The organism is Cupriavidus sp. FW305-27 (assembly GCF_058787995.1).
The window spans coordinates 1-94,254 of the sequence record NZ_JBYTAG010000020.1; the positions used below are offsets into that span (position 1 = coordinate 1).

The 94,254-nt window shown below is 66.2% G+C and carries 87 protein-coding genes and 1 pseudogene; 37 read left to right on the top strand and 51 right to left on the bottom strand.

The features are described 5' to 3' along the window. Window positions 1-200, bottom strand: a 200-nt coding sequence (locus tag AC3WRI_RS11995) for a hypothetical protein (RefSeq protein WP_492293361.1), incomplete at its 3' end; no start/stop codon positions are given. A 23-nt stretch (window positions 201-223) separates the two neighbouring features. After that, window positions 224-1,828, bottom strand: coding sequence for a PAS domain-containing sensor histidine kinase (locus AC3WRI_RS12000; protein WP_492293383.1), 1,605 nt, complete (start codon window positions 1,826-1,828; stop codon window positions 224-226). Between the two features lie 544 nt (window positions 1,829-2,372). On the opposite strand from AC3WRI_RS12000, the gene AC3WRI_RS12005 reads away from it, so the two are divergent. Continuing rightward, on the top strand, window positions 2,373-4,673 hold the full coding sequence (locus AC3WRI_RS12005; RefSeq protein ID WP_492293362.1) for a heavy metal translocating P-type ATPase: 2,301 nt from the start codon (window positions 2,373-2,375) through the stop codon (window positions 4,671-4,673). 45 nt (window positions 4,674-4,718) lie between these two features. On the opposite strand, the gene AC3WRI_RS12010 is transcribed toward AC3WRI_RS12005, so the two are convergent. Next, window positions 4,719-5,012, bottom strand: a complete 294-nt coding sequence (locus tag AC3WRI_RS12010; RefSeq protein WP_492293363.1) for a hypothetical protein — start codon at window positions 5,010-5,012, stop codon at window positions 4,719-4,721. A 311-nt stretch (window positions 5,013-5,323) separates the two neighbouring features. Here AC3WRI_RS12010 and AC3WRI_RS12015 point away from each other — a divergent pair, with 311 nt between their 5' ends. The 4 genes from AC3WRI_RS12015 (at window position 5,324) to AC3WRI_RS12030 (ending at window position 8,568) form a co-directional block, all read left to right on the top strand. Then, entirely contained in the window at window positions 5,324-5,806 is a 483-nt protein-coding gene (locus tag AC3WRI_RS12015) for a lecithin retinol acyltransferase family protein (protein ID WP_010809972.1), read from the top strand. Window positions 5,807-5,902: 96 nt separating this feature from the next. Then, window positions 5,903-7,432 (top strand): bifunctional aminoglycoside phosphotransferase/ATP-binding protein, encoded by a 1,530-nt coding sequence (locus AC3WRI_RS12020; RefSeq protein WP_492293364.1) that lies wholly within the window; start codon window positions 5,903-5,905, stop codon window positions 7,430-7,432. 182 nt (window positions 7,433-7,614) lie between these two features. Beyond that, the gene (locus AC3WRI_RS12025; protein WP_492293365.1) at window positions 7,615-8,280 is read left to right on the top strand and encodes a SagB/ThcOx family dehydrogenase; all 666 of its coding nucleotides are present in this window, start codon (window positions 7,615-7,617) and stop codon (window positions 8,278-8,280) included. 45 nt (window positions 8,281-8,325) lie between these two features. Next, entirely contained in the window at window positions 8,326-8,568 is a 243-nt protein-coding gene (locus AC3WRI_RS12030; protein WP_010809969.1) for a hypothetical protein, read from the top strand. 103 nt (window positions 8,569-8,671) lie between these two features. Here the strand turns inward: AC3WRI_RS12030 and AC3WRI_RS12035 are convergent, their stop codons facing one another. The 3 genes from AC3WRI_RS12035 to AC3WRI_RS12045 all read right to left on the bottom strand — a co-directional run bounded on the left by AC3WRI_RS12035 (window position 8,672) and on the right by AC3WRI_RS12045 (window position 10,584). Beyond that, the gene (locus AC3WRI_RS12035; RefSeq protein ID WP_454750947.1) at window positions 8,672-9,034 is read right to left on the bottom strand and encodes a TraR/DksA family transcriptional regulator; all 363 of its coding nucleotides are present in this window, start codon (window positions 9,032-9,034) and stop codon (window positions 8,672-8,674) included. 485 nt (window positions 9,035-9,519) lie between these two features. Next, on the bottom strand, window positions 9,520-9,852 hold the full coding sequence (locus AC3WRI_RS12040) for an ElaB/YgaM/YqjD family protein (RefSeq protein WP_010809966.1): 333 nt from the start codon (window positions 9,850-9,852) through the stop codon (window positions 9,520-9,522). Between the two features lie 63 nt (window positions 9,853-9,915). Next, complete coding sequence (locus AC3WRI_RS12045) at window positions 9,916-10,584, bottom strand: dienelactone hydrolase family protein (protein ID WP_010809965.1); 669 nt, start codon at window positions 10,582-10,584, stop codon at window positions 9,916-9,918. Window positions 10,585-11,102: 518 nt separating this feature from the next. Here AC3WRI_RS12045 and groL point away from each other — a divergent pair. Beyond that, window positions 11,103-12,740, top strand: coding sequence for a chaperonin GroEL (gene groL / locus AC3WRI_RS12050; protein ID WP_010809963.1), 1,638 nt, complete (start codon window positions 11,103-11,105; stop codon window positions 12,738-12,740). 19 nt (window positions 12,741-12,759) lie between these two features. Here the strand turns inward: groL and AC3WRI_RS12055 are convergent, their stop codons facing one another. From AC3WRI_RS12055 to AC3WRI_RS12065, 3 genes are read right to left on the bottom strand one after another with little or no spacing between them, the layout of a single operon-like run. Beyond that, entirely contained in the window at window positions 12,760-13,416 is a 657-nt protein-coding gene (locus AC3WRI_RS12055; RefSeq protein ID WP_010809962.1) for a BON domain-containing protein, read from the bottom strand. Window positions 13,417-13,441: 25 nt separating this feature from the next. Beyond that, window positions 13,442-14,068 carry a phosphoribosyltransferase gene (locus AC3WRI_RS12060; protein ID WP_010809961.1) on the bottom strand — a complete coding sequence of 209 codons (627 nt, stop codon included), beginning with the start codon at window positions 14,066-14,068 and terminating at the stop codon, window positions 13,442-13,444. Between the two features lie 32 nt (window positions 14,069-14,100). Beyond that, window positions 14,101-14,706: a nitroreductase family protein gene (locus AC3WRI_RS12065; protein ID WP_011615448.1), complete on the bottom strand. Its 606-nt coding sequence runs from the start codon at window positions 14,704-14,706 to the stop codon at window positions 14,101-14,103. Window positions 14,707-15,048: 342 nt separating this feature from the next. Between AC3WRI_RS12065 and AC3WRI_RS12070 the strand changes: the two genes are divergently transcribed. Genes AC3WRI_RS12070 through AC3WRI_RS12080 form a run of 3 tightly spaced genes read left to right on the top strand, consistent with a single transcriptional unit; the run spans window position 15,049 to window position 17,775 of the window. Beyond that, window positions 15,049-15,252, top strand: a complete 204-nt coding sequence (locus AC3WRI_RS12070) for a hypothetical protein (protein ID WP_492293366.1) — start codon at window positions 15,049-15,051, stop codon at window positions 15,250-15,252. Between the two features lie 4 nt (window positions 15,253-15,256). Continuing rightward, window positions 15,257-16,003, top strand: coding sequence for an acetoacetyl-CoA reductase (phbB, locus tag AC3WRI_RS12075; RefSeq protein WP_492293367.1), 747 nt, complete (start codon window positions 15,257-15,259; stop codon window positions 16,001-16,003). After that, window positions 15,934-17,775, top strand: coding sequence for a PHA/PHB synthase family protein (locus AC3WRI_RS12080; protein WP_492293368.1), 1,842 nt, complete (start codon window positions 15,934-15,936; stop codon window positions 17,773-17,775). The genes phbB and AC3WRI_RS12080 overlap by 70 nt, the downstream gene beginning before the upstream one ends. A gap of 238 nt (window positions 17,776-18,013) precedes the next feature. Here AC3WRI_RS12080 and AC3WRI_RS12085 read toward each other — a convergent pair whose 3' ends face one another. The 10 genes from AC3WRI_RS12085 to AC3WRI_RS12130 all read right to left on the bottom strand — a co-directional run bounded on the left by AC3WRI_RS12085 (window position 18,014) and on the right by AC3WRI_RS12130 (window position 27,077). Continuing rightward, window positions 18,014-18,853, bottom strand: coding sequence for a universal stress protein (locus AC3WRI_RS12085; RefSeq protein WP_439667946.1), 840 nt, complete (start codon window positions 18,851-18,853; stop codon window positions 18,014-18,016). A gap of 360 nt (window positions 18,854-19,213) precedes the next feature. Next, the gene (locus AC3WRI_RS12090; RefSeq protein ID WP_010809955.1) at window positions 19,214-19,492 is read right to left on the bottom strand and encodes a DUF1488 family protein; all 279 of its coding nucleotides are present in this window, start codon (window positions 19,490-19,492) and stop codon (window positions 19,214-19,216) included. A gap of 40 nt (window positions 19,493-19,532) precedes the next feature. Then, window positions 19,533-19,985: a universal stress protein gene (locus tag AC3WRI_RS12095; protein WP_058698013.1), complete on the bottom strand. Its 453-nt coding sequence runs from the start codon at window positions 19,983-19,985 to the stop codon at window positions 19,533-19,535. Between the two features lie 344 nt (window positions 19,986-20,329). Further along, entirely contained in the window at window positions 20,330-20,809 is a 480-nt protein-coding gene (locus AC3WRI_RS12100; RefSeq protein WP_010809953.1) for a carboxypeptidase-like regulatory domain-containing protein, read from the bottom strand. A 52-nt stretch (window positions 20,810-20,861) separates the two neighbouring features. Next, window positions 20,862-21,326: a universal stress protein gene (locus AC3WRI_RS12105; protein ID WP_011615450.1), complete on the bottom strand. Its 465-nt coding sequence runs from the start codon at window positions 21,324-21,326 to the stop codon at window positions 20,862-20,864. 167 nt (window positions 21,327-21,493) lie between these two features. Further along, complete coding sequence (ald, locus tag AC3WRI_RS12110) at window positions 21,494-22,609, bottom strand: alanine dehydrogenase (protein ID WP_010809951.1); 1,116 nt, start codon at window positions 22,607-22,609, stop codon at window positions 21,494-21,496. Window positions 22,610-22,861: 252 nt separating this feature from the next. Continuing rightward, complete coding sequence (locus AC3WRI_RS12115) at window positions 22,862-23,713, bottom strand: TPM domain-containing protein (protein ID WP_439671783.1); 852 nt, start codon at window positions 23,711-23,713, stop codon at window positions 22,862-22,864. Window positions 23,714-23,843: 130 nt separating this feature from the next. Further along, a complete protein-coding gene (locus AC3WRI_RS12120) occupies window positions 23,844-24,296 on the bottom strand; it encodes a pyridoxamine 5'-phosphate oxidase family protein (RefSeq protein WP_439670603.1) in 453 nt (150 codons plus the stop codon). 445 nt (window positions 24,297-24,741) lie between these two features. Continuing rightward, window positions 24,742-26,253 carry a thymidine phosphorylase family protein gene (locus AC3WRI_RS12125; RefSeq protein WP_010809948.1) on the bottom strand — a complete coding sequence of 504 codons (1,512 nt, stop codon included), beginning with the start codon at window positions 26,251-26,253 and terminating at the stop codon, window positions 24,742-24,744. A gap of 77 nt (window positions 26,254-26,330) precedes the next feature. Then, window positions 26,331-27,077: a helix-turn-helix domain-containing protein gene (locus AC3WRI_RS12130; RefSeq protein ID WP_371852259.1), complete on the bottom strand. Its 747-nt coding sequence runs from the start codon at window positions 27,075-27,077 to the stop codon at window positions 26,331-26,333. A gap of 414 nt (window positions 27,078-27,491) precedes the next feature. Here AC3WRI_RS12130 and AC3WRI_RS12135 point away from each other — a divergent pair, with 414 nt between their 5' ends. The 6 genes from AC3WRI_RS12135 to AC3WRI_RS12160 all read left to right on the top strand — a co-directional run bounded on the left by AC3WRI_RS12135 (window position 27,492) and on the right by AC3WRI_RS12160 (window position 33,305). Further along, window positions 27,492-27,914, top strand: coding sequence for an Hsp20/alpha crystallin family protein (locus tag AC3WRI_RS12135; RefSeq protein ID WP_010809946.1), 423 nt, complete (start codon window positions 27,492-27,494; stop codon window positions 27,912-27,914). A 28-nt stretch (window positions 27,915-27,942) separates the two neighbouring features. Beyond that, the gene (locus tag AC3WRI_RS12140) at window positions 27,943-28,407 is read left to right on the top strand and encodes a CBS domain-containing protein (protein ID WP_010809945.1); all 465 of its coding nucleotides are present in this window, start codon (window positions 27,943-27,945) and stop codon (window positions 28,405-28,407) included. Window positions 28,408-28,475: 68 nt separating this feature from the next. Further along, on the top strand, window positions 28,476-29,123 hold the full coding sequence (locus AC3WRI_RS12145) for a BON domain-containing protein (RefSeq protein ID WP_010809944.1): 648 nt from the start codon (window positions 28,476-28,478) through the stop codon (window positions 29,121-29,123). A 94-nt stretch (window positions 29,124-29,217) separates the two neighbouring features. Beyond that, window positions 29,218-29,871 (top strand): BON domain-containing protein, encoded by a 654-nt coding sequence (locus AC3WRI_RS12150; protein WP_011615455.1) that lies wholly within the window; start codon window positions 29,218-29,220, stop codon window positions 29,869-29,871. A gap of 55 nt (window positions 29,872-29,926) precedes the next feature. Then, window positions 29,927-32,623: a bifunctional acetate--CoA ligase family protein/GNAT family N-acetyltransferase gene (locus AC3WRI_RS12155; protein WP_492293369.1), complete on the top strand. Its 2,697-nt coding sequence runs from the start codon at window positions 29,927-29,929 to the stop codon at window positions 32,621-32,623. A 283-nt stretch (window positions 32,624-32,906) separates the two neighbouring features. After that, window positions 32,907-33,305 (top strand): response regulator, encoded by a 399-nt coding sequence (locus AC3WRI_RS12160; RefSeq protein WP_011615457.1) that lies wholly within the window; start codon window positions 32,907-32,909, stop codon window positions 33,303-33,305. A gap of 39 nt (window positions 33,306-33,344) precedes the next feature. Here the strand turns inward: AC3WRI_RS12160 and AC3WRI_RS12165 are convergent, their stop codons facing one another. From AC3WRI_RS12165 to AC3WRI_RS12175, 3 genes are all read right to left on the bottom strand, one after another. Further along, entirely contained in the window at window positions 33,345-33,992 is a 648-nt protein-coding gene (locus tag AC3WRI_RS12165; RefSeq protein ID WP_010809940.1) for a response regulator transcription factor, read from the bottom strand. Window positions 33,993-34,389: 397 nt separating this feature from the next. Then, window positions 34,390-35,220, bottom strand: coding sequence for a universal stress protein (locus tag AC3WRI_RS12170; protein WP_492293370.1), 831 nt, complete (start codon window positions 35,218-35,220; stop codon window positions 34,390-34,392). Between the two features lie 59 nt (window positions 35,221-35,279). Then, window positions 35,280-36,638 carry an MBL fold metallo-hydrolase RNA specificity domain-containing protein gene (locus AC3WRI_RS12175; protein WP_010809938.1) on the bottom strand — a complete coding sequence of 453 codons (1,359 nt, stop codon included), beginning with the start codon at window positions 36,636-36,638 and terminating at the stop codon, window positions 35,280-35,282. 223 nt (window positions 36,639-36,861) lie between these two features. On the opposite strand from AC3WRI_RS12175, the gene AC3WRI_RS12180 reads away from it, so the two are divergent. The 7 genes from AC3WRI_RS12180 (at window position 36,862) to AC3WRI_RS12210 (ending at window position 44,024) form a co-directional block, all read left to right on the top strand. Then, a complete protein-coding gene (locus AC3WRI_RS12180; RefSeq protein ID WP_492293371.1) occupies window positions 36,862-39,576 on the top strand; it encodes a cation-translocating P-type ATPase in 2,715 nt (904 codons plus the stop codon). 128 nt (window positions 39,577-39,704) lie between these two features. Then, the gene (locus tag AC3WRI_RS12185) at window positions 39,705-40,016 is read left to right on the top strand and encodes a hypothetical protein (protein WP_492293372.1); all 312 of its coding nucleotides are present in this window, start codon (window positions 39,705-39,707) and stop codon (window positions 40,014-40,016) included. Next, complete coding sequence (locus AC3WRI_RS12190; protein ID WP_492293373.1) at window positions 40,013-40,579, top strand: hypothetical protein; 567 nt, start codon at window positions 40,013-40,015, stop codon at window positions 40,577-40,579. The genes AC3WRI_RS12185 and AC3WRI_RS12190 overlap by 4 nt, the downstream gene beginning before the upstream one ends. A 183-nt stretch (window positions 40,580-40,762) precedes the next feature. Beyond that, a complete protein-coding gene (locus AC3WRI_RS12195) occupies window positions 40,763-41,215 on the top strand; it encodes a hypothetical protein (protein ID WP_492293374.1) in 453 nt (150 codons plus the stop codon). Between the two features lie 82 nt (window positions 41,216-41,297). After that, window positions 41,298-41,714 (top strand): DoxX family protein, encoded by a 417-nt coding sequence (locus AC3WRI_RS12200; protein ID WP_231881343.1) that lies wholly within the window; start codon window positions 41,298-41,300, stop codon window positions 41,712-41,714. 54 nt (window positions 41,715-41,768) lie between these two features. Further along, window positions 41,769-41,903, top strand: coding sequence for a hypothetical protein (locus AC3WRI_RS12205; RefSeq protein ID WP_255266298.1), 135 nt, complete (start codon window positions 41,769-41,771; stop codon window positions 41,901-41,903). 417 nt (window positions 41,904-42,320) lie between these two features. Next, window positions 42,321-44,024: a SulP family inorganic anion transporter gene (locus AC3WRI_RS12210; protein ID WP_011615463.1), complete on the top strand. Its 1,704-nt coding sequence runs from the start codon at window positions 42,321-42,323 to the stop codon at window positions 44,022-44,024. 355 nt (window positions 44,025-44,379) lie between these two features. Here the strand turns inward: AC3WRI_RS12210 and guaA are convergent, their stop codons facing one another. The 3 genes from guaA to guaB all read right to left on the bottom strand — a co-directional run bounded on the left by guaA (window position 44,380) and on the right by guaB (window position 48,256). After that, entirely contained in the window at window positions 44,380-45,999 is a 1,620-nt protein-coding gene (guaA, locus tag AC3WRI_RS12215) for a glutamine-hydrolyzing GMP synthase (RefSeq protein WP_010809574.1), read from the bottom strand. After that, complete coding sequence (locus tag AC3WRI_RS12220) at window positions 45,974-46,597, bottom strand: membrane protein (RefSeq protein ID WP_010809575.1); 624 nt, start codon at window positions 46,595-46,597, stop codon at window positions 45,974-45,976. Before AC3WRI_RS12220 ends, guaA begins: the two co-directional genes overlap by 26 nt. Window positions 46,598-46,792: 195 nt before the next feature. Then, window positions 46,793-48,256: an IMP dehydrogenase gene (gene guaB, locus AC3WRI_RS12225; protein ID WP_010809576.1), complete on the bottom strand. Its 1,464-nt coding sequence runs from the start codon at window positions 48,254-48,256 to the stop codon at window positions 46,793-46,795. Window positions 48,257-48,380: 124 nt separating this feature from the next. Here guaB and AC3WRI_RS12230 point away from each other — a divergent pair, with 124 nt between their 5' ends. Together AC3WRI_RS12230 and AC3WRI_RS12235 are read left to right on the top strand one after the other, a co-directional pair. Beyond that, on the top strand, window positions 48,381-49,340 hold the full coding sequence (locus AC3WRI_RS12230; protein ID WP_041687398.1) for a DMT family transporter: 960 nt from the start codon (window positions 48,381-48,383) through the stop codon (window positions 49,338-49,340). A 203-nt stretch (window positions 49,341-49,543) separates the two neighbouring features. Further along, on the top strand, window positions 49,544-50,065 hold the full coding sequence (locus AC3WRI_RS12235; RefSeq protein WP_492293375.1) for a DUF4124 domain-containing protein: 522 nt from the start codon (window positions 49,544-49,546) through the stop codon (window positions 50,063-50,065). Between the two features lie 55 nt (window positions 50,066-50,120). Here AC3WRI_RS12235 and AC3WRI_RS12240 read toward each other — a convergent pair whose 3' ends face one another. After that, complete coding sequence (locus tag AC3WRI_RS12240; RefSeq protein ID WP_010809579.1) at window positions 50,121-50,468, bottom strand: RnfH family protein; 348 nt, start codon at window positions 50,466-50,468, stop codon at window positions 50,121-50,123. Then, a complete protein-coding gene (locus AC3WRI_RS12245; RefSeq protein WP_010809580.1) occupies window positions 50,455-50,892 on the bottom strand; it encodes a type II toxin-antitoxin system RatA family toxin in 438 nt (145 codons plus the stop codon). The genes AC3WRI_RS12240 and AC3WRI_RS12245 overlap by 14 nt, the downstream gene beginning before the upstream one ends. 178 nt (window positions 50,893-51,070) lie before the next feature. On the opposite strand from AC3WRI_RS12245, the gene smpB reads away from it, so the two are divergent. Then, window positions 51,071-51,523, top strand: coding sequence for an SsrA-binding protein SmpB (gene smpB / locus AC3WRI_RS12250; RefSeq protein WP_010809581.1), 453 nt, complete (start codon window positions 51,071-51,073; stop codon window positions 51,521-51,523). 40 nt (window positions 51,524-51,563) lie between these two features. Here the strand turns inward: smpB and AC3WRI_RS12255 are convergent, their stop codons facing one another. From AC3WRI_RS12255 to ppsA, 3 genes are all read right to left on the bottom strand, one after another. Next, window positions 51,564-52,496, bottom strand: coding sequence for an SPFH domain-containing protein (locus AC3WRI_RS12255; protein ID WP_010809582.1), 933 nt, complete (start codon window positions 52,494-52,496; stop codon window positions 51,564-51,566). Window positions 52,497-52,596: 100 nt separating this feature from the next. Beyond that, the gene (locus tag AC3WRI_RS12260; protein ID WP_010809583.1) at window positions 52,597-53,019 is read right to left on the bottom strand and encodes an NfeD family protein; all 423 of its coding nucleotides are present in this window, start codon (window positions 53,017-53,019) and stop codon (window positions 52,597-52,599) included. Between the two features lie 152 nt (window positions 53,020-53,171). Further along, window positions 53,172-55,556, bottom strand: a complete 2,385-nt coding sequence (ppsA, locus tag AC3WRI_RS12265; protein ID WP_010809584.1) for a phosphoenolpyruvate synthase — start codon at window positions 55,554-55,556, stop codon at window positions 53,172-53,174. Window positions 55,557-55,953: 397 nt separating this feature from the next. On the opposite strand from ppsA, the gene ppsR reads away from it, so the two are divergent. Further along, complete coding sequence (gene ppsR / locus AC3WRI_RS12270; protein WP_010809585.1) at window positions 55,954-56,757, top strand: posphoenolpyruvate synthetase regulatory kinase/phosphorylase PpsR; 804 nt, start codon at window positions 55,954-55,956, stop codon at window positions 56,755-56,757. A gap of 51 nt (window positions 56,758-56,808) precedes the next feature. Here ppsR and AC3WRI_RS12275 read toward each other — a convergent pair whose 3' ends face one another. The 16 genes from AC3WRI_RS12275 to rpsB all read right to left on the bottom strand — a co-directional run bounded on the left by AC3WRI_RS12275 (window position 56,809) and on the right by rpsB (window position 73,032). Beyond that, complete coding sequence (locus AC3WRI_RS12275) at window positions 56,809-57,591, bottom strand: TrmH family RNA methyltransferase (protein ID WP_492293376.1); 783 nt, start codon at window positions 57,589-57,591, stop codon at window positions 56,809-56,811. A 25-nt stretch (window positions 57,592-57,616) separates the two neighbouring features. Further along, on the bottom strand, window positions 57,617-58,333 hold the full coding sequence (gene rnhB / locus AC3WRI_RS12280; protein ID WP_492293377.1) for a ribonuclease HII: 717 nt from the start codon (window positions 58,331-58,333) through the stop codon (window positions 57,617-57,619). Next, the gene (gene lpxB, locus AC3WRI_RS12285; protein WP_371258342.1) at window positions 58,333-59,466 is read right to left on the bottom strand and encodes a lipid-A-disaccharide synthase; all 1,134 of its coding nucleotides are present in this window, start codon (window positions 59,464-59,466) and stop codon (window positions 58,333-58,335) included. The genes rnhB and lpxB overlap by 1 nt, the downstream gene beginning before the upstream one ends. A gap of 87 nt (window positions 59,467-59,553) precedes the next feature. Further along, window positions 59,554-60,357 (bottom strand): acyl-ACP--UDP-N-acetylglucosamine O-acyltransferase, encoded by an 804-nt coding sequence (lpxA, locus tag AC3WRI_RS12290; RefSeq protein WP_010809589.1) that lies wholly within the window; start codon window positions 60,355-60,357, stop codon window positions 59,554-59,556. 134 nt (window positions 60,358-60,491) lie between these two features. Then, window positions 60,492-60,941 (bottom strand): 3-hydroxyacyl-ACP dehydratase FabZ, encoded by a 450-nt coding sequence (gene fabZ / locus AC3WRI_RS12295; protein ID WP_010809590.1) that lies wholly within the window; start codon window positions 60,939-60,941, stop codon window positions 60,492-60,494. A gap of 12 nt (window positions 60,942-60,953) precedes the next feature. Further along, a complete protein-coding gene (gene lpxD, locus AC3WRI_RS12300; protein ID WP_010809591.1) occupies window positions 60,954-62,045 on the bottom strand; it encodes a UDP-3-O-(3-hydroxymyristoyl)glucosamine N-acyltransferase in 1,092 nt (363 codons plus the stop codon). Between the two features lie 53 nt (window positions 62,046-62,098). Beyond that, window positions 62,099-62,626, bottom strand: coding sequence for an OmpH/Skp family outer membrane protein (locus AC3WRI_RS12305; protein WP_010809592.1), 528 nt, complete (start codon window positions 62,624-62,626; stop codon window positions 62,099-62,101). A 23-nt stretch (window positions 62,627-62,649) separates the two neighbouring features. Beyond that, on the bottom strand, window positions 62,650-64,983 hold the full coding sequence (gene bamA, locus AC3WRI_RS12310) for an outer membrane protein assembly factor BamA (RefSeq protein ID WP_231881344.1): 2,334 nt from the start codon (window positions 64,981-64,983) through the stop codon (window positions 62,650-62,652). A gap of 98 nt (window positions 64,984-65,081) precedes the next feature. Next, complete coding sequence (rseP, locus tag AC3WRI_RS12315) at window positions 65,082-66,485, bottom strand: RIP metalloprotease RseP (RefSeq protein ID WP_010809594.1); 1,404 nt, start codon at window positions 66,483-66,485, stop codon at window positions 65,082-65,084. A 106-nt stretch (window positions 66,486-66,591) separates the two neighbouring features. Continuing rightward, entirely contained in the window at window positions 66,592-67,773 is a 1,182-nt protein-coding gene (gene ispC, locus AC3WRI_RS12320) for a 1-deoxy-D-xylulose-5-phosphate reductoisomerase (protein ID WP_010809595.1), read from the bottom strand. 11 nt (window positions 67,774-67,784) lie between these two features. Further along, window positions 67,785-68,606, bottom strand: a complete 822-nt coding sequence (locus AC3WRI_RS12325; RefSeq protein ID WP_010809596.1) for a phosphatidate cytidylyltransferase — start codon at window positions 68,604-68,606, stop codon at window positions 67,785-67,787. A gap of 36 nt (window positions 68,607-68,642) precedes the next feature. After that, window positions 68,643-69,413 (bottom strand): polyprenyl diphosphate synthase, encoded by a 771-nt coding sequence (uppS, locus tag AC3WRI_RS12330; RefSeq protein WP_011615471.1) that lies wholly within the window; start codon window positions 69,411-69,413, stop codon window positions 68,643-68,645. A 44-nt stretch (window positions 69,414-69,457) separates the two neighbouring features. Continuing rightward, entirely contained in the window at window positions 69,458-70,018 is a 561-nt protein-coding gene (gene frr, locus AC3WRI_RS12335) for a ribosome recycling factor (protein ID WP_010809598.1), read from the bottom strand. A 110-nt stretch (window positions 70,019-70,128) separates the two neighbouring features. Next, window positions 70,129-70,839, bottom strand: a complete 711-nt coding sequence (gene pyrH / locus AC3WRI_RS12340; protein ID WP_010809599.1) for a UMP kinase — start codon at window positions 70,837-70,839, stop codon at window positions 70,129-70,131. 271 nt (window positions 70,840-71,110) lie between these two features. Further along, window positions 71,111-71,989 carry a translation elongation factor Ts gene (tsf, locus tag AC3WRI_RS12345; protein ID WP_010809600.1) on the bottom strand — a complete coding sequence of 293 codons (879 nt, stop codon included), beginning with the start codon at window positions 71,987-71,989 and terminating at the stop codon, window positions 71,111-71,113. A gap of 296 nt (window positions 71,990-72,285) precedes the next feature. After that, entirely contained in the window at window positions 72,286-73,032 is a 747-nt protein-coding gene (gene rpsB, locus AC3WRI_RS12350) for a 30S ribosomal protein S2 (protein ID WP_010809601.1), read from the bottom strand. Window positions 73,033-73,368: 336 nt separating this feature from the next. On the opposite strand from rpsB, the gene map reads away from it, so the two are divergent. The 3 genes and pseudogenes from map to AC3WRI_RS12365 all read left to right on the top strand — a co-directional run bounded on the left by map (window position 73,369) and on the right by AC3WRI_RS12365 (window position 78,636). Beyond that, entirely contained in the window at window positions 73,369-74,187 is an 819-nt protein-coding gene (gene map / locus AC3WRI_RS12355) for a type I methionyl aminopeptidase (protein ID WP_010809602.1), read from the top strand. Between the two features lie 87 nt (window positions 74,188-74,274). Further along, window positions 74,275-76,862 (top strand): annotated as a pseudogene (locus AC3WRI_RS12360) ([protein-PII] uridylyltransferase). A gap of 22 nt (window positions 76,863-76,884) precedes the next feature. Further along, window positions 76,885-78,636 carry a pseudouridine synthase gene (locus AC3WRI_RS12365; RefSeq protein ID WP_492293378.1) on the top strand — a complete coding sequence of 584 codons (1,752 nt, stop codon included), beginning with the start codon at window positions 76,885-76,887 and terminating at the stop codon, window positions 78,634-78,636. 88 nt (window positions 78,637-78,724) lie between these two features. Here the strand turns inward: AC3WRI_RS12365 and def are convergent, their stop codons facing one another. The 4 genes from def to smc are packed head-to-tail and all read right to left on the bottom strand — an operon-like array spanning window position 78,725 to window position 86,252. Then, window positions 78,725-79,258, bottom strand: a complete 534-nt coding sequence (gene def / locus AC3WRI_RS12370; RefSeq protein WP_010814172.1) for a peptide deformylase — start codon at window positions 79,256-79,258, stop codon at window positions 78,725-78,727. 14 nt (window positions 79,259-79,272) lie between these two features. Continuing rightward, window positions 79,273-81,402, bottom strand: coding sequence for an NAD-dependent DNA ligase LigA (gene ligA, locus AC3WRI_RS12375; protein ID WP_492293379.1), 2,130 nt, complete (start codon window positions 81,400-81,402; stop codon window positions 79,273-79,275). A gap of 12 nt (window positions 81,403-81,414) precedes the next feature. Next, window positions 81,415-82,740: a cell division protein ZipA C-terminal FtsZ-binding domain-containing protein gene (locus tag AC3WRI_RS12380; protein WP_037024882.1), complete on the bottom strand. Its 1,326-nt coding sequence runs from the start codon at window positions 82,738-82,740 to the stop codon at window positions 81,415-81,417. Next, on the bottom strand, window positions 82,737-86,252 hold the full coding sequence (smc, locus tag AC3WRI_RS12385) for a chromosome segregation protein SMC (RefSeq protein WP_010814175.1): 3,516 nt from the start codon (window positions 86,250-86,252) through the stop codon (window positions 82,737-82,739). Before smc ends, AC3WRI_RS12380 begins: the two co-directional genes overlap by 4 nt. Window positions 86,253-86,682: 430 nt before the next feature. On the opposite strand from smc, the gene AC3WRI_RS12390 reads away from it, so the two are divergent. After that, window positions 86,683-87,510 carry a ferritin-like domain-containing protein gene (locus tag AC3WRI_RS12390; RefSeq protein WP_011615475.1) on the top strand — a complete coding sequence of 276 codons (828 nt, stop codon included), beginning with the start codon at window positions 86,683-86,685 and terminating at the stop codon, window positions 87,508-87,510. A 17-nt stretch (window positions 87,511-87,527) separates the two neighbouring features. Here the strand turns inward: AC3WRI_RS12390 and AC3WRI_RS12395 are convergent, their stop codons facing one another. Continuing rightward, window positions 87,528-88,496 carry a DMT family transporter gene (locus tag AC3WRI_RS12395; protein WP_010814177.1) on the bottom strand — a complete coding sequence of 323 codons (969 nt, stop codon included), beginning with the start codon at window positions 88,494-88,496 and terminating at the stop codon, window positions 87,528-87,530. A gap of 194 nt (window positions 88,497-88,690) precedes the next feature. Between AC3WRI_RS12395 and dapC the strand changes: the two genes are divergently transcribed. The 7 genes from dapC (at window position 88,691) to AC3WRI_RS12430 (ending at window position 94,219) form a co-directional block, all read left to right on the top strand. Then, the gene (gene dapC / locus AC3WRI_RS12400; RefSeq protein WP_010814178.1) at window positions 88,691-89,890 is read left to right on the top strand and encodes a succinyldiaminopimelate transaminase; all 1,200 of its coding nucleotides are present in this window, start codon (window positions 88,691-88,693) and stop codon (window positions 89,888-89,890) included. Window positions 89,891-90,076: 186 nt separating this feature from the next. Beyond that, window positions 90,077-90,904 (top strand): 2,3,4,5-tetrahydropyridine-2,6-dicarboxylate N-succinyltransferase, encoded by an 828-nt coding sequence (gene dapD / locus AC3WRI_RS12405; protein WP_010814179.1) that lies wholly within the window; start codon window positions 90,077-90,079, stop codon window positions 90,902-90,904. 97 nt (window positions 90,905-91,001) lie between these two features. Beyond that, window positions 91,002-91,385 (top strand): hypothetical protein, encoded by a 384-nt coding sequence (locus AC3WRI_RS12410; RefSeq protein ID WP_011615476.1) that lies wholly within the window; start codon window positions 91,002-91,004, stop codon window positions 91,383-91,385. 22 nt (window positions 91,386-91,407) lie between these two features. After that, window positions 91,408-91,755: an ArsC family reductase gene (locus AC3WRI_RS12415; protein WP_492293380.1), complete on the top strand. Its 348-nt coding sequence runs from the start codon at window positions 91,408-91,410 to the stop codon at window positions 91,753-91,755. A gap of 19 nt (window positions 91,756-91,774) precedes the next feature. Beyond that, window positions 91,775-92,926 (top strand): succinyl-diaminopimelate desuccinylase, encoded by a 1,152-nt coding sequence (dapE, locus tag AC3WRI_RS12420; protein WP_492293381.1) that lies wholly within the window; start codon window positions 91,775-91,777, stop codon window positions 92,924-92,926. A 25-nt stretch (window positions 92,927-92,951) separates the two neighbouring features. After that, window positions 92,952-93,845: a 50S ribosomal protein L3 N(5)-glutamine methyltransferase gene (prmB, locus tag AC3WRI_RS12425; RefSeq protein WP_492293382.1), complete on the top strand. Its 894-nt coding sequence runs from the start codon at window positions 92,952-92,954 to the stop codon at window positions 93,843-93,845. Between the two features lie 62 nt (window positions 93,846-93,907). Further along, window positions 93,908-94,219, top strand: coding sequence for a hypothetical protein (locus tag AC3WRI_RS12430; RefSeq protein ID WP_010814184.1), 312 nt, complete (start codon window positions 93,908-93,910; stop codon window positions 94,217-94,219). Window positions 94,220-94,254 lie beyond the last annotated feature (35 nt).

A 94,254-nucleotide genomic window follows, 5' to 3' on the forward strand; every position in this document is an offset into this window, starting at 1 on the left:
TTGCGACGGCAGTTCCGCTGCAGCAGCAGAATGGAGTGAGTGTCTGCAAAGCATTCGGCGTAGCGTCGCCGGTGCCGAAACGGTCCGTGGCTTTTTTCCGCCTTGCCGTCCTGAATGAAGCCGGTCGCGGCGTTCGCAATTACAATCGCCAGAATTACCCCGGCACATGGGGGCTTGATTCCGGACAACTGCGATGCCATCCCCAATCATGAGGCATGTCGCATCAGGCCACCCTTTCGTGGGGAATTTGCACGATTAGGCAAAAGCCCTTGCCGGGAGTGCTGTCGATGGTGAAGCTGCCACCCAGAAGGCGTGCCCGCTCCCGGATGCCAAGGAGTCCCAGCGATTTGCGTGGCCCGCTTGCGGAGGAGACCTTGTCCCAGCCCACCCCATTGTCTTGCACCCGCAACACAAGTTGGCCCTCTGACTGGGTGAGCTGAATATGCACGGTGGTCGCGTCGGCATGCCGGACGACATTGCTCAATGCCTCCTGGACAATGCGGAACATGGCGATTGCCGTCTGCGCGGGGACGTCAGCCTCGGCACCGTCCACGCTCACCGCCAATCCGTACCGGTTGGCAAAATCATCGGCCAACCACTCAATGGCAGGAATCATTCCCAACTCGTCCAGCAAGGCCGGCCGTAGGTCACTGGCAATGCGTCGGACCGAGGCAACAGTATTGTCGATGACGCCGTTTATGGCACCAATCTCGTCTAGCAGTCCTGCTGTGTCACGGCCCTCATCGACGTCCGCGCCGAGCATAGCCATGTCCATCTTAAGCGCGCTCAGGCGCTGGCCCAGGTCATCGTGCAGCTCGCGTGCAATGCGGCGCCTCTCCTCCTCGCGGGCAGCGAGTATCCCATCTGAAAGCTGTTGCAGTTCTTCCCGTGAGCGGCGCAGGGCCGCCTCCGCGCGTGCCCGCTCCGTGATATCACGCAGCATCACGGTATATAGCTTCGTGCCTTCGTGGGCCGTTTGCGAGATGGATGCTTCGATAGGGAATTCAGTGCCGTCACGACGCAGAGCGTAGAGTGCCCGTTGACGTCCCATCTGACGATCCGATACGCCCGTGATCCCAAACCGACGCACGTGCTCCTCATGAGCGGCCCGGTAGCGTTCGGGAATGAAGTCGCCGAGGGGGCGGCCAGTCGCGAGTTCGGCGGGCCAGGCGAACAACGTCTCCGCCATTGGATTGAACAGCACTACGCGTTGTTCATTGTCCACGGTGATGATCGCTTCCATGGAGGAGCGGATAATTCCCGCCAATCGCGCCTCGCTTTCCTTCACAAGCTGAAGGCTTCGGTGCAGGGCTTCCTCAGCACGCACGCGTTCGGTGATATCGCGCAGCATCACAGTGTATAACTTGGCCTCGCCGACAGAGATCTGTGAAATGGATGCTTCGATAGGGAACTCGCTTCCGTCCCGACGCATGGCGCACAGCGCCCGTTGGAGTCCCATCTCGCGGTCCGAAACGCCCGTGATCCCAAACCGGCGCACATGCTCTGCATGGGCGGCCCGAAAGCGGTGGGGAATGAAGTCGCTCAGGGAGCGCCCGATTGCAAGTTCGGCCGGCCAGGCGAATAGCGTTTCTGCCATGGGATTGAACAGTACGACGCGCTGGTCACTGTCCACGGTGATGATCGCTTCCATCGAAGATCGGATGATCCCCGCCAACTGGGCTTCGCTATCCGCCACGCGTTGGATATCACTACTCCCTGTAAGCTTCCTCAGCCGGTTCCAGTAAAGTCCCACGGCGAGTCCGATGCCCGCGCCCGTCAAGAGCACCAACGGCGCCAGGAACTGCCGATACCATTCGACGGTAGCCATCAAGAAGCATCCCCCCGCGAGGAGGAGAACGGCCGTCACACTGCCAATCGCCATGGCAAGGGAGTGAGAACGTTCGGACGAAGGCTGCACCTTGCCCGCGGGTGCCAAAGGGTTGCTCATGGAATGGACGATGATTGTCTGAGAGTGCTTCTCGCCCCCCAAATATATAGGGCGGCACCGGCCAAAGCGCAATTTGAACCGAAAATGCGCCGTAATCGCCGCGTGCATCAAGGAGTGAGCGAATACGGCAGTACCGCCGACAGCCACTGCGGGTCCGCGCCGTGCCGAATCATCTCCGTGGCGCCGCGAACCGCGGCCCCTGCAGCCATCGACTATCTCCAGGGCTGGCTGGCGCGCCCTGCCTGCGGCCGAGGCTATTATCGGCCCGGTGCCTGTTGGACTAACATCACCATTACACAGTGCCTGATTCGGCGTGCAGCCGGGATTGCGCAGCCGCCAGCGCGGCAGGATCTGCGATCGCCTGAAGGCATCAGCGGGAGTATCCCAGCAACCGGCGCCAGTTACGCAGGGGATCGGGTTCGCCATGCACATCGGGTTTCGCAAGTTTGACCTCGGCTTGCTGCCAGTCGCGGCCGGCACGCTGGGCGCTGGCTTGCTGCTTTTTGCCTTCGGCGAAGCGCTCGCCGCGAGGCTCGCTTGGGCGGTTGGCGCGCTGGTCGTCGCCGGCGCGCTGATCGTCGCCATCGTGCGGTCGCTGCGCCGGAAGGAAGCGGGCGTCGATGTCCTGGCGCTGCTGGCGATCGGGCTGGCGCTGGCGCTTGGCGAATTCCTCGCGGCTGCCGTACTGGCCCTGATGATCGAGAGCGGCAGGGCCATTGAGAACTATGCGCAGGCCCGTTCCGAGCGGGAGATGTCCGCCCTGCTCAGCCGCGCCCCGCAGTCCGCCAACCGCTTCGAGGACGGAGAATGGCGCGCGGTTTCCCTCGATGTGGTCAGTCCGGGGGATCGCCTGTTGGTCCGGCATGGCGAAGTCGTACCCGTGGACGGCGCATTGCTGGGCCAGGCGACGCTGGACGAATCTGCCCTGACTGGCGAGTCGCTGCCACGGCAGCGACTCCCTGGCGAGACCGTGCGCAGCAGTGTGCTGAACGCCGGCACCCCGTTCGAGATGGTGGCAGCGACCACCGCGGCAGACAGCACCTTCGCCGGCATCGCCAGGCTGGTGCGCACCGCCCGCGCGGAGCGCCCGCCCGCGGCGCGGTTGGCCGACCGTTACGCACTGTGGCTGGTGCCTGTCACCCTGCTCGTCGCCGGGCTTGCCTGGCTTGCCAGTGGTGAACTCGCGCGGGCGCTGGCGGTGCTGGTGGTCGCCACCCCTTGTCCGTTGATCCTGGCCGTTCCGGTGGCGATTGTGTCCGGGGTGTCGCGTTGCGCCGGGCGCGGCGTGCTGGTCAAGGGCGGCGGCGCGCTTGAAAGGTTGTCGCAGGCGGGCATCCTCTTCTTCGACAAGACCGGGACGCTGACGGGCGGAAGGGCCCGCCTGGCGGCCATCGAGAGCGCGCCCGGATGGCCGGCGCCCGACGTGCTGCGCGTCGCCGCTTCGCTGTCCCAGGCCTCCGGGCATGTTGTCGCCGAAGCCATCACGACCGCGGCGCGCGAGCGAGGCCTGGCCCTGGACCTGCCGTCAGGCGTGACCGAGACCGCCGGTGCTGGCATTGCCGGGCGGGTTGGCGAGCACGTGGTGGCGGTGGGATCGCCCGCCTTTGCCGGCGGCGGCGATGCCGGGCCACCGTGGTGCCAGGCCATGTTGCAGCGCGCGGCCTTCGAAGGCGCCTCGGTCTCGCTGGTCACGGTCGACGGCGTGCTGGTCGGGGCACTGCAGTTCGTGGACCTGATTCGCATGGACACCCCGCGCGCGTTGCGCTTGCTGCGCAAGGCGGGCATACGGCGCCTGGCCATGCTCACGGGAGACCGGCTCGACGTCGCCGAGACCGTCGGCGCAATGCTGGGCGTGACCGAGGTCCATGCCAACCTCACCCCCTCGCAGAAGCTTGCCGCGATCGAGGCGGCGCGCCACGACGGCACTGTGCTGATGGTGGGCGACGGCGTGAACGATGCACCGGCGCTGGCCGCCGCGGACGTCGGCGTGGCCATGGGCGCACGAGGTGCCGCGGCATCGTCGGAAGCCGCGGATGTCGTGCTGCTGGTGGACCGGCTTGACCGGCTGGTGGACGCGGTGCGCATCGCCCGCCGGTCGCGCCGGCTGGCCGTGCAAAGCGCCATGGCCGGCATGGGCCTGTCGTTCGTCGCGATGGCGGTCGCCGCGTTCGGCTACCTGCCGCCACTGGCCGGCGCCATGCTGCAGGAGGTCATCGATGTGCTGGTCATTGCCAATGCGCTGCGCGCCCTGCGCGCCGACCCGTCGGTGCCGGCGGAACGCCTGTCCACGGCCGACGCCGAGCGCCTGAACCAGGAGCACGCCGCGCTGGCGCCGCTGATGGAACAGATCCGCAGCCTCGCGGACAGGTTGCCAGCCATGCCTGGCCACGCCGCGGGCACGGAACTGCGCCGCTTGTGCGCATCCCTCAGCGGAACACTTTTGCCCCACGAACAGCACGATGACGCGCAGCTCTATCCGCAACTCGCGCTGCTGGTCGGAGGCGAGGATCCGCTGGCGGCGATGAGCGCGATGCACCGCGAGATCTTCCGGGTGATCCGGCTACTGCAGCGGATGGCGGACGACTCACCGCCGGATGGGCCAGACGCCGGCAGGGTCAGGGAGTACCAGCGGCTGCTCTACGGGCTCGAGGCCGTATTGCGGCTGCACTGCGCGCAGGAGGACGAGCTGTTCCATGCGCTGCGCGAAGATGCGCCCACGGAGTGACGTTCTGCGCCGACGGTGGTAATTGATGGCGAAGCTGAGATGGCGTCACCAGACGGCGGTAACCGCGACGTTGCCGCGCGGCGAGCTGCAAAGCAGCCAGTCGTCCTCCAGCGTCCTCACGGGCAGGCGAAACGTCATGTCGAGTGCCGGGCCGTCGACGGCGATATCGCGGGTCCGGACCCAGCCCTGATAACCAATTGCCAGCCAATAGACGCCCGTGGGAAGCCGGAGATAGAACATCGGCCCGGTTGCGCTCGCATGCAATATCGAGCGCCCGTCCTGACTGGACACGAGGATGGCAGCATCCGGCAGCGGGTCCCCGCGTGCGGCGTCCACCATGGTCAGAGGCCAACGCAGGGTGAATGCTCCTCCTCTCCACAATGGCTGGGAAATATCGGGTTATACCGCCGCGCCCTTGTCAGGTTCCGCTGACAGCCCGGTGCGAACGGCGGACAAGCGCCGTCGCGATGCGCGTACAAGCTGCATGGCAGCAAGCCGACACGTTTTTCGGAACCGGCTGATTTCGGCGTCGCCGGCCGGCAACGATACTGCAGGCATACACGGGGCACACGGTTGCCCTCATCGGCAGGAAAACCGGGACCACCGGGGCAGGAGCGACCAGCACAACAAAGGCAACAAGGGGAAAAGCGATGAGCGACGATCACCACATCGGACACGCACAGCGCCTTGCGGCAATCTCCGCGGACATTCCTCTTGGCGCGCATCTGAAGACGGACCGCCGTGGTTATGTCCACCACGGCATTTATGTCGGCAACGGCGAGGTGGTGCACTATGTCGGGTTCAAAGGTTTCCTGCGTTGCGGCCCCGTCGAAAAGACCACCCTCGCCGGCTTTGCCGGCGGCTACGGCTTTCGCGTCGAGCCGGCCACGCAAGCGAGGTACGTCGAGGCGGAGATCGTACGGCGCGCGACTGCGCGGCTTGGAGAGGACGATTACCGCCTTCTTACCAACAACTGCGAGCACTTCTGCATCTGGTGCCTGTCTGGCGAGAGCCGCAGCGAGCAAGTGGAGGCGCTGCTGAGCCACCCGTGGCGCGCACTGCTGGCTATCGTGGGCGTACTCTGTAGCGCGGCGGGCATCCTGGGGCAGGATCTGGCCGACGTGACGGCATAGGGCGCCGCGGGGCGAGTTGGCAGCCGGAGTCTGCGTGCCGAGGCTGCAGTTGAGGTGGCAGTTCACAACAGCGCAAGGGCGCAGGCGGCAAGGGACATGGAAAGTCAATGGGACGACGCGGCGTTGATGGCCGCCTTGCAGCAGCCGGACGCCTACCCCCACCCGGCGCCGGCAGTACAGGTCATCGAGACGCATATCTCCCGTGTCTTCCTGGCCGGGGACTTTGCTTACAAGGTGCGCAAGCCGGTGCGGTTCGACTTTGTCGACTTCTCCACCGCGCAGGCACGCCGCGACGACTGTGAGACCGAACTGCGCCTGAACCGCCGGTTCGCACCTGCCCTGTATCTGGATGTGGTGCCGATCCTGGCGGGCCCCACGCCCGGCTCGGTGCGCATCGGTGGCGGCGGCATACCGATCGAGCATGCGGTCCGGATGCGGCGCTTCGACCAGCAAGACCTGCTCAGCGCAAGAATCGTTGCGGACCGGCTGGAGCCGGGCCATATCGATGCGCTGGCGCGCAGCATTGCATCCTTTCACCAGGCGCAGCCCCCTGCCGCCCCTTCCGATAGCTTTGGCACGCCGGCCCGCATCGACGCGACGCTTGCGGAGTGCCTGGGCGGCATTGGCCGGCTGACGTCGGCCACGCACCTGGCCAGCCGCGTGGCCCTGCGGGCGCGCAGCGAGGCCACCCGGCTGACGGATGCGTTCCGGGCACGCCTGCGCAACGGCCATGTACGCGAGTGCCATGGCGACCTGCATTTGGGCAACATCGTGCTGCTGAACGGCGTGCCGACCCCATTCGACTGCCTGGAGTTCGACGCCGCCCTGCGCTGGACCGACACCATCAGCGACCTGGCCTTCCCGGTCATGGACCTGCTGCACCATGGCCGACCGGCGCTGGCCTACCGGCTGCTCAACGGCTACCTGGAGCAGTCGGGAGACTACGGCGCGCTGGCCGTGTTGCCCTTCTATCTCGCCATGCGGGCCCTGGTGCGCGCGCGCGTGCTGCTGGAGCGCGGCTGCCAGAAGCACGCCGCGGGCGCGTCCATGGCGCCGGCGCAGGCCGAGGCAGGCAGGCTGCTGGCGCTGGCATGGCGATGCCTCAGCCGCCGTCGCGGGCCGATGGTGCTGATGCATGGGCTGTCCGGCAGCGGCAAGTCCACGGTTGCGGCACAGATGAGCGAGGCCGGGTCGATGGTACGCGTACGCTCCGACGCGGTACGCAAGGGCCTGCACCGCGGCGTGATGCCCGCGGGTGGCTGGTATGCCGCGAGCGAAACGGCACGGACCTACCGACGCCTGCTCGCGGTCTGCCGGCTCGGCTGCCGGGCCGGGATCCCGATGCTTGCCGACGCGACTTTCCTGGTCCGCGCCGAGCGCGAACGCTTTGCTGCCCAGGCGCGCCGCCTTGGCGTGCCCTTCGCCATCGTCACCTGCGAAGCCAGCCCTGAGACACTGCGCGCCCGCATCGCCGCGCGTGCCCGGGCGGGCGGGGACCTGTCGGATGCCGACGACGGCGTGCTGGCGTGGCAGATGCGTGTCCAGGAGCCGCTGACCGAAGCCGAGCGTGCCTGCGTCGCCTCGCCGGGCAGCGTTACGGGCCCCGCCGCACCCGGCTGCGGCTGACGCCAGAGCTCGGCGCCGCCATCTAAAGCAGCGCCAGCACCCCTTGCTTTCACACCAGGGAAGGCCCCATCGACGCTGCTTGACGGAGCGCAATCCACGGCCGGGGGCAGCGCCTACATTCGTCCATACCGGTGCCATGCGCAGAGCGCTCGCGCCGCTCTTTGCAACAAATGCGAGCTCCCATGGACGAACTGAAGCGCATCCCCTACCAGCCCATCAAGGACCTGCTGCCACGCCCCGCCTCCGGCACGAGCGAGCGGGTCATCGCCCTGCCACAGCCGGACCGCACCAATGGCCTGCCGCTGATGGGGGCGCTGTGGCAGCGCATGAGCACCCGCGAGTTCGACGAGCAGCCGCTGCCATTGCAGCAGCTGAGCGAGCTGCTGTGGGCCGCGGCGGGCGTCAACCGCTCCCAGGGCGGCGGCCGCACAGCCCCTTCGCCGCACGGCGAGGCGGTGATCGACGTCTACGCGGCGCTGCCCGCCGGCCTCTACCGCTACGACCCGATCCACCATTGCCTGGTGCTGAAGCGCGCGGCAGACGTGCGCAGCATGACCGGCTACCAGGACTTCGTCGGCATGGCGCCGCTGGACCTGGTCTACGTCGCCAACCATGGCCGGATGCAGGACGTCCCGCCCAAGCTGCACGAGACCTTCGCTGCCGCCGCGGCCGGCGCCATGGTCCAGAACGCCTATCTCTACTGCGCCTCGGCCGGGCTGGGCGCGGTGGTGCGCGGCTGGCTTAACCGGCGCCAGCTGGCCGAGCATATGTCGCTGAACGAGGACGAGGAACCGATCCTGTACCAGACCATCGGGCGTCCGGCTCCGCATGACAGCGCGCCGGTCTAGGCATCCTGGCCGGATCGCCACCACCTGACAACAGGAGACACCGACATGATCAAGAACCTCGGCAGTGCGGAACAGATCCGCAATGAAATTCTGCGGCGTCTGCAGGAAAACGCCGACCTCGGCGACACCTGCCGCGACTGCGACATCCCGTTGCCGCAGCGTGTCGACGCAACTGCCAACGGCGGCTGCAACTGGACCATCGACGCCTTCCCCGCTGTCCCGCCGGCATGCCTGGCCACGGTCAAGGCAGTCACGACCGAAATGATGCGCGAGTACGACCTGCGCTAGCCGGTCAGCGCCAGCCTCCCGGCCGCTGCCGGGGGGGCGACCGTCGCTTTCGCGGTGGCAGCCCGCCAGGCGCTCAGTTGCCCTCGGCGGCATCCTCCGACTGTCACGCATAAAGCTGCTCGTGCCGGCGCTGGCATGCGGTACAGCGCTTCGCGGTCGGATATGCCTGCAGGCGCGAGAACGGGATCAGCTGCTGGCAATCGATGCAGGTGCCGTACTGGCCGTGCTGCATCCGCGCCCGCGCGGCGGCGATGTCGGCCAGTTGCATGCGGTAGTGTTCCAGCATCGCATCGTCCTGCCGCTGCAGGATTTCTTCGTCGGCAAGGTCGCCCTCGTCCCGCGCCTCACGCTGCGCCAATGGTGTCATCGGCGTGTCGGCGGAACCAACGGCGGCATGGATGCGCGCTTCGTCCGCGTCAAGCTGCGCCGCCAGCGAGACGGTTTCCTGCGCTGTGAGCTTGTTCATGACGGATCTCCTGAACCCGCTGGCGCCTGGAGTGCCAGCCGGATGCCGGCTGCCAGGCGCTCTGCTACGGGAATGCGGTTGGATGGGTGCGCAACGGTGTCGCACGTGACAATGTCGGCCGCGACCGCTTGCAGCCTGTCCGGAAGAGCTTGTCCTGGCGCATGTACGCGAGGTATGGCGCCGCCAGTCCGACCCGCACGGCGCCGCCTTCCCTGGCTGCGGCAGCGGGCCACAGCAGCGCGGCACCAGCCTGGCATCCGGACGGTCCAGCGTGCACACGACCATGGCTTCGCAACCGGCCACTGGCTGCAGCAGCCTGACGTAGGATTCGCCGTCGGGAAAGCGCCGGACCTCGGCCTCGCCCGGCCGGCCGGGCAGGCAGGCGGTGATGGCCGCGGCCTGCCGTTCATTGCCGGGCATGGCGAACACGATTGGGTCCATGCAGGCATCCTTGCAGGCTCGCATCCAGGCCTGCCGTGCCCGCGCTAACGGCGGGTGACGGCCAGCGCGACCAGGGCGCCAGCCACGGCCGCGACAGCGGCGACGGAGCCCATGCTCTCCCAGGGATGTGCGTGGACGTAGCGATCCGTGGTGTCGGCCCATTGCGAGACACGCATGCGCGCCGCCTGGCGTTGCTCGGCGAGGCGGCCCTGGAGCGCGTGCAGGCGTGCGCTCAGCTGCGCGCGTGCCTGCGCGGTCTCCACGCCGGCTTCGTCGGCAACATCCCGCAACAATGCCTGTACATCCGCCAACAGCGTGTTGGCATCACGGGCTAGTGCTTCCTTGTGCGGCAAAAGCGCGGCGCGAGTATCGTTCATTTCATTCTCCTTTTCACTGAGTCATCGCCGTGCATCGCACGGCACCATGGAAATCCTGTCGAACTACAAGTTCCCGCCAGCCGCTGCAAAATGCTGGCAGAACCATTTTCCGGCGAGCTCGCCGACCTGTTCCAGCGCACCCGGCTGCTCGAACAGGTGAGTGGCGCCGGGAATCACCTCCAGCCGCTTCTCGCATTGCATCCATGCGGTGGCGCGCGCGTTGAGCTTCAGCACCACCGGATCCGCTTCGCCTACGATCATCAGCGTCGGGGCCTGCAGTTGGCGCAGCGCCTCGTGGCCTGCCAGGTCCACGCGGCCTCCGCGCGCCACCACCGCGTCGATCCGCATGCGCGGCGGCGGCTCAGCGGCGGCACGGATGGCCGCGGCAGCCCCCATACTGGCGGCGAAGTAGCCGAGCCGCAGGTGGCGATCGCGCGTCAGGTGCGCGACCGTGACCGTGGCAGCTTTGAGGCGTTCCCCGAGCAGGGCGATGTCGAATCGCTTCGACCTCCCGGCGTCCTCGTCCGGCGCCAACAGGTCAAACAGTAGCGTGCCCAGGCCCACCCGATTCAGCGTCGCTGCGACCCCGCGGCTGCGCACGCTGTAGCGCGAACTGCCGCTGCCATGTGCGAACAGGACCAGGCCGGATGCCGCTTCCGGCAGGGTAAGGTCGCCTGGCAGCGCGATGTCGCCGATATGGATCCGCACCTGTTCGATGGTGATGTGCTCCATGAGACTTCCCTTCCCCCCTCTTCCTGTCCTTGCCAACGGCCGCGCCACCGTCGCGTCCTGTGCCAGTGCACGTTCAGTTCGGTCTCGGCGATGCCGAGGTCCATCGTCAGCGCTCCCCGCAGGCATGTTGGATGGGGTTGCCGATGTCCCGCGCCAGTTGCATTTCCTTAGTCGTGCTGACGACGGGGCGCGTTCACACTGTTAAAGCTATGCGCCTGCGCGGCCATCGACTTGGGCTGGATCAAACAATGACCAGACACCTGCAGGCGACACCGCCTACATGACCCGCCGTAGCAGGTCGCGCAATGCCCCTCTTCCACCTGGATGAGACCAAGGCGCTGGAGCCGCTGGAGCCCGGGCATCCCGTGCCCGTACTGGACAGCGACCGGCCGGAATGAAGCGCGCCTGTCACAGGCGCGGGGCGCCACCCCGGGCTTGCGTTGCATCAACGTGCGGACCTGCACGGCAACTACCGTAGTAGCAAGCCCGACCCACTGATTGTCAATGCGGAGTTTTTCATGCCTGCCAGAACACTTATCTTCCACCAAGGCGCGCGCCGCATGATGCTGAGCGGCGTGGAACAACTGGCCCACGCGGTCAAGGTCACGCTGGGCCCGGGAGGCCGCAACGTGATCGTGGAGCGGCCCGACATGGTGCCGCTGGTCGCCAATTCCGGCGTGGTCGTGGCGAAGTCGGTGACGCTGGCCAATCCGTTCGCCGACATGGGCGCCCGCCTGCTCTGCGAGGCCGCGGTGCGCACCAGCGAGATCGCTGGCGATGGCACCACCACTGCGACCACGCTGGCCCACGCGATCGTGGCTGAGGGCGTGAAATACGTCGAAGCCGGCCACGACCCCATGCAACTCAAGCGCGGCATCGAGGCCGCCGGCAAGCTGGTCGCCAGCGCCTTGCTGGAAAGCGCCCGGCCCTGCAGCAGTACCGGCGAGATGCGCCAGATAGCCACGATCTCGGCCAGCGGCGACCAGACCGTCGGCACGCTGGTAGCGCAGGCTGTCGAGCGGGTCGGCAAGGATGGCGCAATCAGCGTGGAGGATGGCTCCAAGCTGGACGACGCACTCGACATCGCCGACGGCGCGCTGATCGATCGCGGCTACCTCTCGCCCTTGTTCGCGACCAACGAGAGCCGTGCCGTCGTGCTGGATTCGCCGCTGGTGCTGCTGTGCGACGCGAACATTGCCGCCATCGCGCAACTGCTGCCGGTCCTTGAGGCCGTGAGCCACGCTGGCCGGCCCTTGCTGGTCATCGCCAACGATGTGGAGGGCGAGGCCCTGGCCACGCTCGTGGTGAACAACCTGCGCGGCGCGCTGAAGAGCTGCGCAGTCAAGTCACCGGGTTTCGGCGACTCGCGCACCGAGCAGCTGGGCGACCTGGCCGCGCTGACCGGCGCCACGGTGGTCTCACCGCAGGCCGGCATCTCGCTCGAGCACGTCACGCTGGAACAGCTTGGCGAAGCCCGCCGCGTGGAGGTCAACAAGGACACCACCACCCTGATCGGCTCCGGTGACGAACGCCCGCGCGTGGCCGAGCGCATTGCCGCCCTGCGCCTGCGCCTGGACGAGGTGCGCTCGGACTATGAGCGTGAGGCGCTGCAGCGGCGCCTGGCCCGGCTGGCCGGCGGCGTGGCTGTGATCAAGGTGGGTGCGGCCACGGAGAGCGCGCTGCACGAGCGCAAGAACCGCTTCCAGGATGCTTTGCACGCCACCCGCGCCGCGGTGGACGAAGGCATCGTCGCCGGCGGCGGCGTGGCGCTGCTGCGCGCCCGCGCTGCCCTCGAAGCCTGGCAGGCACCGAACGCCGAGCAGGCCGCCGGCGGCCACATCGTCCACGCGGCACTGGCCGCGCCGATGCGGCAGATCGCCGCCAACGCCGGTGCGGATGCCGACGCAGTGGTGCACCAGGTATGCGTCGGCTCGGGCACGCTCGGCTACGACGCCGGCACCGAGCGCTATGGCGACATGCTGGAACTCGGCGTGATCGACCCCGTCAAGGTGGTACGCACGGCCCTGCAAAATGCCGTGTCGATCGCCTCCCTGCTGCTGACGACGGACTGCATGATCGCGATTCAGCGCAGCCCCGCCGGCCAGGGCGATGCCGGCATGCGCACGGGGTCGTCGATGTTCGGCGAAGAATACTGAGCAACGGTGCAGGCCTGAGCTAGCCGGGCCTGACTTCGATCTGGTTGACGACCGCGCTGACGCCCGGTGCAGACCAGGCCGCTTCGAATGCCGCCTCGCGCTCGGCCAGCGTGCGCAGAGTGCCGGTCAGCGTCACCGCGCCATCCCTCACCGTCACGGTTACCTGGTCGGCGTCGCTGGCAGCCTGGCGTGCGATGGCCGCCTGGATCCGTGCCGCCACGTCCTGCTTGTCGGCACGAGGCCGGATGGCGAGCGCATTGGTGACCCCGACCACGCCGAACAGTCCGGCCACGGCGTGCTCGGCGGCGGTGCGCTGGTAGTACCAGTCGACATCGCCGCTCAGGGTCACCACGCCGTGTTCGACCAGGATCCGGATACGGTCGGCCGGCACCGTCGCATCCCAGGACAGCACGTTGGCAGCGGCCCGGGCGATGTCGGCATCGGTGCGGCGCGCATCGTCGGGCAGGTGAACGTCCAGTTCCACGGCCAGCGCCCGCACGCCGGGAATGCGCCTGACGGCCGCTTCCGCCGAGTACTTCTCGGCAAAGGTTCCAAGGTGCCCGGTCAGCGTGACGACGCCGTCCTGGACCTGGACCCCGATCTCGTTGCCATGGACCGCAGGATCCCAGATCAGCGCCTCGGTCACGTCCTGCTGCAGCTGCCTGTCGCCCTTCATGGGTGCCCCCCGCTTGTGCGCGTCTTTACCGCCCTTTCAGGCAAGCCACGACCTCCGCATCCTCGACCTGCGAGAAGTCGCGGTAGAACTCCCCCACTGCCCGGAAGCCGGCCGGCGTCTCCAGGCATACCACCTCGTCGACATAGGGCTGCAACAGCTCCAGCGTCCGCGGTGGCGCCACCGGCACCGCGCAGACGAGCCGCGCGGGCTTCTGCTCGCGGATGGCGTGCAGCGCGGCGATCATCGAGGCCCCGGTCGCCAGGCCGTCGTCCACGATGATGACCTGTCGACCGGTGGCGCGGACCGGTTCCCGGCCCGGCGTGTAGGCGGCGCGGCGCCGCCGCAGCACCTCAAGCTGGGCCGCGCGCTCGCGGTCGATGTATTCGCTGTCGGCGCCTGCCGCGGCGGCATAGGGCGTAAGATAGGTCCACCCGCTCTCGTCTACGGCGCCGATGGCGAACTCCGGGTTGCCCGGTGCGCCGAGTTTGCGCACGAGCACGACGTCAAGGTCCGCGCCGAGCGCATCGGCAATGATGGCGCCCATCGGCACCGCACCGCGGGGCACGGCCAGCACCAGCGGCCGTTTTCCTGCGTGGCCAGCAAGCGCACGCGCCAGTTGTGCGGCGGCATCGGCCCTGTCAATGAATGGCATTACCCCCCTCCTTTGGCTGCCTGGGTGGCGGCTTACGCCGGATAGCCCACGCTCTGGGCCAGGATCACGCGCTGGTCGGGCGCCAGCCGCATGGCAGTGGCCAGCGCGCGGCGGTCCAGCAGCCCGCGCGCCACCGTGGCCAGCCCGGACGCGGCGCAGAAGAGGTAAACGTTCTGGCTGATATGCCCCGTATCCAGCGCGGTATAGAACTGGCGCAGCGGCTTGTCGGTCTCATCGAGCCTGGAGAGCCGGCTGACATAGACGAGATTCAATGGCGCCTCGGCAACATAGTCCTGCAGGCCGGTCGCCGCGCGCAAGTCTGCGCCGACGACCAGCCGAAGGCGCCAGTCCGCCGGTTCAAGCACGTACAGTCCGTCGCGCAGCGCCGCGTACAGGTCGATTTCCTGCCAGTTGCGGGTCGAGGGCGCAGTGCGCAGGCCGGTGCCCGGGCGGTTGACGCCGAAAGCCGCCCACAGCAGGGACGACAGCAGTGTGTCATCCAGGTTCCGCGCAGCAAAGTGTCGGGTCGAGCGGCGCTGCAGCAGCGCCGTCAGCAGCGGCATGCCGCCTTCGGTCTGCGGTGGCGGCAGCTTCAGGTATTCCGCGCCGGCTTCGGATAAAACGATGGGATGTGTCACGTCGTGCTCCGGATCGATGGGGTCGGCAACGCCCCCCTGGGATTAACGTAGGCGGCAAGCCGGCCCTGCCATTTGGGATGGATCAAAGGAAAGCCCGTTTGCTCGCGGCATGTAGCAGGACAGCTCGGTCCCGGCTCCTGATCGGCCTTGCCTCTGCGGGTGTCCGGCCACAATGCGCAGGCCGCCGGCCATGCGACCCCTGCGCTCTGACGAACCCGGTGCGGCTTGGCGATGCCGCGCGCCGCCCGACGCATTGCGCACTCCTTGCGATACGTCAAGCCCCGCCAAGGTTGCCCTCCTAGACTTATCCAGACCTGTGACATTGGCGGTCTTTACATAGAAATGGCCTCGGCCTTCATGGAGCACCTGCGCGAGTCGACCGAAGCCTGGCAGGACTACCAGCGCAGGGTCATGGTGGAGGGAGGCGGCTACGCGCCCTTTGCGGAATCGGCGCGCGAAATGTTCGACAACGTCGGCCGCCTGATGGCCGTCCCTACCCCAGGCGCGAAGGCCCCGGCGCGCCCCGCCGGCGCGTCACGGAGCTGACGAGATGGCCGGACAACGCATTGCCCTGGTAACGGGAGGCATGGGTGGCCTCGGCGAAGCAATTGCCGTGCGGCTGCTGGCCGACGGCGCGCGCGTCGTCGTGACGCACTCCGTACACAATGACCACGTGGCCCAGTGGCTTGGCGCACAACGCTCCGCCGGCCGTGAATTCACGGCGTTCCCGGTCGACGTGACGGACTTCGCGTCCTGCCAGCGCTGCGTGTCGCAAGTGCGCAGCGAGCTCGGCGACGTCGATATTCTGATCAACAATGCCGGGGTCACGCGCGACCGGACCCTGCGCAAGATGGATAAGGCTGACTGGGACTTCGTGCTGCGCACGGACCTCGACTCGCTCTTTCATATGACGCGGCCGCTGGTTGAGCCGATGTTGGCGCGCGGTTGGGGCAGGATCGTCAATATTTCTTCGGTCAATGCCTCGCGGGGCGCCTTTGGCCAGACCAACTATGCCGCCGCCAAGGCGGGGGTACATGGCTTCACCAAGGCGCTGGCGCTGGAGCTCGCACGCAAAGGCATCACCGTCAACACCGTTTCGCCGGGCTACCTGGATACGCACATGGTGACGGACATGCCCGCCGAGATCCTCGAGCGGGACGTGTTGCCGACTATCCCGGTCGGCCGGCTAGGCAAGCCGGCCGAGGTCGCGGCGCTGATCTCTTACCTGTGCAGCGACGACGGGGCCTTCGTCACTGGCGCGAATTTTGCCATCAACGGCGGGCAACACCTGCAATGAGGATCGACGACAGGACGTCACCGCCCAGCCTGTCGGCCATGCCGGAATGCGCGCCGCAGGCCGCCATACCGGCGCAAGTCTGGATGGACAAGCAGATCCGCGCCGGCCTGGCCCGTGCCACCGGGGGCCTGTCGGTGATCTCGGCAAGTCTGGCCGGACTCGACTGGGCGCTGCAGCTCGGCATCTCCCCGGCAAAGATTGTGCAGGCATGGCAGGTGTGGCTGCAGCACAGCATCGAGGACTGGCCACGGCTGTTGCCGACCGCGGCCGAGCCGCCGTCCGTTGACCTCAGCGATCAGCGCTTTGCCGATGCCGGCTGGCAGGACTGGCCTTATCGCTGCTGGCGCGATGCGTTCATGCGCAACGAAGCCTTCTGGGAGTCGCTGACGCAGGATATTGACGGCCTGTCGCGTCATCACCAGCACATCGTCGCCTTCTGCGCCCGGCAATGGCTTGACCTGCTCGCGCCCGGCAATGTTTGGTGGATGAATCCGACCATTGCCAGGACCGCCTCGAGCACCTTCGGCGCCAACTTCCTGCAAGGCGCCCATCACTGGCTGCAGGACGCCAGTGAGCTGTTGTCAAAGGTGCCTGGACTGCCTGCGGGGCGCCCCGCGCTGGAATTTCTACCCGGGCGCGACGTGGCGCGCACGCCTGGCAAGGTGGTGTTCCGCAACGCACTAATTGAACTGATCGAATATGCGCCCGCCCTTGGCGCCAATACAGTCTGGCGCGAGCCGGTGCTGATCGTGCCGTCCTGGATCATGCGGTACTACATCCTCGACCTGAAGCCCGAGGATTCGCTGGTGCGCTACCTGGTCGAGAGCGGCCATACCGTGTTCATGATTTCATGGAAGAACCCGGACGCCTCGGCCCGCGACTTCGGGCTTGACACCTATCTGGAGGCCGGGCTTCTGACCGCGCTCAACACCGTGCACGCGCGCTGCGACGGCGCGCACGTCCACGCCGCCGGGTATTGCCTGGGCGGCACCCTGCTTGCCACGGGTGCCGCCATGCTGGCCCGCGACGCCGCCGGCGGGCCACTGGCCAGCATGACGCTCTTTGCGGCAGAGACCGATTTCCATGATCCGGGCGAACTGGGCCTGTTCATCGACAAGAGCTCGCTCGCCACGCTCGACGCCCTCATGTGGAGTCAGGGATATCTGGACGGGCCTCAGATGAAGTCTGCCTTTCAGATGCTGAACGCCCAGGACCTGATCTGGTCGCGCGTAATGAGCGAGTATTTGCTCGGCCAACGTTTGCGCGCCAACGATCTGGTCTCCTGGAACCGCGACACCACCCGCTTGCCTTACCGCCTGCATTCGGAATGCCTGCACAAGCTGTTCCTGGGCAATGAGCTGGCCACCGGCAAGCTGTGCGTGGGCGGACAGCCCGTCGCCCTGTCGGACCTCGACCTCCCGCTTTTCGTGGTTGGCACCGAACACGACCACGTCTCGCCCTGGCGCTCCGTGTACAAGCTGCACTTACTGACCAAGGCTGAACTGACCTTCTTGCTGACCTCGGGCGGCCACAACGCAGGCATCGTGTCCGAGCCGGGCCACCCGGGCCGGCGCTACCATGTGCATACGCGATTGCCCGCCGCGCCCTACCTGAGCCCGGAGCAATTCCTCAACGTGGCTGTGTACCGCGACGGTTCCTGGTGGCCGGCGTGGCATGACTGGCTAGTGGCCCACTCGACAGCGCGCTGCACGCGACAGGCGCCGGGCCAGGGGCTCGCGGACGCTCCTGGTACCTACGTGCTGGAACCCTAGCCTCTTGTTCACTGTGCTGCGCCTGGCAACCTTGCGAGCGGGCAAACTTTCGGGTAGCCGGATCGAATGGAAACATGCCGTCGGACACGGGAAATGCCGGCCGACGCCTAAGGAACTCATTCCAGAAACCCCGCGCAAGCTGGTGGAGCGTTCGGTTGTGTCCCACATCCCGCTCCCTGGCAGCAGCCGAACCGCACCGCACCTCACTTCATCGCATCGCCGAGGCGCTGCGGCAATATCAGTGCGACATCAGGACCGGCACTGTCATCGACTCAAGCAACGTGCGGGTGACACCGCCAAGGACCAGCTCGTGCACCCGGCTGTGCCCGTAGGCCCCCATGACGATCAGGTCAGCATTTCGGTCCGCGGCGTGTGAGAGTAACATCTGGCCGACGTCTTCGCCGTCTTCCGCTCCAAGCGTGCAAAGCTGCACCGCCACGCCATGCCGACCCAGCCAGTCCACGGCATGCTGAGGCGGCGAAACCCATGTCCCCTTCAGAACCCCAGACGGTGTCCACGAGACCACCTCCACAGTGCCCGCGCGCTGCAGGAGCGGAAGCGCATCGCGGATGGCCCGCGCCGACTCGCGGCTGCCGTTCCACGCCACCATGATGTTCTTGCCAACGCTCGGGAACCGGCCCGCATACGGAACCACCAGCACCGGCCGCCCGCATCCCAGCACAATGGATTCAACAAAGCCGGGCTCGGCGTAGGCGGCTTCATCAGTGGGATCGCGCTGTCCGAGGATGACAAGATCCGCCCGATGCGCCTCTGCCTGGACCGTTGCCGCCGTGGCCCAGTCCGGCGCCCGCCATTCCGTAATGACGGTTACCTCGTCCGTTGCGCCCATCAGGGCGTGACGGGCCCGCTCGCCGACCTGATGCCGCCATTCGGTGTAAGAGGCAAGATTGCGGTCACCGTCCACCAGGTAGCGCACGGCGGTGGGATCCGGCTTGCCGACGGCTAGCAGGCCAACCAGCGTGGAATGAAACTCCAGCGCCAGCCGGGTGGCGAGGTGCAGCCGGTCGTACACGCGGCGGCCGGCATCGAGATGAACCAGGATCGTTGCGTAGTCCATGGATTGACTCCATCAGGCAGCCCCGGACGGAGCTTTTCTTGAATCTATATCGCCACCCCGCCCCGGATTTGTCGTGCATCAAGCCGTCTTCGTGTCCGCGCTACAGGCAATACCGCTGGCACCAGGTACGAGTTGGCCCAGGCTGCCTGCCGCCAGCGCGGCGGTGCGTGGCTTCGGCGGCCGCAGCAGGTCCGGTACGGCGGTACACGCTGTGCATAGCGGCACCAACGCGCAGGCGGCAAGCCTGCGCCATCCTGGCCGTTTCTCCGGTGTGCATGACTGCAAGCGATTCTTCATGGGTAGCTCCTTGTAAGGACGCGCACCGCCCGGTGGCGGCTGCCGCCGGCCAGGACGTGCGCCTCACACCGCGAAGCGAAAATGGCCGCTGTGCAGCACGATGTGCCGCGCACCTGTCATCTCGAACAGCGCTCCCGCGACGCGTTCAATGTCCTGGCGGTTGCTCATGAATGCCGGCAGCAAATCTTCACTGCGGTACGAGCGTGCGCCGAAATGATCCTCAAGCGCCTCGGCAGTGATCTCATAGGTCGCCGGTGTGCCATCCACCTTCACGGCACACCGCAGGCTTGGCCCGGTCGGGCAGTAATCCGGCGTCTCGCCGGAAAAGTCGATCGTATGCATAGCTTTCTGGCGTAATGCCCTCCAAAATCTGTTCGCCTGCTTACGCTTCCTCGGCGCGGAGAAGCAGGACGGGCGCGACGGCCAGGTTGATCACGCTTCGCGCGACGCTGCCCATGACGAGTCGCCGCACTCCCCGGCGGCCGTGCGTACCCATCACAACCAGATCAGCGCCCCAGCCATTGGCTTCGGCAGCGATCGTGGCAGCAACGTCGCCCTCGACCATAGGCTTACCGAGCAGCCGCGTTACGTGGCGAATACCCGCTGCGGCAAGCCGGCCGGCGGCGGCAGCGAGAACGCTTTGCCCCGCCGTCGTGAGGTCCTCTATCAATCTCACCGGATCCAGATTGCTGGCATCCAGAAACGGGCTGCGGTCATCGACCACATGGACCACCTCCACTTCGGCGTTGGCGGCGCGCGCGATGATCATGGCCTGTTCCAGGGCAAGTTCCGATGCGGCGCCGCCGTCCATGGCGACAAGGATGCGCTGGTACATAGCGGTTTCTCCGGCGATGGGAGCCTGTGGCGACTCGGGTCTGGACTGGTTAAATGCAGCGTAGGGCAACCGGCGCAACTGCTGTTGATACGTGTCAAAGCCGCGGTACCGCGCTCCAACCGCCGCTGGTCGCGCGCGCATCGGCAGTCTTCGCGCAGGGGTTGCGGCTCGCGGATTCAGGCCTGCCCACGCCGAGCGGCTCGCCTGCTTGTCCCCGAACGAAGCCTGAGCGCTTCTTCTTCCCCTTCCAGTTCCGTCGCTTCTCTTTCGCGGGATCGTCCCTGAACCGCCGCGAACTTGCTTGCGCGGTGTCGTGCCCGCGGCGACACGTCCGAGCGGCGGGCTCAGCGACGCGGACAGGGTGTCGTGGCGCAGAGCAGCCAGTCGTCCTCGAGCGTATTGACCGGCAGCCGGAACGTCACCTCGAGCGGCTCGCCAGCGACGACGATGTCGCGCATCTGGTCCCGCCCCTGGTAGCCGACCGCGAGCCGATAGGCACCCGGCCTGAGTCGCATATAGAACAGCGGCCCGCTAGCCGTAGTGTGCAGCACCGGGCGGCCCTCCTGGCTGGCCACGACCACCGTGGCACCGCCCAGCGGCTTCCCGCGCCCGGCATCCACCATCGTCAGCCGTACATTGAAACGCGCGGCGATGGCCAGCATGCTTTGCATGCCCGCCTCATCGTCTCCACCCGATACGTAGGAAACGCCGTGCTGCTCCATGATCTGCACGCCAGCGGGCGCGGCGCGAGTGGCGCAACCCGCCGCCGCAACGGCAATCGCCAGCGACGACAGGCCGAGGCCTAGGCTTCTTGAAACCTGCATTTGCGTCACTCCGGAAGAATTATTGGGGTTTTCGCAGGCCGGAACCGAACGGTCAGGGCGTATCGCCGCGCGACTGCTGCCGAACGAGCAGCACGGGGCGAACCGTCTTGCTGACCACGTGCTCCGAGACCGAGCCCAGCACCATGCGCCGCACGCCGCGATGGCCGTGTGTGCCCATGACGATCAGGTCCGCGCTCCAGTGGTCCGCTTCCGCTATGATCGCCTCGGCAATCTTCGCAGGGGTGCCGGGCGTCTCGGCCAACCTGCTGCTCCAGCGCACGCCGGCGGCACTGAAGCGCTCGCCGGCACGAGCCAGCACCTGCTTGCCATAGGCAATGATGTCGGCCATCAGCCAGTGCCGGTCACCCGGGCTGACCTCGAAGAACAGGTCGCTGTCGTCGACGACGAACATGGCGCTGACCTCGGCGTCGGTGGTCAGCGCCATCGACACGGCCTGCTCCAGGGCATTCAAGGATGAACGGCTGCCATCGAGGGCTAGGAGAATGCGGCGGTACATGGCGACCTCGGCTTCGGCTGTGGTTCATCCCAAATTAGCGGTCGCAAGGACATGCGGGTTGATGCCAGTCAACCAAGCCAGCCACACCGCTGTGATTCGGCTCATGGCAGTGCTGCTGCACTAGGGGTGGCCGACAGCAACGTGTCGGCCGATACTGGCGGCCGCGCTCAGGTCAGCACCTGCTCGGCGGGTACATGGGCGTAGCCATGGGCGCTTGCGACGGCCGCATAAGTCACACTCCCGCGACAGATATTCAGCCCGGCCCGCAGGTAGGGGTCGTCTGAGAGCGCGCGGGACCATCCCTTGTCGGCAAGGGCCATCGCATGACCGATCGTGGCGTTGTTCAGGGCAAAGGTGGAGGTCCTCGCCACCGCTGCCGGCATGTTGGTCACGCAGTAGTGCAGCACGCCGTCCACCACATAGGTCGGATCCGTATGGCTGGTCGGGCGCGATGTCTCGGCGCAGCCTCCCTGGTCTATCGCCACATCCACCAGCACCGAACCCGCTTTCATGCGCGCGACCATCGCACGCGTGACCAGCCTGGGCGCCTCGGCGCCAGGCACCAGCACCGCGCCGATGACCGCATCGGCCGAGAGCAACGCGCGCTCGATACTGTCAGCGCTGGAGTAGACCGTCACGACTCGATTGCCGTACACGGAGCCGAGATGCCGCAGTCGTTCGATATTCTTGTCCAATACCGTCACGCGCGCCCCCATGCCAACCGCGATCTGGACAGCATTGGCGCCCACCACGCCGGCGCCGATCACCACGACATGTGCCGGCGCGACGCCCGGGACGCCGCCGAGCAGCAGTCCCATGCCGCCGTTCGGCTTCTCGAGGTAGGCTGCCGCCACCTGGACTGACATGCGGCCGGCGACCTCGCTCATGGGGGCCAGCAGCGGCAGACCACCGTCAGGCCCCGTAACCGTCTCATAGGCGATGCAGACCGCGCCGGATTGCAGCAGCGCGGCAGTCAGCTCACGGTCCGCGGCCAGGTGCAGGTATGCATAGAGGATCTGCCCGGGCCTGAGCAGCGCCAGTTCGCGTGGTTGTGGCTCCTTGACCTTGACAATCATCTGGGCCCGGTCGTACACGGCCTTCGCATCGGCAGCCAGCTTCGCGCCAGCCGCTTCGTATTGCGCGTCGGAAAGGCCAAGCGCGGCCCCGGCCCCGGCCTGGACCATGACCTGGTGACCGCGGCTGACAAGTTCGCGCACGCAGGCAGGCGCCAGGCCAACCCGGTACTCGTTGTCCTTGACTTCTTTAGGCACGCCGATCCACATGGCCTTTGCTCACGCGCGTGGTAATTCGGCAGATTCCGCACCAGGTGCTTGAATCTTCAGTCCACGGCCGGATGCACCGAGGCCTGTCCGTGGCCACACGTATGGCAACACCTGCATGGCAGCCTCGATGTCGGCAGATATCGAAATAATTATAGGGCCCAAGGGTTACATAGCTGCCCAGCCATTTCACATCCAAATATCGCCATTTTCGCCCCCTCGGCGGACGCCGCAAGATGTGATTGATGTTTGCCATCACCACTTGCCGGAAGCACCACCACCGCCAAAGCCGCCGCCACCGCCGCCGAATCCCCCGGGCCCCGACCGGCCGCCATATCTTCCCGAGCGGCCGCCGATAGCCAGCAAGCCCATGTGCGGGCCACCCATCAGCGTGAACAAGAGCGCGATTGCCCCTGCAACGATGCCGGCAAAGATGGCGCCAGAAAGCATCCACGCGACCACTCCAACGGCCCCACCCGTCGCGACTGCACCCGGGAAGCGCCCCAGCATGGAACGCAGTAACCCACCCAGAACCAGAGTGAGCACAAGCAGGATTGGCATCAGTTGCCGGACGGGGTCACCCGTATCCCCTGCTCTTTCCTCCGTAGGTGGCAGTGGCTCCCCTTCGATGACCCCAAGCATGCGGTCGATGCCCGCAGACACACCGCCATAGAAGTCGCCCCGCTTGAATCGGGGCACGATATCATCACTGATGATGCGCTTGCTCGCGGCGTCAGTCAGGACGCCTTCGAGCCCGTAACCCACCTCAATACGAAGCGTGCGGTCGTCCTTGGCGATGATGAGCAGCGCGCCGTCATCAACGCGGTTACGTCCCAGCTTCCATTGCTCGACCACGCGAAGCGAATACTGTTCGATGGTTTCCGGTCGGGTAGTGGGAACCATGAGAACTGCAACCTGAGCTCCCTTCCTGGCTTCGAAGGCCTGCAGCGTCTGGTCCAGGGACGCCTGCTGTGCGCGCGTTAGCGTACCAGTCAGGTCAGTCACTCGCGCCGTCAATGACGGAACGGCAACCTCGGCGATGGCTCCGGGAAACACGAAGGCAGTCAGCACCAGAAGCAGGCCTCGCGCGGCCGTGCGCAGGTTCAACTGGCACCACCGAGGGCGCTGGCCGCAGCGGCACAGATTAATGGCTGGCATGACGAGCACCGCCCACATCTTGCGCACGGCACACCTCCGGAACGAAAGGTCTCTTGACTTCCCTCAGCGGACCCAGGTGTCAGCAGCTGACAAGATCCGTATGTCCGAAGCCCTTGGAATAGTCGAGCACGGAAATAACTGTCGGGGTCACCCTGAATATTCGGACGTCCTCCGCGGTTGGCATCGGCACTGGCAAGGCAATCTGCTCCGGATACTTCAATGGGAACATCCGGAGGATTCTCTCCGCTACGGCCGCATCGACCACCGGTTGCGCGTGCGCCGCCATGGACAGGCCGGTAATCGCCATGAGATCTGGCGTGTCGTGATCAATTGTCAGCGAGACACGGTCATCCAATGCCAGATTGGCCGCCTTTTGGCTGCCCGGACCACAGAGGAAGTAGAGCGTGAGACCCTCATTCACATAACCCACAGTGGTAGCCTGAGGCCAGCCATCCGGCCTCAAGGTGGCAAGCGTCATGATCCTGTGTTGGTTCAACAAGGTCAGGATCTTCTGTCTGGTCTCTTCGTCCATATTTGGTCACCTGTTACGCCAGTACAAACAACACCAACGGGGCCGGCACGGCCGGGGGAGCGATCTCCAGCCGGCACGTTCCTGGACAAATGCCCCGCATCTTCTTCATTCCACGACAGCAATGGCTGGTTCAGGCCCATGTCTTGCCTCTCCCCCTAGCTACCTCGGCTTCGGCTATGGGCTATTTCCAAAGTAGCGGTCGCAAGCGCATGCGTGTTGATGGCTGTCAACGAAGCCCAGAGTCCCCTTGGCCGGCCGACCGCCCGCCCGCTGACCCGCATCAACCGGCCTACCCCCCGCCTAAGCCGGAAGCAATGTCTGCGCTCCCGCACCCGGGAACCGCTTCCGGCACCTGGTGATGGGCAGCGTGGCCGAGGGGGAGGTGTGCAGATCGACGGTGCCGGTGCTGCTGGTGCGGGGGGCCGCTGCCGGCCGCCCACTGGAGCTATTCGATGCGGAAGGGGTCATGCGCCAGGGCGTAGCTGAACGCATATTCCAGTTCGCCGGACGCCTGGGCATGCAGCGTACAGAGCGGTGCGCCGGCTACGACCTCGTCGCCGGCGCGCACATGCAGTTCCAGCCCGGCCACCTGCCGGCGCGGCGCCCCGGCCAGCTTCGCCGTGCGCGCGACGTGCCGGTTGTCGACGGACGTCACGATGCCGCTGCGGGCTGCGACCACGTCGCGCCGGAACACCGCCTGCCCCGGGGTGCGCAGCCCCCCTTGCGCTTCACAGATCGCCTGGAACCGGGCCCAGGCGGCACCACTGTCGAGCAGGCTGCCGGCCAGCAGCCGTCCCTGCCCGGGCGGTATCGCACCGCAGAACTCCAGCAGCTCGCCCGCCAGCAGCAGCGAGCGTTCGCGCAGGTCGGCGGGCGCCGTCGGCTGGCACTGCAGCACGGCCAGCACGTCGAGCGCCTCGAGCGCAGGGCCGACGCCCCGGCCCACCGGCTGCGAGCCGTCGGTGCGCAGAATCCGGAGCTTCAGCCCGAACGCGTCCGCGACCTTGGTCATGGCGAGATCCAGGCGCGCCAGATCGCTGTCTTCGCGGATCTTGGCCGTCGGCCCCACCGGCACGTCGATCAGCACGTGGGTGGAGCCGGCGGCAATCTTCTTCGACAGGATTGAGGCCACCAGCTGCGCATCGCTGTCGATATCCAGCGCGCGTTCCACGCGGATCAACACGTCGTCCGCGGGACTCAGGCTCAGCGCGCCGCCCCACACCAATGCAGCCCCGACCTGTTCTACCACGCGCCGCAGTTCCGTCGAATCCAGCGTCACGCGGGTCAGGGCTTCCATCGTATCGGCGGTGCCGGCGGGTGAGGTGATCGCGCGCGATGAGGTCTTGGGCAGCAGCAGCCCGGCCGCTGCCGCGATAGCCACGACGACCGGCGTGGTGCGATTGCCCGGCAGCCCACCGACGCAATGCTTGTCGGCAACCACCTCGCGGTCCCAGTTCAAGCGCTGGCCGGACCGGACCATGGCCCGGGTCAGGTCGACAGTCTCGCGCAGGCTCATGCGACCGTCCGCGCAGGCGGTGAGGAATGCCGCAATATGCACGTCGGCGTACCGCCCTGCACTGATGTCGCCGATGATGCCGTCGAGCTGGACGCTGTCCAGGTGGCAGCCATAGATCTTGGCACGCAGTGCGCGCACCGACTCCAGCGCGGGCGCATGGGTGACATGCACGACATCGCCGGCGCGTGCCGAAAGCGTCCGTGCCGCGCTCAACGACAGGCTCGCTTCGCCCGTGTTCAATAGCGGCGCGCCCAGCAGCGTCAGCGTGGCGATCAACGACCTGTCGCCGATCTGCACGCGCACGCGCGCCTGCGCGGAAAAGCCCTCGGCGCGGCAGACGGGGCAATCCGGATGCATATAGATGACATGCTCCTGCCACGTATCGATCTCGAGCGGCCGGAACACCAGCGCCCCCACTTCGCGGGGCGCGGCGGCGGCCACGACATCGCCGGGACGGCCGGGAATTCCGGGATCAGAACTGGCATCGTTCACGTCATGCCTTGCCGCGTATGACGCCGCTAGCGAGCGTCCAGGGCGTCCAGATTGAGCAGCTCGATGGACTTGCCCTGCACTGTCAGCAGCCCTTCCTGCTGGAACTTGGACAAGGTCCGGCTCACGGTTTCCAGGGTCATGCCAAGGAAGCTGCCGATGTCTTCACGAGTCATGCGCAGCACAAAGGACGTGGCCGAATAGCCGCGTTCGCGGTAGCGTGCCGAGACGTTCAACAGGAATGCCGCCACGCGCTGCTCGGCGGACATGTTGTTGCCTAACAGCATCATCTGGCGCGATTCCCTCACGATCTCGGCACTGAACATCTTGTGCAAGTGGCGTTGCAGCGGCTTGATCTCGCGGCATAGCGCCTCGAGCTGGTGAAACGGGATCACGCAGACCACGCTGTCTTCCAGGGCAATCGCATCGCAGTTATGGGTTTCCTGGCAAACGCCGTCCATGCCGATTGAGTCCCCGGCCATGTAGAAGCCGGAGATGGTCTCCTTGCCCCGCTCCGGCGCCACCACGGTCTTGAACGAGCCGACGCGGACCGCATAGAGGCTGCGGAACGGGTCGCCCGCCCGGTACAGCCGTTCGCCCTGCTTGACCGAACGCCAGCTCCGCACGACGGAGTCCAGGCGGGCCATTTCGCCGGCCTCCAGGCTGGCGGCCATGCAGATGTTCCGCATCATGCAAGTTGTGCACCGCGCCCGCGCGGGATCCGGCGCCGGCTCCGCAAACGTCTCATCCTCACGCCTGGAGAGCGCGACGGACATGTTGGGGGCGTCACAAACAGCATCAGCTTCAGTATGCAAGTCAAACATGGTTGTCTCCAGCCTGCCGGCCTTTCCCTAATCCCGACCCTCGCCTTCACCCGTGTCGTCTGGCGGACCGCATATTCGTGCGCGCCGCGATGTGTTTGACTGAAGTATTGGCCTGCCCGCGCTCCGCGCCTAGAAGGCTGCGCTGAGTTGCGTGTCAGAAATGCAGCGTCACTTGTCAGGGTTCCCTGACGCCGGTCATGCCGAACGCCCTGGCTGTCCAAGCTGGCGCATGTGACGTCATGCCCTTATCCCGTGCAAGCAGTCGGGGCAATGTGCCGGCGTTTGATGCAAAGCAAACCGCAACCGCCCCGGCTTGCCAAAGTAAGAAAACACGGCGCGCACGGCGCCGTCATCCAGGAGACCATGATGAGCAACATCAAGCGCTACGACCCGTTCTCGATCGAACCGCTCGGCGACATGCTGCAGAGCATGCTACGCAATTGGCGGATCGGGCCAGACACCGAGCTGCCATTCAAGGTCGATGTGGCCGAGTCCGACAGCAGCTTCACCATTACCGCCGACCTGCCAGGCGTGAAGAAGGAAGACATCAACGTCAGCGTAGACCGTGGGACTGTGATGATCTCCGCCAAGCTCGAGAAAGCTTCCGAGGTAAAAGAAGGCGACCGCGTGATCCGCCAGGAGCGCTACAGCGGCTCGATGCAGCGTGCCTTTACGCTAGACGGCAACATCGACACGGAAAAGATCGATGCCAGCTTCCAGGACGGCGTGCTGCGCCTGGTGCTGCCCAAGAAGGAAAGCTCAAGCCAGCAACGCATTACCGTCCGTTAGGCAACGTTGCGCAAAAAAGGAGACCGGGATGCTAGTCCAGGATATTTGCTCAGCGAAAGCCGTGCATGTCCCGCTGTCCTGCACCCTGCAGGAAGCTGCCGTCCAGATGCGGGACCGCCACGTCGGTGCGCTGATCGTGACAGAGAACTCACCGGCAGGGACGCGCGCGGTCGGCATGGTCACGGACCGGGACATCGTCATCGGTGCGACAGCCACCGGTGCGGATCCATGCCGGACCGACGTGGTCGAGGTGATGACGCGTGGCCTGGTGGCGATCCAACGGGATGCCGTTGTCGCAGAGGCAATGCAGTTGATGCTGACGCACGGCGTACGACGCCTGGCGGTGCTCGATGGCGAGGCAGTGACCGGAGTGGTTGCGCTCGATGATCTGTTCGCCGCTCTCGCAACCGACTGGGGCATGCTGTTTTCGCTGGTGCGCAAGGCGCAGGAACGAGAGCGTTCTGGCAGCGCACAGGCTCTATCGCAAACGTAGCGCCCAGAGACGCACCGGGGCCAACCCGTGGCGCCGCTTGCGGCGCCCTGCCTTTGAAGAGGCCAAGCATGAAAACAGATCATCAGATCCAGAAGGACGTCACCGAGGAACTCGACTGGGATCCGGCGATTGACGCGGCGTCCATCGGCGTCGAGGTCCATGAGGGCATTGTCACGCTGGACGGACACCTGTCCAGCTATGCGGAGAAGCTCGCCGCCGAGCGCGCCGCGGAACGCATTTCAGGCGTACGAGCGGTCGTCGTCAAGCTCGACGTGCATCCGCCCGGCGCCTTCCTCGACGAGGCCATTGCCGAGGCGGCTCGCGGTGCGTTGCAATGGCACGTGCATGTGCCCTCGGACGTCATCAAGGTCCGCGTCGAGCGCGGCTGGGTCACGCTGTCTGGCAACGTCGACTGGGGCTATCAGAAAAAGCTGGCCGAACGCACGGTCAGCCAGTTGCGCGGCGTGATCGGCGTCGTCAACAACATCCGGATGAATGAGAAGACCGCGCCCCCCGACGTGGAGAAGCGCATCGAAGAGGCGCTGCTCCGCCATGCCGTGCGCGAGGCCCACCATATCAGCGTCAAGGTCAAGAACGGCACCGCCACGCTGAGCGGCCACGTGGATTCGCTGGCCGACCGCCGCGCCGCCATCGGTGCCGTATGGTCGGCGCCGGGCATCTCGGCGGTCATTGATCAGCTGGAAACGCGGCCGTGACGCCGATGCCGCGTGCCCGCGCTGGCACGCACGGAGCAGGCGGCACGCGCCGCGATCGCGCCCGAGGGCGCCAGGCAAACAGGAGACAACCAACATGAAAGGCGATATCCAGCTCAAGCAGCATGTGGTCGAGGAACTGGCCTGGGACCCGGCCGTCGATGCCACCGAGGTCGGTGTCCAGGTCAAGGACGGCGTGGTGACGCTGACCGGCCATCTCAGCAGCCATGCCGGCAAGTACGCTGCCGAGAAGGCCGTCAGGCGCGTGCCCGGCGTGAAAGGCCTGGCCGTCGAAATCGACGTGCGCCTGCCCGATGACGCGCAGCGCACGGACGCGGACATCGCACGCGCAGCGAGCAACATCCTGGCGTGGACCTCGGTGCTGCCCGCGGATCGCATCCAGGTGATGGTCGAGGACGGCTGCGTCACGCTGACCGGCACGGTCGACTGGAACTACCAGCGCCTGGCCGCCGAGCACGCGGTGGGCGGCCTGTACGGCGTGGTCAGTGTAGCCAACGCCATCGTGGTCCAGCCTGCGATCGCGGCCCACGACGTGAAGGAACGGATCGCCAGGGCCATCGAGCGCCAGGCGGCGGACGACGCGACCCATGTCGCGGTCGACGTCAAGGACGGCGTGGTGACGCTGCGCGGTAGCCTGCGCAGCTGGGCCGAGCGCGAGGCCGCTTCCGAAGCCGCCTGGGCGGCGCCTGGGGTAAGCGAAGTATCGAACATCATCCAGGTAAATCTCTGACTTCCCGACCGGGCCCTGTCGGGAGGGTTGCCGCCGGTTGCCATGAGGGCCAGCCATGACTGTCCGTAATCTCGATGCCCTGTTCCGTCCGCGCTCGGTCGCGCTCATCGGCGCGACGCTGCGGCCGCATAGCGTGGGGGCAACGGTGCTGGCGAACCTGTCCGCGGGCGACTTCACCGGCCAGCTATACCTGGTCAACCCGAAGTATGCGACGCTGGCGGGCCAGCCCTGTTACGCGCGCGTCGGCGCGTTGCCGGCACCGCCGGACCTGGCGGTGCTATGCACGCCCGCGCCCACCATCCCGGGGCTCATCGCCGAGCTTGGCGCCGCCGGCACGCGCGCGGCTATCGTGCTGACCGCCGGCTTCGAGGGTCCCGAGGACAGTGCCGCAGGCGCCCTGCGGCAGGCCATGCTGGACGCGGCGCGGCCCCATCTGCTCAGGATTCTCGGGCCAAACTGCGTCGGGCTGATCGCTTCGGGAATCAGCCTCAATGCCAGCTTCGCGCCCGGCGCGGCCCGCCAAGGCAAGCTGGCATTCGCCACCCAATCCGGCGCGCTGGCCACCGCCGTGCTGGACTGGTCGCGCTCGCGGCAGATCGGCTTTTCCCATTTCATCTCGCTGGGCAACAGTGCCGATGTGGACGCAGCCGACGTGCTCGACTACCTCGCCGGCGACGCCGGGACGCATGCGATCCTGCTCTACGTGGAAGCGATCCGCCATGGCGCAAAGTTTATGTCTGCGGCACGCGCCGCCGCCCGCAACAAGCCGGTGCTGATCGTCAAGGGCGGACGCTCGGCGCAGGCTGCACGCGCCGCCGCGTCCCACACAGGCGCCATGGCGGGTGCCGACGACGTCTACGACGCCGCCATCCGGCGTGCCGGCATGCTGCGCGTGGACAGCACCGAGGGCCTGTTCGACGCCGTCGAGATGCTTGCCCGCATGCAAGGGCTGCGCGGCGAGCGCCTCGCCATCCTGACCAATGGCGGCGGCGCCGGCGTGATGGCGACGGATGCGCTGGCGGATGCCGGCGGGACCCTGGCCCGACTGTCAGACCAGACCCTGGCCCGGCTGGACTTGGTGCTGCCCGCCACTTGGCCGCGCGCGAATCCAATCGACATCATCGGCGACGCGCCCGTCGAGCGCTACCTGCAGGCCTACGCCATCCTGTGCGAGGCGCCCGAGGTTGACGCTGTGTTGATGATCCATGCGCCCACGGCCATCGTGCCAGCCGCCGAGATCGCAGCCGCGCTCGTCAGCGCGCCGTCGGGCGGCAAGCCGCTGCTGACCGCATGGCTCGGGGCGGATGCCGTGCTGCAGGCACGCCGCTTGTGCCGGCATGCCGGCGTGCCGACCTTCGATACCCCGGAGCGGGCAGTGCGCGGCTTCCTGCAGGCCTGCGAATACCACAGGAACCAGCAATTGCTGATGCGCACGCCGCCCGCAGACCACACGTACACGCAGGCCGACAAGGAACAGGTGCGCACGATCATCGGCAATGCCCTGCGCGCCGGCAGGGCGTTGCTGACCGAACCGGAGGCCAAGGCCGCGCTGGCCGCCTACGGCGTCCCCGTGGTCGCGACCCGGACCGCGGCAAGCGTCGATGAGGCTGTCGGCCAGGCCACACGGATCGGATATCCAGTAGCGCTCAAGATCCTGTCCCCGGACATCACGCACAAGTCTGCCGCGGGCGGCGTTGCACTGGACCTCGCCGATGCCGCCGCGGTGCGCAGCGCCGGCAGCGCCATGCTCGAGCGGATCTGGCAGCAAGCCCCGGAGGCACGGCTGGAGGGCTTCACCGTCCAGCCGATGGCCGGGCACGGCGATGGCTTCGAGCTGATCGTCGGCGCCGCCACCGATCCCGTGTTCGGCCCCGTCTTGCTGTTCGGCCATGGCGGCGTCAACACCGAACACATCGGCGACCATGCGGTTGCGCTGCCGCCGCTCGACGCGCTGCTCGCGCAAGACCTGGTGTCGCGCACCCGCATCGGGCGCCTGCTGGAAGGCTGGCACGGACACCCGGGCGTCGACGGGGACGGCTTGCTCCAGGTACTGGTACAGGTATCACGCCTGGTCTGCGACATTCCCGAGATCGCCGAACTCGATATCAATCCCCTGCTGGCGAGCGCGACAGGCGTCATCGCGCTCGATGCCCGCATCGCCATCAAGGCGCCGGCGCCGGGCACGCGGCTGGCCATCCAACCCTATCCGGAAGCGCTGGAGGAACGCGTCGAGCAGGACGGCCGCACCATTGTGCTGCGGCCCGTGCGCCCGACCGACGAGGCAGCCTACCAGGCGTACTTCCGCCAGCTGACGCCGGAAGATATCCATGCACGCTACTTCTGCACGTTCCGCGAGCCGGAACACAGCCAGTTGGCAAGGCTCACGCAGATCGACTACGCGCGCGAGATGGCGTTCATCGCGACGACTACCGATGCATGTGGCCAGGCTTCCATCCTGGGAGAGGTCCGGGCGGTTGCGGATCCGGACAATGTCCAGGCAGAGTTCGGTATCGCCGTGCGCTCGGACTGCAAGGGACAAGGGCTGGGAAAGCTGCTGCTCGACAAGCTGATCCGCTACGCGCGCGAAAAGGGCATCGGCGCGCTGGTGGGCTGCACCATGCAGCACAACCGGGCCATGCTGACGCTGGCGCGCACCTGCGGCTTCAGGACCAGCATCGCGGCCGGCGCCGACGGTGTCAGTCTGCACCTTGCGCTGCGCGAGGAGAATGCCAGCGTTCGCACGCAGGGTTGAGGCATCGCAATCGGCACGCGCGCGCAAGGCGTTGGCAATTTCGATCGCCTTCAGGCGCACTGCCGGCGGCGGCCGCTTTCCTGAGACAAGCCGGTAGCCGACAACCTCGGTTGCAGACGCCACCCAGCCGGCTTGCTTGTCGAAACTGTCGTACTCGCTACTGCCAAGCCGGCAAGGCGTGCGCGCGCATGTCAGGGATCACTGACAGTGCCTTCTGCCCCCCTGACGCGACTCTCAGCCGCCCCTGATTTGCCACCGCAAGGGGAGCCGCGATACTAGGACCATGCCAGACCGCAATCCTGCCCGCCTGCTTACCGTGTACTTGCTCGAGCATGCCAATGCGATCCGAACCAGGCAGCTCGGCCTGCTTGGGCGAATGCCTGGCATCCGAGTCGCGGGTGCGGGCGCCAGCGCAGCCACGGAACTTGCCCCGCTCCTGCGTCATCGCCCCGACGTCGTCCTGATCAGCCTGGGCACGGGCTATGCTCATGCGCTCCAGGAGGTCAGGACGCTGAGGTCGACGCTACCGGATTCGATCGTGATCGTGCTGGCCGACAACCTCGGCCCGCCGCTGCGCCGCGCCTGCCTGAAGGCAGGCGGGAGCTACTGCTTTGACAAGACGCTGGAACTCGATGCGCTGCGCCAGACCCTGGCCGGGCTGGCTGCGACTTCGGGGCGATAGGGCACAAAGCCAGCGGCCGACCGACGCTGCACTGTGGCACTACAGGTCCGCATCGTCGTCGAACAGATGATTGCGCATGGCATAGCGCAACAGCATGGCTTCATTGGGCATCTGCATTTTTTCCATCAGCCGCATCTTGTAGGTGCTCACGGTCTTGGCGCTGACGCACAGTGCCGTGGCGATCGCCGTGATGGGCTCGCCCAGCACCAGCCGCCGGTAGACTTCCAGTTCGCGGTCCGAGAGCCTCAGGTGCGGCAGGTCGTCGCTCTGGTCCTTCAGCCCGCTTGCCAGCTTCGTGGCCATCGACTGGCTCACATAGGTGCCGCCCCGGGCTACCTGGCCGATGGCGGACACCAGTTCCGTAGCCGCGCTTTCCTTGGTCAGATAGCCCGCCGCTCCAGCCTGGAACGCACGAACGATGTATTGCTCCTCGGCGTGCATGGTCAAGACCAGGATGCGCAGGGCCGGGTGCTCGCCGCGCAGCAAGCGGATCAGTTCCAGCCCGCTCCTGCCGGGCATGGAAAGGTCAAGCAGGAGCACCTGCGGGGTGCATTCCCGTACCATCCTGGGCACTTGTGTACCATCTGCCGCCTCGCCGACGACCTCGAACACACCGGCCCGTTCCAGGATATGCCGCAGGCCATCCCGTACCACAGCATGGTCATCCGCAATCATCACCCTTGTCATGCCCGTTCCCCTGCTCTCGCGGAAATCGCACGACCAGGCGAAAGCCATCGTCGGGCGAACTCTGGACAAGGCTGCTCGCCTGCGGAGCGGATGAAGACGCCGTCAGGGGCATGCTCTCGTCACTATTACCTTGCCAATGGACTATAGAGTTTGTGCGCGGAAAGGCAACGGCATGGGAAGCGAGATGCGGCTCAGAACCGGAAATTCGCAGGTACCGGCGACGTCGGAGCCACAACCCGTGTGCCGACACCGGCTGAGCCACGCACGTTGGAAACTAGCTCAGGATGCGGCTCGGGTATGTCGGCAAGCCAACATTCGGCCGGCACGCAATGTGCCGGCCGAACGAGCCTGCGGCCAGGCCGTGCGCTGCCACTGCCCCACCGGCAGCGGTCACCCGTCAGTGCGACATGAAGACTGGCAACGATGACTGACGCACCAGGGCGCGGGTGGTGCCACCCAGCACCAGCTCCTTCAGCCTGGAACGGCCATAGCCGCCGGCGACCAGCAGGTCGGCCTGTACCTTGCAGGCAAGTTGCGGCAGAACGTGGTCGGGGTCGCCCTCCCCGACAACCAGGTCGGCATTGATGCCATGGCTGGCCAGCCACGCTGTCAGCCGGTTCCCGCTGTCACGGCCGGTCTCTTCGTCAATGGCAGCCGCGCTGACCACCAGGGCGGTAACAGCACTGGCATGCGCGAGCCACGGCAATGCGTCCGCTACTGCCCGCGCGGCCTCTCGACCGCCGTTCCATGCGATCGCGACATGACCACCAAAGCGCGGGCCGGCCGCGCCCGGCACCAGCAGGATGGGCCGTCCGGCATTGAGCATCGCATACTCCGCAACCCCGGCCAGCAGCGCCGGCACATCGGCATCCGCCGACGGCGGTGCGGGAAGGATGAGATCGGCGAAACGCCCCTCGTCGGCAAGCGCCCAACCGGATTCAGCGTCGATAATGATGTGCCGGGTGGGGATGTCCGGCGACACTTGCCTGGTCAGCGTGTCGAGGGTCTCCTTGTGACCGGCAACCAGCTTGTACAACTGGCTGGCGGCAAGGGCCGCGTATTGTCCGGCTTCTTCGCCCGCCCCGCGAAACGGCTCCAGGTTTGTTCCAGTCGCAGTCAGCCCGACCACGCTGCCGCCGAATTTCGCGGCAACCCGTGCGGCCGTTTCAATGCGTGCCGACCGGGCAGAATCTTCGCTGAGGTCGACGAGGATGGTTCTGAAGTCCATGACGTGATTCCGGTTTGGCAGACGTAACGAAAGGCGCACATATCAGGCGCCGGCCTGGATCAGTCGAGCGGATAGGAGCGCCGATATTCCGGCATGGTGACCGCCCAGCGCAGGTCGCGCTCGATGTGCTGGCGCAGCGCATCGCTTGCCTGTGGCTCGCCGTGCACGACAAACGTACGCCGCGGCGCCTGGTGAAAGCCGCCGAGCCAGGTCATGAGTTCCGCGGCATCGGCATGTGCGGACAGGTTCTCCACCTGCTCCACCGACGCATGCACGGCGATGTCCTTGCCATGGACGCGGATGTCGCGCCGGCCTGCGGCCAGCGCTGCGCCGCGCGTACCCGCCGCCTGGAAGCCGGAAAGCAGAACGGTGTTGCGAGGGTCCGGGCCGTAGGCGGCAATATGGTGGACCACACGACCACCGGTAGCCATGCCGCTGCCAGCCAGGATGATCTTGGGACTTCGGTCGTGGTTCAGCCAGATCGACTGCTCCATGCTCTGCACCGGGGTGGCGAGATTGCAGGCTGCGGCGCACTCTTCGCGGCTGATGCGCAGCTCTTCCGGATGCAGCGAGAAAATCATGGTCGCGTCGATGGCCATCGGGCTGTTGAGGTACACCGGCACGTCGGGGATTCGCTTGAGTTCGCGCAGGCGGTGCAGGCAGTACAGCAGGCTCTGCGTGCGCCCTACCGCAAAAGCGGGGATGATCAAGCTGCCGCCGCGGCCAATCGTCCGGCTGACGATCTCGCCGAGCACATCGAGCGGGTCGTCGTCCGGATGCCGCCGGTCGCCGTAGGTTGACTCCACCAGCAGGTAATCCGCCTGACGCACCATCTCCGGCGCGCGCATGACGATGTCCTGCTGCCGCCCGAGGTCGCCTGAGAAGACGATGCGCTTGCCGTCGACGAACAACGTGACGATAGCCGCGCCGATGATATGTCCGGCCCGGGCAAACTCGGCCTCTACGCCGGGCACTACCTGGAAGCGCTTGCCGAACTGCATCGGCTGGAGCCGCCGCATTGCTCGTGCAGCGTCGGCTGCTGTGTAAAGAGGCAATGCGGGCCGATGACGCGAGAAGCCCTTGCGGTTCGCATAATCGGCGTCTTCTTCCGCCAGGTGGGCGCTGTCTGGCAACAGGATTCCGCACAGCTGCGCGGTGCCCATGGTGCAGTGCACGCTGCCGCGGAAGCCGTTGCGCACCAGCAGGGGCAAATACCCGCTGTGGTCGATGTGGGCATGGGTCAGCACCACGGCGTCGAGCTTGGCCGGATCGAGCGGCAGTGGGTCCCAGTTGCGCAGGCGCAGGGTCTTGTATCCCTGGAACAAGCCACAGTCGACCATGACCTGGTGACGGCCGGTATCGAGCAGGTACTTGGAGCCGGTGACCGTATCGGTCGCGCCGAGGAATTGCAGTTGCATGCTGGTGTCCTTTGACGCTTGCGCAAAGCCGTTGGCCCCGCCACGGGTGCCGCTGGCCGATACAGCCAGTCTAGGAGGGGGAACCGGGTGGTGGTTGATCCGGATCAATCATGCGGAAACGCGAGTACCTACGCTTGAACAGTGTCCGGACCCGCCCGCCGCACGTGGCGTACGCCCAGGTGTGCACGCGTGGCTCCGCGCCCGGCATACCTTGGGAAACCTCATGCAAAATCGCTCCAGCGCGTTGCAAACGGATCGCCCCCGATCTCACGAAGAACATTCCGGCACCCGGGATCGCGTCGATCCGGGACATGTCCCACCCGGCCTGACCACCGCGCAGGCTAATACGCGGCTGGCCGAGGTGGGCCGCAATGTGCTGCCTCAGGCGGCCCCTAGGTCGGTGGCCGCGGTGTTTCTGCGCCAGTTCCTCAGTCCGCTTATTTACATTCTCCTGGCCGCGGCAGCGGTGTCGCTCGCGTTGGGTGACCTGAAGGATGCACTGTTCATCGGGGCAGTACTGCTGATTAACGGCGTCATCGGCACCGCACAGGAGCATACGGCCGACAAGGCGGCCGTGGCGCTGCGCAGGATGGAGCAGCCCCGTGCCACGGTGATCCGGGACGGCATCCAGCAGGAGATCGATGCAAGTACGCTGGTACCGGGCGACCTGGTGGTGCTGGAAGCCGGCAACCGAGTGCCGGCCGACCTGGAACTGACCTCCGCCATTGACCTGCAGTGCGATGAATCCCTGCTGACTGGCGAATCGCTGCCGGTGCGCAAGCTCTCAGCATGTGATGCCAGCAATGCCCCAGCGAGCGCCCGCCAGTGCCTGACCTTCGCCGGCACGGTGGTGCTCCGCGGCAGGGGCCACGGCATCGTCGTGGCAACTGGCGCTGCCACGCAAATTGGCCGGATTGCGCGGGAACTGGGCCGCGAATCCATCTCGCAGCCACCTTTGATTCTCAGGCTCCAGCGTTTTTCCCGACTGATCGCGGTGGCGGTAGGCGTGGCTGTGGCGTTGCTGGTGTTGGTGGGTATGCTGCGCGGCATGGCATTGCGCGAACTGTTCATGATGTCGGTCGGACTGGCGGTGAGCGCGATCCCCGAAGGACTGCCCGTCGCCATTTCGGTGGCGCTGGCGATCAGCATGCGGCGGATGGCGAAGGCCCATGTGATCGTGCGCAAAATGCCCGCCGTGGAGTCGCTTGGATCCTGCACCAGGATCGCCACCGACAAGACCGGCACCCTGACCATGAACGAGCTTGTCGTCACCGATATCCGGCTTCCCGACGGCACGGCGTTTTGCTGCGACGTCGGACACGATCTGGACAACTGCACGATCCGCGCCGCCGGCACCACCGACCATGACGCGAGAACGCGGGTAGCGGCCCTGCTAAGGGCCGCGGCGCTGCCAAACGAGGCCCAACTATCCAGGGAGCGTGATGGCTGGACTGGCACCGGGGACAGCGTGGACGTGGCGCTGCTGGCCGCAGCGCACAAGGGGGGCACCGTAGCCAATGAGATCCGACAGCGGTACCCCTTGGTGGCCCGTATCCCGTATGAGCCAGACCTGCGGTACGCGGCCTCGTTCCACCGGCACGAAGAGACGATCCGCGTGTTCGTCAAGGGAGCGCCCGAGACTCTGATTGCCATGTGCGACCAGGCGGACGTTCGCGGCCATGCCGTGCCGATCCGGCGCGAAGGACTGCTTCGGGAAAAGGCAGCGCTGGCCGCGCAGGGACTACGCGTGCTGGCGTTCGCAGAAGGCACGATTGATGCAGAGCCGGACGGGTCCTACGGACACGGGCACCTGGTCAACCTGACCTTTCTGGGAATGGCAGGCATGAAGGATCCGGTTCGCCCGGAGGTCCCGGACGCTATCCGACGCTGCTACAGCGCCGGCATCGACGTGGCGATGGTGACTGGCGACGATCCGTTGACAGCCAGCGCAATTGGCGCGCAGGCGGGGCTGCGCTTTACCACGGACCAGGTCGTGACGGGCGAGCAGGTGCGCCAGGCCGAGAGCAAGGGGCCGCACGGACTCGACCAACTGACCCGCCGTGCGCGCATCTACGCCCGCGTCAGTCCGGATCAGAAGCTGTCCATTGTCCTGTCGCTGGCAAGAACCGGCCATTTCGTGGCGGTCACCGGCGACGGCGTCAACGACGCTCCTGCGCTCAAGCACGCACACGTCGGTGTGGCCATGGGCCGAAAGGGAACTGAAGTAGCGAAGGAAAGCGCAGACATAGTCCTCACCGATGACAACTTTGCGTCCATCGTCAACGGCATAAATGAAGGCAGGGTGGCGTACGCGAACATTCGCAAAGTCATCTTCATGGTGGTTTCCACGGGCGCGGCCGAAATGGTTCTGTTTCTGCTGGCGATTCCCCTGGGCCTGCCAATGCCATTGCTGCCGGTGCAGCTGCTGTGGCTCAACCTCGTGACCAATGGCATCCAGGATGTGGCTCTGGCTACCGAGCATGCGGAAGGCGACGAACTGTCATATCCGGCGCGCAAGCCCCGGGAGCCGATCTTTGACCGCGTAATGATCCGCCGCATCTGCTATTCGACTCTTGTCATGGGCGTAGGGGGATTTGCAACTTTCTACTGGCTGCTCGACCGCGGCTATCCCCTAAACGAGGCACGCAACCAATTGCTGCTGCTGTTTGTGCTGTTTGAGAACTTGCAGACGTTTAGTAGCCGTTCAGAGCGCCACTCCGTATTCCGACAGGGGGTCTTCGCCAATCCGATGCTGGTGGTCAGCGTACTGGCTGCCCAGTTACTCCATATCGCTGCCATGTACATACCCGGGCTAAGCGACACGCTCGGTCTCACACCTGTGTCGGCTACGACGTGGGCTGGACTGTTGTCGCTCGCGCTCACATTGACGATTGCAGTTGAGCTGGACAAATGGTGGAGCCGGCGGTGCAAGCTGTAGCGGGAGACCGGTGCTCGCCAACTCAGAATTCCATCACCCCGTTGGCCACGGAGCACAGGCGCCGCTCTTCCCACAGAAGCCAATAGGGCATGGAGGGGACACCGCTTCTATATACGCCAGTGCGCGACATGAAGCTGTCGGCGGTCATCGAGAACTGGGATACCGCATGCTCAGGCAATACGGCCTGGTGTGCGCACACGCACTCGTCCGTGCGCATTGCCCGTTCCGGTAATGCCGCCACGATCGCCGGTTACATGGGCTCAGGACAAACCTCTGACGGCGCGATCTGCGAGTTCGCCACCGAGTACAGCTCCCAGGGGAAGGCGGCTGAATGTATTTGGTATCTCGTTTGCGATGCATCAATGGGACAGTGCGCATGCGAGCTACGCTTCAAAATAGACGGGCGATATTTTGCGCGCCGCAAAGGAGGATTGTCATGACCGCGAAGCTGCAGCGTGGACACGAGGAAAACCTCCAGGCTCCCGTTAGCCACCATCGATCACTTGCAATGCGCGCCAGCAAGGTTGAGCGTGCAGCTGCCGCCGCGCTGCTCCTTGGTACCGCACCGCTTCTCCATGCGCAGATCCTCGCAACGCATCCAACGCCGCCGGAAATCCACCAATCCGCTGGCGTCCGGTATGTCTCGGGCGGGATGGGGCGCGAAGCCTTGCGGCAAATGCAGGCTATCGCCGGCCAATTCAATGTGCGGCTCAGCTTCCAGGACCCTTCAGAAGGCAACCCCGTTTCTGGCGTCACACTGATCCTGGTCAACGAACAGGGCAACCGCCTGCTACAGCTGGTCTCGGACGGTCCCCTGGTCTACCTCAAACTGCCTCACGGCCGCTATTACCTGACGCTGATTTATCAAGACGTCGATCACGAGCAATGGATTACGGCTGAAGCCGAGCCGATGGACCTCACATTTCTTTTCAACCTGATCCACCTGGAACGAGACTGGCTGCACGCACGGACACGAACGCCCCAGTACCCGACTCCCACATAAGAAAGGCCTCATTGCGAAGGCCACCGGCTGCAAGGCGGCGCACGTGTCGTGACAGCCAAACGCATACGAAGCCGGCACGCATCGTTGCGGGCCAATGGCCTGTCAATCTTTTCTTTGATGTAGCCAAAACTCCGGGATTTTCCAGATCCTATAGCCAGTGGCTTGCCAAATGTGGAGACTGCAATGTTGGGGCAACAAATGAGCACAGCTTCGCCACCCCGTTCCACTCCGAACGGATTGATCACCCTGCTGTTTCACCTGAGTCACGCAGCATCTCAAGGACAGCTCGATCCTGTTCTCGTGCGTGAGCTCGGCAAGCGCATCTACACCGAGATTGATGCTTGCAAGGCGGACGACGCCAAGAGCCAGGTCGAGTTGAATCTGCTGTCAGAGGCAATGGCGCGATTTGAGGAGACTTTGCTGGCGGCGCGGAGCCACATGCTGATCGCGGCCATCCGGCGTGCAGGGAGTACTGAACATCCGCACCGTGAAGCGGATCAAGCTCCCGGCACTCATGAAGGTGGCGCACCGCTACCGGAAAATCGTCCGTTCGATCCTTCGCCCGTCAGCGGCCGCTGCACGGATTATCTCGGGCGGCTCGCCACGCTCGGCCAAGGTGGTCCGCCCTTGGGATGACGGCACCGGCAAGGAAAAGGAGCGGGACTCCTAATTGGGGACTGGCTCTTGGCTGCAACCGCTCTTCGTTTTGGAGATGGTCATGACCACTATGTCACTCGCGCCCACGGTCGTTTCACGAACGTACTCTGTCGGTCGTGCGCTTCTCGGCTCTCTTTTTTTATTTTCCGGACTCCTGAAGATTGGCAGCTTCGCGGCCTATTCTGCGTGGATTGCCAGCGCTGAACTGCCGAGCCCGGATTTGCTGCTGGTGCTAACCATCGCAGTTGAAATTGGTGGTGGACTGACTTTGATCTCGGGCTGGAGCGCACGCTTGGGCGCGCTGCTTCTTGCACTGTTCCTGGTACCCACCACCATCATCTTCCATGGCTTCTGGCGCGCCGATCCCGCAGACTTCATGAATCAGCTTAACCACATTCTGAAGAATGTCTCAATCCTGGGCGGCATGCTGGTGGTATTCGCCATTGAATCGTCACGTATGCAAGCAAGAGTCCCATAAGATGGCTGCCCGGTACGCACCTGGCGCCCGCCACCTTGCGAGATGAGAATCGCCATGAGCAACGAAGCAGAGAAGAACCGCCTCGACGAAGCGCAGGCGGGCCACGTGTGGTTGCGGTTGACGACCCGGACGCCGGGCGCGGGCATCCACGCCCAGTGGCATTGTCCTGGAAGCGGATTCTGGCATTAAAGCGCGGCGCCAGTTTTTTTCATGCGCGCCACGTCTTCCGTGCCGACGCCACCGGAAACATAAAGGATCCCGGCCGATTCGCGGATCTGCGCGGTGCCTGGAGCGGCAATTCCTGCGCATGGCACAGGGCCATGGCGGTCGCCGCCAAGGTCAGTGCCATTGCCTGGTGGAATAGGGTTGAATGCATGTGGCGTTCCTCGTCAGCAAGCCAAAGGGATGGGACGTTCAAGTCTTCAGACGTGATGCTTGCACTCACAACTTCTGTGGACGGAAGGGACCAAGTTCGATTGGCTGGCGAGCATCGTTGGGGCGGGGTCGCCATAAGGGCGCTCCGTGTGCAACGACGCCGAAGTCATTTCGATGGCATCTATCAGTGGCAGAATAAGCGGACCGCCGATCGCCCGAACTACATCGACTATGTGTCCTGCGTCTGATGCCCCCGGTTCGTCCACCCCGCCGGATACCGGCAGGGCCAATGACGTGGCGCTGACACGAAGCCAACGGCTCGGGCGAGATGTGATCGCCGGCTGCTCTATTGCCGGTCTGCTTTTGCCGGAAGCCGTTGCATACGCCGGCATCGCCAATCTGCCTGCGCAAGCTGGCTTGGTCGGCCTGCTAGTCGGGCTGGTGATATACGGCATTGTGGGCACGAGCCGCTTCGCGGTGGTGTCCGCCACCTCATCTTCCGCTGCGGTGCTGGCCGCGGCCACGCTGTCGACGAGCGGTGCCGATGCCGCGCTGCGCCTGGCGCTCGCCGCCGGGTTCGTGACGCTGGCCGGTGTCTTCCTGGTGCTGGCGGGCATAGCGCGTTTGGGCGGCATTACCGACTTCATTGCCAAGCCGGTGCTGCGCGGCTTCACATTCGGACTAGCGGTCATTATCATTCTCAGGCAAATTTCGAGCATCGCCGGGATCCACCCGACGCACAGCGACCTGCCACGTTTCACTTACCAGTTCCTGCACGAATCGGCGGGTTGGAACCTCAATGCGCTCGCCGCGTGCCTGGCGGCGCTGGCTTTGTTGTTCGCGCTGGCGCGCTTGCGGCGGGTGCCGGGACCGCTGGTGGTGATCGTGCTGGGCATCACAGCAGCCTATGCCACCGATCTGTCGCACTACGGCATTGCCGAAGTGGGCACGATTGATCTGGCAAATGTCACCATCGGCCTGCCCGACCTGCAGCGCATACAGTGGTTGCGCGTTGGCGAGCTCGCCTTCGCGCTGGTGCTGATCCTGTATGCGGAATCGTACGGCTCGATCCGCAGCTTTGCGCTCAAGTACGGTGATGTGACCTCACCCAACCGCGACCTGGTCGCACTAGGTCTGGCCAATATTGGCTCCGGTTTGCTACATGGCATGGCAGTCGGGGCGGGCTATTCCGCCACGTCTGCAAATGAAGCAGCCGGAGCACAGTCTCGCCTGGCGGGTTGGTGCGCCGCAGCAGTCATCGCGCTGATTGTTGCCGCGCTGCTGCCGCAGCTTGCACGCACGCCCGAGCCCGTGCTCGCGGCCATCGTGATACATGCCGTGAGCCATACGTTGCGTCTCGATGCATTCAGGCCCTACTGGACATGGCGCCGCGACCGGCTGCTGGTGGTTGCCGCATGTGTCGCCGTGGTCCTGCTTGGCGTGCTCGACGGACTGCTGGTGGCAATCGGGATCAGCCTGATGCTGACACTGCGTAGCTTCTCCGAACCAAGAGTCAGCGAACTGGGGCGCCTTGGCTCTAGCCACGACTACGTTGACATCGCGGCTCACCCTGAGGCCCGGACTCTGTCGGGCGTGCTGATCGTTCGACCGGAAGCGCCGATGTTCTTCGCCAATGCGGAACGCATGCTGGCCAGGGCGCGACACCTGCACGAGGCAGCCGGGCCGGGGCTCCATACGCTTGTTTTCAGCATGGAGGAGACGCCGGACATCGATGGCTCGACGATCGAGGCGCTGCATACTTTCGCGTCCGAGGTGGCCGCCAAAGGCCAGCGCCTGCTGCTGGTGCGGCTTAAGCCGCCCGTGCTGGCTGTCCTGACACGCGCGGCCAGCGAAACGCTGCCGCGCGAGTCACTGCATGAACTGAGCGTGGATGAGTGCGTCCGGTCACTGGGCCAGACATGGGAACCTGCTTAGGGTGGCCTGAAGCTGTCATCGGTGGCAAACGCCCAGGACCCCCTCGAAGTCAACGGCAAGCCGCTCGCAGAGGTGTTTTGCGTGACATGCGTCCCCGACAGGGTAGCGCCGCGGGACGCCCTATGCCGTGATGACCCGCGACGTGCTGGACTACGCCTGGAAGATATCCAGATACCGCTTTGAGAGGTAGTCAGAGATCTTTGCACGCGCCTTGGGGGCTTGACCGATCACGCTCAATATCCTCGCGCTTGACCCCGGCCGCAGCGGCATCTGAACGGGAGGGCTTCAATCCGGCCCTGGGGTTCTGCCGCCAACCTGTTCCGCTGGCCGGCGATAGTCACCGAAGAACCCGATTTCACTCCCACTCGATCGTCGCCGGCGGTTTCCCCGACACGTCATACACAACCCGGTTCAGGCCACGTACTTCGTTAATGATTCGGTTAGAGCAACGGCCCAGCAGCGCATACGGCAGGTGCGCCCAGTGCGCGGTCATGAAATCGGTGGTCTGCACCGCGCGCAGCGCCACGACGTAGTCGTAGGTACGGCCGTCGCCCATCACGCCCACGGACTTGACCGGCAGGAACACGGCGAAGGCCTGGCTGGTCAGGTCGTACCAGCTCTTGCCGACCTGGTCCGGCTCGCACAGGCCCGCGGCGGCGTCCTGTTCGGTGGCGAGGGTCTTGCGCAGTTCTTCGATGAAGATGGCATCGGCGCGGCGCAGCAGGTCGGCGTAGTCGCGCTTGACTTCGCCAAGGATGCGCACGCCCAGGCCCGGGCCCGGGAACGGGTGGCGGTAGACCATTTCCGGCGGCAGGCCCAGGGCCACGCCGAGCTCGCGCACTTCGTCCTTGAACAGGTCGCGCAGCGGCTCGAGCAGCTTCAGGCCCAGCGTTTCCGGCAGGCCGCCGACGTTGTGGTGGCTCTTGATGGTGGTGGCCTTCTTGGTCTTGGTGCCACCCGACTCCACCACGTCCGGATAGATCGTGCCCTGCGCCAGCCACTTTGCATTGGACAGCTTCCTGGCCTCGGCCTGGAACACTTCGACGAACTCGCGGCCGATGATCTTGCGCTTCTGCTCGGGATCGGTCACGCCGGCCAGGTGGCCGAGGAACTGATCGGAGGCGTCGATATGCACGACCTTGGCGTGCAGGCGGCCGACAAACATTTCCATCACCAGCTTGCCTTCGTCCTGGCGCAGCAGGCCGTGGTCGACGAACACGCAGGTGAGCTGATCGCCAATGGCGCGGTGGATCAGCGCCGCGGCCACCGACGAGTCGACGCCGCCGGACAGGCCCAGGATGACCTCTTCATCGCCGACCTGCTCGCGAATCTTGGCGACGGCTTCCTCGATATGGTCGCGCATGACCCAGTCAGGCTTGCAGCCGGCGATGCCGAGCACGAAGCGCTCCAGCATCTGGCGGCCCTTGGCGGTATGCGTGACCTCGGGGTGGAACTGCACCGCGTAGTAGCCGCGCGCCTCGTCGGCCATGCCGGCGATCGGGCAGCTGGGGGTGGAGGCCATCAGCTTGAAGCCCGGCGGCAGCCCGGCAACCTTGTCGCCGTGGCTCATCCAGACCTTGAGCATGCCATGGCCTTCCGGCGTGCGGAAATCCTCGATGTCCTTGAGCAGGTTGGTGTGGCCATGGGCGCGCACCTCGGCGTAGCCGAATTCGCGGTGGTCGCTCCACTCGACCTTGCCGCCCAGCTGCACGGCCATGGTCTGCATGCCGTAGCAGATGCCCAGCACCGGCACGCCCAGGTCCCACACGGCCTGCGGCGCGCGCAGCTGGTGGTCTTCATAGGTGCTGGCGTGGCTGCCGGACAGGATGATGGCCTTGGGGGCGAACTCGCGGACGAAGTCGTCGGAGACGTCGTTCGGGTGGATCTCGCAATAGACGTGCGCCTCGCGGACGCGGCGGGCGATCAGCTGCGTGACCTGCGAGCCGAAATCAAGAATGAGGATTTTGTCGTGCATGATGGGCCGATGGCGTGTCTTCCGGGATGGGCTCGGTCACGACTTCCGTGCCGGGGCCATAGCCCGGCGGCGGCGTGATGACCGGCTCGCGCCGGTATTCTGGGGTATTCGTTGGGCGCGCCGCGGGGGCGACGCCGGGTTCCTTGCGGACTTCCTTCTTGTGTTCCTGTTCCTGCAGCGCACGCTCGGCCTTCAGCTGCCTTTCGCGGTTGCGCACGCGCCTGGAAGCGGGAATCTGCACCAGCGCAAAAAACGCCAGCACCACTGCCATCACCGGCAGCCAGATCTTGCCCGCGCCGACCAGCGGCAGTTCCATGAACACCATCCAGGCAATGATCAGCACTGCGCTGGCCAGGTTCACATAGCCGGCCGTGCGCGCCACTGGCACCGTCAGCTGGCCGTTGAACGTTGCCTGCCACAACAGCGCGGCCAGGCCGACCAGTGCCACGCCCAGCAGCTGCCCGAACAGGGCCGGTTGCGGCTGCGGCAACTGCAGCGCCGCATACAGCGTGGTGAACGGGGACATCAACAGCAGGATGCCCAGCATCAAATCCACCAGGGCATCAAAAAACAGCACGGCTCGCAGCAATACCTTCATTGGCGCTCCTCGTCATGGGCCCGGCCGATGGTGCGGCCGGCGGGTGCGGCCCACGTTCAGGCAACACCGGCTTGGCGAGCGGCCGGCCGGATGGCATTCCGGTCAGGCGAAGGCGCCGCCCGCGGCAATGCGCCCTCGCCCCGACGATCTTGCGGCCGCGCACCGCCGCGAGGCGGCGGGCGCAGCCGCTGCGCGTCAGTCGATATGGTAGTTCGGCGCTTCCTTGGTGATCTGCACGTCGTGCACGTGCGATTCACGCATGCCGGCTGCCGTGATCTGGACGAACTGGGCGCTCTCGTGCCAGTCGGCAATCGACTTGCTGCCGCAATAGCCCATCGAGGCACGCACGCCGCCGGTCAGCTGGTGGATGATCGCCATCACCGAGCCCTTGTACGGCACGCGGCCTTCAATGCCTTCCGGCACCAGCTTGTCGACGTTGGCGGTGTTGTCTTCCTGGAAGTAGCGGTCTGCCGCGCCATCCTTCATCGCACCCACCGAACCCATGCCGCGGTAGCTCTTGAACGAACGGCCCTGGAACAGGAAGGTTTCGCCCGGCGCTTCCTCGGTACCCGAGAACATGCCGCCCATCATCACGGTGTGGGCGCCGGCCGCCAGGGCCTTGGCCACATCGCCGGAGTAGCGCACGCCGCCGTCAGCGATCAGCGGCACGCCGGTGCCCTTGAGGGCCTCGGCCACGTTGGAAACCGCCGTGATCTGGGGCACGCCCACGCCGGCAACGATACGCGTGGTGCAGATCGAGCCCGGGCCGATGCCGACCTTGACGCCGTCGGCGCCATGCTCGACCAGCGCACGCGCGGCATCGCCGGTGGCGATATTGCCGCCAACCACCTGCACCTGCGGGAAGTTCTGCTTGACCCAGCGCACGCGGTCCAGCACGCCCTGGCTATGGCCGTGCGCCGTATCCACCACAATCACATCGACGCCGGCCTTGACCAGCAGTTCGACGCGCTCGTCGTTGTCCGGGCCCACGCCGACCGCGGCGCCTACGCGCAGCTGGCCGCGCTCGTCCTTGCTGGCGAGCGGATTGTCCACTGCCTTCTGGATATCCTTCACCGTGATCAGGCCGCGCAGCTCGAAAGCCTGGTTGACCACCAGCACGCGCTCAAGGCGGTGGCGGTTCATCAGGCGCTTGGCTTCTTCCAGTGTCGCGCCTTCGGCCACGGTCACCAGCTTTTCGCGGGGCGTCATCTTGGCGCGCACCGGGGCGTCGAGCTCTTCCTCGAAGCGCAGGTCGCGGTTGGTGATGATGCCGACCACGGCCTTGCCTTCCAGCACCGGGAAGCCGGAAATGCCATGTTGCTGCGACAGCGCGATCACATCGCGGACCTTCATGTCCGGCGAAATGGTGATCGGATCACGCAGCACGCCCGACTCATAGCGCTTCACGCGCGCGACTTCGCGGGCCTGGTCGGCGGGCTTCAGGTTCTTGTGGACGATGCCGATACCGCCGGCCTGCGCCATGGAAATCGCCAGGCGGGCTTCCGTCACTGTGTCCATCGCCGCGGATACCAGCGGGATGTTCAGTTCAATGGAGCGGGTCAGGCTGGTGCGGAGGGAGACATCCCGGGGAAGAACGGCCGAATAGGCCGGGACGAGCAGCACGTCATCGAATGTGAGTGCTTTCTGGACAAGACGCATAGCAAATCCTCTAGGCGCAAAACCGAATTATACAGGAATGCGCGCTTTGCTGATGCACTGCAATGGGCTTTCCTGGAAGCGGTCTGCTATGCTCGTCGTCCTTTTATTCGGGCGAACGCGAAGCATGGGAATCGGCGTATTGTGCGGGCTGCTGGCAGGCGCCTTCTGGGGCATGGTCTTTATCGCCCCCAAGCTGCTGCCCGTGTTCTCGCCGTGGGAGCTGGCCATCGGCCGCTACCTGGCCTACGGCCTGGTCGCCTTCGTGGCCGCCCTGCCGCTGATGAAGCGCATCGCGCGCAAGCTGACCCGGGCGGACTGCGTGGCGCTGCTGCGCCAGGCCTTCACCGGCAACCTGCTCTACTACGTGCTGCTGGCCTTCGGCGTGCAGCTCGCCGGGGTGGGCCCCACCTCCCTGATCATCGGCATCCTGCCGATCTCGGTCACCATCATGGGCCGGCGCGACCACGGCGCCGTGCCGCTGTCGCGGCTGATGTGGCCGCTGCTGGTGGTGGCCGCCGGCATCGCCTGCATCAATATCGACCTGTTCGGCGGCGGCCAGAGCGCCCACGCGGCGGCAGCCGGCGCGGCAATCCGGCCGGTCTGGCAGAAACTGGCCGGGGTCTGCTGCGCGGCCGGCGCGCTGGTCTGCTGGACGCTCTACGCGGTCGATAACGCACGCTACCTGCAGCGCAACCCGCACTACAGCGGCAATGAATGGTCGGCGCTGTACGGGTTGTCGACCGGCGCGGTGTCGGCGGTGCTGGCCGTGATCGGCTGGGTGCTGGCTGGCGACACGCTGACCGCGGGCGACAGCGGCCGTGACTGGCAGTGGTTCTGGATGGTCAATGCCGCAGTGGCGCTGGGTGCGTCGCTGATTGGCAACAACCTGTGGAACATCGCCAGCCGGCGCCTGCCGCTGACGCTGTCGGGCCAGATGATCGTGTTCGAGACGCTGTTCGCGCTGGCCTACGGCTTTGTCTTCGACCACCGCTGGCCGCGGCCGCTGGAAATCGCCGCCATTGTGTTGCTGATGGTCGGCGTGGCCTGGTCGGTGCGCTTGCACGCCACCGACAAGTCTGCGTAGACTAGCGAACGATGGCGCGGGGGTCACACGCGCCACGAACAACAGCTTTACCAGGGTCAAACCGGCGCTACGCACCTGATACCGGGCGGACGCCAAGCCATCGCCGCGGCTGTCCTGCCGCGGCATCGCCATGCGCGCAGCCGGCGGCCCAGCACGATTCCAGCCGCACCAGTTACTTCCGAGTCACTTTAAGACGCCTCGCCATGAAACGATCGTCCGCGCTGTGCCTGCTTGCCGCCGCCACTTTCGCCGTTCCCGTCCAGGCCCTTGCCTACTGGCAATGGCGCGACGCCAACGGCCGCATGGTCTACAGCGACGTGCCGCCGTCAGCGGCGGCAGCCAGGGTGCTGCGTGCCCCGGGCCGCTTTGCCGGCGAGCTCCAGCCGGTGGAGGCCGCCAATGCCGGGGCGCCCGCCCCTGCTGCCCCGGCTCCGGCCAAGGCCTCGGCCAAGCCCGCCGCGGCCCCGGCGCCGACCCCCGAAGAAGCCTTCCAGAAGCGCCGCGAGGCCAGCCTGAAAGCCGCTACCGAAGAGGCCCGCAAGGAAAGCGAGGCGGCCGAGCGCGAGGCCCGCTGCGCGCAGCTGCGCAACTACGCCAACGGCCTGCAGCAAGGCATGCGCGCCGCGGTGGCGGGTCCGGACGGTTCGCTGCAACACCTGAACAGCGACCAACGCCAGGCCGAGGTGCTCAAGACCAACGCCAGCCTCGAGAAGAACTGCAGCTGAAACCAAAGAAAAACGGGGCGCATCGGCCCCGTTTGCATGCCTGGCATGGCTCGGCTCAACCGCTGCCGCGCAACCACTTCTGGCCTTCGCGCGTGCCGCCCGCGCGCTGCTTCTGCACCCGCTTGCGGCGCGCCTGCTTGGGATCGGCGGTCAAGGGCCGGTAAACCTCCACGCGGTCGCCTTCGCGCACCACCGTCTCCGGCGTCTTGAGCTTGCCGAAGATGCCCACCCGCATGGTCGACGGGTCCACCTCCGGACAGGCCTGCTGCAGCCCGGAGCCGACTATGGCCGCGGCAATCGTGGTGCCGGCTGGCACGTCGATCTCCTTCAGGAAGACACTATCGGGCCGCGCATAGCAGACCGCGATATGCACCGTCCCCGCGCCGGCGTCAGTTGGCGACATAGACCACCTCGGCCCGCTTGACGAAGGCGTCGACAAAGGTATTGGCAATCATGCTGAAGACCGGGCCGATGATTTTTTCCAGCAGCAGGCTGGAAAACTCATAGTGCAGGTGGAATTCGATCTTGCAGGCGTCTTCGCGCAGGGGCGTAAAGCGCCATGCGCCGTTGAAGGTCTTGAACGGCCCGTCGGCAAAGGTCATGTCGATACGGGTGGGGCGTTCCTGCGTATTGCGGGTGTGGAAGAACTGCTGGATCCCCTTGAAGTGGATATGGATCTTGGCGTCGAGCATGGTATCGGTCTGCTCGAACACCTCCACGCCACCGCACCATGGAAGGAACTTGGGATAGTCCTCCACGCGCGTGACCAGGTCGTACATCTGCGCGGCCGAGTAGCCGAGCAGTACGGATTTATGGACGTCTGCCATGTATGGGAAAATCTGGCTTGCGGCCATGCCGCACGCTGTGCGCGGCAGGCATGCGCCTGTGCCGGGGCTGGTTTGCTAGAATTCGGATTTTAGCCGACACGCGCGCCCCGCGGCATCCTGCCATGTGGCGCCGCAGCGAAACGGCTGAATTCCACCCTACCGCACCCCACCCGCACGCATGACCATTGCAGATAACAAAAAGGCCTTCTTCGATTACTTCATCGAGGAGCGCTATGAGGCCGGGATCGTGCTGGAAGGCTGGGAGGTCAAGGCAATCCGCGCCGGGCGGGTGCAGATCAAGGAGGGCTACGTGGTGGTGCGCGACGCCGAGATGTTCCTGATCGGCGCCCATATCAGTCCGCTGCAAAGCGCCTCCACCCACGTCAATCCCGACCCGGTGCGCACCCGCAAGCTGCTGCTCAAGGCCGACGAGATCAAGAAGCTGATCGGCAAGGTCGAGCAGCGCGGCTACACGCTGGTCCCGCTGAACCTGCACTACACGCGCGGCCGCGTCAAATGCGAGATCGGCCTGGCCAAGGGCAAGAAGCAGTTCGACAAGCGCGAGACCGAGAAACAGCGCGACTGGCAGCGCGAGAAGGCCCGCATCATGAAGGGCGACGCCAAGGACTGAGCCCCGGCGCCGCGCTGCCGCGGCGTGTCCGTCAGCCCCTTCAGGCAGCCTTCTGCTGCCCCTTCACGATCTGCAGGGCGGCCGCGATCATGCTGCTCATGTCGCCCATATTGCCCGGCACGATCAGCGTATTGCCCTGCTTGGCCAGGTTGCCGAACGCGGCCACGTATTCCTCGGCCACCTTCAGGTTGACCGCATCCATGCCACCTTCGGTGCGGATCGCATTGCCGATCTTCTGGATCGCCTGCGCGTTGGCCTCGGCCACCGCCAGGATCGCGCTCGCCTCGCCCTGGGCCGTGTTGATGGCGGCCTGCCGCTCGCCCTCTGACTTCTGGATCGCCGCCTCGCGCGCGCCCGTGGCCAGGTTGATCTGCTCTTGGCGCTTGCCCTCCGACGCCGCGATCAGCGCGCGCTTTTCACGTTCGGCGGTAATCTGCGCCTGCATCGCGTGCAGGATCTCCTTGGGCGGGGTCAGGTCCTTGATCTCGTAGCGCAGCACCTTGACGCCCCAGTTGGATGCGGCCTCGTCCAGCGCGTTGACCACGCTGTGGTTGATGAACTCGCGCTCCTCGAAGGTCTTGTCGAGCTCCAGCTTGCCGATCACCGAGCGCAGCGTGGTCTGCGACAGCTGCGTGATCGCCACCACGAAGTTGCTCGATCCATACGATGCCTTCATCGGGTCCGTGACCTGGAAGTACAGCACGCCATCGACCTGCAGCTGGGTGTTGTCCTTGGTGATGCAGACCTGGCTGGGCACGTCCAGCGGGATTTCCTTGAGCACGTGCTTGTAGGCGACGCGGTCGACGAACGGCACCACGATCGACAGCCCCGGCGTCAGCGTCGCGTGATAGCGGCCCAGGCGCTCGAGCACCCAGGCATGCTGCTGCGGCACGATCTTGATGCCCTTGGCAATCAGCACGATAACGGCAATGAGGATGATCAGCGGCAACAAACCAAGCTGAAATGCGAGCATGTAACGACCCTCCAGACAGAAGACAGCAGTACGGAGCCGCCAGGCGGCGGCAGACGGATCGCAGCGCGACAATTGCCGCGCTGCGCAATAAGACAGGGTTTCAGCGGGGAGACACGACCAGGGTGCTGCCGCGCACCGCGACGATGCGGTGGCGTCCTGGTGCGGCGGCACAGTTGGGCGCCAGCTCCACGGTCCAGTCGGCGCCGCGGTACGGCACGCGGGCGCGCCCGTTGGCGTCCCAGCCGGGCACGTCCAGCTCCTGGCCGATATCGATATTGACGTTGGGATCGGCGGCGGCGTTGCCGCGCCGCAGCTTGCCAAAGCGGGTGCGGCGCAGGCCGGCGATCAGCACCGCAGCGACCAGCGCCGCCACCAGCGTCTGCGCGGCCGGCGACAATCCCAGCAAGGCCCCCACGCCGCCGGCGGCCAGCCCCACCGCCACCATCAGCAGGTAGAAGGTGCCGGTGTTCATCTCGATGATCACCAGCGCGACCGCTGCCACGAACCAGATGTAGTACGCCATCCAAGCTCCCGTTCGTCCAGATACATCCCGAAAAGTAAAAACCCCGCAGCGCCTTTCAGCGTCTGCGGGGCAGTAGCAACACCTGACGCAGGGCCGGTGCCTGCCGGCTGCCAGAAGGCGCCGGCAATGTCGTTATTGTGACGTCAAATGCTTCAGGAAGCCAGCTTTTGCCAGGTCTCGACCACCGAGTCCGGGTTCAGCGAGATCGACTTGATGCCTTCCTTGGCCAGCCATTCGGCAAAGTCCGGATGGTCCGAAGGGCCCTGGCCGCAGATGCCGACGTACTTGTCCAGGCGGAGGCAGGCCTCGATGGCGCGCGACAGCATGAACCGCACTGCCGGATCGCGTTCGTCGAAGTCCTTGGCCAGCAGCTCCATGCCGGAGTCGCGGTCCAGGCCCAGCGTGAGCTGGGTCAGGTCGTTCGAGCCGATCGAGAAGCCGTCGAAGTACTGCAGGAACTCTTCGGCCAGGATCGCATTCGACGGCACTTCGCACATCATGATGACGCGCAGGCCGTTCTCACCCCGCTTCAGGCCGTGCTTGGCCAGCAGCTCGATGACCTTCTCGGCCTGGCCCAGCGTACGCACGAACGGCACCATGATCTCGACGTTGGTCAGGCCCATTTCGTCGCGCACGCGCTTCATGGCCTTGCATTCCATCTCGAACGCTTCGGCGAAGTCGTCGGCGATGTAGCGCGAGGCGCCGCGGAAGCCCAGCATCGGGTTTTCCTCGTCCGGCTCGTAGCGCGAACCGCCGATCAGCTTCTTGTACTCGTTGGACTTGAAGTCCGACAGGCGCACGATCACGGGCTTCGGGTAGAAGGCCGCGCCGATGGTGGCGATGCCCTCGGCCAGCTTGTCGACGTAGAACGCGCGCGGGCTGGCATGGCCGCGGGCCACGCTTTCCACGGCCTTCTTCAGGTCGGCATCGACTTGCGGGTAGTCGAGGATGGCCTTCGGGTGGACGCCGATGTTGTTGTTGATGATGAATTCCAGGCGGGCCAGGCCGACGCCGCAGTTCGGGATCTGCGCGAAGTCGAACGCCAGCTGCGGGTTGCCCACGTTCATCATCAGCTTGACATCGATTTCCGGCATGTCGCCACGCTGGACTTCGGTCACTTCGGTTTCCAGCAGGCCGTCGTAGATGCGGCCTTCGTCGCCTTCGGCGCACGATACCGTCACCAGCGTGCCGTCCTTGAGGATGTCGGTGGCATCGCCGCAGCCGACCACGGCCGGCACGCCCAGTTCACGCGCGATGATGGCCGCGTGGCAGGTACGGCCGCCACGGTTGGTGACGATGGCCGAGGCGCGCTTCATCACCGGCTCCCAGTTCGGGTCGGTCATGTCAGCCACCAGCACGTCGCCGGGCTGCACGCGTTCCATCTCGGACGGGTCGTTGATCACGCGCACCGGGCCGGTGCCGATCTTCTGGCCGATGGCGCGGCCGCTGGTCAGCACGGGAGCGGTGCCCTTGAGCTTGAAGCGCAGCTCGGCCTTGCCGGCGGACTGGCTCTTCACCGTTTCCGGGCGGGCCTGCAGGATGTAGATCTTGCCATCCTTGCCGTCCTTGCCCCACTCGATGTCCATCGGGCGGCCATAGTGCTTCTCGATGATCATCGCGTAGCGGGACAGCTCGGTCACGTCCTCGTCGCTGATCGAGTAGCGGTTGCGCAGTTCGCCCGGCACGTCGACGGTCTTCACGCGGCCGGCTTCGCCCGGCTTGGTGAATTCCATCTTGATCAGCTTGGAGCCGATCGAGCGGCGGATGATCGGGTACTTGCCGGCCTGCAGCGTCGGCTTGAAGACGTAGAACTCGTCCGGGTTGACCGCGCCCTGCACCACCGTTTCGCCCAGGCCGTAGCTGGAGGTGATGAAGACCACGTCGGGGAAGCCGGATTCGGTGTCGATGGTGAACATCACGCCCGAAGCGGCCAGGTCCGAACGGACCATGCGCTGGATACCGGCGGACAGTGCCACCACGTCATGGGCAAAGCCCTTGTGCACGCGGTAGGAAATGGCGCGGTCGTTGTACAGCGACGCAAACACGTGCTTGATCTTGTCGAGCACGTCGTCGATGCCGCTGACGTTCAGGTAGGACTCCTGCTGGCCGGCGAACGAGGCGTCGGGCAGGTCTTCGGCGGTGGCCGACGAACGCACGGCGAACGAGGCCTCGGCGCCTTCGCGCTCGGCCACGCGGGCGTAGGATTCACGGATTTCCTGTTCCAGGCGCGGCTGGAACGGCGCGGAGGCGACCCACTCGCGGATCTCGGCACCGGCCTCGGCCAGCGCCTTGACGTCGTCGACGTTCAGGGTCTTCAGGCGCTGGGAAATGCGCTCGGTCAGGTTGTTGTGGGCAAGGAAGTCGCGGAAGGCGAGCGCGGTGGTGGCAAAGCCGCCGGGAACCCGGACGCCGGCCTCCGCCAGCTGGGAGATCATCTCGCCCAGCGACGAATTCTTACCGCCGACGATTTCCACGTCAGCCATGCGCAACTGCTCGAACGGCAACACGTAGGCGCCGTTATCTGCCTGGTTAGTCATGAGAGCCTCAAAACAAAGTAGAAAACTTGTCGCGCATGTCCGGTATGTTCTTGGAGTTCTGTTCCCGGACTGATCGCTTGGCTAAGCAACCCCGAACTGGCGCTGCGGACCTGGCGCTACGGCTCTCATCGCGTAGCGCAGATTGTCGACAATTCCGGGCCCGGATTGTTCCATGGACAGGCACCCTGCGGAATTGCTTAGCGAAAAGATCGCCGCTATTCTACCGTGCTGCGCCGCACTTTTCTGCGGAAGATTGAATCTATTTATTTATTGCGCCATCCCCATGTCCCTGCCAGAAGCGCCCGGAACGGCGACGCCCGGGTCCCAGCCTGGAACGCAGCCTGAATCCCCCTCCGCTCCCGCGCCCCAGGCCAGCGAGCGCCCTGCGGTCCGCACCGTGTTCATCGTCTCGGATGGCACCGGCATCACGGCGGAGACGTTCAGCCACTCCATCCTGGCCCAGTTCGAGATGCGCTTCCGCAAGGTGCGCATGCCCTTCGTCGATACCCCGGAAAAGGCACATATCGCCGTCGGCAAGATCAATGAGGCATTCCACAACGAAGGCGTGCCGCCCATCGTCTTCACCACCCTGGTCAACCAGGAAGCGAACAAGGCACTGCGCCGCGCCAAGGCGATGATCCTGGACATGTTCCAGACCTTCATCGAGCCGCTTGAGAAAGAACTGGGGCTGAAGTCGACTCACGCCATCGGCCGCTTCCACCAGAACGCTGACACAGAGGCTTACAAAAACCGGATCGAGGCGATCAACTTCTCGCTGGCGCATGATGACGGCCAGTCACACAAGAACCTGGAAGAAGCCGATGTGATCCTGGTGGGCGTATCGCGCAGCGGCAAGACCCCGACCAGCCTCTACCTGGCCATGCAATACGGGCTGAAGGCGGCCAATTACCCGCTGATCCCCGACGATTTCGAGCGCGGCCGGCTGCCGTCGGCGTTGTATGCGTTCAAGCCGAAGATCTTCGGCCTGTCGATCGATCCGCAGCGCCTGACCGAGATCCGCAACGAGCGCCGCCCCGGCAGCAAGTATGCGGCGCTGGAAAACTGCCGCTACGAGGTCAACGAGGCCGAGGCGATGATGCGGCGCGAAGGGATCAAATGGCTCTCTTCCACGCACAAATCGATTGAAGAGATCGCGACCACGATCCTGCAGGAGATCAAGGTCGATCGCGACAACTACTAAGAAAAAAGCGGCCGTTCAGGCCGCTTTTTTTCTTGCGCTGCCGGCGCAGCCTCAGGCGGCGCGCCGCTGGCGCACTGCCTCGAACAGGCAGATGGCGGTCGCCGCCGCGACATTCAGTGATTCCAGCCCGCCCGGTTGCGGGATGCCCACCTTGCGCGTGACATGCGCCATCCAGCCGTCGCTGACCCCTGCCCCCTCGTTGCCAACCACCCAGGCCACCGGCCCGCGCAGATCGGTATCGAATACCGCGGCATCGGCGTGCGACGAAGTCGCCAGCAGCGGCACCGCGAGGCGCGGCGCCAGCGACTCAAGCGTGCAGTGCTCGACGATATTCAGGTGAAAGTTGGCGCCCATGCCGGCACGCAGCGTCTTGACCGACCAGGCAAAGGCACAGCCGGTGGCAAGGAAGGCATGCTGGATGCCGGCGGCGGCGGCGCTGCGCAGGATTGAGCCGACATTGCCGGCATCCTGCACCCCGTCCAGGATGATGCAGTCTTGTTCGATTCGCGCCGGCAGGTGGCCGACCGGCGTCTCGATCACCAGCATCAGGTCGATGCCATTGACCACGCCACTGATCTGCGTGAACAGTGCATTGGCCAGCACCACCACGCGCTCGGCCTCGATCAGCGCCAGCACCGGCGCCACCTCGGCATGGTCGTAGTGCCGTTCCGACACCACGCAGGTGACGGGCTGGCCGCGCGCGGCCACATAGGCCTGCGCCAGGTGGACGCCGTCGAGCAGCGACTGCCCTGCCTTGCGGCGCTGGTGCGTGGAAGTGGCCAGGGCCTTCAGATGCTTGAACAGCGCGTTGTCGCGCGAGGTGACGTGCTTCACGATGCGGAGATGGTCTGGGTGCCCTTCACTGCGCGGCCGTGACGGATGCCGTCGCGACAGGCTCGATGACTTCCGCGGTGGCGGGCATGGCGGTGGACATGGGCAGCCGGGCCAGCGCCTCGCGCACCGGCGCAAACGAACGGCGGTGGTGCGGCGTGGCGCCGAACTCAGCCAGCGCAGCCAGATGCTGCGGCGTGCCATAGCCGACGTGCGAATCGAAGCCGTACTGCGGATAGCGCTCGTGCAGCACTCTCAGCTCGCGGTCGCGCGCCACCTTGGCCAGGATCGACGCGGCCGAGATCGCCTTGACCAGCGCATCGCCCTGGACAATGGCTTCCACCGGGAACGGCACCTGCGGGCAACGATTGCCATCGACCTGCACCAGATCCGGCACGATGCCGCTGGCGGCCAGCCCCTGCACGGCACGCTGCATTGCCAGCATGCTCGCGTGCAGGATGTTGAGCGTATCGATCTCCTCGACCGTGGCAAAGGCGATATGCCAGCCCAGCGCGCGTTCGCAGATCTTTTCGTAGAGCTGCTCGCGCTTGGCGGCAGTCAGGATCTTGGAGTCGGCCAACCCGCGAATCGGACGCTTCGGGTCCAGTATCACCGCGGCGGCATAGACCGGCCCGGCCAGCGGGCCGCGGCCCGCTTCGTCAACGCCGCACAGGCGCTGCACGGCGGCAGCGGCCGGGGCGAGATCGAGGCCCATCTGGGGAGAAGCGGCATTGCGGCGCGCCATCAGACGGTCCCCCGGCTGTGCATCAGATCCACCACTACATCGGCGGCCAGTTGCGCGGTATTGCACTTCAGCGTCTCGTGCATGCGGGTGAAATGCTCGTAGAGGAAGGCGGTGTTGCCCTCGTCGTTGAGCTGCAGCAGCGTTTCGCGGGCCAGCGCCTCGGGCGTGGCATCGTCCTGCAGCAGTTCCGGCACGACGAAGCGCCCTGAAAGGATATTAGGCAATCCCACGTACGGGAGGTAACCCTGCCGCTTCATGATCTGCGCGGTCAGCCAGGGCACCTTGTACGAGATCACCATGGGCTTCTTGTACAGCGCCGCTTCCAGCGTGGCGGTGCCGCTGGCCAGCAGCACCACGTCGGCCGCCTCCATCGCCTGGTGCGACTTGCCGTCGACGATGGTCAGGCGCAGTTCTGGATACTGCGCGTGCAGTTCCTCGACGATGCCGCGCAGCTGCGCGCTCGCCACCGGCAGCACGAACGCCAGGTTCGGGTCCATGCGCTGCATGCGAGCCATGGCGGCAAAGAAGGTGGCGCCGAGGTTGCGCACTTCGGACTGGCGGCTGCCCGGCAGCACGGCGACGATGCGGTGCCCGGCCGGCAGGCCGAGTTCGGCGCGCGCGCCGGCGACGTCGGGCACCATCGGGATCACGTCAGCCAGCGGATGGCCCACGTAGGTGGCCGGGATTCCGGCCTTGGCGTAGATCTCCGGCTCGAACGGGAACAGGCACAGGATGTGGTCCACCGCGCGCGCGATGGTGCGGATGCGCCCGCCGCGCCAGGCCCAGATCGACGGGCTGACAAAATGCACCACCGGGATGCCGGCACGGCGCAGCGGCACTTCCAGGCCGAAATTGAAGTCCGGGGCGTCAACCCCGATAAAGCATTGCGGCGGATTGGCCAGCAGCCAGTCGCGCACCGCGCGCCGCGTGGCCAGGATCTCGCGCAGCGAGCCCAGGACCTCGACATAGCCGTTGACCGACAGTGTTTCCATCGGCCAGCGCGAGGTGAAGCCCTGCGCCATCATGCGCTTGCCGCCGATGCCGGCGTACTCGACCGTATCGCCCAGGCGGGACTGCAGCCCGCCCATCATCAACGATGCCAGCAGGTCGCCCGAGGCCTCGCCGGCCACCATGGCGATGGTGCCGCGCTTGCCCGCGGCGCTACCGTTGCCTGTGGACAAGCCACCCCGAATTGCGGCGTCGACCATTGCGGTCCGGTCTCAGCGTACGATGCCGCGCTGGGTGGCGGCAAGGAAGTCGACGAACGCGCGCAGCGGCGCCGCAGTGCCGGCATCGGATTGGCCCAGCAAGGCGGTGATCTCATTGCGCGCCTCATCGAAGCTGAGGTCGGACTTGTAAAGCAGCTTGTAGGCCTGGCGCAGCGCGGCGATCTGGCCCGCGTCGAAGCCGCGGCGGCGCAGCCCCTCGACGTTGACGCCGTGCGGCGTAGCCTTGTTGCCGCTCTTGTCGCTCGCGGCGATCACGAACGGCGGCACGTCCTGCACCAGCGCCGAGGCGCCGCCCAGCATCGCATGGGCGCCGATGCGCACGAACTGGTGCACGCCGCTCATGCCGCCCAGGATCGCCCAGTCGCCCACTTCAACGTGGCCGGCGATCTGCGCGTTGCTGGAAAACACGGTGTGGTTGCCGACCGTGCAGTCATGCGCGATATGCACGTAGGCCATGATCCAGTTGTCGTTGCCGAGGCTGGTCAGGCCGCGGTCCTGCACCGTGCCGGTGTGGATCGTGGTGAATTCGCGGATGGTGTTGCGGTCGCCGATCTCGAGCCGGGTCGGCTCGTTGCGGTACTTCATGTCCTGCGGCACGCCGCCGACCGATGCATAAGGACCGATCGTGTTGCCCTCGCCGATCGTGGTGTAACCCTCGACCGTCGTATGCGAGCCGACCCGGGTGCCGCTACCGATCCGCACGTTGGGGCCGACGATAGAGAACGGGCCGACGGTCACGTCGGATGCCAGCTCTGCTTTCGGGTCGACCAGCGCGGTGGGGTGGATTTGCGTCATACGTCCTGTCCTGTGGTGTGTCTGGTGAAGGATGGGCCAATGCGCGCGGCAAAGGTTCCCGTCCGGGCCGCTTGCCCCCGCTGCACGGGGGCACGGCAGTCAGCCGGCGGCGCTGCCGCCGGCCGCGCGCGGCCTCACTCGGCCTGCTTCACGGTGCACATCAGCTCCGCCTCGCAGGCCACCTTGTCGTCCACCGTGGCGAACGCCTTGAACTTCCAGATGCCGCGGATATAGCGTTCGACTGTCACGTTCATGTGCAGCTGGTCGCCCGGGTACACCACCTGCTTGAAGCGGGCCCCGTCGATGCCGACAAAGTAGTACAGCGCGCCTTCCTTGCGCTCCATGTCGGCGCCGAAGGTCAGCAGGCCGGCCGACTGCGCCAGCGCTTCCAGGATCATCACGCCCGGCATCACCGGCTGTTCCGGGAAATGGCCCTGGAAGTACGGTTCGTTGATGGTGACATTCTTCAGCGTCTTGATCCGCTTCTGCGCCTCGAACTCCAGCACACGGTCCACCAGCAGGAACGGGTACCGGTGCGGCAGCAGTTTGAGGATCTTGCGGATATCGATTTCGGCCGCGCTCATGATGATTTCTCTTTAGTCTTGTGAGGGTTGGGACCCGGCGGCCTGGCCGCGCAGGCGGCGTTCCAGCGCCACCACCCGTTCGCGCAGCCTGGTCAGGCCGCGCACGATGGCTGCATTGCGCTCCCACTCGCCGTGCGGCAGGAACGGGAAGACGCTGGTGAAATGCCCCCCGGGCTTGGTAATGGATTTGGTAATTGAGGTGCCGCCCGACACCGTGGTGCGGTCGGCAATATTCAGGTGGCCGGAAAAATTGGCCGCTCCGCCGATCACGCAGAAGCGCCCGATGCGCGTGCTGCCTGATACCGCGGCGCAGCCTGCGATCACCGTATGGGCGCCGACACGCACGTTATGCGCGATCTGGACCTGGTTGTCGATCTTGCAGCCGTCCTCGATCACGGTGTCGGCCATGGCGCCGCGGTCGATTGCCGTATTGGCGCCGACCTCCACGTCATTGCCCAGCACCGCGCGTCCCGTTTGCGGGATCTTTACGTATTCCACGCCGGTTGCGCCGATGTCCGGCGCAAAGCCAAAGCCGTCCGCGCCGATCACCACGCCGCTGTGCAGGATGGCGCGGGCGCCGACCACGCAATCGTGGTAGACCGAAACGTTGGCATAGAGCAGCGAATCGTCGCCGATCTCTGCCTGCGCGCCGACATAGCCGTTGGCCAGGATGCGCACCCGCTCGCCCAGGCGCGCACCGCGCTCGATCACCACGTTGGGGCCGATGTAGCACGAAGCCGGCACCACCGCGTCAGGCGCCACGGTCGCGCGCGGATCGATGCCGGTGCGGGTATCGGTGTTGGCCGCGCGGTCAAAACGCTGCGCCACGCGCGCAAAGCATACGTAGGGATTGCGCGCCACCAGCCAGTTGCGGCCGTCGGCCCTGCCCTCGGCGCGAACGCGCTCGAGGTCGGCTGCCGAGACAATCACGGCGCCGGCCTGCGAATCCAGCGCCTGCTGCAGGTAGAGCGGATTGGACAGGAACGAGAGCTCGCCCGGTCCGGCCTGGTCCAGGGGAGCCAGGCCGACGATCGCCAGGTCGGGGTCACCCACAACCTGCGCGCCGTTCTCGGTGGCGAGCTGACCCAGTGTGGGTGTCTGCATGGCGGTACTTCCTAAAAAAACGAAAGACGAAGGAACGTGAGGACCGGTGCGGCTTAGCGGGCGCCGGCGTTCAGCGCCTTCATCACGTCGTCGGTGATGTCGATGCGCGGGTTCACGTATACCGCTTCCTGCACGATCAGGTCGTACTTGCGCTGCTCGGCCAGTTGGCGGATCACGCGGTTGGCGCGCTCCAGCACCTGTGCCAGTTCTTCATTGCGGCGCTGGTTCAGGTCCTCGCGGAACTCGCGCTGCTTGCGCTGGAACTCGCGGTCAAGGTCGGCCACTTCGCGCTGGCGGCGCTGGCGGTCGGAGTCGGCCAGCACGGCCGTGTCCTTGTCGAGCTTGTCGGCCATGCCCTTGATCTTCTGGGCCATGTCCTGCAGCTCGCGGTCGCGCTTGGAGAATTCCTGCTCCAGCTTGACCTGGGCAGCCTTGGCCGGCTGCGAGTCGCGCAGGATGCGTTCGGAGTTCACGGCGGCAATGCGCGCCTCCTGGGCCGAGGCCGGCACCGCGGCGCAGATGGCAGCGGTGGCGAGCGCGGCGGCGCCCAGGGATTTGACCAGTTTGGATGTTGTAATCATTTGAAACAGATCCTTTATCAGAATCAGAATGCCGTGCCGATCTGGAACTGGAAGCGCTGGACCTTGTCATTGGTGTCGCGATTGAGCGGGAAGCCCATGCTGATCTTCAGCGGGCCAATCGGCGACAACCACGACATGCCAAAGCCAGTCGAGTACTTCAGCTCGCTGAAGCTCAGCGGCTGACCTTCCTGGTAGACATTACCGAAGTCAAAGAACGTGAACAGGCGCAGCGTGCGGTCCACGCCCGAGCCCGGCAGCGGGAAGATGAACTCGACGTTGCCGATCATCTTCGAGGCACCGCCCACCGGGTTGCCATTCTGGTCCTTCGGGCCCAGCGTGCTGGTCTGGTAGCCACGCACCGAGCCGATACCACCGGCGTAGAAGTACTTGAACACCGGGAACGGCGTGTTGCCATAGCCGTGGCCGTACGCGACTTCGCCGTTCAGTGCCAGCGTGAAGGACTTCGAGATCGGATAGAAGTACTGCTGCTGCACGCTGGCGCGGTAGTACTGCGTATCGCCGCCCGGCAGCCCGACTTCCAGGTTGGCCTGGGTGTACGGGCCCTTGGTCGGCACCAGCGCGCTGTCGCGGCGGTCACGTGCCCAGCCGATGGTGAACGGGAAGTTGTTGATGCCGTCGCCGGAACTCTTGCCGATCTTGTTCAGCCAGTCGGTGTACTGGCTCGGCGTGTTGACCGAGGTATACACCTGGGTCCGTTCATAGCCGATGCCGAAGAACACCGTATCGACTTCCGAGAACGGCACGCCGAACTTGAAGCCACCACCGGCGGACACGATCTTGTAGTCCTGGTCGCCGGTGTAGTACAGCGGGCGCGAAGTACGGTAGTAAATGTCGGTCGAGCGGCTGATGCCGTCCACCGTGAAATACGGGTCGTACTGCGTCAGCGCGATGGTACGGAACGACTTGGCCGTGTTCACGTCCAGGCCCAGGCTGGTGCCGGAGCCAAACACGTTGTCCTGGCGCAGGCCGGCCTGCAGCACCAGCTTGTCGGTGGACGAGAAGCCCACGCCCAGGCTGATCTGGCCGGTCGGCTTTTCAGTCACGTTGACGTTCACATCGACCTGGTCGGGCGCGCCCGGCACGTCCTCGGTGGTGATGTTGGTGTCGGTGAAGTAGCCGGTACGGTTGATACGGGCTTGCGACTGCGTGAGCTTCTCGCTGTCGAACCACGAGCTTTCCATCTGGCGCATCTCGCGGCGCACCACTTCGTCGCGGGTCTTGCTGTTACCCACCACGTTGACGCGGCGCACGTAGACGCGGCGGCCCGGGTCGACCATCAGGGTCAGCGCGACTTCACGCTTTTCCTTGTCGATCTGCGGCTGCGGGTTGATGGTGGTGAACGCGTAGCCGTAGGTGCCCAGCAGGTCGGTGATGGCCTTGGTGCTCTGCGTCAGCTTCTCGGACGAGAAAATATCGCCCTTCTTCAGCTGCAGCAGTTTTTCCATTTCCTCCTGCTTGCCGAGCAGCTCGCCCGCCAGGCGCACGTCGGACACCTTGTACTGGTCGCCTTCCTTGATGTTCAGCGTCAGGAAGATGTCCTTCTTGTCCGGCGTGATCGACACCTGGGTCGACTCGATCGCGAACTCCAGGTAGCCGCGGTTCAGGTAGAACGAGCGCAGCGCTTCCAGGTCGGCGGTCAGCTTCTGCTTGGAATACAGGTCGTTCTTGGTGTACCAGGACAGCCAGTTCGGCGTGGACAGCTGCATCTCGTCGCGCAGCGTGCCTTCCTTGAAAGCCTTGTTGCCGACGATGTTGATCTGGCGGATCTTGGCGACCGGGCCTTCATCCACGTTGAACACGACCGAGACACGGTTGCGGTCCACCGGCGTGATCGTGGTCTGCACGTCGGCGGCATAGTAGCCGCGCGCGACGTACTGGCGCTTGAGCTCCTGCTCGGCCTTGTCGATCAGTGCCTTGTCGTAGTAACGGGCTTCGGCCACGCCAACGGCACGCAGCGAACGGCGCAGCGTGTCCTTGTCGAATTCCTTGATGCCGACGAATTCGAGCTGCGAGATCGCCGGCCGCTCTTCGACCTGGACCACCAGCACGCCTTCCTCGGCGCGGATCTGCACGTCCTTGAAGAAGCCGGTATTGTAGAGGGCACGGATGGCGTCGGCGCCCTTGTCATCGGTGAAGGTCTCACCGACGCGCACTGGCAGGTAGCCAAACACGGTACCCGGCTCGACGCGTTGCAGGCCCTCAACGCGGATGTCCCTGACGACGAACGGATCGGCAGCCCAGCCCGCCGGGCTCCAGGCTGCAATAACGGCACTCGCCAGCAAGCCCAGCGAAATGCGCTTATGTCTGATCAATGTTGATCCCCTCTTTGATTCCATCCAGGATTGCGCTCCGATGCCTTCGGACTGCGCCTGGCAAATGGCGTCCCTGGCGACGGTGCCCGACGACACCACCGCCCCCTTGCCGACACACGTTTCTAGCCGTTCGCCAGAAACATTCGGCTGACGTCATTGAACAAAGCGAGCGAAGTCAGGAGCAAGATGCAGGCGATGCCAACCTTCTGCAGCATTGCCTGCCAGTGGTCTGGGACGGGCCGGCCAGTCAAAAATTCCACGCAATAATACAGCAAATGCCCCCCATCCAGAACCGGAATGGGTAACAAATTGAGTACGCCAAGGCTTACGCTGACCAGTGCCAGGAAGCTGACAAAGGCCTGCAGGCCAAGGTTTGCGGCACGCCCCGCGTAGTCCGCCACGGTCAGCGGACCGCTCAGGTTCTGCAGCGAAGCCTGCCCCACCAGCATCTTGCCCAGCAGCTTGAGCGAGAGCGCGCTGGTGTCCCAGACCTGGCCGGCCGCGCGCGCCAGCGCCTGGTCCGGCCGGTAGCGCACGGTTTCCATCTGCACCGCCTGGCTGAGCGCCGCGCCGAGCTTGCCCGCCGGCGCCGCGGTGGCGCCACTCGCGTCCTTGGCGCCATCGCGCGCCACGGCGGTGTCTAGCGTCACCGGCACGTCCAGGCGCTTGCCGTCGCGCTCGATGCCCAGTGTCACGGTCTGGCCGGGCTGGCTGCGCACCGCCTTGATCAGCGCGCTGGCCTGCGTGAGCGGGCTGCCCTGCCAGGCAACGATGCGGTCGTCCTTTTTCAGTCCGGCGCGCTCGGCGGCCGAGTCCGGCAGCACCTCGGTAATCGTCACCGGCCCGCCCTTCAGGTTCAGGCCCAGCGTGGCCAGCGGATCCTGCTCGGGATTGCCGCCGGTATTGGGCAGGCGCGGCAGCGTTACGTCGCGCTCGGCCCCGTCGGCGCCGCGCACGCGCAGCACGGCGCGCGCATCGCCAAAGCCCTCGGCGAATACGGCCATGCGCAGGTCATTCCAGGATCGCACTGCTTCGGTATGGTCATTGGCGGTCAGCGACAGCACCCGGTCGCCTTCGCGCACGCCGGCCTGCGCCGCCATGGTGCCGGCCGCGGGCGCCGCCACCACCGGCACGGGTTCGCGCATGCCGCCGGCAAAGAGCGCGAAATACAGCACGATTGCCAGTGCAAAATTGGCCAGCGGGCCGGCCGCCACGATCACGAAGCGCTTGCCGACCGGCTGGCGGTTGAAAGCCCGCGGCAGGTCGGCCGGGTCGATCGGCGTGTCGCGCTCGGGGTCGACCTCGCGCTCGTCCAGCATCTTGACATAACCGCCCAGCGGGATCGCCGCCACCGTCCATTCGGTCCGGTCGCGGCTTTTCGAGATCCAGCGCAGCAAGGGCCGCCCGAAGCCGATCGAGAAACGCAGCACCTTCACGCCGCAGGCGCGCGCGGCGAGGTAGTGCCCCATTTCGTGCACATAGATCAGCACGCACAGGGCAACGATGAAAGCGAGTACGGTTTGCATGGAGTCGGGACGTCGGTAACGATGGCAGGACTGGCGCGCCGGGCCCCGGGGATCCGGGGCCGCCGCAGCCGCTATTGTCGCAGATGCGGCAAGCCGCCCCGCCGGATCAGCGCTTTGCAGCCAGGGCGGCCACGCCCTCGCGTGCCGCCTCGCGCGCCAGCGCGTCGGCTGACAGCACCGCTTCGAGCGTATCGGCAGGCCCCTGGGGTGTCGCCTCAAGCACCTGCCGGACGATACCGGCAATGTCCGTGAAGCGCACTGTACCGCCCAGGAATGCCTCGACCGCCACCTCGTTGGCTGCATTGAGGGCCGCCGGCGCCACACCGCCGGCGCGCAGTGCATCGAAGGCCAGGCCCAGGCACGGGAAGCGCACCAGGTCCGGCTTCTCGAAATGCAAGCCCCCAGCCACGGTCAGGTCCAGCGGCGTGACCCCCGCATCGATCCGCTCCGGATACGCCAGGCCATAGGCGATCGGCGTGCGCATGTCCGGGTTGCCCAGTTGCGCCAGCACCGAGCCGTCGGTGTAGGCCACCATCGAATGCACGATGCTCTGCGGATGGATCAGTACCTCGATGCGCTCGGCGGGGGCGCCGAACAGCCAGTGCGCCTCGATGACTTCGAGGCCCTTGTTCATCATGGTGGCGGAATCGACCGAGATCTTGCGGCCCATGACCCAGTTGGGATGGGCGCAGGCCTGGTCGGGGGAGATATCGTGCAGCGTGGCCGGGTCGCGCGTGCGGAACGGCCCGCCCGACGCGGTCAGCAGCACCCTGGCAACGCCCCGGCCGTAGCGCGGATCGTCGGCCGGCAGGCACTGGAAGATGGCGTTGTGCTCGCTGTCGATCGGCAGCAAGGTGGCGCCGTGCTCGCGCACCGCATCCATGAAGATGCGCCCGGACATCACCAGCGCTTCCTTGTTGGCCAGCAGCACGCGCTTGCCGGCACGTGCTGCCGCCAGCGTCGGGCGCAGGCCGGCGGCGCCGACGATGGCGGCCATCACCGAATCGGTCTGCGCATCGGCGGCCACGGATTCCAGCGCGGCTTCGCCGTGGCTGACCTCGGTCTTCACGCCGGCATCGCGCAGCAGGGTTTCCAGTTCGAGCGCTGCCTCGGCGGTCCCCACCACGGCGCGGGCCGGGCGGAATTCAACGCACTGGTCAGCCAGCTTGCGCACCTGCCGGTGGGCGGTCAGCGCATGCACCACATAGCGGTCGGCATGGCGCCTGACGACGTCGAGCGTGCTTTCGCCAATGGAGCCGGTGGCGCCCAGGATGGTAATGCGATGCATAGCAGACGGCTTCAGAGAAAAATCAGCATCAGGGCCGCCAGCGGGAACACTGGCAGCAAGGCGTCGATGCGGTCCAGCACGCCGCCATGGCCGGGCAGCAGCCGGCTGCTGTCCTTCTTGCCGACCTGGCGCTTGAGCAGCGATTCGAACAGGTCGCCGACCACGCTCGCGGCGACCAGCAGCGTGGTCAGCACCGCCACGTAGGCCAGCCCGCCGCGGTCGCCCATCGCGGAGAACCAGGTCGGTGCAAAGGCATGGCTGGCGGCGAGCGCCAGGCCGATCACCAGCGCCAGCAGCCAGCCGCCGATGGCGCCTTCCCAGGACTTGCCCGGGCTGATGCCAGGCGCAAGCTTGCGCCGGCCGATGGCCTTGCCGGTGAAATACGCGCCGATATCGGCCGCCCACACCAGCACGGCCGCGGTCAGCAGCACGCCGATGCCGGCGCCGCGCAGGATCATGGTGGCATGGGCGAAGGCGGGCAGCATCACCAGCCCCAGCACCGCGCCCAGGGCGGTGAACGACGGCGTCGCGGAACGCACGCCGCGCGCCAGCAGCACCACTGCGATGCCCCAGCACACTACCGCGGCTTCGAGCAGCCAGGTGGTGGCGTGGCGCAGCGGCAGGTCATGCCAGGCAATGGCCGCGATCAGGCATGCCAGCGCATAGACATAGGGCCACGGCCCGCGCAGCCCGATCAGGCGGCCGAATTCCCAGCCGGCCAGCAGCACGATCACGGCCACCAGCCCGGCCAGAGCCGCGGGCGGTGCCAGGAACAGGATTGGCAGGATCAGCAGCAACAGGCACAGGGCGGTGATGACGCGGGTGAGGAGCATGCGCTGCAGTCCCGTGAGAGGTTGGAGTAGCCAGGCTCAGGCCGTACCCGATAGTCCCGGGGCAACCAGCTGTGCGCTGGTGCGGCCGAAACGGCGTTCGCGCTGGCGGTACGAGGCGAAGGCCTTGTCCAGTTCCGCTGCGTCGAAATCCGGCCAGAAAACGTCCGTGAAATACAACTCGGAATACGCCAGCTGCCACAGCAGGAAGTTGCTGATGCGCTGTTCGCCGCCGGTGCGGATGAACAGATCCGGCTCCGGCGCATAGGCCATCGCCAGGTGCGGCGCCAGCACCGATTCGTCGATCGAGGCCGGGTCGAGCATGGGCGAGCGCGCCAGCATCTTGCGCATGGCCTGCAGCAGGTCCCAGCGGCCGCCGTAGTTGGCGGCGATGGTCACGGTCAGGCCGGTGTTGCCGGCCGTGCGCGCCTCGGCATCGCGGATCAGCTGCTGGATGCGGGGGCTGAAGCGGGCCAGGTCGCCCACCACCCGCAGCCGGATGTTGTTGGCGTGCATCTTCACCACTTCGCGCCGCAGGGCCATCATGAACAGCCGCATCAGGAACGAGACCTCGTCCGCCGGGCGCCGCCAGTTCTCGGAACTGAAGGCGAACAGCGTCAGGAACTGCACGCCGCGGGCGGCGCTGGCTTCCACCACCGCGCGCACCGCGTCCAGCCCCCGGGTGTGCCCGGCAACGCGCGGCAGGTGCCGCTGGGTCGCCCAGCGGCCGTTGCCGTCCATGATGATGGCAACGTGACGGGGGACGTAGGAGGTATCGGGTACGTCGAGCGTTGAACTGATGTGCTGCATGATGGCAGACGGTCGTTGACTGCCCCGGCCATGCCGGGACGGGGTCAGACCGTCATGATCTCCTTCTCTTTCTCGGCGACCATCTTGTCGATCTCGGCCACGTACTTGTCGGTCAGCTTCTGCACTTCGTCCTGGCCGCGGCGCTCGTCGTCCTCGGAGATGGTCTTGTCCTTGACCAGCTTCTTGAACTGCTCGTTGGCATCGCGGCGCAGGTTGCGCACGGCAACCTTGGCGCCCTCGGCCTCGCCCTTGACGACCTTGGTCAGCTCCTTGCGGCGCTCTTCGGTCAGTGCGGGCATCGGCACGCGGATCACTTCACCCATGGTGGCCGGGTTCAGGCCCAGGTCGCAGTCGCGGATGGCCTTCTCGACCGCGCCCACCATCTTCTTTTCCCAGGGCTGCACCGTGATGGTACGCGCATCGGCCAGGCCGACTGCCGCGACCTGGCTGATGGGAACCATCGAGCCGTAGTAGTCCACCTGAACGTGGTCAAGCAGGCCGGTGTGGGCACGGCCAGTGCGGATCTTCGCCAGATCGGCCTTGAAGGCTTCGATCGACTTCTGCATTTTCTGCTCGACGCTCTTCTTTGTGTCGGCGACGCTCATTTTTACCTCCGGAAATCAGCCAACCATGATCCCCCTGGCGGGGATCGAAAATGAATCATTCTACCCTTTGCCCGGCCGGATGCCAGCAGCCCGGCGTCTGGCGCCCTGCCTCAGACGTGCACCAGCGTACCTTCGTCCTCGCCCAGGATGATGCGCTTGAGCGCGCCCGGCTTGACGATCGAGAACACCCTGATCGGCAGCTTCTGGTCGCGGCACAGGGCGAAGGCGGTGGCGTCCATCACTTGCAGATTGCGCGAGATGGCCTCGTCGAAGCTGATGGTGGTGTAGCGCGTCGCGCTCGGGTCCTTCTTGGGGTCGGCGGTGTACACGCCGTCCACCTTGGTCGCCTTGAGCACGACCTCGGCACCGATTTCCGAGCCACGCAGCGCGGCGGCGGTGTCGGTGGTGAAGAACGGGTTGCCGGTGCCGGCGGCGAAGATCACCACCTTGCCCTCTTCCAGCTGGCGGATCGCGCGCGGGCGGATATAGGGCTCGACCACCTGGTCCATGCGCAGCGCGGACTGCACGCGGCCCTCGATATTGGCGTGGCGCATCGCGTCCTGCAGCGCCAGTGCGTTCATCATGGTGGCCAGCATGCCCATGTAGTCCGCGGTGGCGCGGTCCATGCCGGCGGCGCCGCCGGCGACGCCGCGGAAGATGTTGCCGCCGCCGATGACCACCGCGACCTGCACACCGAGCTTCACGATCTCGGCAATGTCGTTCACCATCGCCTCGATGGTGGAGCGGTTGATGCCGAAGGCATCGTCGCCCATCAGGGCTTCACCGGACAGTTTCAGAAGGACGCGCTTGTAGGCTGGCATGTTCACCCTCGGACAGGAGCAAATCGCTCGGTTGAGACGATCTTGAGACGTATGTTTTGGCACCGGCGGCACGGATCCTCGTGGCGCCGGCGGAAGAAAGCCGGTTTTCGGGGTGCCCCGGACTGCCGGACCACCACGGAAACTGGCTGCTGCGGTGCAACGCGGCCTGCGCAGCGCCGCACTACTTATGCAGAGGGGCACCTTACGGCGCCCCTGCGGCATTATAGGCGCCCGGACCAGCCCGAACGGGCAGTCCGCGGCGCCCCGGACATCAGCCCTTCTGGGCAGCGGCAACCTGGGCGGCCACTTCAGCGGCAAAGTCGTCCTGCTTCTTCTCGATGCCTTCGCCCACCACGAACAGGGTGAAGCCCTTCACGGTCGTGTTGGCGGCCTTCAGCATCTGCTCAACCGTCTGCTTGTCGTTCTTCACGAACGGCTGGTTGAACAGCGAGACTTCCTTCAGGTACTTCTGCACCGAACCCTCGACCATCTTGGCGACGATCTCGGCCGGCTTGCCCGACTCGGCAGCCTTCTGCTCGGCAATGCTGCGCTCCTTGGCGATCAGGTCGGCGGGGACCTGCTCGGCCGACAGCGACACCGGCTTCATGGCGGCCACGTGCATGGCCACGTCCTTGGCGGCGGCTTCGTCGCCATCGAACTCGACCATCACGCCGATGCGGGTGCCGTGCAGGTACGAAACCAGCTTGCCGCCGTTGGCGTAGCGGGCAAAGCGGCGGATCGTCAGGTTCTCGCCGATCTTGCCGATCAGGGCCGTGCGGGTGGCTTCAACGCTCACGCCGTCGATTTCCAGCGCCGACAGGGCGGCCACGTCGGCCGGGTTCTGCTTGGCGATCAGTTCGGCGACCTTGGCCGAGAACGCGAGGAAGTCGTCATTCTTGGAGACGAAATCGGTCTCGCAGTTCAGTTCGACCAGCACGCCGGTGGTGCCGTCGATGAACGATGCGACCACGCCTTCGGCAGTCACGCGCGAGGCGGCCTTGCTGGCCTTGTTGCCCAGCTTGACGCGCAGCAGCTCTTCGGCCTTGTCCAGGTCGCCGTCGGCCTCGGTCAGGGCCTTCTTGCACTCCATCATCGGCGCGTCGGTCTTCGCGCGCAGTTCTGCAACCATGCTTGCGGTAATTGCCGCCATTTGTCACTCCTTGAATGGTTCACGCCGGCTGCCGGCAGTCGCCTGCGGCACCCGGTCGGTGGGTCTACAGCACACCCGCGGCAGATACTGCCTGCGGCGGATGACAACAATTCAAATTCAAAAAAAGGGGGCGCCAGATGTGCCCCCTTTTAATTGCCCTTCTTGCCCGGCTGCCGGCGTACCCCGGCTTTCGCCTTGCGCGCAGCCCGTGATGACGGGCGGCAAGCGTTGCTTGTCTGTCGTGCGGTGACGATGCGCGCTAGCGGGTTCCTTTCCGGCAATCAGGCGGCGGGCAATCAGCCTTCCTGCACTTCGACGAATTCGTCGTCGCCGCCGCGAGCGGCTTCAACCACTTCCTGCACCGCGTTGGCACGGCCTTCCAGGATCGCGTCGGCCACGCCGCGCACGTACAGGGCCACGGCCTTGCTCGAGTCGTCGTTGCCCGGGATCACGTAGTCGATGCCTTCCGGCGAGTGGTTGGTATCAACCACGCCGATCACCGGCACGCCCAGCTTGTTGGCTTCGGTCACGGCAATCTTGTGGTAGCCGACGTCGACCACGAAGATCGCGTCCGGAACGCCGCCCATGTCCTTGATGCCGCCGATCGACTTTTCCAGCTTGAGCATCTCGCGCTCGAACATCAGCGCTTCCTTCTTGCTCATGGTTTCCAGCGCGCCGGCTTCCTTGGCGGCTTCCATGTCCTTCAGGCGCTTGATCGAGGTCTTGACCGTCTTGAAGTTGGTCAGCATGCCGCCGAGCCAGCGGGCGTCGACGTAGGGCATGCCGGCACGGCCAGCTTCTTCAGCCAGGATTTCGCGCGACTGGCGCTTGGTGCCCACGAAAAGGATGGTGCCGCGATTGGCTGCCAGCTGACGCACATACTTCATTGCGTCCTGGAACATCGGCAACGTCTTTTCGAGGTTGATGATGTGGATCTTGTTGCGATGACCGAAGATGAAGGGGGCCATCTTCGGGTTCCAGAAGCGGGTCTGGTGGCCGAAGTGGCAACCGGCTTCCAGCATTTCGCGCATGGTAACGGACATGTAAAACTCCAGAGGGTTAGGTCTGAAGCCCGCCCCGACATTCCTGAAAAGGAACACCCCGGATAGGCGGGCCAGCGATTTCAAACGACAGCAGGAATAATCCTGCAAAATACCGGCCTGGCGCACGCAATGCTGCGCCGCAACCAAGTCAGCCCGCTATTGTAGCAACAAAAGTGCGGCCCACTCAAGCCGCCCGGCTTCCTGGCGCCCTGCGGACTCCGCCCAGCACCGGCGCGCACAGGCTGCGATCTGGCCCCGATGGTGCGATAATCCTACATTGACCTTTCGATTTCGGCGCGGCCAGTGGCCTCGCCATCACTTTTTTGGCGACGCAGCATGAGCATTCACCTGAACACCGCCGAAGACATCGCCCAGATGCGCGTGGCTTGCCGCCTTGGGTCCGAGGTCCTCGACTACATCACGCCCTTCGTTCAGCCAGGTATCACCACCGGCGAGATCGACCGCCTGTGCCACGCCTACATGCGTGAAGTGCAAGGCACTGTGTCGGCGTGCCTGAACTATGCCCCCCCCGGCTATCCGCCCTTCCCCGGCGCGATCTGCACCTCGGTCAACGACGTGATCTGCCATGGCATTCCGGGCGACCGCGTGCTGAAGAACGGTGACGCGATCAACCTGGACATCACGGTCATCACCAAGGAAGGCTACTACGGCGACAACAGCCGCATGTTCATCGTCGGCGAGGGCTCGATCCTGGCCAAGCGCCTGTCGCAGGTGACCTATGAATGCATGTGGAAGGGTATCGCGCAGGTTCGCCACGGCGCCCGTCTGGGCGACATCGGCCACGCCATCCAGATACACGCCGAAGCCGCCGGCTACAGCGTGGTGCGCGAGTACTGCGGCCACGGCATCGGCAAGAACTTCCACGAAGACCCGCAGATCCTGCACTACGGCCGCCCGGGCACCGGCGCCGAGATCAAGGCCGGCATGATCTTCACCATTGAGCCGATGATCAACGCCGGCAAGCGCGATATCCGCACCATGCCCGACCAGTGGACGGTCAAGACCCGCGACCGCAGCCTGTCGGCGCAGTGGGAGCACACCGTGCTGGTCACGGAGACCGGCTACGAGGTCCTCACGGTATCGGCCGGGAGCCCGGCGCCGCCGGCCTTTATCACCGATTCCGTCGCGGCCTGAGGTCGCACTGAAGCCAGGGGCGCCTGACCGGGCGCCTTTCTTTTTCCAGCCGTGCCCACCAATCCGCTCGCCGAGCCCGCCACCACCATGGACACCACGCCGGAACTGCTGCTTGCCGCGCGCGTGCGCGACCAGCTCAAAGCCGACAAGCAGGCACTGTTTGCCGACTTCAACATCAGCGCCAATGTCGGCACGCTGATCACGCGGCTGCGCCGCGCCGTCGACGCCGGGCTGGTGGAAGCCTGGCGCGGCCTGGGGATGCCCGCGGGCGCGGCGCTGGTGGCGGTGGGCGGCTATGGCCGCGGCGAGCTGCTGCCTTACTCCGACGTCGACGTGCTGCTGTTGCTGCCCGCGGAGCCAGACCAGGACACCACCGGGCGCCTGGAGCGCTTTATCGGCCTGTGCTGGGACCTCGGGCTGGAGATCGGCTCTTCGGTGCGCACCGTGGACGATTGCATCCGCGAGTCGCGCCAGGACGTCACCATCCAGACCTCGCTGCTGGAAGCGCGGCTGCTGACCGGCAGCCGCAAGCTGTTCGAGTCGATGCGTACGCGCTACCTCGCCGACCTGGACCCGGCCGCGTTCTTCCAGGCCAAGCTGCTGGAAATGCGCCAGCGCCACGCCAAGTACCAGGACACGCCCTACTCGCTCGAGCCCAACTGCAAGGAAAGCCCCGGCGGCCTGCGCGATCTGCAGGTGATCCTGTGGATGACCAAGGCGGCGGGCCTGGGCGACAGCTGGAAAGAACTTTTCGAGCGCGGCCTGCTGACGCAGCGCGAAGCGCAGGAGCTCGCGCGCAACGAGCGCCTGCTCAAGACCATCCGCGCGCGCCTGCACCTGGTGGCCGGCCGGCGCCAGGACGTGCTGGTATTCGACCTGCAGACCGCGCTGGCGGAGTCCTTCGGCTATCGCCAGACCACCAGCAAGCGCGCCAGCGAACAACTGATGCGCCGCTACTACTGGGCGGCCAAGGCGGTCACGCAGCTCAACAGCGTGCTGCTGCTGAACATCGAGGCGATGCTGTTCCCGAGCGAGTCTCAGGTGACGCGCGTGCTCAACGAGCGCTTTGTCGAGCGCCAGGGCATGCTGGAAATCACCAGCGACGACATCTATGAACGCGACCCGCACGCGATCCTGGAAACCTTCCTGCTGTACCAGCGCACGCCCGGCGTGAAAGGCCTGTCGCCGCGCACGCTGCGCGGGCTGTACAACGCGCGCACCGTGATGAATGCGGGCTGGCGCAACGATCCGGAAAACCGCCGCCTGTTCCTGGCCATCATGCAGGAGCCGCAGGGCATCACCCACGCGCTGCGCCTGATGAACCAGACCAGCGTGCTGGGCCGCTACCTGATCAACTTCCGGCGCATCGTCGGCCAGATGCAGCACGACCTGTTCCACGTCTACACCGTGGACCAGCACATCCTGATGGTGGTGCGCAACATGCGCCGCTTCGCCATCGTCGAGCACACCCACGAGTTCCCATTCTGCAGCCAGCTGATGGCCAGCTTCGACAAGCCGTGGGTGCTGTGGGTGGCAGCGCTGTTCCACGACATCGCCAAGGGCCGCGGCGGCGACCACTCGAAGCTTGGCACCGTGGATGCGCGTCGCTTCTGCAAGCAGCACGGCATTGCGCGCGAAGACGCCGACCTGGTCTGCTGGCTGGTCGAGCACCACCTGACCATGAGCCACGTGGCGCAGAAGCAGGACCTGACCGATCCCGATGTGATCCACGCCTTTGCCCGCGTGGTCGGCAGCGAACGCTACCTGACCGCGCTCTACCTGCTGACCGTGGCCGACATCCGCGGCACCAGCCCCAAGGTATGGAACGCGTGGAAGGGCAAGCTGCTGGAAGACCTGTACCACATCACGCTGCGCGTGCTCGGCGGCGCGCGCGTGGATTCGCATTCGCTGTGGTCGCAGCGCAAGGAAGACACCATCTCCGAGCTGCGCCTGAAGGCCTTCGACCCGGCGCTGGGCAAGTCCCTGTGGGCGCAGCTCGACGTGGCCTTCTTCCTGCGCCACGATTCGCACGATATCGCCTGGCTCACGCGCCACCTGTACAACAAGGTGGACAGCCCCACGCCGGTGGTCAAGGCACGCGTCTCCCCCGCCGGCGAAGGCCTGCAGGTGGCGGTCTACGTCAAGGACCAGCCCGACCTGTTCGCGCGCATCTGCGGCTACTTCGAGCGCAAGGCATTCTCGATCCAGGACGCCAAGATCCACACCACGCGCCACGGCTACGCGCTGGACACGTTCCAGGTCACCGACCCCGGCATGGCCGGCGACGGCGGCAGCTACCGCGACATCATCGCGCTGGTCGAGCACGAACTGTGCGAGCGGCTGCGCCTGCAAGGCGCACTGCCCGAACCCACGCAGGGGCGGCTGTCGCGCCAGTCGCGCAGCTTCCCGATCAAGCCGCGCGTGGACCTGCGCCCCGACGAGCGCGGCCAGTATTACCTGCTGTCGCTGTCCGCCAACGACCGCACCGGCCTGCTGTACGCCATCGCCCGCGTACTGGCACGGCATCGCGTATCCGTCCACACGGCACGCATCAACACCCTGGGCGAACGCGTCGAAGACGTGTTCCTGGTCGAGGGCAGCCGCCTGGCGGGGCGCCCGACAACCGATTGCAGATTCAGCTTGAACAGGACTTGCTCGCCGCCCTCGCCATCTGAGGCGGGCGGGCAGCATCAACATATGACCGACAGCAATTCGCCGAAGCGCAAGACGCTAGGTATCAAGGCCGCCAGCGACACCGGCACGGCCGCGCGCAAGACCGGTACCCGCCCCGTGCGCGTGTCCGACCTGAACCGCAAGCGCGTGCAAGCCGTCTCCGAAGGCATCAAGCGCGCCCAGGAGCGCGCCGGCGGCAAGACCGGCGGCCGTCCGGCCCAGGGCGAAGCGCAGGCCCGCGCGCCGCGTCCCGCTGACGGCGAACGCCAGGCACGCCCGCGCCGCCCGGAAGGCGGCGAGGCGCGTCCGCGCCGCTTCGGCGATGACGAAAGCCGTCCCCGCCGTTATGGCGATGACCGGGGCGAGGCACGTCCGCGCCGCTTCGAAGGCGGCGAGGCGCGCCCGCCGCGCCGCTTCGGCGACGACGACAACCGCCCGCGCCGCACTGGCGATGACCGGGGCGAGGCACGTCCGCGCCGTTTCGAGGGCGGCGATTCGCGTCCGCCGCGCCGCTTTGGCGACGACGACAACCGCCCGCGCCGCACTGGCGACGATCGCGGCGAGGCACGTCCGCGCCGTTTCGAAGGCGGCGAAGCGCGCCCGCCGCGCCGCTTCGAGGGCGGTGATTCGCGTCCGCCGCGCCGTGCTGGCGAGGACAACAACCGCCCCCGCCGTTTCGAAGGCGCCGAATCGCGTCCGCGCCGCGTTGGCGATGACGAGAACCGCCCTCGCCGCTTCGAAGGCGCCGACTCGCGCCCGCGCCGCTATGGCGACGACGAGAACCGTCCCCGCCGCTTCGAAGGCGCCGACTCGCGTCCGCGCCGTTATGGCGATGACGAGCAGCGCCCGCGCCCCGCGCCGTCGGGCGAGCGCCGCCGTGAAGGCACCGCGCCGGCACGCCGCTTCAGCGACACCGCCGACCGCATCCGCACCGCAGGCCCGGCACGCCAGCAGGCACCGGCCGCGCGCCAGGAAAAGCCCGCCCGCGCCGAGTCCAGCCACGACGATGGCCTGGTGCGCCTGTCCAAGCGCATGTCCGAACTGGGCCTGTGCTCGCGCCGCGAAGCCGACGAATGGATCCCGCACGGCTGGGTGCTGGTCGACGGCAAGCCCGTGACCGAACTGGGCAGCCGCATCCGCCCCGACGCCGTGATCGAGATCATGCAGGAAGCGCGCTCCGAACAAGGCGAGCGTGTCACGGTGCTGCTGAACAAGCCGGTGGGCTACGTCTCCGGCCAGGCCGAAGACGGCTACGAGCCGGCCGCGGTGCTGTTCACCCCCGAGAACCAGTGGGAAGGCGATCCCACGCGCAAGCGCTTTGCCCCGTGGCAACGCAAGAGCCTGGCACCCGCCGGCCGCCTTGATATCGACTCAACCGGCCTGCTGGTGCTGACGCAGGACGGCCGCGTCGCGCGCGCGCTGATCGGCGAGGATTCGACCGTCGAGAAGGAATACCTGGTGCGCGTGATCTGGCACTCGCCGCAGGGCGTGGTCGAGCGCAATATCAGCGCGGAATTCCCGGCCGATGATCTCGAGCTGCTGCGCCACGGGCTGTCGCTGGATGGCGTTCCCCTCAAGCCGGCCAAGGTGAGCTGGCAGAACGAGGAGCAGCTGCGCTTCGTGCTGCGCGAAGGCCGCAAGCGCCAGATCCGTCGGATGTGCGAGCAGGTCGGGCTGCAGGTGGTCGGCCTCAAGCGCGTGCGCATGGGACGCGTGGTGCTGGGGGACCTGCCGCCGGGCAAGTGGCGGTTCCTGGGGCAGTTTGAGAAGTTCTGATTCCGGAATTTGCCGACACAAAAAAACCGGTCCTGGGGACCGGTTTTTTTGCGCCTTGCGCGGGTTCGATACCGCGCCGCACAGCTCTTCAATCGTCGTTATTCGGCGGCAGATCCGGAAACAACACCTCCGTAAACCCAAACTGCCTGAAGTCCTTGATCCGCATCGGATAGAGGATCCCCTGCAGGTGGTCGCACTCATGCTGCACCACACGCGCATGGAAGCCCTCGGCCACGCGCTCGATGCGGTTGCCCATCAGGTCATGGCCGCTGTACTTCAGCCGCAGGTGGCGCGGCACCACGCCGCGCAGGCCGGGGACGGACAGGCAGCCCTCCCAGCCGTCCTCCATCTCGTCGGACTCCATTTCCAGCACCGGATTGATCAGCACTGTCTTGGGCACGGTCGGCGCGTCCGGGTAGCGCGGGTTGCGGTCGAAGCCGAAGATCACCACCTGCAGGTCCACGCCGATCTGCGGCGCGGCCAGGCCCGCGCCGTTGGCGTGGTCCATGGTGTCGAACATGTCTTCGATCAGCGTGCGCAGCTCCGGCGTATTGAAGCGCTCCACCGGCCGCGCCACCTGCAGCAGGCGCGGATCGCCCATCTTGAGAATCTCGCGGATCATGGTTGTTTCCCCGGTTATTCCTGTGCCGGCGCGGCGCCGGCCTCTGCCAGCAGCGCCAGCATGCCGGCCTCGTCCAGCACCGGCACGCCCAGCGCCTCGGCCTTGTCGAGCTTGCTGCCTGCCTCGGCGCCCGCGACTACGTAGTCGGTCTTCTTCGATACCGAACCCGCCACCTTGGCGCCGGCGGCTTCCAGCAGTTCCTTGGCGTCCTCGCGCGACATGGTGGGCAGCGTGCCGGTCAGCACGAAGGTCTTGCCCGACAGTGGCGCCGGGGCCTTGGCCACCGGCTCGCTTTCCGTCCAGTGTACGCCTGCGGCGCGCAGTTGTTCGATGACCTCGACGTTGTGCGGCTCGGCAAAGAAGTGCGCGATCGACTGCGCCACCACCGGGCCGACGTCGTTCACCTCCAGCAGCGCGGCTTCGTCGGCTGCCATCAGCGCATCGAGCTTGCCGAAATGCCTGGCCAGGTCCTTGGCGGTGGCTTCGCCCACATGGCGGATGCCCAGCGCGAAGATAAAGCGGTTCATGGTGGTCTCGCGCGACGCGTCGATCGCCGCCACCAGGTTGGCCGCCGACTTGTCGGCCATGCGCTCCAGCGCGGCCAGCTTGGCCACGCCCAGCTTGAACAGATCCGCCGGCGTGCGCACGATGCCCTGGTCGACCAGTTGCTCGACCAGCTTGTCGCCCAGGCCTTCGATATCCATGGCGCGCCGCTGCGCGAAGTGCAGCAGCGCCTGCTTGCGCTGCGCGGCGCAGATCAGGCCGCCGGTGCAGCGGGCGATGGCTTCGTCTTCCAGCTTTTCGATATGCGAGCCGCAGACCGGGCAGGCAGTCGGCATCACGAACGCGCGCGCATCGTCGGGGCGGCGTTCGGTCACCACGGCGACCACCTCCGGGATCACGTCGCCGGCGCGGCGCACGATCACGGTGTCGCCGATATGCACGTCCTTGCGGCGGATCTCGTCCTCGTTGTGCAGCGTGGCGTTGGTCACCGTGACGCCGCCGACAAACACCGGCTTGAGCCGCGCCACCGGCGTGATCGCGCCGGTGCGGCCGACCTGCACTTCGATGTCCTCGACGATGGTGGTCATTTCCTGCGCCGGGAACTTGTGCGCCAGCGCAAAACGCGGCGCGCGCGAGACAAAGCCCAGGCGCTCCTGTTCGGCCAGTGCGTTGACCTTGTAGACCACGCCGTCGATGTCATACGGCAGCGCGTCGCGGCGCTGGCCGATATCGCGGTAGAAATCCAGCAGGCCCTGCGCGCCCTTCACCACCGCCCGGTCCTTGCACACTGGCAGACCCAGCGCGGCAAAGCCGTCGAGCATGGCGCTGTGGGTGGGCGGACGGTCCACGCCCTGCAGCTCGCCCAGGCCGTAGGCGAAGAACGACAGCGGCCGCTTGGCGGTGATGCGCGGATCGAGCTGGCGCAGGCTGCCCGCGGCGGCGTTGCGCGGGTTGACGAAGGTCTTCTCGCCGGCCTCGACCTGGCGTTCGTTGAGCTTGTCGAAGTCGCCGCGGTACATGAAGACTTCGCCCCGCACTTCAAGCACGGCGGGAGCCTGGCCGCGCAGCTTCAGCGGGATCGCCTTGATGGTGCGCACGTTGACCGTGACATCTTCGCCGGTCTCGCCGTCGCCGCGGGTGGCGGCCTGCACCAGCCTGCCGTCCTCATAGCGCAGCGACATGGCCAGGCCGTCGAACTTCAGCTCGCAGGCGTACTCGACCGCATCGGCCGCGCTGAACAGGTCCTGCTCGCCGGCTGCGGGCGCGGTGCGGCCCAGGCCCTGCGCGCAGCGGCGGTCGAAGTTCAGCACGTCGTCGTCGGCGAAGCCGTTGTTGAGCGACAGCATCGGCACGCGGTGGCGCACCGAATCGAAGGCCGACAGCGGCTCGCCGCCCACGCGCTGGGTGGGCGAGTCCGGCGTCTGCAGTTCGGGATGCTCCAGCTCCAGCGCCTGCAGCTCGCTGAACAGCGCGTCGTACTCGGCGTCGGGAATGGTAGGCGCGTCCAGCACGTAGTACTGGTAGTTGTGGCGATCCAGCTCGTCGCGCAGCCAGGCCACGCGCTTGGCGGCGGCTTCGGGCGGCAAGGGGCCGGCGGGCGCGGAGGCATCTGCCTGCGCGCCGCGGTGTGTTGCGGTCATGGCAGGCTCCGGCTAGATACTGAACAGGCGCTGCGCCACCAACGAACCGGCCGGCATGCCGCGCGCTTCCAGCTTGTTGTACAGCGTTTCAAGCTGGCTGAAGATCGCGACGAACGAGGCCTCGGTCAGCGGCCGCATATTGTCGTCGACCAGCTGCGCGCCCATGCGCTGGGCCAGCGTGTGACCGTATTCGCACACGGTCTTGAACGGCTTGGCGGCCTGGTCGGCCACCGGCACGTCGAGCAGCAGCGTGATCTGGCGGCCGGCCTTGACGGTCAGGTCGTCGCGCAGGAAGTTGGTGTCGCCGAACTGCAGCGTGAACAGCGGACGCTGCACGCCCTCGGCATTGGCCTGGTAGCGGATAAAACGCGTGCCGTCGCGCGACAGCACCAGCCCGTCCTGCGTGGCAACGTTCTGCACGTACGCCGCCGACCACGGCGCGCCATCCGAGATCACGTTGACGCCCAGCTGCACGTCGCAGCCGGCGGCAAAGCCGTCGAGCTCGCGCGCATTGGCGACGGTCTCGCTCATGTCCGGCAGGTCGGCCGAAGCGTCGAGCGACTCGGCCAGCGACTCCACCGCGGTGATGAACTCCGAAAATTCCAGCGCGTTGAGCGGGCCGCCGCGGTTGGCCAGCTGCACGCCGACCTGCAGGTCTTCGTACTGGTGGCCGGCGGTGACCGGCTCCCATGCATTGGCTTCGGTGCGCAGGCCCTCGATATGGACCTGCTTGGTGCCGGCGCGGCGCAGCCGGCCGGTCAGCGGCAGGATGCGGTCACCGGAGGCCTTGCGCTCAAGGTGCAGGGGCACGATGCAGTCGATCAGCGGATCGATCAAGGCAGGCGTGGGCTGGCCATCGGGCACGGCGGCCACCGGAGCTGGGGCGGGTGCAGGTGCGGGAACCGGGGCCGGAGTGGCCTCGGCTTTGGCTTCAGCCTCGTCCTCGGCGGCCTCGGCATGCGTCGCGGCGGTCGCGACGGACACTTCCTCGGCGACGACTTCGTCGGCGTCCGCGGTGCTTGCGGCGGCCGCAGCGGCGGCAGCCGCATGGTTGCTGTCCGTCGCCACCGCGGCACCGGCCGTGGCCTGCGCCGGAGATAGCGTCGGCTCACGCCGCGGTGCCTGTTCGGCAGCGGCTTCGTGCAGGCGCGCGGCGGTTTCCGGCGCGGTACCCTGCCCGACCACCGGCTCGCGCATCGGCGGCAGGTCGTCTTCGGGGCTGAGCTCGCGCGGGCGGCGCGCCTTGCGGATCTGCCACTGGTTGTAGCCGAACACCAGTACCACGAAAACCAGGCCCGCGACGATCAGCGCGGTCTGCAGGTCCATGTTCAGTTTCATGCTGCCTCCGCCATCGAAACCGCCGCGTCCATATCCACGGCCACGATACGCGAAACGCCCTGCTCCTGCATGGTCACGCCAATGAGTTGATGAGCCATTTCCATGGCAATCTTGTTATGTGAGATGAAAACGAATTGAGTCTTGTCCGACATGCGCGCCACCATATTGGCGTAGCGTTCGGTGTTGGCGTCGTCCAGCGGCGCGTCCACCTCGTCCAGCAGGCAGAACGGTGCCGGGTTGAGCTGGAACATGGCAAACACCAGCGCAATCGCGGTCAGCGCCTTCTCGCCGCCCGACAGCAGGTGGATGGTCGAGTTCTTCTTGCCCGGGGGCTGCGCCATCACCTGCACGCCGGCGTCGAGGATTTCCTCGCCGGTCATGATCAGGCGCGCCTGGCCGCCGCCGAACAGCGACGGGAACAGCTCGCCGAAATGATGGTTGACCTGGTCGAAGGTGCCCTGCAGCAGCGCGCGGGTTTCCTGGTCGATTTTGGCGATCGCGTCTTCCAGCGTATTGATGGCGTCGTTCAGGTCGGCCGACTGCGCATCGAGGAAGGTCTTGCGTTCGCGCGCCGCCGCCAGTTCATCGAGCGCGGCCATGTTGACCGGGCCCAGCGCGTTGATGGCGTTGTTGATGCGCGTGACTTCGCCCTGCAGGTATGACGGCTTCAGATCGCCGGTCAGCTTGTCGGCCAGCGCGGCCTCGTCCACTTCGGCCGCGGTCAGCTGCTCGCTGAACTGCTCCTGGTTCAGGCGCGCGGCCTGTTCCTTGAGCTGCAGCTCGGTGATGCGGTCGCGCAGCGGCTGCAGGCTGCGCTCGGCGGCCAGGCGCTGCTCGTCGTGCTGGCGCAATTGCGCCGACAGCGCATCGAGTTCGGTGCGCGCGATGGTGAGCTTTTCTTCCTTCTCGGCGCGGCGCTCCAGCGCTTCCTGCAGGCCGGTATGCGCGGTCTGCTCGTTGATGGTCTCCAGCTCGGCGCGGGCGTTTTCCAGCGATTCGGCGATGCGTTCGGCCTGGTCGGCGGCCACCTGGATATTGCGGCGCAGCTCGTCGATGCGGCTGGCCAGGTTGCGCTCGGCAAAGAGGGCTTCCTGTGCGGCGCGCTCGAAATCACGCAGCTGGTGGCGCGCGCCCGAGAGCTTGCTGTCCAGCGCCTCGAAGGCCATTTGCTGGTCTTCGTGAGTGGCCTGCATCTCTGCCAGCGCGGCGTCATGCTGCTCGAAGCTGGCTTCGGATTCGGCCCGGATGGCGCGTTGTTCCTCGATCTGCGCGTGGATTTCGTCCAGCTCCTCGCGGATCTGGCCGCTGCGGGCGGAGTAGCGCTCCATCGCCTGCGACAGCTTGAGCACGTCCATCTGCAACGCGTGCACGCGGCGGGTAGCCTGCTCGGCGCGCGCGCGGGCATCGCCGAGCCCCTGGCTGGCCTGGGTGTAGGCCGCTTCGGCACGCACCGCCTGGGTCTTGGCTTCGTCGGACAGCAGCAGCTGCGCGCGCGCCTGCTTCTGCAGATTTTCGATCTCCTGCTCGCGCGCCAGCATGCCGGCCTGCTCGGAATCGGCGGCGTAGATCTGGATGGCGTTGCGGCCCACCAGGTGGCCCTCGGCCACGACGAACGACGCGCCGTCAGGCAGCGTGTTGCGTGCGGCCAGCGCCTGCGCCATGTCGGTGGCGACATAGATATCGGCCAGCCAGTCCTGCATCACGGCGCGGATGCCCGGCTCAGTGATCTGGACCAGCGACATCAGCGGGCGCAGGCCGGCAGGCGTTTCCAGCGGACGGGCGGCGGCCGGCGGCGAGTAAAACGCCAGCTTGGCCGGCGGCGCGTCGGACAGGAAGGCCTTGACCCAGTCCAGGTTCGACACTTCCAGCGCGGCCAGCTTCTCGCGCAGCACGGATTCGAGCGCGTTTTCCCAGCCCGGCTCGATATGGACCTTCTTCCACAGGCGGGGCAGCTCGGCCAGCTCATGCCTGGCCAGCCACGGCTGCACCTTGCCGTCGGTCTGCACGTTCTCCTGCAGCTGGCGCAGCGCCGACAGGCGCGCCTCCAGCGTGGCGATTGCGGAGGCTTCGCTGTGCACGCGCGCCTGCGCGGCGCGGCGCGCTTCGTCCAGGCGCGGCACGCTCTCTTCGGCGTCGGCCAGCACGGCCTGGGCTTCCTCGACCAGCGCTTCCTGCTCGGCCAGCTCGGCGCGGGCCTGCTCCAGGCGGGTCTCGTCGGGACGGTCCAGGCCCTTTTCTTCCGCCGACAGGCGTTCGCGGCGCTGTTCCAGCTGCTGCAGCATCTGGTCGGCGCTGCGCTGCTGCGCGGCTTCGAGCTTCAGGGCCTGCTCGGCCTGCATGATGCCGGCGCGCTGCTCGTTGAGCAGTTGCTGGGCGTCGCGCCATTGCCCTTCCAGCGTCGGCAGTTCGTCGTTCTTGTGGGCGACGGCTTCCTGCGCCTCGACCGTGCGGCCTTCGGCCACGGCCAGGTTTTCTTCGGCCTGCGCCAGCTCGTCGGTGGCCTGTTCGGCCTTGCCCTGCCACTGCTCGCGCTGCCCGGTCAGCGCGGCGATCTGGGCCTGCACGCGATTGCGCGATTCCACCACGTAGCGGATCTCGGCTTCGAGCTTGCTAACTTCGGCGTTGGCCTCATACAGCGCGCCCTGCGCGGCGTGCATGCCATCGGACGCCGCGTAATGCGCGGCGCGCATGGTTTCGAGCTCGGCTTCGACATGGCGCAGCTGCGCGGTCTGCGCTTCCAGGTCGATCTGGGCCTGCTCGATGGCGCGCTGGTGGCGTTCCTGCTCTTGCTGGGCCTCGCGCTTGCGCAGCAGCCACAGCAGGTGCTGCTTTTCTTCGCCGTCGGCATGCAGCGTCTTGAAGCGTTGCGCCACCTCGGCCTGGCCTTCCAGTTTTTCGAGGTTGCTGCCGAGTTCGCGCAGGATGTCCTCCACGCGGGTCAGGTTCTCGCGCGTGTCGGACAGGCGGTTTTCGGTTTCGCGGCGGCGTTCCTTGTACTTGGACACGCCCGCGGCTTCTTCCAGGAAGATGCGCATGTCATCGGGCTTGGCCTCGATGATGCGCGAGATCATGCCCTGCCCGATGATGGCGTAGGCGCGCGGGCCCAGGCCCGTGCCCAGGAAGATGTCCTGGATGTCGCGCCGGCGCACCGGCTGGTTGTTGATGTAGTAGGACGAAGTGCCGTCGCGGGTCAGCACGCGCTTGACCGCGACTTCGGCGTACTGGCTCCACTGGCCGGCGGCGCGGCCCTCGGCATTGTCGAACACCAGTTCGACACTCGCCCGGCCGGCCTGCTTGCGCGCGGTGGAGCCGTTGAAGATGACGTCCTGCATGGATTCGCCACGCAGCTCTGACGCACGTGACTCACCCAGCACCCAGCGCACCGCATCGATGATGTTCGATTTGCCGCAGCCGTTGGGACCTACGATGCCGACCAGTTGGCCGGGCACTTGAAAATTGGTGGGATCGACAAATGACTTGAAGCCCGCCAGCTTGATCGAGGATAGTCGCACGGTTTCTCGTGTGGTATCGGCCACTCCGGTATCGGAACCGGGTCGGCCTGGTATCGGGGCTATTGCACTGTTCAGAAAGCCGGGCTGCGCGGGAGCCGGCGCGGCGTGACGCCAGCACCTCAAAATACCCCTCGGGCCCGAGAATTGGGGCTAATCATACCATCGCAGATGCCTTCGCCGGCCCGTTTGGCAGTCGCCCCGGCGTCATATCCCATGGCCGATTTCCCTTGCTATTCCGCCCCTTACAAGCGTTTCCGCAAGCACTTTGGCAGGCGCCGTGGGCGCTGTCAGCCAGCGTTGCCGGCCAATCGCCGGGAAACTAATTAGGGTAAATGCTAGTCTCTGATCTGTCGGCGTGACTCCGGATGCGCTCCGAGCCAAACGCCCATGAACGCCCCTCGCAGCCTTTGGCCAACCAGGAGGACAGAGCATGAGTGAACCGTCAACGGCCGCCCGGCCGTGGTCTGTCAGCGACATCAACTACCAGGCGATCGACGTGGAACGCGTACGCGGCGACCGCGATCTCTTCTACCTGTTGGTGTCGGCCTCGTTCATCGAGAGCGGATCCGACACCTATGCAGGCAACCTTGCCACCTATTACGCCCGTGTGCCCGACGCGGCCGACTGGCTTGCCGAGCACTGGGAAGCCGAGGAACTGCAGCACGGGCTGGCGCTGCGGCGCTATGTCGAGCATGTCTGGCCGGAATTCGACTGGGAGCGCGGCTATGCACGCTTCTTCGACGAGTACAGCAAGACCTGCTCGATCGACCAGTTCGAGCCGACCGAGGGCCTGGAAATGGCGGCCCGCTGCGTGGTGGAAACCGGCACCGCCGCCTACTACCGCGCGCTGGAACAGGCCAGCGACGAACCGGTGCTGCGCGACCTGACGCGGCGCATCTCCAACGACGAGGTGCGGCACTACAAGCACTTCTACCAGTACTTCAACCGCTTTGCGGCATCCGAGCGGCTGGGCCGGCTGCGCGTGCTGGGTGCGCTGGCGCGCCGGCTGCTGGAGATCAAGAACGAGGACGCCGCGATCGCGCTGCGCAATGTGCTGCGCATGGAGCGCGGTGTGGAAGCGGTGTCAGAAGCCGAGGTGCGCGCGCTCAATGCGCGCGTGTCCGGGGTGATCCGGCGCAACATCCCCATCGAAATGACCGTGAAGATGCTGCTGCGGCCGCTGCACTTGCACCGCGGCGTCGAGCGCGCGGTACGGACGCCACTGGTGGCAATGGTGTCGCGGGTCATGCTGCACTGAAGCGCCCGCCGGCTCAGTCAGTGACATGCCGCTGCCTCGGCGCCCGCTGCGGCCGGCGCCGGCGCGCGGCTCCGGTGCACCAGTCCCGACAAAGCGCCGGCGGCGATGATGCACAGGCCGCCGGCCGCTTCCTTCCAGCTCAGCACCTCGGTCGCCAGCCACCACGAGGACAGCGCTGCGATCACGATTTCGAACAGCATCAGCAGCGACACGCGGTTGGCCGGCAGCCGCTGCAGCCCGTATTGCACCACCGAGTTGCTGACCACCAGCACCGCCGCCAGGCCCAGCACCAGCATGCCCACGCTGACCTGCGCGCCCGCGACGATGGCCACCGACGGGCCATCGAGCAGCAGCGCGGCCGGCACGCCCACCACCGTGCAGCCCAGGTAGACCACCACCGTGCGCACGCGTGCGTCCATGTCCGGGAAGCGCTGGCCGGCGCGGCGCGACAGCACATTGTTGACGGCAAAGCCCATGCCGCCGATCAGGCCCGACCATTCGGCGGCGGAGCCCGGCAGCGGCACGCCGACCTCTGGCGTCCACAGCATCAGCCCGGCGCCGAACAGGGCCAGCGCCACCAGCGACAGCCCCGCCGCCGACAGCCGCTCGCCCAGGAACAGCCGGGCAAACAGCGCGGTCCAGACCGGGGTCAGGTAGAACAGCAGCAGCACGCGCATCACATGGCCGTTGACGCTGCCCCAGACGAAGCCGGCGTTGGTCACGCCCGCCGCCAGCCCGATCGCGACGAACAGCAAGTGCGGGCGCAGGCCGGCCAGGTGCCGGCGGAAGACCAGCAGCGACAGCACCGCCGCAACCGAGCTCACCAGCGCCGCGGCGTGCATGCCGCCCAGACCCCAGCCCGCCAGCACGCGGTACGGGAACCAGGCGATGCCCCAGACCGAGGCGCCGATCAGGATGGAAAGCGATGCCTTGACCGCATGGCGGTCGGCCGGCGCATGCTGCGCCGCAACAGTATTTGTGCTCATAAAGGGGATCAAAGCGAGGCGAGCCGGGCCGCCGACCGGTGACAGGCAGGCAGGGTCCGGACGGCGCCGGCGGCATCACCAGGGCGTGATGCCCGCCATCCGTGCTCGTGGCCGGCCGCGCGGGCCGGGCCGGCGCACGGAAACCCGCGCCGTTCCTCTATAATGCGTCGTTTTAACCGGCCCCGACTGACACTGTGAATCCGCGCCTCGACCTGCTCCAGCCCTACCCGTTCGAGAAACTGCGGGTGCTCTTTGCGCAGGTAAAGCCTGCCGACAAGCCGGCCATCAGCTTTGGCATCGGTGAGCCCAAGCATCCGACGCCTGAATTCATCAAGCAAGCGCTGGCAGAGTCGCTCGCGGGGCTGGCGAATTATCCCACAACGGCAGGTTCCGATGCACTACGGCAGTGCATCGCCAGCTGGCTGGAACGCCGCTACGGCCTGCCCAAGGTCAACGCCACCACCGAAGTGCTGCCGGTGACCGGCTCGCGCGAGGCGCTGTTCGCCTTTGCCCAGACCGTGGTCGACGGCACCCGCGCGGGCGCGCTGGTGCTGTGCCCCAACCCGTTCTACCAGATCTACGAAGGCGCGGCGCTGCTGGCCGGCGCCACCCCGGTGTTCGCCAACAGCGACCCGGCGCGCAACTTCGCCCCGGCCTTCGACCGCATCGCCGACGAGGTCTGGCAGAAGGTGCAACTGCTATTTGTGTGCACGCCCGGCAACCCGACCGGCGCGGTGCTGTCGCTGGAAGACTGGAAGCAGCTGTTTGCGCTGTCGGACCGCTACGGCTTTGTGATCGCCTCGGACGAGTGCTACTCGGAGATCTATTTCGACGAGGGCCGCGCCCCGCTGGGTGCGCTGGAAGCCGCGCACAAGCTGGGCCGCGGCCTTGACCGGCTGGTGATGTTCTCGAGCCTGTCCAAGCGCTCCAACGTGCCGGGCCTGCGCTCGGGCTTCGTCGCCGGCGACGCCGCGCTGCTGAAGAAATTCCTGCTATACCGTACCTACCACGGCGGCGCCATGAACCCGGCGGTGCAGAGCGCCAGCATCGCCGCCTGGAACGATGAATCGCATGTGCGCGAGAACCGCGCCGCCTACGTGCGCAAGTTCAGCGAAGTCACGCCGATGCTGGCTGAGGTGCTGGACGTGGCGCTGCCCGATGCAGGCTTCTACCTGTGGGCCGATGTCTCGCGCACCGGCCTCACCGATACCGAATTCGCCGCGCGCCTGCTGGCCGAGCAGAACGTGACCGTGCTGCCCGGCAGCTACCTGGCGCGCGAAGCCGACGGCATTAACCCGGGGGCAAACCGCGTGCGCATGGCGCTGGTGGCGACGCCGGAGGAATGCCTGGAAGGTGCGCGCCGGATCGTGGAATTCTGCAAATCGCTGGCCTGAGGCTTTGGCCTTGACCACTGGTTTGCTCCCCTCTCCCGCTTGCGGGAGAGGGGCCGGGGGAGAGGGCAGGCGGTTCTACCAGCGTGGTGCCTTGCTAGACCCCCCTCTCCCCGACCCTCTCCCGCTGAGGGGAGAGGGAGAACACAATTGGCCGAACATCAACATTCAACACCTGAGAAAACGAACATGACGCAAGCTCTGCAAGCCCTGATCGACCAGGCCTGGGAAGACCGCACCAGCCTGTCGCCCAAGTCCGCCCCCAACGACATCCGCGAGGCCGTCGCCAACGTCATCAGCCAGCTGGATTCCGGCGCGCTGCGCGTGGCCGAGAAGCAAGGCAAGGACTGGATCGTCAACCAGTGGATCAAGAAGGCCGTGCTGCTGTCGTTCCGCCTGGAAGACAACGCGCCGATGAGCGCCGGCGGCTTTGCCCAGTTCTACGACAAGGTGCCGACCAAGTTCGCCAACTGGAGCGCAGACGACTTCGCCAAGGCCGGCTTCCGCGTGGTGCCGCCGGCCGTGGCCCGCCGCGGCTCGTTCATCGCCAAGAACGCGGTGCTGATGCCGTCGTACGTCAATATCGGCGCCTACGTCGACGAAGGCACCATGGTCGACACCTGGGCCACGGTCGGTTCGTGCGCACAGATCGGCAAGAACGTCCACCTGTCGGGCGGCGTGGGCATCGGCGGCGTGCTGGAGCCGCTGCAGGCCAACCCGGTGATCATCGAAGACAACTGCTTTATCGGCGCGCGCTCGGAAGTGGTTGAAGGCGTGATCGTGGAAGAGAACTCGGTGATCTCGATGGGCGTGTACCTGGGCCAGTCGACCAAGATCTACGATCGCGAAACCGGCGAGATCCACTATGGCCGCGTGCCGGCCGGCTCGGTGGTGGTGGCGGGCAACCTGCCATCCAAGGATGGCAAGTACAGCCTGTACTGCGCCGTGATCGTGAAGAAGGTCGACGCGCAGACCCGCGCCAAGACCAGCCTGAACGACCTGCTGCGCGGCGACTGAGCACGCCTGGCGCAGCCCGCAACGGCTGCGCCGCCCCGTCCCGGGGCCCGGCCCCGGGGCAGTATTTCCGTTGTCACCCCGCCTGGCCAGGCTGAACATGCCTTCCCTCCGCAAGCGACTCATGGCCCTGGATCCCACCACCGTCAGTACCGTGCTCTCCCTGCTGCCCACCATTCTCGAGCAGGCCAACAAGACCATCGAGAAACTGAAGAAGAACAAGCGCAAGGACGGCACGCCGGAAGGCGCGGTGGCCGACACGCGCGATCCCGCCGCCCGCATCGCCGAGCTGGAAGCCGCTGCCGTGCAGCAGGCCGAGGCCGTCAAGCTGCTGGCCGAGCAACATGCCATCACCATCGACGCGCTGCGCAAGGAAGCCGCCCGGCTGGACCGCCGCCTGCGCCTGATGACCGCGGTGGCCATGGGCGGCGTGGCGCTGGGCCTGGGCGGCCTGGTGATCGCGCTGAACCTGCTGTTCCGCTGAATCCAATCCATCAAGACTAGCCATGACCGTCCTGCTCTACGGCATACCCAACTGCGATACCGTCAAGAAAGCCCGCACCTGGCTGGATGCCAACGGCGTGGCCTACACCTTCCACGACTTCAAGAAGCAGGGCGTGGATGAAGCCATGCTGCGCGGCTGGCTGAAGCATGTGCCGCTGGCCACGCTGCTCAACCGCAAGGGCACCACCTGGCGCACGCTGTCGGACGCCGACAAGGCCCGCGCCGAGCAGGAAGCCGGCGCGATCGCCTTGATGCAGCAAAGCCCGTCGCTGATCAAGCGCCCGGTGCTGGCCCACGATGGCAAGGTGACGGTCGGCTTCTCCGCCGACCAGTACGCCGGCCAGTTCTGATTTCCATTTCCGTAGTCCGATGACCGCCACCCTCGCCCTCACCGAAGACCTGATCCGCCGCCGCTCCGTCACGCCCGCCGACGAAGGCTGCCAGGCCATCCTGGAAACCCGCCTGAAGGCGCTCGGCTTCGACTGCGAAGCGCTCGTCAGCGGCCCCGACGATTTCCGCGTGACCAACCTGTGGGCGGTCAGGCGCGGCACGCAGGGCAAGGACGGCAAGCTGCTGGTCTTTGCCGGCCATACCGACGTGGTGCCGACCGGCCCGCTGGAGCAGTGGCATTCGGACCCGTTCGCGCCGACGCACCGCGACGGCAAGCTGTACGGCCGCGGCGCCACCGACATGAAGACCTCCATCGCCGGCTTCGTGGTGGCGGTGGAAGAGTTCGTCAAGGCGCATCCTGCGCATGCCGGCTCGATCGCCTTCCTGATCACCAGCGACGAGGAAGGCCCGGCGCACGACGGCACCATCAAGGTGGTCGAGGCCCTGTCCGCACGCGGCGAGCGCCTGGACTTCTGCGTGATCGGCGAGCCGACCTCGGTCGACACGCTCGGCGACATGGTCAAGAACGGCCGCCGCGGCTCGCTCTCGGGCAAGCTCACGGTCAAGGGCATTCAGTGCCATATCGCCTACCCGCACCTGGGCCGCAACCCGATCCATGAAGCCGCGCCGGCGCTGGCCGAGCTGGCCGCCGAGGTCTGGGACCAGGGCAACGAGTACTTCCCGCCGACCAGCTGGCAGATGTCGAACATCCACGGCGGCACCGGCGCCACCAACGTGATCCCGGGCCACGTCACCATCGACTTCAACTTCCGCTTCTCGACCGCCAGCACGCCCGAAGGCCTGAAGGCGCGCGTGCATGCGATCCTGGACCGCCACCAGCTCGAATACGCGCTGGACTGGACCCTGGGCGGCGAGCCCTTCCTGACCCCGCGCGGCGAGCTGTCCGACGCGCTGTCGTCGGCGATCGAGGCCGAGACCGGCGTCAAGACCGAGCTGTCGACCACCGGCGGCACCTCGGACGGGCGCTTTATCGCCAAGATCTGCCCGCAGGTGATCGAGTTCGGGCCGCCCAACGCCAGCATCCACAAGATCGACGAGCACGTTGAAGTGCGCTTCATCGAGCCGCTGAAGAACGTTTACCGCGGCGTGCTGGAACGTCTCGTCGCCTGATTTTTTCGCCGGAAGACACCCATACATGGCAACGCCCTCTCCCCTGCGCACCGTGCGCGACCTGCTGCGTCTCGCAGTCTCGCGCTTTACCGCCGCGCGCCTGTCCTTTGGCCACGGCAGCGCCAATGCCTATGACGAAGCCGCCTACCTGGTGCTGCATACGCTGAACCTGCCGCTCGACACGCTCGATCCCTTTCTGGACGCGCGCCTGCTGCCCGAGGAAGTCGATGCCGTGCTCAAGGTCATCGAGCGCCGCGTCAATGAGCGCGTGCCGGCCGCCTACATCACGCACGAGGCCTTTATGCACGGCCTGCGCTTCTACGTCGATTCACGCGTGATCGTGCCGCGCAGCTTTATCGGCGAACTGCTGCAGGACGGGCTGGAGCCCTGGGTCGGCGAGACCGACAGCATCGGCCCGGTGCTGGAGCTGTGCACCGGTTCCGGCTGCCTGCCGATCGTGGCCGCGCACGTGTGGCCGAACGCGAAGATCGACGCCGTCGACATCTCGCCCGACGCGCTCGCCGTAGCGCGCCGCAACGTGGCCGACTACAAGATGGACGACCGCATCCGGCTGTATGAAGGCGACCTGTACGCGCCGCTGCCGCACGGCGCCACCTACGACGTGATCCTGACCAACCCGCCCTACGTCAACGAAGGCTCGATGCAGGCGCTGCCGCCGGAATACCTGGCCGAGCCGCGCATCGCCCTGGCCGGCGGCGACGACGGCATGGACGTGGTGCGCCGGATCATCGCCGGCGCCAAGGCGCACCTGAATCCGGGCGGCGTGCTGGTGGTAGAGATCGGCAACGAGCACGCCAACGTGGAAGCCGCGTTCCCTGAACTGGAAATCGTCTGGCTGCCGGTCAGTGCGGGGGATGAGCAGGTATTCCTGCTGACCTACGACGCCCTGCCGGGCTGAGTGGACAGGCAGGCCGGCTCGCCTGCCATGCAATCTGGGCGAACACCGGCCACGCGCCGACCATGCTGACCGCGCACGCTCTACACTCACTGCTAGGCACCACGTTCGGTCTTGTCACCGACCCGTCCGAGCGGGGCAGCGGCAGGACCTACTTCCTGCCGCCCATCACCTGGCAGCCACCGCGGTCGACCCGCATCCTGCACGTACGCACCGATGCCGCCGGCCACGTCGCGCAGGTGCGCCTGTGCATTTCCTCCGATAACAACAACAGCGTGTTCGCTCCGCAGCCGGTGCAGTGGCAAACCCTGCGCCCGCTGGTAGCGGCCGAGATCGCGCAGTACCGAGACTACGCGGCCCGAGCAGGCCGCTGTTGAAGCCGTGCCCCCCAGCAACACCCGCCTCCCCGCAT

What these genes read in the sequence shown, in the direction of transcription:
- lpxA (WP_010809589.1), bottom strand. Translation starts at nt 60,357, where the DNA reads ATGACGCAAATCCACCCCACCGCGCTGGTCGACCCGAAAGCAGAGCTG.
- AC3WRI_RS12120 (WP_439670603.1), bottom strand. Translation starts at nt 24,296, where the DNA reads ATGGACGAAGAGACCAGACAGAAGATCCTGACCTTGTTGAACCAACAC.
- def (WP_010814172.1), bottom strand. Translation starts at nt 79,258, where the DNA reads ATGATCCGCGAGATTCTCAAGATGGGCGATCCGCGCCTGCTGCAGGTG.
- AC3WRI_RS12035 (WP_454750947.1), bottom strand. Translation starts at nt 9,034, where the DNA reads ATGAACAAGCTCACAGCGCAGGAAACCGTCTCGCTGGCGGCGCAGCTT.
- AC3WRI_RS12105 (WP_011615450.1), bottom strand. Translation starts at nt 21,326, where the DNA reads ATGTACCGCCGCATTCTCCTAGCCCTCGATGGCAGCCGTTCATCCTTG.
- AC3WRI_RS12090 (WP_010809955.1), bottom strand. Translation starts at nt 19,492, where the DNA reads ATGCATACGATCGACTTTTCCGGCGAGACGCCGGATTACTGCCCGACC.
- AC3WRI_RS12395 (WP_010814177.1), bottom strand. Translation starts at nt 88,496, where the DNA reads ATGAGCACAAATACTGTTGCGGCGCAGCATGCGCCGGCCGACCGCCAT.
- AC3WRI_RS12390 (WP_011615475.1), top strand. Translation starts at nt 86,683, where the DNA reads ATGAGTGAACCGTCAACGGCCGCCCGGCCGTGGTCTGTCAGCGACATC.
- AC3WRI_RS12195 (WP_492293374.1), top strand. Translation starts at nt 40,763, where the DNA reads ATGTTGGGGCAACAAATGAGCACAGCTTCGCCACCCCGTTCCACTCCG.
- AC3WRI_RS12070 (WP_492293366.1), top strand. Translation starts at nt 15,049, where the DNA reads ATGGCCTCGGCCTTCATGGAGCACCTGCGCGAGTCGACCGAAGCCTGG.
- rseP (WP_010809594.1), bottom strand. Translation starts at nt 66,485, where the DNA reads ATGCAAACCGTACTCGCTTTCATCGTTGCCCTGTGCGTGCTGATCTAT.
- AC3WRI_RS12165 (WP_010809940.1), bottom strand. Translation starts at nt 33,992, where the DNA reads ATGACAAGGGTGATGATTGCGGATGACCATGCTGTGGTACGGGATGGC.
- AC3WRI_RS12040 (WP_010809966.1), bottom strand. Translation starts at nt 9,852, where the DNA reads ATGAACGATACTCGCGCCGCGCTTTTGCCGCACAAGGAAGCACTAGCC.
- AC3WRI_RS12130 (WP_371852259.1), bottom strand. Translation starts at nt 27,077, where the DNA reads ATGTCCGTCGCGCTCTCCAGGCGTGAGGATGAGACGTTTGCGGAGCCG.
- AC3WRI_RS12160 (WP_011615457.1), top strand. Translation starts at nt 32,907, where the DNA reads ATGCCAGACCGCAATCCTGCCCGCCTGCTTACCGTGTACTTGCTCGAG.
- AC3WRI_RS12025 (WP_492293365.1), top strand. Translation starts at nt 7,615, where the DNA reads ATGGACGAACTGAAGCGCATCCCCTACCAGCCCATCAAGGACCTGCTG.
- AC3WRI_RS12100 (WP_010809953.1), bottom strand. Translation starts at nt 20,809, where the DNA reads ATGCAGGTTTCAAGAAGCCTAGGCCTCGGCCTGTCGTCGCTGGCGATT.
- AC3WRI_RS12145 (WP_010809944.1), top strand. Translation starts at nt 28,476, where the DNA reads ATGAAAACAGATCATCAGATCCAGAAGGACGTCACCGAGGAACTCGAC.
- AC3WRI_RS12045 (WP_010809965.1), bottom strand. Translation starts at nt 10,584, where the DNA reads ATGGAGCACATCACCATCGAACAGGTGCGGATCCATATCGGCGACATC.
- AC3WRI_RS12245 (WP_010809580.1), bottom strand. Translation starts at nt 50,892, where the DNA reads ATGGCAGACGTCCATAAATCCGTACTGCTCGGCTACTCGGCCGCGCAG.
- AC3WRI_RS12015 (WP_010809972.1), top strand. Translation starts at nt 5,324, where the DNA reads ATGAGCGACGATCACCACATCGGACACGCACAGCGCCTTGCGGCAATC.
- frr (WP_010809598.1), bottom strand. Translation starts at nt 70,018, where the DNA reads ATGAGCGTCGCCGACACAAAGAAGAGCGTCGAGCAGAAAATGCAGAAG.
- AC3WRI_RS12200 (WP_231881343.1), top strand. Translation starts at nt 41,298, where the DNA reads ATGACCACTATGTCACTCGCGCCCACGGTCGTTTCACGAACGTACTCT.
- rpsB (WP_010809601.1), bottom strand. Translation starts at nt 73,032, where the DNA reads ATGTCCGTTACCATGCGCGAAATGCTGGAAGCCGGTTGCCACTTCGGC.
- dapE (WP_492293381.1), top strand. Translation starts at nt 91,775, where the DNA reads ATGACCGCCACCCTCGCCCTCACCGAAGACCTGATCCGCCGCCGCTCC.
- AC3WRI_RS12235 (WP_492293375.1), top strand. Translation starts at nt 49,544, where the DNA reads ATGAAACGATCGTCCGCGCTGTGCCTGCTTGCCGCCGCCACTTTCGCC.
- AC3WRI_RS12060 (WP_010809961.1), bottom strand. Translation starts at nt 14,068, where the DNA reads ATGCCATTCATTGACAGGGCCGATGCCGCCGCACAACTGGCGCGTGCG.
- AC3WRI_RS12000 (WP_492293383.1), bottom strand. Translation starts at nt 1,828, where the DNA reads ATGGCTACCGTCGAATGGTATCGGCAGTTCCTGGCGCCGTTGGTGCTC.
- lpxB (WP_371258342.1), bottom strand. Translation starts at nt 59,466, where the DNA reads ATGGTGGCCGGCGAGGCCTCGGGCGACCTGCTGGCATCGTTGATGATG.
- pyrH (WP_010809599.1), bottom strand. Translation starts at nt 70,839, where the DNA reads ATGCCAGCCTACAAGCGCGTCCTTCTGAAACTGTCCGGTGAAGCCCTG.
- ald (WP_010809951.1), bottom strand. Translation starts at nt 22,609, where the DNA reads ATGTGGATCGGCGTGCCTAAAGAAGTCAAGGACAACGAGTACCGGGTT.
- AC3WRI_RS12255 (WP_010809582.1), bottom strand. Translation starts at nt 52,496, where the DNA reads ATGCTCGCATTTCAGCTTGGTTTGTTGCCGCTGATCATCCTCATTGCC.
- AC3WRI_RS12180 (WP_492293371.1), top strand. Translation starts at nt 36,862, where the DNA reads ATGCAAAATCGCTCCAGCGCGTTGCAAACGGATCGCCCCCGATCTCAC.
- guaA (WP_010809574.1), bottom strand. Translation starts at nt 45,999, where the DNA reads ATGCACGACAAAATCCTCATTCTTGATTTCGGCTCGCAGGTCACGCAG.
- AC3WRI_RS12030 (WP_010809969.1), top strand. Translation starts at nt 8,326, where the DNA reads ATGATCAAGAACCTCGGCAGTGCGGAACAGATCCGCAATGAAATTCTG.
- AC3WRI_RS12155 (WP_492293369.1), top strand. Translation starts at nt 29,927, where the DNA reads ATGACTGTCCGTAATCTCGATGCCCTGTTCCGTCCGCGCTCGGTCGCG.
- AC3WRI_RS12260 (WP_010809583.1), bottom strand. Translation starts at nt 53,019, where the DNA reads ATGGCGTACTACATCTGGTTCGTGGCAGCGGTCGCGCTGGTGATCATC.
- dapD (WP_010814179.1), top strand. Translation starts at nt 90,077, where the DNA reads ATGACGCAAGCTCTGCAAGCCCTGATCGACCAGGCCTGGGAAGACCGC.
- AC3WRI_RS12205 (WP_255266298.1), top strand. Translation starts at nt 41,769, where the DNA reads ATGAGCAACGAAGCAGAGAAGAACCGCCTCGACGAAGCGCAGGCGGGC.
- AC3WRI_RS12020 (WP_492293364.1), top strand. Translation starts at nt 5,903, where the DNA reads ATGGAAAGTCAATGGGACGACGCGGCGTTGATGGCCGCCTTGCAGCAG.
- guaB (WP_010809576.1), bottom strand. Translation starts at nt 48,256, where the DNA reads ATGCGTCTTGTCCAGAAAGCACTCACATTCGATGACGTGCTGCTCGTC.
- uppS (WP_011615471.1), bottom strand. Translation starts at nt 69,413, where the DNA reads ATGCAGCACATCAGTTCAACGCTCGACGTACCCGATACCTCCTACGTC.
- ispC (WP_010809595.1), bottom strand. Translation starts at nt 67,773, where the DNA reads ATGCATCGCATTACCATCCTGGGCGCCACCGGCTCCATTGGCGAAAGC.
- smpB (WP_010809581.1), top strand. Translation starts at nt 51,071, where the DNA reads ATGACCATTGCAGATAACAAAAAGGCCTTCTTCGATTACTTCATCGAG.
- AC3WRI_RS12185 (WP_492293372.1), top strand. Translation starts at nt 39,705, where the DNA reads ATGAAGCTGTCGGCGGTCATCGAGAACTGGGATACCGCATGCTCAGGC.
- AC3WRI_RS12415 (WP_492293380.1), top strand. Translation starts at nt 91,408, where the DNA reads ATGACCGTCCTGCTCTACGGCATACCCAACTGCGATACCGTCAAGAAA.
- AC3WRI_RS12095 (WP_058698013.1), bottom strand. Translation starts at nt 19,985, where the DNA reads ATGTACCAGCGCATCCTTGTCGCCATGGACGGCGGCGCCGCATCGGAA.
- AC3WRI_RS12410 (WP_011615476.1), top strand. Translation starts at nt 91,002, where the DNA reads ATGCCTTCCCTCCGCAAGCGACTCATGGCCCTGGATCCCACCACCGTC.
- groL (WP_010809963.1), top strand. Translation starts at nt 11,103, where the DNA reads ATGCCTGCCAGAACACTTATCTTCCACCAAGGCGCGCGCCGCATGATG.
- AC3WRI_RS12055 (WP_010809962.1), bottom strand. Translation starts at nt 13,416, where the DNA reads ATGAAGGGCGACAGGCAGCTGCAGCAGGACGTGACCGAGGCGCTGATC.
- phbB (WP_492293367.1), top strand. Translation starts at nt 15,257, where the DNA reads ATGGCCGGACAACGCATTGCCCTGGTAACGGGAGGCATGGGTGGCCTC.
- AC3WRI_RS12430 (WP_010814184.1), top strand. Translation starts at nt 93,908, where the DNA reads ATGCTGACCGCGCACGCTCTACACTCACTGCTAGGCACCACGTTCGGT.
- AC3WRI_RS12240 (WP_010809579.1), bottom strand. Translation starts at nt 50,468, where the DNA reads ATGTCGCCAACTGACGCCGGCGCGGGGACGGTGCATATCGCGGTCTGC.
- AC3WRI_RS12305 (WP_010809592.1), bottom strand. Translation starts at nt 62,626, where the DNA reads ATGATTACAACATCCAAACTGGTCAAATCCCTGGGCGCCGCCGCGCTC.
- AC3WRI_RS12135 (WP_010809946.1), top strand. Translation starts at nt 27,492, where the DNA reads ATGAGCAACATCAAGCGCTACGACCCGTTCTCGATCGAACCGCTCGGC.
- bamA (WP_231881344.1), bottom strand. Translation starts at nt 64,983, where the DNA reads ATGGAATCAAAGAGGGGATCAACATTGATCAGACATAAGCGCATTTCG.
- AC3WRI_RS12230 (WP_041687398.1), top strand. Translation starts at nt 48,381, where the DNA reads ATGGGAATCGGCGTATTGTGCGGGCTGCTGGCAGGCGCCTTCTGGGGC.
- prmB (WP_492293382.1), top strand. Translation starts at nt 92,952, where the DNA reads ATGGCAACGCCCTCTCCCCTGCGCACCGTGCGCGACCTGCTGCGTCTC.
- AC3WRI_RS12150 (WP_011615455.1), top strand. Translation starts at nt 29,218, where the DNA reads ATGAAAGGCGATATCCAGCTCAAGCAGCATGTGGTCGAGGAACTGGCC.
- AC3WRI_RS12005 (WP_492293362.1), top strand. Translation starts at nt 2,373, where the DNA reads ATGCACATCGGGTTTCGCAAGTTTGACCTCGGCTTGCTGCCAGTCGCG.
- AC3WRI_RS12085 (WP_439667946.1), bottom strand. Translation starts at nt 18,853, where the DNA reads ATGGACTACGCAACGATCCTGGTTCATCTCGATGCCGGCCGCCGCGTG.
- fabZ (WP_010809590.1), bottom strand. Translation starts at nt 60,941, where the DNA reads ATGAGCGCGGCCGAAATCGATATCCGCAAGATCCTCAAACTGCTGCCG.
- AC3WRI_RS12210 (WP_011615463.1), top strand. Translation starts at nt 42,321, where the DNA reads ATGTGTCCTGCGTCTGATGCCCCCGGTTCGTCCACCCCGCCGGATACC.
- AC3WRI_RS12365 (WP_492293378.1), top strand. Translation starts at nt 76,885, where the DNA reads ATGACCGACAGCAATTCGCCGAAGCGCAAGACGCTAGGTATCAAGGCC.
- AC3WRI_RS12220 (WP_010809575.1), bottom strand. Translation starts at nt 46,597, where the DNA reads ATGAAGGTATTGCTGCGAGCCGTGCTGTTTTTTGATGCCCTGGTGGAT.
- AC3WRI_RS12380 (WP_037024882.1), bottom strand. Translation starts at nt 82,740, where the DNA reads ATGAAACTGAACATGGACCTGCAGACCGCGCTGATCGTCGCGGGCCTG.
- ppsA (WP_010809584.1), bottom strand. Translation starts at nt 55,556, where the DNA reads ATGACTAACCAGGCAGATAACGGCGCCTACGTGTTGCCGTTCGAGCAG.
- AC3WRI_RS12010 (WP_492293363.1), bottom strand. Translation starts at nt 5,012, where the DNA reads ATGGTGGACGCCGCACGCGGGGACCCGCTGCCGGATGCTGCCATCCTC.
- map (WP_010809602.1), top strand. Translation starts at nt 73,369, where the DNA reads ATGAGCATTCACCTGAACACCGCCGAAGACATCGCCCAGATGCGCGTG.
- AC3WRI_RS12190 (WP_492293373.1), top strand. Translation starts at nt 40,013, where the DNA reads ATGACCGCGAAGCTGCAGCGTGGACACGAGGAAAACCTCCAGGCTCCC.
- AC3WRI_RS12325 (WP_010809596.1), bottom strand. Translation starts at nt 68,606, where the DNA reads ATGCTCCTCACCCGCGTCATCACCGCCCTGTGCCTGTTGCTGCTGATC.
- AC3WRI_RS12175 (WP_010809938.1), bottom strand. Translation starts at nt 36,638, where the DNA reads ATGCAACTGCAATTCCTCGGCGCGACCGATACGGTCACCGGCTCCAAG.
- lpxD (WP_010809591.1), bottom strand. Translation starts at nt 62,045, where the DNA reads ATGCAGACACCCACACTGGGTCAGCTCGCCACCGAGAACGGCGCGCAG.
- rnhB (WP_492293377.1), bottom strand. Translation starts at nt 58,333, where the DNA reads ATGGCGCGCCGCAATGCCGCTTCTCCCCAGATGGGCCTCGATCTCGCC.
- AC3WRI_RS12170 (WP_492293370.1), bottom strand. Translation starts at nt 35,220, where the DNA reads ATGGACTTCAGAACCATCCTCGTCGACCTCAGCGAAGATTCTGCCCGG.
- AC3WRI_RS12140 (WP_010809945.1), top strand. Translation starts at nt 27,943, where the DNA reads ATGCTAGTCCAGGATATTTGCTCAGCGAAAGCCGTGCATGTCCCGCTG.
- tsf (WP_010809600.1), bottom strand. Translation starts at nt 71,989, where the DNA reads ATGGCGGCAATTACCGCAAGCATGGTTGCAGAACTGCGCGCGAAGACC.
- ligA (WP_492293379.1), bottom strand. Translation starts at nt 81,402, where the DNA reads ATGACCGCAACACACCGCGGCGCGCAGGCAGATGCCTCCGCGCCCGCC.